This is a genomic window from Arthrobacter sp. MYb229, assembly GCF_002975405.1.
Classification (GTDB): Bacteria; Actinomycetota; Actinomycetes; order Actinomycetales; family Micrococcaceae; genus Glutamicibacter.
Genome location: NZ_PCPS01000003.1, coordinates 283990 through 394876, shown reverse-complemented (window position 1 = coordinate 394876; position 110887 = coordinate 283990). Strand labels below are relative to the sequence as shown.

111 protein-coding genes, 4 tRNA genes and 2 pseudogenes (2 of these 117 running past the window's edge) are annotated in these 110887 nt (G+C 60.9%); 68 read left to right on the top strand and 49 right to left on the bottom strand.

Annotated features, from left to right (window positions below; all coding sequences use genetic code 11):
• The 5 genes from adh to CQ019_RS18865 all read left to right on the top strand — a co-directional run.
• On the top strand, nucleotides 1-1122 hold the 3' portion of the coding sequence (adh, locus tag CQ019_RS12515) for an aldehyde dehydrogenase (protein ID WP_105569827.1). The gene continues 402 nt to the left of window position 1, outside the view; 1122 of the gene's 1524 nt are visible here — the last part of the coding sequence; its start codon lies beyond the left edge, outside the window; its stop codon occupies nucleotides 1120-1122.
• 150 nt (nucleotides 1123-1272) lie between these two features.
• A complete protein-coding gene (gene adhP / locus CQ019_RS12510) occupies nucleotides 1273-2301 on the top strand; it encodes an alcohol dehydrogenase AdhP (protein WP_105569826.1) in 1029 nt (342 codons plus the stop codon).
• 108 nt (nucleotides 2302-2409) lie between these two features.
• A complete protein-coding gene (locus CQ019_RS12505) occupies nucleotides 2410-2823 on the top strand; it encodes a DUF779 domain-containing protein (RefSeq protein ID WP_105553631.1) in 414 nt (137 codons plus the stop codon).
• Between the two features lie 9 nt (nucleotides 2824-2832).
• Nucleotides 2833-3036, top strand: a complete 204-nt coding sequence (locus CQ019_RS18870) for a pyrimidine dimer DNA glycosylase/endonuclease V (RefSeq protein ID WP_308727259.1) — start codon at nucleotides 2833-2835, stop codon at nucleotides 3034-3036.
• Between the two features lie 41 nt (nucleotides 3037-3077).
• A complete protein-coding gene (locus tag CQ019_RS18865) occupies nucleotides 3078-3293 on the top strand; it encodes a hypothetical protein (RefSeq protein WP_308727258.1) in 216 nt (71 codons plus the stop codon).
• A 110-nt stretch (nucleotides 3294-3403) separates the two neighbouring features.
• Here CQ019_RS18865 and CQ019_RS12495 read toward each other — a convergent pair whose 3' ends face one another.
• From CQ019_RS12495 to CQ019_RS12485, 3 genes are all read right to left on the bottom strand, one after another.
• The gene (locus CQ019_RS12495; RefSeq protein ID WP_105553630.1) at nucleotides 3404-3856 is read right to left on the bottom strand and encodes a hypothetical protein; all 453 of its coding nucleotides are present in this window, start codon (nucleotides 3854-3856) and stop codon (nucleotides 3404-3406) included.
• Nucleotides 3857-4107: 251 nt separating this feature from the next.
• Nucleotides 4108-5718: a BCCT family transporter gene (locus tag CQ019_RS12490; RefSeq protein WP_308727257.1), complete on the bottom strand. Its 1611-nt coding sequence runs from the start codon at nucleotides 5716-5718 to the stop codon at nucleotides 4108-4110.
• Nucleotides 5719-5754: 36 nt separating this feature from the next.
• Nucleotides 5755-6735: a flavin reductase gene (locus CQ019_RS12485; RefSeq protein ID WP_258134008.1), complete on the bottom strand. Its 981-nt coding sequence runs from the start codon at nucleotides 6733-6735 to the stop codon at nucleotides 5755-5757.
• Nucleotides 6736-6891: 156 nt separating this feature from the next.
• Here CQ019_RS12485 and CQ019_RS12480 point away from each other — a divergent pair, with 156 nt between their 5' ends.
• A complete protein-coding gene (locus CQ019_RS12480) occupies nucleotides 6892-7539 on the top strand; it encodes a GntR family transcriptional regulator (RefSeq protein ID WP_258134007.1) in 648 nt (215 codons plus the stop codon).
• A gap of 796 nt (nucleotides 7540-8335) precedes the next feature.
• Here CQ019_RS12480 and CQ019_RS12475 read toward each other — a convergent pair.
• Nucleotides 8336-8515: a hypothetical protein gene (locus CQ019_RS12475; protein WP_105569824.1), complete on the bottom strand. Its 180-nt coding sequence runs from the start codon at nucleotides 8513-8515 to the stop codon at nucleotides 8336-8338.
• Nucleotides 8516-8595: 80 nt separating this feature from the next.
• Complete coding sequence (locus CQ019_RS12470) at nucleotides 8596-8793, bottom strand: hypothetical protein (RefSeq protein ID WP_105569823.1); 198 nt, start codon at nucleotides 8791-8793, stop codon at nucleotides 8596-8598.
• 367 nt (nucleotides 8794-9160) lie between these two features.
• Between CQ019_RS12470 and CQ019_RS12465 the strand changes: the two genes are divergently transcribed.
• The 13 genes and pseudogenes from CQ019_RS12465 (at nucleotide 9161) to CQ019_RS12405 (ending at nucleotide 19703) form a co-directional block, all read left to right on the top strand.
• A complete protein-coding gene (locus CQ019_RS12465; RefSeq protein ID WP_105569822.1) occupies nucleotides 9161-9829 on the top strand; it encodes an amino acid synthesis family protein in 669 nt (222 codons plus the stop codon).
• A complete protein-coding gene (locus CQ019_RS12460; RefSeq protein WP_105569821.1) occupies nucleotides 9826-10377 on the top strand; it encodes an amino acid synthesis family protein in 552 nt (183 codons plus the stop codon). The genes CQ019_RS12465 and CQ019_RS12460 overlap by 4 nt, the downstream gene beginning before the upstream one ends.
• Nucleotides 10378-10395: 18 nt before the next feature.
• On the top strand, nucleotides 10396-11118 hold the full coding sequence (locus CQ019_RS12455; RefSeq protein WP_105569820.1) for an alpha/beta fold hydrolase: 723 nt from the start codon (nucleotides 10396-10398) through the stop codon (nucleotides 11116-11118).
• Between the two features lie 18 nt (nucleotides 11119-11136).
• Nucleotides 11137-12621, top strand: a complete 1485-nt coding sequence (locus CQ019_RS12450) for an aldehyde dehydrogenase (RefSeq protein WP_105569819.1) — start codon at nucleotides 11137-11139, stop codon at nucleotides 12619-12621.
• Between the two features lie 11 nt (nucleotides 12622-12632).
• Nucleotides 12633-12839 (top strand): tautomerase family protein, encoded by a 207-nt coding sequence (locus CQ019_RS12445; RefSeq protein WP_105569818.1) that lies wholly within the window; start codon nucleotides 12633-12635, stop codon nucleotides 12837-12839.
• A gap of 21 nt (nucleotides 12840-12860) precedes the next feature.
• Complete coding sequence (locus CQ019_RS12440) at nucleotides 12861-13925, top strand: LLM class flavin-dependent oxidoreductase (protein ID WP_105569817.1); 1065 nt, start codon at nucleotides 12861-12863, stop codon at nucleotides 13923-13925.
• Nucleotides 13926-14391: 466 nt separating this feature from the next.
• Complete coding sequence (locus CQ019_RS12435; RefSeq protein ID WP_105553629.1) at nucleotides 14392-14694, top strand: urease subunit gamma; 303 nt, start codon at nucleotides 14392-14394, stop codon at nucleotides 14692-14694.
• Between the two features lie 14 nt (nucleotides 14695-14708).
• Nucleotides 14709-15011, top strand: a pseudogene (locus tag CQ019_RS18775) (urease subunit beta); the annotation flags it as partial.
• Nucleotides 15012-15259: 248 nt separating this feature from the next.
• Complete coding sequence (gene ureC / locus CQ019_RS12425) at nucleotides 15260-16972, top strand: urease subunit alpha (protein WP_105569816.1); 1713 nt, start codon at nucleotides 15260-15262, stop codon at nucleotides 16970-16972.
• A 35-nt stretch (nucleotides 16973-17007) separates the two neighbouring features.
• Entirely contained in the window at nucleotides 17008-17481 is a 474-nt protein-coding gene (ureE, locus tag CQ019_RS12420) for an urease accessory protein UreE (protein WP_105553626.1), read from the top strand.
• On the top strand, nucleotides 17462-18157 hold the full coding sequence (locus CQ019_RS12415; protein ID WP_105569815.1) for an urease accessory protein UreF: 696 nt from the start codon (nucleotides 17462-17464) through the stop codon (nucleotides 18155-18157). Before ureE ends, CQ019_RS12415 begins: the two co-directional genes overlap by 20 nt.
• Nucleotides 18158-18204: 47 nt before the next feature.
• Entirely contained in the window at nucleotides 18205-18816 is a 612-nt protein-coding gene (ureG, locus tag CQ019_RS12410) for an urease accessory protein UreG (RefSeq protein WP_105553624.1), read from the top strand.
• On the top strand, nucleotides 18816-19703 hold the full coding sequence (locus CQ019_RS12405) for an urease accessory protein UreD (RefSeq protein ID WP_258134004.1): 888 nt from the start codon (nucleotides 18816-18818) through the stop codon (nucleotides 19701-19703). Before ureG ends, CQ019_RS12405 begins: the two co-directional genes overlap by 1 nt.
• A 12-nt stretch (nucleotides 19704-19715) precedes the next feature.
• Here CQ019_RS12405 and CQ019_RS12400 read toward each other — a convergent pair whose 3' ends face one another.
• The 5 genes from CQ019_RS12400 to CQ019_RS12380 form a co-directional block, all read right to left on the bottom strand.
• Nucleotides 19716-20699, bottom strand: coding sequence for a diaminopimelate dehydrogenase (locus tag CQ019_RS12400; RefSeq protein WP_105553623.1), 984 nt, complete (start codon nucleotides 20697-20699; stop codon nucleotides 19716-19718).
• A 199-nt stretch (nucleotides 20700-20898) separates the two neighbouring features.
• A complete protein-coding gene (locus tag CQ019_RS12395) occupies nucleotides 20899-21615 on the bottom strand; it encodes an ATP-binding cassette domain-containing protein (RefSeq protein ID WP_105569814.1) in 717 nt (238 codons plus the stop codon).
• Nucleotides 21612-23165, bottom strand: a complete 1554-nt coding sequence (locus CQ019_RS18555; protein ID WP_181148461.1) for an ABC transporter permease subunit — start codon at nucleotides 23163-23165, stop codon at nucleotides 21612-21614. Before CQ019_RS18555 ends, CQ019_RS12395 begins: the two co-directional genes overlap by 4 nt.
• Entirely contained in the window at nucleotides 23158-24180 is a 1023-nt protein-coding gene (locus tag CQ019_RS12385; protein ID WP_258134003.1) for an ABC transporter permease, read from the bottom strand. The genes CQ019_RS18555 and CQ019_RS12385 overlap by 8 nt, the downstream gene beginning before the upstream one ends.
• Nucleotides 24162-25745 carry an ABC transporter substrate-binding protein gene (locus CQ019_RS12380; protein ID WP_258134002.1) on the bottom strand — a complete coding sequence of 528 codons (1584 nt, stop codon included), beginning with the start codon at nucleotides 25743-25745 and terminating at the stop codon, nucleotides 24162-24164. Before CQ019_RS12380 ends, CQ019_RS12385 begins: the two co-directional genes overlap by 19 nt.
• A 151-nt stretch (nucleotides 25746-25896) precedes the next feature.
• On the opposite strand from CQ019_RS12380, the gene CQ019_RS12375 reads away from it, so the two are divergent.
• A complete protein-coding gene (locus CQ019_RS12375) occupies nucleotides 25897-26256 on the top strand; it encodes a helix-turn-helix transcriptional regulator (RefSeq protein WP_105553619.1) in 360 nt (119 codons plus the stop codon).
• Between the two features lie 52 nt (nucleotides 26257-26308).
• Here the strand turns inward: CQ019_RS12375 and CQ019_RS12370 are convergent, their stop codons facing one another.
• Complete coding sequence (locus CQ019_RS12370; RefSeq protein ID WP_105569811.1) at nucleotides 26309-26974, bottom strand: GntR family transcriptional regulator; 666 nt, start codon at nucleotides 26972-26974, stop codon at nucleotides 26309-26311.
• Nucleotides 26975-27101: 127 nt separating this feature from the next.
• Between CQ019_RS12370 and CQ019_RS12365 the strand changes: the two genes are divergently transcribed.
• Nucleotides 27102-29936: an FAD-binding and (Fe-S)-binding domain-containing protein gene (locus CQ019_RS12365; protein WP_105569810.1), complete on the top strand. Its 2835-nt coding sequence runs from the start codon at nucleotides 27102-27104 to the stop codon at nucleotides 29934-29936.
• On the opposite strand, the gene CQ019_RS12360 is transcribed toward CQ019_RS12365, so the two are convergent.
• Nucleotides 29933-31129, bottom strand: a complete 1197-nt coding sequence (locus CQ019_RS12360) for a CynX/NimT family MFS transporter (RefSeq protein ID WP_105553616.1) — start codon at nucleotides 31127-31129, stop codon at nucleotides 29933-29935. The genes CQ019_RS12365 and CQ019_RS12360 overlap by 4 nt on opposite strands.
• Nucleotides 31130-32206: 1077 nt before the next feature.
• On the opposite strand from CQ019_RS12360, the gene CQ019_RS12355 reads away from it, so the two are divergent.
• Nucleotides 32207-33007 (top strand): carbon-nitrogen hydrolase family protein, encoded by an 801-nt coding sequence (locus CQ019_RS12355; protein WP_105553615.1) that lies wholly within the window; start codon nucleotides 32207-32209, stop codon nucleotides 33005-33007.
• Here CQ019_RS12355 and CQ019_RS12350 read toward each other — a convergent pair.
• Nucleotides 33004-34614 carry a PucR family transcriptional regulator gene (locus tag CQ019_RS12350; protein WP_181148460.1) on the bottom strand — a complete coding sequence of 537 codons (1611 nt, stop codon included), beginning with the start codon at nucleotides 34612-34614 and terminating at the stop codon, nucleotides 33004-33006. The two genes, CQ019_RS12355 and CQ019_RS12350, sit on opposite strands and share 4 nt — an antisense overlap.
• A gap of 97 nt (nucleotides 34615-34711) precedes the next feature.
• Here CQ019_RS12350 and CQ019_RS12345 point away from each other — a divergent pair, with 97 nt between their 5' ends.
• From CQ019_RS12345 to CQ019_RS12330, 4 genes are all read left to right on the top strand, one after another.
• Nucleotides 34712-36193 (top strand): amino acid permease, encoded by a 1482-nt coding sequence (locus tag CQ019_RS12345; RefSeq protein ID WP_105553613.1) that lies wholly within the window; start codon nucleotides 34712-34714, stop codon nucleotides 36191-36193.
• Nucleotides 36194-36319: 126 nt separating this feature from the next.
• Nucleotides 36320-37990, top strand: a complete 1671-nt coding sequence (locus CQ019_RS12340; RefSeq protein WP_105569848.1) for an NAD(P)/FAD-dependent oxidoreductase — start codon at nucleotides 36320-36322, stop codon at nucleotides 37988-37990.
• A 230-nt stretch (nucleotides 37991-38220) separates the two neighbouring features.
• Entirely contained in the window at nucleotides 38221-39873 is a 1653-nt protein-coding gene (locus CQ019_RS12335) for a thiamine pyrophosphate-binding protein (protein ID WP_105569808.1), read from the top strand.
• A 92-nt stretch (nucleotides 39874-39965) separates the two neighbouring features.
• Nucleotides 39966-41000 (top strand): endonuclease/exonuclease/phosphatase family protein, encoded by a 1035-nt coding sequence (locus tag CQ019_RS12330; RefSeq protein ID WP_105569807.1) that lies wholly within the window; start codon nucleotides 39966-39968, stop codon nucleotides 40998-41000.
• Here CQ019_RS12330 and CQ019_RS12325 read toward each other — a convergent pair.
• Nucleotides 40997-42307: a D-arabinono-1,4-lactone oxidase gene (locus tag CQ019_RS12325; RefSeq protein WP_105569806.1), complete on the bottom strand. Its 1311-nt coding sequence runs from the start codon at nucleotides 42305-42307 to the stop codon at nucleotides 40997-40999. The two genes, CQ019_RS12330 and CQ019_RS12325, sit on opposite strands and share 4 nt — an antisense overlap.
• Nucleotides 42304-43494, bottom strand: coding sequence for an alanine racemase (locus CQ019_RS12320; protein WP_105569805.1), 1191 nt, complete (start codon nucleotides 43492-43494; stop codon nucleotides 42304-42306). Before CQ019_RS12320 ends, CQ019_RS12325 begins: the two co-directional genes overlap by 4 nt.
• Nucleotides 43495-43647: 153 nt before the next feature.
• Between CQ019_RS12320 and CQ019_RS12315 the strand changes: the two genes are divergently transcribed.
• The gene (locus CQ019_RS12315; RefSeq protein ID WP_258137311.1) at nucleotides 43648-44406 is read left to right on the top strand and encodes a hypothetical protein; all 759 of its coding nucleotides are present in this window, start codon (nucleotides 43648-43650) and stop codon (nucleotides 44404-44406) included.
• Nucleotides 44407-44494: 88 nt separating this feature from the next.
• On the opposite strand, the gene CQ019_RS12310 is transcribed toward CQ019_RS12315, so the two are convergent.
• The 4 genes from CQ019_RS12310 to CQ019_RS12295 all read right to left on the bottom strand — a co-directional run bounded on the left by CQ019_RS12310 (nucleotide 44495) and on the right by CQ019_RS12295 (nucleotide 49357).
• Nucleotides 44495-45709, bottom strand: a complete 1215-nt coding sequence (locus CQ019_RS12310) for an MFS transporter (RefSeq protein ID WP_181148458.1) — start codon at nucleotides 45707-45709, stop codon at nucleotides 44495-44497.
• A 46-nt stretch (nucleotides 45710-45755) separates the two neighbouring features.
• Nucleotides 45756-46352, bottom strand: coding sequence for a TetR/AcrR family transcriptional regulator (locus tag CQ019_RS12305; RefSeq protein WP_105553606.1), 597 nt, complete (start codon nucleotides 46350-46352; stop codon nucleotides 45756-45758).
• Between the two features lie 132 nt (nucleotides 46353-46484).
• The gene (locus tag CQ019_RS12300) at nucleotides 46485-47969 is read right to left on the bottom strand and encodes a mannitol dehydrogenase family protein (protein ID WP_105553605.1); all 1485 of its coding nucleotides are present in this window, start codon (nucleotides 47967-47969) and stop codon (nucleotides 46485-46487) included.
• Between the two features lie 50 nt (nucleotides 47970-48019).
• Nucleotides 48020-49357 (bottom strand): MFS transporter, encoded by a 1338-nt coding sequence (locus CQ019_RS12295; RefSeq protein ID WP_105553604.1) that lies wholly within the window; start codon nucleotides 49355-49357, stop codon nucleotides 48020-48022.
• A gap of 182 nt (nucleotides 49358-49539) precedes the next feature.
• Between CQ019_RS12295 and CQ019_RS12290 the strand changes: the two genes are divergently transcribed.
• Nucleotides 49540-50331: a DeoR/GlpR family DNA-binding transcription regulator gene (locus tag CQ019_RS12290; RefSeq protein ID WP_105553603.1), complete on the top strand. Its 792-nt coding sequence runs from the start codon at nucleotides 49540-49542 to the stop codon at nucleotides 50329-50331.
• Nucleotides 50332-50333: 2 nt separating this feature from the next.
• Nucleotides 50334-51722 carry a xylulokinase gene (gene xylB, locus CQ019_RS12285; RefSeq protein ID WP_105569803.1) on the top strand — a complete coding sequence of 463 codons (1389 nt, stop codon included), beginning with the start codon at nucleotides 50334-50336 and terminating at the stop codon, nucleotides 51720-51722.
• Here xylB and CQ019_RS12280 read toward each other — a convergent pair.
• Nucleotides 51719-52969, bottom strand: a complete 1251-nt coding sequence (locus CQ019_RS12280; protein WP_105569802.1) for a benzoate/H(+) symporter BenE family transporter — start codon at nucleotides 52967-52969, stop codon at nucleotides 51719-51721. The two genes, xylB and CQ019_RS12280, sit on opposite strands and share 4 nt — an antisense overlap.
• Nucleotides 52970-53211: 242 nt before the next feature.
• Between CQ019_RS12280 and benA the strand changes: the two genes are divergently transcribed.
• The 7 genes from benA (at nucleotide 53212) to CQ019_RS12245 (ending at nucleotide 62563) form a co-directional block, all read left to right on the top strand.
• Nucleotides 53212-54570: a benzoate 1,2-dioxygenase large subunit gene (gene benA / locus CQ019_RS12275; protein ID WP_105553600.1), complete on the top strand. Its 1359-nt coding sequence runs from the start codon at nucleotides 53212-53214 to the stop codon at nucleotides 54568-54570.
• A gap of 18 nt (nucleotides 54571-54588) precedes the next feature.
• A complete protein-coding gene (gene benB / locus CQ019_RS12270) occupies nucleotides 54589-55119 on the top strand; it encodes a benzoate 1,2-dioxygenase small subunit (protein WP_105553599.1) in 531 nt (176 codons plus the stop codon).
• A 98-nt stretch (nucleotides 55120-55217) separates the two neighbouring features.
• The gene (gene benC / locus CQ019_RS12265; protein ID WP_258133580.1) at nucleotides 55218-56765 is read left to right on the top strand and encodes a benzoate 1,2-dioxygenase electron transfer component BenC; all 1548 of its coding nucleotides are present in this window, start codon (nucleotides 55218-55220) and stop codon (nucleotides 56763-56765) included.
• On the top strand, nucleotides 56765-57604 hold the full coding sequence (locus tag CQ019_RS12260) for a 1,6-dihydroxycyclohexa-2,4-diene-1-carboxylate dehydrogenase (protein WP_105553597.1): 840 nt from the start codon (nucleotides 56765-56767) through the stop codon (nucleotides 57602-57604). The genes benC and CQ019_RS12260 overlap by 1 nt, the downstream gene beginning before the upstream one ends.
• Nucleotides 57605-57794: 190 nt before the next feature.
• Complete coding sequence (locus CQ019_RS12255) at nucleotides 57795-59162, top strand: aromatic acid/H+ symport family MFS transporter (protein WP_258133579.1); 1368 nt, start codon at nucleotides 57795-57797, stop codon at nucleotides 59160-59162.
• 51 nt (nucleotides 59163-59213) lie between these two features.
• Complete coding sequence (locus CQ019_RS12250; protein ID WP_105553595.1) at nucleotides 59214-61895, top strand: LuxR family transcriptional regulator; 2682 nt, start codon at nucleotides 59214-59216, stop codon at nucleotides 61893-61895.
• Nucleotides 61896-61939: 44 nt separating this feature from the next.
• Entirely contained in the window at nucleotides 61940-62563 is a 624-nt protein-coding gene (locus CQ019_RS12245) for a GrpB family protein (protein WP_105569801.1), read from the top strand.
• A 59-nt stretch (nucleotides 62564-62622) separates the two neighbouring features.
• Here the strand turns inward: CQ019_RS12245 and CQ019_RS18770 are convergent, their stop codons facing one another.
• The 6 genes from CQ019_RS18770 to CQ019_RS12220 all read right to left on the bottom strand — a co-directional run bounded on the left by CQ019_RS18770 (nucleotide 62623) and on the right by CQ019_RS12220 (nucleotide 67700).
• Nucleotides 62623-62751 (bottom strand): hypothetical protein, encoded by a 129-nt coding sequence (locus tag CQ019_RS18770; RefSeq protein ID WP_258133578.1) that lies wholly within the window; start codon nucleotides 62749-62751, stop codon nucleotides 62623-62625.
• A 160-nt stretch (nucleotides 62752-62911) separates the two neighbouring features.
• Nucleotides 62912-63769, bottom strand: coding sequence for a catechol 1,2-dioxygenase (gene catA / locus CQ019_RS12240; RefSeq protein WP_105553593.1), 858 nt, complete (start codon nucleotides 63767-63769; stop codon nucleotides 62912-62914).
• A 194-nt stretch (nucleotides 63770-63963) separates the two neighbouring features.
• Nucleotides 63964-64242, bottom strand: coding sequence for a muconolactone Delta-isomerase family protein (locus CQ019_RS12235; protein ID WP_096285854.1), 279 nt, complete (start codon nucleotides 64240-64242; stop codon nucleotides 63964-63966).
• Between the two features lie 30 nt (nucleotides 64243-64272).
• Nucleotides 64273-65373: a mandelate racemase/muconate lactonizing enzyme family protein gene (locus CQ019_RS12230; protein ID WP_105553592.1), complete on the bottom strand. Its 1101-nt coding sequence runs from the start codon at nucleotides 65371-65373 to the stop codon at nucleotides 64273-64275.
• Nucleotides 65370-66263: a LysR substrate-binding domain-containing protein gene (locus CQ019_RS12225; RefSeq protein WP_105569800.1), complete on the bottom strand. Its 894-nt coding sequence runs from the start codon at nucleotides 66261-66263 to the stop codon at nucleotides 65370-65372. Before CQ019_RS12225 ends, CQ019_RS12230 begins: the two co-directional genes overlap by 4 nt.
• A 180-nt stretch (nucleotides 66264-66443) precedes the next feature.
• Nucleotides 66444-67700 carry a DUF445 domain-containing protein gene (locus CQ019_RS12220; protein ID WP_181148456.1) on the bottom strand — a complete coding sequence of 419 codons (1257 nt, stop codon included), beginning with the start codon at nucleotides 67698-67700 and terminating at the stop codon, nucleotides 66444-66446.
• A gap of 75 nt (nucleotides 67701-67775) precedes the next feature.
• Between CQ019_RS12220 and CQ019_RS12215 the strand changes: the two genes are divergently transcribed.
• Genes CQ019_RS12215 through CQ019_RS12200 form a run of 4 tightly spaced genes read left to right on the top strand, consistent with a single transcriptional unit; the run spans nucleotide 67776 to nucleotide 70357 of the window.
• Nucleotides 67776-68645 carry a glycerophosphodiester phosphodiesterase family protein gene (locus tag CQ019_RS12215; RefSeq protein ID WP_181148454.1) on the top strand — a complete coding sequence of 290 codons (870 nt, stop codon included), beginning with the start codon at nucleotides 67776-67778 and terminating at the stop codon, nucleotides 68643-68645.
• Nucleotides 68642-69331 carry a hypothetical protein gene (locus tag CQ019_RS12210; protein WP_105553588.1) on the top strand — a complete coding sequence of 230 codons (690 nt, stop codon included), beginning with the start codon at nucleotides 68642-68644 and terminating at the stop codon, nucleotides 69329-69331. Before CQ019_RS12215 ends, CQ019_RS12210 begins: the two co-directional genes overlap by 4 nt.
• On the top strand, nucleotides 69312-70043 hold the full coding sequence (locus CQ019_RS12205; RefSeq protein WP_258133577.1) for an AzlC family ABC transporter permease: 732 nt from the start codon (nucleotides 69312-69314) through the stop codon (nucleotides 70041-70043). Before CQ019_RS12210 ends, CQ019_RS12205 begins: the two co-directional genes overlap by 20 nt.
• Entirely contained in the window at nucleotides 70040-70357 is a 318-nt protein-coding gene (locus CQ019_RS12200; RefSeq protein ID WP_096285839.1) for an AzlD domain-containing protein, read from the top strand. The genes CQ019_RS12205 and CQ019_RS12200 overlap by 4 nt, the downstream gene beginning before the upstream one ends.
• Before the next feature lie 51 nt (nucleotides 70358-70408).
• On the opposite strand, the gene CQ019_RS12195 is transcribed toward CQ019_RS12200, so the two are convergent.
• Nucleotides 70409-70858: a MepB family protein gene (locus CQ019_RS12195; RefSeq protein ID WP_105553587.1), complete on the bottom strand. Its 450-nt coding sequence runs from the start codon at nucleotides 70856-70858 to the stop codon at nucleotides 70409-70411.
• 90 nt (nucleotides 70859-70948) lie between these two features.
• Between CQ019_RS12195 and CQ019_RS12190 the strand changes: the two genes are divergently transcribed.
• Together CQ019_RS12190 and CQ019_RS12185 are read left to right on the top strand one after the other, a co-directional pair.
• Nucleotides 70949-71257, top strand: coding sequence for a thiamine-binding protein (locus tag CQ019_RS12190; protein ID WP_105553586.1), 309 nt, complete (start codon nucleotides 70949-70951; stop codon nucleotides 71255-71257).
• A 4-nt stretch (nucleotides 71258-71261) separates the two neighbouring features.
• Entirely contained in the window at nucleotides 71262-71951 is a 690-nt protein-coding gene (locus tag CQ019_RS12185) for an O-methyltransferase (RefSeq protein ID WP_105553585.1), read from the top strand.
• Here the strand turns inward: CQ019_RS12185 and CQ019_RS12180 are convergent.
• Nucleotides 71948-72325 carry a hypothetical protein gene (locus CQ019_RS12180; protein ID WP_105553584.1) on the bottom strand — a complete coding sequence of 126 codons (378 nt, stop codon included), beginning with the start codon at nucleotides 72323-72325 and terminating at the stop codon, nucleotides 71948-71950. The two genes, CQ019_RS12185 and CQ019_RS12180, sit on opposite strands and share 4 nt — an antisense overlap.
• Before the next feature lie 141 nt (nucleotides 72326-72466).
• On the opposite strand from CQ019_RS12180, the gene CQ019_RS12175 reads away from it, so the two are divergent.
• Together CQ019_RS12175 and CQ019_RS12170 are read left to right on the top strand one after the other, a co-directional pair.
• Nucleotides 72467-72982 (top strand): GNAT family N-acetyltransferase, encoded by a 516-nt coding sequence (locus CQ019_RS12175; RefSeq protein WP_105553682.1) that lies wholly within the window; start codon nucleotides 72467-72469, stop codon nucleotides 72980-72982.
• Nucleotides 72975-73799: a spermidine synthase gene (locus CQ019_RS12170; protein ID WP_258133576.1), complete on the top strand. Its 825-nt coding sequence runs from the start codon at nucleotides 72975-72977 to the stop codon at nucleotides 73797-73799. Before CQ019_RS12175 ends, CQ019_RS12170 begins: the two co-directional genes overlap by 8 nt.
• Here CQ019_RS12170 and CQ019_RS12165 read toward each other — a convergent pair.
• Entirely contained in the window at nucleotides 73792-74232 is a 441-nt protein-coding gene (locus tag CQ019_RS12165) for a DUF2087 domain-containing protein (RefSeq protein ID WP_181148452.1), read from the bottom strand. The genes CQ019_RS12170 and CQ019_RS12165 overlap by 8 nt on opposite strands.
• Before the next feature lie 211 nt (nucleotides 74233-74443).
• Between CQ019_RS12165 and CQ019_RS12160 the strand changes: the two genes are divergently transcribed.
• Complete coding sequence (locus tag CQ019_RS12160) at nucleotides 74444-75016, top strand: dihydrofolate reductase family protein (RefSeq protein WP_105553582.1); 573 nt, start codon at nucleotides 74444-74446, stop codon at nucleotides 75014-75016.
• Nucleotides 75017-75085: 69 nt separating this feature from the next.
• Here CQ019_RS12160 and CQ019_RS12155 read toward each other — a convergent pair whose 3' ends face one another.
• Nucleotides 75086-76534, bottom strand: coding sequence for an NCS2 family permease (locus CQ019_RS12155; RefSeq protein ID WP_105553581.1), 1449 nt, complete (start codon nucleotides 76532-76534; stop codon nucleotides 75086-75088).
• A gap of 170 nt (nucleotides 76535-76704) precedes the next feature.
• Here CQ019_RS12155 and CQ019_RS12150 point away from each other — a divergent pair, with 170 nt between their 5' ends.
• Nucleotides 76705-77673, top strand: a complete 969-nt coding sequence (locus tag CQ019_RS12150; protein ID WP_105553580.1) for a universal stress protein — start codon at nucleotides 76705-76707, stop codon at nucleotides 77671-77673.
• 155 nt (nucleotides 77674-77828) lie between these two features.
• On the opposite strand, the gene CQ019_RS12145 is transcribed toward CQ019_RS12150, so the two are convergent.
• Nucleotides 77829-79517 carry an NlpC/P60 family protein gene (locus tag CQ019_RS12145; protein WP_105553579.1) on the bottom strand — a complete coding sequence of 563 codons (1689 nt, stop codon included), beginning with the start codon at nucleotides 79515-79517 and terminating at the stop codon, nucleotides 77829-77831.
• Nucleotides 79518-80506: 989 nt separating this feature from the next.
• Here CQ019_RS12145 and CQ019_RS12135 point away from each other — a divergent pair.
• Nucleotides 80507-80941: a hypothetical protein gene (locus CQ019_RS12135; RefSeq protein ID WP_105553577.1), complete on the top strand. Its 435-nt coding sequence runs from the start codon at nucleotides 80507-80509 to the stop codon at nucleotides 80939-80941.
• Between the two features lie 655 nt (nucleotides 80942-81596).
• Here CQ019_RS12135 and CQ019_RS12130 read toward each other — a convergent pair.
• On the bottom strand, nucleotides 81597-81968 hold the full coding sequence (locus CQ019_RS12130) for a metallopeptidase family protein (protein ID WP_105553576.1): 372 nt from the start codon (nucleotides 81966-81968) through the stop codon (nucleotides 81597-81599).
• 134 nt (nucleotides 81969-82102) lie between these two features.
• Between CQ019_RS12130 and CQ019_RS12125 the strand changes: the two genes are divergently transcribed.
• From CQ019_RS12125 to CQ019_RS12110, 4 genes are all read left to right on the top strand, one after another.
• A tRNA-Glu gene (locus CQ019_RS12125) sits at nucleotides 82103-82175 on the top strand.
• Nucleotides 82176-82231: 56 nt separating this feature from the next.
• Nucleotides 82232-82305: transfer RNA gene (locus CQ019_RS12120), tRNA-Asp, on the top strand.
• Nucleotides 82306-82354: 49 nt separating this feature from the next.
• Nucleotides 82355-82427 (top strand) — tRNA-Phe (locus CQ019_RS12115).
• Nucleotides 82428-82487: 60 nt separating this feature from the next.
• Nucleotides 82488-82564 (top strand) — tRNA-Asp (locus tag CQ019_RS12110).
• A gap of 78 nt (nucleotides 82565-82642) precedes the next feature.
• Here the strand turns inward: CQ019_RS12110 and CQ019_RS12105 are convergent.
• Both CQ019_RS12105 and CQ019_RS12100 read right to left on the bottom strand, forming a co-directional pair.
• On the bottom strand, nucleotides 82643-83473 hold the full coding sequence (locus tag CQ019_RS12105) for a hypothetical protein (RefSeq protein WP_146112468.1): 831 nt from the start codon (nucleotides 83471-83473) through the stop codon (nucleotides 82643-82645).
• Between the two features lie 26 nt (nucleotides 83474-83499).
• Nucleotides 83500-84300 carry an exodeoxyribonuclease III gene (locus tag CQ019_RS12100; RefSeq protein WP_105553574.1) on the bottom strand — a complete coding sequence of 267 codons (801 nt, stop codon included), beginning with the start codon at nucleotides 84298-84300 and terminating at the stop codon, nucleotides 83500-83502.
• Between the two features lie 105 nt (nucleotides 84301-84405).
• Between CQ019_RS12100 and CQ019_RS12095 the strand changes: the two genes are divergently transcribed.
• Nucleotides 84406-85458 carry a 3-hydroxyisobutyryl-CoA hydrolase gene (locus CQ019_RS12095; RefSeq protein ID WP_105553573.1) on the top strand — a complete coding sequence of 351 codons (1053 nt, stop codon included), beginning with the start codon at nucleotides 84406-84408 and terminating at the stop codon, nucleotides 85456-85458.
• Complete coding sequence (gene mmsB / locus CQ019_RS12090; protein ID WP_105553572.1) at nucleotides 85455-86351, top strand: 3-hydroxyisobutyrate dehydrogenase; 897 nt, start codon at nucleotides 85455-85457, stop codon at nucleotides 86349-86351. Before CQ019_RS12095 ends, mmsB begins: the two co-directional genes overlap by 4 nt.
• On the opposite strand, the gene CQ019_RS12085 is transcribed toward mmsB, so the two are convergent.
• Nucleotides 86346-86849: a MarR family winged helix-turn-helix transcriptional regulator gene (locus CQ019_RS12085; protein ID WP_105553681.1), complete on the bottom strand. Its 504-nt coding sequence runs from the start codon at nucleotides 86847-86849 to the stop codon at nucleotides 86346-86348. The genes mmsB and CQ019_RS12085 overlap by 6 nt on opposite strands.
• Nucleotides 86850-86920: 71 nt before the next feature.
• Between CQ019_RS12085 and CQ019_RS12080 the strand changes: the two genes are divergently transcribed.
• Nucleotides 86921-88063 (top strand): acyl-CoA dehydrogenase family protein, encoded by a 1143-nt coding sequence (locus CQ019_RS12080; protein ID WP_105553571.1) that lies wholly within the window; start codon nucleotides 86921-86923, stop codon nucleotides 88061-88063.
• A 332-nt stretch (nucleotides 88064-88395) separates the two neighbouring features.
• Here CQ019_RS12080 and nadE read toward each other — a convergent pair whose 3' ends face one another.
• Together nadE and CQ019_RS12070 are read right to left on the bottom strand one after the other, a co-directional pair.
• Nucleotides 88396-89220: an ammonia-dependent NAD(+) synthetase gene (gene nadE / locus CQ019_RS12075; protein WP_105553570.1), complete on the bottom strand. Its 825-nt coding sequence runs from the start codon at nucleotides 89218-89220 to the stop codon at nucleotides 88396-88398.
• A gap of 93 nt (nucleotides 89221-89313) precedes the next feature.
• Entirely contained in the window at nucleotides 89314-89748 is a 435-nt protein-coding gene (locus CQ019_RS12070; RefSeq protein ID WP_105553569.1) for a MarR family winged helix-turn-helix transcriptional regulator, read from the bottom strand.
• Nucleotides 89749-90028: 280 nt separating this feature from the next.
• Here CQ019_RS12070 and pyrE point away from each other — a divergent pair, with 280 nt between their 5' ends.
• On the top strand, nucleotides 90029-90586 hold the full coding sequence (pyrE, locus tag CQ019_RS12065) for an orotate phosphoribosyltransferase (RefSeq protein WP_105553568.1): 558 nt from the start codon (nucleotides 90029-90031) through the stop codon (nucleotides 90584-90586).
• A gap of 127 nt (nucleotides 90587-90713) precedes the next feature.
• Here the strand turns inward: pyrE and CQ019_RS18765 are convergent, their stop codons facing one another.
• Nucleotides 90714-90845: a hypothetical protein gene (locus CQ019_RS18765; RefSeq protein WP_258134014.1), complete on the bottom strand. Its 132-nt coding sequence runs from the start codon at nucleotides 90843-90845 to the stop codon at nucleotides 90714-90716.
• On the opposite strand from CQ019_RS18765, the pseudogene CQ019_RS12060 reads away from it, so the two are divergent.
• Both CQ019_RS12060 and CQ019_RS12055 read left to right on the top strand, forming a co-directional pair.
• Nucleotides 90829-91032: pseudogene (locus CQ019_RS12060) on the top strand (bifunctional D-altronate/D-mannonate dehydratase); the annotation flags it as partial. The gene CQ019_RS18765 and the pseudogene CQ019_RS12060 sit on opposite strands and share 17 nt — an antisense overlap.
• A gap of 56 nt (nucleotides 91033-91088) precedes the next feature.
• The gene (locus CQ019_RS12055) at nucleotides 91089-91586 is read left to right on the top strand and encodes a gluconokinase (protein WP_258133575.1); all 498 of its coding nucleotides are present in this window, start codon (nucleotides 91089-91091) and stop codon (nucleotides 91584-91586) included.
• Nucleotides 91587-91741: 155 nt separating this feature from the next.
• Here CQ019_RS12055 and CQ019_RS12050 read toward each other — a convergent pair whose 3' ends face one another.
• From CQ019_RS12050 to CQ019_RS12030, 5 genes are all read right to left on the bottom strand, one after another.
• Complete coding sequence (locus CQ019_RS12050; protein ID WP_105553566.1) at nucleotides 91742-92467, bottom strand: ABC transporter permease; 726 nt, start codon at nucleotides 92465-92467, stop codon at nucleotides 91742-91744.
• A complete protein-coding gene (locus CQ019_RS12045; protein WP_308727253.1) occupies nucleotides 92464-93207 on the bottom strand; it encodes an ABC transporter ATP-binding protein in 744 nt (247 codons plus the stop codon). The genes CQ019_RS12050 and CQ019_RS12045 overlap by 4 nt, the downstream gene beginning before the upstream one ends.
• An 83-nt stretch (nucleotides 93208-93290) precedes the next feature.
• On the bottom strand, nucleotides 93291-93920 hold the full coding sequence (locus CQ019_RS12040; RefSeq protein WP_105553564.1) for a TetR/AcrR family transcriptional regulator: 630 nt from the start codon (nucleotides 93918-93920) through the stop codon (nucleotides 93291-93293).
• 25 nt (nucleotides 93921-93945) lie between these two features.
• The gene (locus CQ019_RS12035) at nucleotides 93946-94185 is read right to left on the bottom strand and encodes a hypothetical protein (protein ID WP_105553563.1); all 240 of its coding nucleotides are present in this window, start codon (nucleotides 94183-94185) and stop codon (nucleotides 93946-93948) included.
• 57 nt (nucleotides 94186-94242) lie between these two features.
• Nucleotides 94243-95091, bottom strand: a complete 849-nt coding sequence (locus CQ019_RS12030; RefSeq protein ID WP_258133574.1) for an HAD-IIA family hydrolase — start codon at nucleotides 95089-95091, stop codon at nucleotides 94243-94245.
• Between the two features lie 136 nt (nucleotides 95092-95227).
• On the opposite strand from CQ019_RS12030, the gene CQ019_RS12025 reads away from it, so the two are divergent.
• The 6 genes from CQ019_RS12025 to CQ019_RS12000 all read left to right on the top strand — a co-directional run bounded on the left by CQ019_RS12025 (nucleotide 95228) and on the right by CQ019_RS12000 (nucleotide 100880).
• Complete coding sequence (locus CQ019_RS12025) at nucleotides 95228-95884, top strand: RNA methyltransferase (protein WP_105553562.1); 657 nt, start codon at nucleotides 95228-95230, stop codon at nucleotides 95882-95884.
• Nucleotides 95885-96164: 280 nt separating this feature from the next.
• A complete protein-coding gene (locus tag CQ019_RS12020; protein WP_146112467.1) occupies nucleotides 96165-97394 on the top strand; it encodes a M23 family metallopeptidase in 1230 nt (409 codons plus the stop codon).
• A 191-nt stretch (nucleotides 97395-97585) separates the two neighbouring features.
• Nucleotides 97586-98608 (top strand): class II fructose-bisphosphate aldolase, encoded by a 1023-nt coding sequence (gene fbaA / locus CQ019_RS12015; protein WP_105553560.1) that lies wholly within the window; start codon nucleotides 97586-97588, stop codon nucleotides 98606-98608.
• A 2-nt stretch (nucleotides 98609-98610) separates the two neighbouring features.
• Nucleotides 98611-99024, top strand: a complete 414-nt coding sequence (locus CQ019_RS12010) for a DUF3151 domain-containing protein (RefSeq protein WP_105553559.1) — start codon at nucleotides 98611-98613, stop codon at nucleotides 99022-99024.
• 366 nt (nucleotides 99025-99390) lie between these two features.
• Nucleotides 99391-100044, top strand: a complete 654-nt coding sequence (locus CQ019_RS12005; RefSeq protein ID WP_105553558.1) for a DUF4956 domain-containing protein — start codon at nucleotides 99391-99393, stop codon at nucleotides 100042-100044.
• Nucleotides 100041-100880: a polyphosphate polymerase domain-containing protein gene (locus CQ019_RS12000; RefSeq protein WP_105569799.1), complete on the top strand. Its 840-nt coding sequence runs from the start codon at nucleotides 100041-100043 to the stop codon at nucleotides 100878-100880. Before CQ019_RS12005 ends, CQ019_RS12000 begins: the two co-directional genes overlap by 4 nt.
• A gap of 63 nt (nucleotides 100881-100943) precedes the next feature.
• On the opposite strand, the gene CQ019_RS11995 is transcribed toward CQ019_RS12000, so the two are convergent.
• From CQ019_RS11995 to CQ019_RS11980, 4 genes are all read right to left on the bottom strand, one after another.
• Nucleotides 100944-101612, bottom strand: coding sequence for a response regulator transcription factor (locus tag CQ019_RS11995; protein WP_105569798.1), 669 nt, complete (start codon nucleotides 101610-101612; stop codon nucleotides 100944-100946).
• The gene (locus tag CQ019_RS11990) at nucleotides 101609-103051 is read right to left on the bottom strand and encodes a cell wall metabolism sensor histidine kinase WalK (protein WP_258133999.1); all 1443 of its coding nucleotides are present in this window, start codon (nucleotides 103049-103051) and stop codon (nucleotides 101609-101611) included. The genes CQ019_RS11995 and CQ019_RS11990 overlap by 4 nt, the downstream gene beginning before the upstream one ends.
• Nucleotides 103041-103481, bottom strand: a complete 441-nt coding sequence (locus CQ019_RS11985; protein WP_146113367.1) for a hypothetical protein — start codon at nucleotides 103479-103481, stop codon at nucleotides 103041-103043. Before CQ019_RS11985 ends, CQ019_RS11990 begins: the two co-directional genes overlap by 11 nt.
• 194 nt (nucleotides 103482-103675) lie before the next feature.
• The gene (locus CQ019_RS11980) at nucleotides 103676-104161 is read right to left on the bottom strand and encodes an Lrp/AsnC family transcriptional regulator (RefSeq protein WP_105569796.1); all 486 of its coding nucleotides are present in this window, start codon (nucleotides 104159-104161) and stop codon (nucleotides 103676-103678) included.
• 106 nt (nucleotides 104162-104267) lie between these two features.
• Here CQ019_RS11980 and kynU point away from each other — a divergent pair, with 106 nt between their 5' ends.
• The 3 genes from kynU to CQ019_RS11965 all read left to right on the top strand — a co-directional run bounded on the left by kynU (nucleotide 104268) and on the right by CQ019_RS11965 (nucleotide 107739).
• On the top strand, nucleotides 104268-105548 hold the full coding sequence (gene kynU, locus CQ019_RS11975; protein WP_105569795.1) for a kynureninase: 1281 nt from the start codon (nucleotides 104268-104270) through the stop codon (nucleotides 105546-105548).
• A 122-nt stretch (nucleotides 105549-105670) separates the two neighbouring features.
• Nucleotides 105671-107050 (top strand): amino acid permease, encoded by a 1380-nt coding sequence (locus tag CQ019_RS11970; protein ID WP_258133998.1) that lies wholly within the window; start codon nucleotides 105671-105673, stop codon nucleotides 107048-107050.
• 65 nt (nucleotides 107051-107115) lie between these two features.
• Entirely contained in the window at nucleotides 107116-107739 is a 624-nt protein-coding gene (locus CQ019_RS11965) for a thymidine kinase (RefSeq protein WP_096285761.1), read from the top strand.
• Nucleotides 107740-107754: 15 nt separating this feature from the next.
• Here CQ019_RS11965 and CQ019_RS11960 read toward each other — a convergent pair whose 3' ends face one another.
• Both CQ019_RS11960 and CQ019_RS11955 read right to left on the bottom strand, forming a co-directional pair.
• On the bottom strand, nucleotides 107755-108294 hold the full coding sequence (locus CQ019_RS11960) for a TetR family transcriptional regulator (protein WP_096285759.1): 540 nt from the start codon (nucleotides 108292-108294) through the stop codon (nucleotides 107755-107757).
• A 61-nt stretch (nucleotides 108295-108355) separates the two neighbouring features.
• On the bottom strand, nucleotides 108356-108919 hold the full coding sequence (locus CQ019_RS11955; RefSeq protein ID WP_105553552.1) for a small multidrug efflux protein: 564 nt from the start codon (nucleotides 108917-108919) through the stop codon (nucleotides 108356-108358).
• Nucleotides 108920-109065: 146 nt separating this feature from the next.
• On the opposite strand from CQ019_RS11955, the gene CQ019_RS11950 reads away from it, so the two are divergent.
• On the top strand, nucleotides 109066-110283 hold the full coding sequence (locus tag CQ019_RS11950) for a sensor histidine kinase (protein WP_105569793.1): 1218 nt from the start codon (nucleotides 109066-109068) through the stop codon (nucleotides 110281-110283).
• Nucleotides 110283-110887: the 5' portion of a response regulator transcription factor gene (locus tag CQ019_RS11945; RefSeq protein WP_096286021.1), read on the top strand. It continues 1 nt past the right edge of the window; the window shows 605 of its 606 coding nt (coding positions 1-605); the start codon lies at nucleotides 110283-110285; its stop codon straddles the right edge of the window (only 2 of its three bases are visible, at nucleotides 110886-110887). The genes CQ019_RS11950 and CQ019_RS11945 overlap by 1 nt, the downstream gene beginning before the upstream one ends.

Here is a 110887-nt window from a genome sequence, read left to right as displayed (position 1 = left end):
GCCCAAGAGGGTTCGCTGTCGCAGCTGGATGAGGACACCACCGCCTATCACTTCCATGAACCGCTGGGTGTGGTCGGTCAGATCATCCCGTGGAACTTCCCAATTCTGATGGCGGTCTGGAAGCTGGCTCCAGCGCTAGCCGCCGGCAACGCGGTAGTCCTCAAGCCCGCCGAACAAACCCCCGCCTCGATTCTGGTGCTCGCCGAACTCATCGGTGACCTGCTGCCTGCCGGTGTGCTGAACATCGTCAACGGTTTCGGCGTAGAGTGCGGCAAGCCGTTGGCGAGCAACAAGCGCATTCGCAAGATCGCGTTCACCGGCGAAACCACCACCGGCCGGCTGATCATGCAGTATGCCTCCGAGAACCTGATCCCGGTCACCTTGGAGCTCGGCGGAAAGTCCCCGAACATCTTCTTCGAGGACGTCGCGGCCAAGGATGATGCGTTCTACGACAAGGCGCAAGAAGGGTTCACGCTTTTCGCGTTGAACCAGGGCGAGGTCTGCACCTGCCCATCGCGAGCACTCGTCCAGGAAAGCATCTACGGCGAGTTCATGGAAAAGGTCATCGCCCGCACCGAAGCCATCAAGCAGGGCAACCCGCTGGACACCGAGGTCATGATGGGGGCGCAGGCCTCCAACGACCAGCTGGAGAAGATCCTCTCCTACCTGGATATTGGCAAGGCCGAAGGCGCGAAGCTGCTGACCGGTGGTGCCCGGGCGGAACTCGGCGGTGACCTGGAAGGCGGCTACTACGTGCAGCCGACCATCTTCGAGGGCCAGAACAAGATGCGCATCTTCCAGGAAGAGATCTTCGGGCCGGTCGTAGCGGTGACGAAATTCAGCGACTACGACGACGCGCTGAGCATCGCCAACGACACCCTCTACGGTCTGGGCTCCGGCGTCTGGAGCCGCAACGGCAACACCGCCTACCGTGCGGGCCGCGATATCCAAGCGGGACGTGTCTGGGTGAACCAGTACCACGCCTACCCGGCGCACTCGGCCTTCGGTGGCTACAAATCCTCCGGTATCGGTCGAGAGAACCACCTGATGATGCTGGACCACTACCAGCAGACCAAGAACCTGCTCGTCTCCTACTCGGAGAACAAGCTCGGCTTCTTCTAAGCCGGCAAACCGCCGCCGGCTACGCTAGAAAATTCAAGAGACCCCGAAGGCGTGGGGTCACCTAGGTGCTCGCCCGGGGCACGATTGGACTCATTCCCGGACATGCACGTGTGCTCCCACGCCTCCAAAGCCATGCAAAGGAAAAATTACATGACTACGATGAAAGCCGCAACCGTTGAAGGCTTCGGAGAAGAGCTCCTGATCAAGGACGCGCCGATTCCCGAGCCCGGCCCAGGGCAGGCCCTGGTGAAGCTTATTGCCTCCGGTGTTTGCCACACTGACCTGCACGCGGCGGAAGGCGATTGGCCGGTCAAGCCGAAGCTTCCGCTGATCCCCGGCCACGAAGGTGTGGGAACAGTTGAAAAGATCGGCGAAGGCGTCACCGAGGTAGCGGTTGGAGACCTGGTTGGAAATGCCTGGCTGGCCAGCGCTTGCGGTAGCTGCGAGTTCTGCCGTACCGGCTGGGAGACCCTGTGCGAGTCCCAAGTCAACGGAGGCTACTCGCTGGATGGTTCCTTTGGCCAGTACATGCTAGTCGACGCTAAATTCGCCGCGCAGATTCCGGAAGGATCCGACCCGCATGAGATCGCACCGGTGCTATGCGCTGGAGTGACCGTGTACAAAGGGCTGAAGATGACCGGGGTGCGCCCGGGCCAATGGGTCGCAATTTCCGGCATCGGAGGCTTGGGCCACATCGCCGTGCAGTACGCGGTTGCCATGGGAATGCGTGTGGTTGCCATTGATGTGGCAGACGAGAAACTCGCGCTGGCGACCAAGCATGGCGCGGAAATCACGGTCAACGCGTTCGCGCAGGAACCTGCCGACGTCATCCAGGAAAAGATCGGTGGAACTCACGGTGTGCTGGTTACCGCAGTGCACCCGGCAGCCTTTGGGCAGGCTATCGGCATGACCAAGCGCGGTGGAACGATCGTATTCAACGGTTTGCCTGCCGGTGATTTTCCCGCACCAATCTTCGACATTGTGCTCAAAGGCTTGACCATCCGTGGATCAATTGTTGGCACCCGCCAGGACATGATCGAGGCTCTGGAATTCTATGCGGATGGCAAAATCAAACCGACATTCCACACCCGGAAACTCGATGATATCAATGCGGTCTTTGACGAGATGCGTCACGCCAAAATCGATGGACGAGTGGTCATAGACTACCTGGAGAAATAGTAGGACACTGGCCCTAACGGGTTTGCCGCAAGGACCGTTGCCCGGGTTCAACGAACCATCGTTGCATCCGGGCAGCGGTAATTAACCGCTATCGCAAAGGAGCACTCCATGAGCACCGTCACCGAATCCCGGGCTGCGATCATTGGGGAAGAATTTTCCCGCGTCGCCTTTACCGACGAGACCCTGGAATTGCTGCGCAAACTCTGGAATATCCATGGACCATTGATGTTCCACCAATCTGGTGGTTGCTGCGACGGTTCATCGCCTATGTGCTATCCGGCAGGCGATTTCAAAACCGGCAATGCGGACATCCTGCTCGGGGTGCTGGAGCTAAAGGACGCGACGGGAGAAGAATTGGGGCAGATCGACTTTTGGATGTCCAAGGAACAATTCGAATACTGGAAGCACACCAAGCTCACCGTGGATGTGGTCGACGGGCGGGGATCGGGCTTTTCCGTGGAGGCTCCGGAAGGCAAACGTTTCCTCATCCGCAGCGAAATCATCGAGTTCCCCACGGCGTAGGATCATTGAATGCGCCTCTGGTCCCTACATCCCGAACTGCTCGATGCCAAGGGCCTTGTCGCATGCTGGCGTGAAACACTGCTGGCCCAGAAAACTCTCGCCGGGCAGACCGCCGGCTATGTAAATCACCCGCAATTGGTCCGCTTCCGGGCGTCGGGCGCCCCGTTGCGGATGGTGGGGCATACCTGCAGGGGCTCCACGATGAATCGTTGAAGCGCGGGTACCGGTTTGACCAGACGAAAATTCTGCACTCCGTGCCAGCAGGGAGCAGCGGTCAACTGGCTGTCACCAGCGGCCAATTGAATTTCGAGTACTGCCACCTGCTGCGCAAGCTGGAGATTCGTGCCCCAGAAAGCGCCAGCGCACTGATGGCGCGGGAGGTCGGCGGGCTGCCGCCTCATCCGCTATTTCGTGTGGTGCCCGGTCCGGTCGAAGCGTGGGAAAAAGACGTTCACGCCGCAGACGAGTAGACCGTTCAAGATTCGGTGCCCGGCCTCGATAGGCAATTGCGTGAATACTGAATCTTCAGGGCCTGCTTGGTGCAGGGCACGATCCAACGGACCGTTACTGTGCGGTACCGCTAGATCTTGGGCAAGGCTTGCAGCCAAACCGAGATGCGCTCCAACTGCGCTGAGTCAAGCAGCAGCACGATCTCTAACCCGTCGTTTGCCGGCCGAAGCAGGACTGCGGAACCGGCGGGGAGCCCGGCTTGGGCCGATAGCGCTTTATCGGCTATGGAGCCTTTGGCGACGCCTGAGACCATGCAGAGGAAAAGTTCGGTATCGCTGCCATTCCAGGATTCAGCAATTGAATTTTTCCTATCGAAAAACCGTTGCAGATCATCTCGGTGGAACCACCCGGCGCCCAATTCGAATCTAATTTCCGCAACAGTAGCCAAGGAGCGGGACTTGAATCCTGCAGGCGCACTCGTAGCGCGCAGGACGAATCCCGGCCCTTCCAGCTGCGGGACTAGGGCTAAGCCAGGCTGAATTTTCTCCGGATCAACGGATTTCTTACGTCCAAACCAAGCCAAGCGGAATTCCTTTACCTCAGGTGCCGGGCCAGGTAGCCGACCTTTGAACCCAACCTTTGAACCCAACCTTAGTTCAGTCCTTCGGCAGGTCCGCAAAAACACTTGAATCTGATTAGTGGCAGCATAAAGCAAGGCCGCCACAGCAGCGTCGCGCATTTCTGCGTGAGCCACTGTGGCGTAGATGCCTAAGGATTGGGCCGTTGGGCTGCGGCGCGAGTATTAGTTCGTGCGCAACTCGGCGACTATCGATCCTATGATTTAACCAAAACCGGGAGACCTGAATCTCTGCGCAGTTCCATCGTGAGCGATATTCCCAGTAGCGCCACGATGATCGTAAATGGCAGCGCCGAAAGCATTGCTGCCTGTTGGAGGGCGGAGAGCCCGCCAACTAGCAACAGCAGCACTGCGCTCAGGCCGGTGAGGATGCCCCAGATGCCCAGAACCGGACGCGTTGGGTTCAAATGCCCATTGCTGGACATCATGCTCAAAACAAATGTGTTTGCGTCTGCGCCGGAGACGAAGAACAGCACGACCAAGATCATGGTCACCACGGAGGTGAGCTCTACCAGTGGAAGCTCGGCGAGCATCGCGAAGAACGCGGAGTTGAGATTCTCCGAGGTTTGCGCCGCGATCGGAGCACCATCCATCTCGAACTTGATTGCGCTTGCGCCGAAGATGGTGAACCATGCAAAGAACACCAAACTTGGAATGCCCAGAACGCCTGCGACGAACTGACGAATGGTGCGGCCCTTGGATATCTTGGCAAGGAATACTCCGACAAATGCGCCCCAGCTAAGCCACCAGGCCATCATGAAGTACGTCCACCACTGCATCCACTGAAGGTCATCAGGCGTAGTCGGAGTGATTAGTGAAACCTGGAAGAAATCATTGAAGTACTGGCCTACGGAGCGGAAGAAAATATTTCCGATAAAGCTGGTGGGGCCGAAGATCAAGACGAATAGTGCCAGCAGTACCGACAATGACATCGTGATCTGGCTGATGTACTTGATGCCGCGATTGACCCCGGAAAGTGCAGACAAGGTGAACAGGACGGTGATGACCGCGATAATGACAATTTGCACGCCGACACCTGTGGCAAGACCGAATACTCGGTTCAGGCCCTCTTCGATTTGCGCAGCGCCCAGACCCAATGAAGTCGTGGTGCCGAACAGCGTCGCCAGAATGGCAAACACGTCAATCAGCTTGCCGAACCAGCCGTCCACGAGGCGTCCGAGAACCGGTCGCAACATCGGTGAGACGAGCCCCGGGCGGCCCTTCCGGTGCGTGGAGTAGCCGATTGCCAAGCCGAAGACGCCGAAGACCGCCCAAGCATGCGGGCCCCAGTCAAAGAAGCTGAACTGCAGTGCGCGAACTGCCGCGTTCAGGGTGCCGGGGTCTTCCAGTCCGTGTGGCGGGGCCATGAAGTGCGAGATCGGTTCTGCTACGCCGTAGCTGATCAGACCGATGCCCATTACGGCGGACAAGATCATTGCCAGCCAAGCCCAGGTGGAGTATTCGGGGCGTGAATCCTCGCTGCCCAGCCGGATGCCGCCGTAGCGGCTCGTTCCTAGGAAGATCATGAGTCCGATGCATCCTAGGGTCACCACCAGGTAGCTCCAGCCGACGGTGCGCGTGACCCAGTCCATGCTGGAGGTCATCAGCGCGCCAAGGCTTTCCGGTGAAAGGCTAGCCCAAAGCAGGATCCCCACCAGCAGAATCATGGCGGTATAGAAAACGCTGCCTACACGCGGTTTCTCGCCGAGGGCGTTGTCTAGGTTCTTGGCCGAGGAGGCGTTGCTTGACTCCTCGATCAAAGTTTTATCGACCATGATTTTCTCCGCTTCGATGTTCTGGCCCCGCATGAAGCAGCGCCTAGGAGGTCGTTTGATTGACGGGTGCTAGAGGGACTCTAGATTTGCGCCGTCGTAGAATCGACCGGCCTTGTAGACCATCGGTTCGATGTTGGATACTTCTGCGTGACGAACGCGGCACACGAAAATGGTGTGAGTCTTGGCCTGGAAGCGTTCGCGTATTTCTGCCTCAATCATTGCGGACGAGGAGTCGATCAACGGGCTTCCGTCAGGACCTTCATGCCAAACGATATCAGCGAACTTGTCAGCGGACTTGGAAGCGAAGGTTGAAACAGTGTCTTTCTGCTCACGGGAAAGGATGTTGATGCCTAGGTGAGTTGACGCGAACAACGCTGGGTAAGTTGAAGAAGTCTTCTGTACACACACCATCACCAGTGGTGGCTCTAGCGAGATTGAAGAGTATGCATTTACCGCCAATCCCTTGGGCTTTCCGTTTTCTTGTGTAGTTACGACGGTGACACCAGTGACGAACTGACGGTTGAAGGCCTTCATCGCATCTAGATCTGGCTCACCGGACAAATCGGCCATGAGTACCGGCTCGTCGCTGGCCTTTTCGGCAGCAATCGCGTCCGACAGAGAACGGATCCCCAATGAATTGAGCAGTTCGGAGCCGTCCCACGTGACATTTTCGCTCTGGATCAGTCCATCGTGAAGTGCAACTTCATTCGACCCTCGGGTTACCACCGATTTGCCGGTAGCAGGCACTCCGAGGAACGTCTCGGTGTGGGTTCCGGATGTCGTCCAGAATATAGCCGCGCGGTCCCCGTTAACAATCACCGAATTGATCTTGGTAGTCAGATCAGGAAAACCGGCGCGGGTTGCGCGAATTTCATTCTGGAACTGAGCCAAGGTCATTGAATTTCCGTCGGACTTCCCCGTGCGACTGTAGCTATCGGTGCAGATCGAAGCCAACGCTTCGACTTCACCGCGATCCCACGCAGCGGTCCAAGCTTCTTCAAGGGCAGTTTCAAAAGTCTGTTGCATACTAGAGACTGTAAGGCGCGTCACTGTCTCGGGTCAAGAGGTTTGATCAAATTGTGAATTAATCAATGAATATAGGAGTTTAGTCGCGCTGCTGCGCGGGTGATTGACTTGATCTTGCATGCATCGTAGTGTTCTTGTGTGCAAGGAATAACGGAATTTAAGAACTTCGGGGCGCCACCCGTGTCGGACGAGTCACTTCTGGACCGGATTCGTGAGCTGGTGCTTAGTGGTGCCTACGCTCCCGGAGATCCGCTGTCTGAGATTTTTCTTGCGCAGCAATTCGCGGTCAGCCGCACTCCGGTGCGCGAGTCCTTGAAACAGCTCGAGCGCGAATCTCTGATCGAAATCAAGCCAAAGGTGGGCACTTTCGTACGGGAACCCACCAAACGAGAAATCGTGGAGCTTTTTCAGCTCAAAGAGGGGCTAGAGGGGCTGGCGGCCGGGCTCATGGCGCGACGGGGGAGAACCGCTCACTTAGAGTTCCTCGAACAGAACGTTAGAGCATCTGAAGCTGCTGCCATCGCTCGCGACTCCGGGAGGTATGCTCAGCTCGTTCATGAGTTCCACTGGGGCTTGGTCAATGGCTCTGATAATTCGAAATTGATAGAGCATTACAGGCTGTTAATGAACCAGCTGGCATTCCATCGACTCGTGCTCAAAACTGTTGAAAACCCTAAACGCATTGCCGTCTCGAGCGGCGAACATCGACAGGTATTGCAGATGATTCAGGATAAAGATCATTTCGGCGCGGAAGCTGCCATGCGAAATCACGTCTATGCCTCCGCCCGCGAACTTCTCGGTGGAAGCCGCGAAGCACCCGAGGGATAAACGTTGAGGTGGGCGGGCGACAATAAGTCCTTAGGCCAATAGGAACCCAAGTAATGAGGAAGTGACTCCGGCAGCGAATCCGGAATCGCTTCCTCGTTGCGTTGGGCCTGCCGTATAGCTGCTTGCCGGGCCGCGGGCTGGAATCTGCAGGATCTAGAAGAGCTGCACTGTTCGTGATAACCACTATCGGCGCCAGAAGGGTCATGAGCCTGATGGCTTACTCGCGTACCTCGGCCGTCGCTTCGCCCTAAGCATCTGCAACTACGGTTACCCTTTTTGTCTGCGCCAACGGTGCCCAGAATAGTGGATAGAACGCAACGGTCCGTTGCCGCACCATAAATGATTTGGCGTTCGGTATCCGCGATGAGCACTTTGAGTTCCGAGCATCGTATTGAAGATGTTGGCAATGCCAAGACGTGGTCATGGTTCGCTGGGGACGTTGCCAGCTTCCGTATCGGCGACGAAGAATCCTGCTGGCAACCGTTCCAGTTTTCATAGCACGAGGTCGAGTTACCGTACTCATCGGAGGCCCGGACGAACTTCGTCCAGACTGCATTCGAGAAATAATCTGAATCTAACCAAGAGGCAACCGTTGCGGCTTTGGCGTAAGTCGAAACGTGCCTTTCGCCCACCGGATCCCTGAAAATCTACTGCATTGCGACGATGGCAACGGAAATCTGTCGAATTTTGGGGACATGAACGAGAATCCTCTCCCGGTGAACATTCCCATAACGAGCACGCCCAGTAGTGTTCCTCCGGCCACTGCGCTAAGCCACTGCCAGAAAGGGGACCCGAATTACTTGCAGAAGAATCCCGGCATCATCACGGCCAACACCATGTTGACGGGGAACCAAAGGGTGAATTGGATACGTGAGCGCCCGTGGCGTTCGCTGTCGGGCTTTTCTTCGGTTGCGAGGGGGATGGCTTTTGCCAACGACGTGCTGTAATCAGGCTGGGAGCGGCCGAGATTTGGCATCGTTCTAACCTTTTCCTGCGGAGGAAAATGTGTGGGCTGAATGGCATGGCCAAATAAGAAAAACGCGTGTCCGTATTCCGCTAATTATTGGTGTGGCCGGTATCGGTGTTGATGGATCGGGCATCTTCCTGAGGAATTTCGATGCGCTGGTTATCTAGATGCCTTCCCCCATGGCCTGCAGCGGTGCCCGAGGCGGGTTGCTTGCCGGGCGAATCCCAGAGCCCAATGAAGATCTGCCGGGGCGACTGCGGACTCCCCAATGACGAGAAGTGCTTCATGTGCCTCAGCGGCACTCGGCACTCACTCGCACACTTCTTATTAAGACATTGGGGTTGATCCTGAGAAAGATGGCGATTGTTGCATGCATCAGAACCTAGCACTTCTTGTGAGCCACGCAACAGAAGGTGGACTTTGGGATAATCTACAAGACTTTATCGTGACTTCTTGCACAATTTGAAGTGTCCGGGTTAGAGTTCTTGTATGCAAGAGATTTTGAATGGGGCACCGAACTGATTCGATCGAAACTGAATCTTCGGGCCCGCTTCATGCCGGTGGCAATGCCAACTTAACCGGACGAGCCCTACACAAAAGGTCGATTTGGAATACGACTGCAGTGAAATGAAATAGACCGGAGAGTCCTACAGCATGACGACTACCTCAGAAACTTCCCCGAGAATTATCGATCTAAGTAACCGCTCCACGCTGAGCAACTACTCCGAGATTGCCGCGGCTATCGGTCTGCGTAAGTTTTCAACCTATTGCGAAGAGCTCCCGCTGAATGGTGGGGCAAGCACTTTACGCGCGACCTCCACTGCGGTGATCAGCAACCCGTGGGCGGGCAGCGACACCACTGCGGACCTTGCGCCCGAGGCTGAGCGTATCGCTCCCTTGCTGGCCAAGCTGCTTACTGACCGGCTCCTAGAAGTCCTCGGCGGAGCGGAGCAGGTCGAGGCCTTCGGCAAGGCCGCGCTCGTTGGCGTTGAGGGCGAAACCGAGCATGCAGGCGCGATGATCCACACGCCATACTTCGGCAATCTGATGCGCGAGGCCTTGGATGGCACCTCGATTTTGTGCTTCGCCGATGGGCACGGCCAACCAGGTGAGAAGCTGCGCATCCCTATGTGGCATAAGACAGCGCCGGCTACCCGAAGCCATTACCAGACCATTGAAATTTTCTTATCTGATGCTCCGGCCGCGGGGGAGATCGCCATCGTGGCTGCTGCCTCCACCGGTCCGCGTCCCTTCGCCCGCATCGGCGACCGTCTGACCGATAAGCCAATTACGTCCGAAATTCTGAAGGAGATTGCACTATGAAATACCGCAAGCTAGTGACCATTGTCGAAGAAATCGTTCGCGAGGGTGGACGCGATGTTGATCCCGTGGCACGAGTCGCAATTGTGGCCGCAGTTTTTGACAATCCATGGGCAGGAGAAGGCTTCGTTGAGGATCTCACTGAAGGAATCGACTCGGTTGCATCCGACCTGGGAGCCTTGCTGGCACCGCGCGTGTTGGAAGCGTTGGGCGAGCCATTGGAAGCCTATGGCAAAGCAACCATTGTCGGTCTGGACGGTGAAATTGAGCATGGCTCGGCGCTGATCCATACCCTGAAGTTCGGTAATCACTTCCGCGACGCGGCCCAGGCAACCACACTTCTTCCGGCAGTGGAAAAGCGCGGCCCGGCCGGAGTCCACTTCGACATTCCACTGAAGCACTTCACGGACGCGACGATCCGCTCGCACCACCAGAGCGTGGAGATCAGCATTCCCGATGCCCCGCACGCGGGCGAAATCATCGTTGCATTAGCCGGTGCAACCCGCGGGCGCCCACAGCAGCGCCTGGCCGCGTTGTCGACCGAACAATAGCAGGAGCAGTACTAAGTGATGAGTGCCCCTGAAACGCAGATAGTTCTCCTCCATGGTGTCGGACTTGACCGCAGCATGTGGAAGACATTCCAAGAGGAAATTGGGCGGCCATCCGTGGCCCTGGATCTGCCGGGACACGGAGCTCAGCCGGCGTTGCGCGAAGCGCAGACCCTGGCGACGCTGGCGTCCGACGTGATTTCACGGTTACCCGGCGGACCCATTCACCTGGTGGGGTTCTCCTTGGGGGCACTTGTCGCACAGCACATTGCGCGCTTCGCGCCAGAAAATGTGGTGACCCTGACCTCCGTCAACTCGGTGTGCCGACGAACTCCCGGGGAATCCGCAGCGGTCGATCAGCGGTTGATGACGGCGGGTGTGGAGTTCGCCGCTGGTGTGGATAAGGCAATTGACCGCTGGTTCCCTAAAGGTATTACACAGGTTCCTGCCACGGAAATCGCGGCGGTGCGTTCGGTGCTTGCGGACAATGATGTCGAATCCTACCTGCATGCCTACCGGGTTTTTGCTCAGGGGGACCGCGAGATTGCCGACGAGCTAGGTCGGATCACGGTGCCGGGGCTGGCGATCACCGGGGAAAACGACCCCGGCTCAACTCCTGAGATGTCTCACCGCTTAGGCAGGGCTATGGCGAACTGCCAGGTGGTTGTCGTACCGCAGGCTCGCCACATGCTACCCATTGAAAACGCCCCAGCTCTGGCTGCCGCGCTACGCACACTAATCTAAATTCCGAAAGGACACACGATGACTGAACGCCTGTCGCACTTCATCGGAGGAGAGTACGTCGCCCCGTCGGAGGGCTCCTACTTCACCAGCACCAATCCGGCCACTCTAGAGGTGCTCTACGAAGCTGCCCGAGGTAATGCCCAGGATGTCGACCGGGCGGTCACCGCCGCCCAGAACACCTTCGAATCCACCGCCTGGAAGCGTATGAGCGCCACCCAACGCGGCCACTTGCTGCGTCGGCTGGGCGACCTTATTGGTGAGAACGCCGAACGCCTGGCCATGAATGAAAGCCTGGACAATGGCAAGCTGTTGCGCGAAATGCGCGGACAGATGCGTTCGCTGCCGGAATACTTCTACTACTATGCGGGGCTGGCAGACAAGGTCCAGGGTTCTCAAATCCCGACCACCAACCCGGATATCCTCAACTACACGCAGCGCGAAGCGCTGGGCGTAGTTGGCGCGATTACCCCTTGGAACTCGCCGCTGACGCTGACCACCTCAAAGATTGCCCCGGCTCTGGCCGCCGGTAACACCGTGGTGATCAAGCCGAGCGAATACACCTCGCGGACCGTGCTGCTCTTAGCAGAGCTCGCAGACCAGGCGGGTTTCCCGGCCGGTGCAATCAATGTCGTGACCGGCCTGGGGGCCGAGGCCGGTGCGGCGCTGGTCAGCCACCCGAAGCTGGCGAAGATTTCCTTCACCGGCTCCACCGGAACCGGTTCGCATATTGCCGCCCAGGCCGCGAGCCGGTTCATCGGCTGCACCCTTGAACTCGGTGGCAAGAGCCCGAATATTGTATTCCCTGACGCCAACGTCGCCAACGCCTCCATGGGCGTCGTGGCCGGGATCTACGCCGCCGCCGGGCAGACCTGCATCGCGGGCAGCCGCGTCTTCGCGCACAAATCCGTGTACGACGAGCTGGTGGAACGCGTCACCGAGCGTGCCCGCTCGATCCGCATTGGCGATCCGCTGCTGGACGAGACCGAATTGGGCCCGCTGGCCTTCGCCGACCAGCTGGACAAGGTGGCATCCTATGTGAAGATCGGCGCCGAGGAAGGCGCCACAATCCACGCCGGGGGCGGACGCCCGGAAGGTCTTGAACTGCCCGGATACTACTACTCGCCGACGGTGCTGACCGACGTGAACAATGACATGCGGGTAGTGCGCGAAGAGATCTTCGGGCCGGTGGCCGCGATCATGCCGTTCGAGCACGAGGACGAGCTGGTCAGCCTAGCCAACGACACCGAATACGGGCTGGCGGCCGGGGTGTGGACGCAAAATCTGGCCACCGCGCACCGCATGGCTCGCCGGCTGGATGCCGGAACCATCTGGGTCAACACCTATCGCGCCATGTCTCCCATGTCGCCGCGCCAGGGGTTCAAGAATTCCGGTGTGGGCATTGAACACGGGATCGAGTCGATGCACGAATATACCCGGCTGAAGAGCGTTTGGATCAACACGGACGAGGGCCCGGTCTCCGATCCCTTCGTCATGCGCGGTTAGGAGAACCGAGGATGCCACTCATCGATGTTTCGATTGCCCGCGGACGCACCCCGGAGCAATTGCGCGCACTGATCGACGCGCTGCACCAGGCGGCCGTAGCGACCACCGGGGCTGCCGATGAAAATGTCACGGTGCTCATCAGGGAAGTCGAACGGGCGCATTGGTCGCGCACCAACACCACCATCGCCGAGCGCGACGCCTCCACGGGTGCAAAATAATTCTTGAAAGGAACACACCACATGCGTTTTTCACTCTTCGTTCATATGGAACGCTACGATGACTCGATTTCCCATGAAGAAAACTGGGCAAATTTGGTGGAGCTCGCGCAGATAGCCGAAAAAGGCGGTTTTGGTACCGTCTGGATCGGTGAGCACCACGCGATGGAATACACCGTTTCCCCCAACCCGCTGCCACAGCTGGCCTACCTTGCAGCCAAGACCTCGAAGATCCGTCTGGGTTGCGGCACGATTATCGCGCCATTCTGGAGCCCTATTCGGGCGGCTGGCGAGCTGGCGCTGCTGGATGTGATCAGCGGAGGCCGCGCCGAAGTGGGCGTTGCCCGCGGTGCTTACCAGTTCGAATTCGACCGCATGTCCGACGGGATGGCGGCAGCCGATGGCGGAGCGCACCTGCGTGAATTGGTGCCTGCAATGAAGGCCCTTTGGGCTGGCGACTACGCACATGACGGTGACGTGTGGAAGTTCCCGACCTCAACAAGCGTGCCGAAGCCGGTGCAGCGCGATCTGCCCGTCTGGGTTGCCGCGCGCAGCCCGGAATCCCATGACTTTGCCGTGGCCAACGGCTGCAACGTGATGGTCACTCCGCTGATGAAGGGCGACGAAGAAGTCCAGTCCCTGGTGGAGAAGTACGAAACCGCGATTGCCGACCACCCGGAAATTGCACAGCGTCCGGAGATCATGGTCCTGCGCCACACCTATGTTCACGCCGAAGACGAGCCGGAGGGCTGGCGTGCGGCCGCCGAAGGCGTGCAGAAGTTCTACCGCACCTTCGACGCGTGGTTTGGAAACAAGCAGGATCCGGTAGATGGGTTCATGGAGCCAAGCCCCATCGAAAAATTCGCCGGGCGAGAAGAATTCTCTCCCGAATCCCTGCACAAGTCCGCAATGATCGGCACCCCTGCCGAAGTAGTCGAGCGCTTGCGCCGCTATGAGGAGCTGGGAGTCACCGAGTTCAGCTTCTGGAACGACAACACGCTCAGCCATGCCGAAAAGAAGCGCTCGCTCGAGTTGTTCATCGAGCAGGTAATGCCGCACTTTGCGCAGGTTGAGGCGTTGCAAAAGTAGCAAGTGATCCGCGCCCGAGCCGGGAATCGACATCAACAGTCGAATCCCGGCTTTTGGCGCGCCGCAGGCAAATGCATCCATCCAAAAAGAATGCGGTACCACCCCGCGCCTCGGTTGCCCATACCACCAGCAAATCTGGACTGCAGCTGAATAACCATGCTTATTCACCTTCCCACGGCCAGAATTATTTATACCCGCGCCCGATACCCCAAAGGACGGCAAAGATCTGGCGCTGAAATGGTGTTGATTTTTCACTCTAATTGAAACTTGACATGGCGGTTAGTGCTGATTGCGACAAACGTTGGTGCAATCTAGGCAGGGCGACATCTTTCCCGAATTCTGGTGCTCCGAGCGCTTCGAGTTTGCTCTGCTATCCTTGCCTTAAATGCAGGTCGCAAACCTGGCCTAGAACAAATCCGACGGCATGAAATTAACGTCAATTTGTTAATTATTTGGAAGGGAACTGATGCATTTAACTCCCCGCGAGCAAGAGAAACTAATGATCGTCGTCGCGGCCGATCTGGCCCGCCGCCGGCAAGAACGCGGTTTGAAGCTCAACCACCCCGAAGCGGTGGCCATCATTACCTACGAACTTATCGAGGGAGCGCGCGACGGACGAACCGTTGCCGATCTGATGAGCTACGGTACAACGATCCTGACCCGCGAAGATGTCATGGACGGAATCTCAGAGATGATCCACGACGTCCAGGTCGAGGCAACGTTCCCCGACGGGACCAAGCTGGTCACCGTCCACAATCCGATTCGTTAAGTACAGGAGTAGAGATGAAACCGGGAGAGTACATACTTGCCGATGACCCAATCGTCTGTAATGCGAGTCAACAGACCCGAATCCTGAACCTGGTCAATCGCGGGGACCGGCCGGTCCAGGTCGGCTCGCACTTCCACTTTGCAGAAGCCAACCCGCGGCTGGATTTTGACCGAGTCGCGGCCCGCGGATTCCGCCTGGACATCCCTGCGGGAACCGCCGTGCGCTTTGAACCAGGGGATGCACGCACCGTGCACCTGGTGGAATACGCCGGCGCACGCGAAGTCCACGGCTTCCAGGACCGGGTGAACGGACCGCTGGGACGCACCGTCCCGGTTGTCGAAACCGACGCTATTGGTGGTTCCGCGGGTATCGACCCGATCGTCGAGGCCGATCTGGTCGAGGATTACGATATCGATCTGCCCAACAAGAGCGAAGAAACAATTGGTTTCCACACCACCTTCGGCGTGGACCCGGTGGACGAGAGCTTGCCGCCCAAGCCGCATAAGGTCCGGCAGGCCGAGAAATCGCAGACGCCAGGCCCGGACGAAGAGCAGGAGAGCTAAAGATGAGCTTCGAACTCAGCCGCAAGCAATATGCGGAAATGTACGGGCCTACCACCGGCGACGCCATCCGCCTGGCAGACACCGAACTTATCCTTGAAATTGAAAAGGACTACACCACCTACGGCGAGGAAGTCGTCTTCGGCGGCGGCAAGGTCATCCGTGACGGCATGGGTCAAAACGGACGGTTGACCCGTGACCAGGATGTGCCCGATACGGTGATCACCAACGTCGTTGTGCTGGACTACACCGGCATCTACAAGGCGGATGTGGCCCTGCGCGATGGGCATATCTTCAAGATCGGCAAGGCCGGCAACCCGGATATTTCCGATGGCGTGGACATCGTCATCGGCGCGGCCACCGACATCATCGCCGGCGAGCACAAGATCCTCACCGCCGGGGCCATCGATACCCATATCCACTTCGTCTCCCCGGACCAGGTTCCGGTGGCCTTATCCGCCGGCACCACCACGCTCATCGGTGGCGGAGCGGGCCCCTCGGACGCTTCCAAGGCCACCACGGTTACCCCCGGACCTTGGCATATCTCCCGGATGCTGCAGGCGGTGGAGAACCTGCCGATCAACATCGGTTTGCTCGGCAAGGGCCACGCCAGCGACCGTGCGCCGCTCGCCGAACAGGTACGCGCCGGGGTGATCGGGTTGAAGATCCACGAGGACTGGGGCGCCACCACCTCATCCATCGACAACTCGCTGAAGGTTGCCGACGAATTCGACGTGCAGGTGGCCATCCATGCCGATACGCTCAACGAATGCGGCTTCGTGGAAGACACCATCGCGGCCATCGCCGGACGGGTGATCCACACCTTCCACACCGAAGGCGCCGGCGGCGGCCACGCCCCGGACATCATCCGCATGGCGGGGCTGCCCAACGTGCTTCCGGCATCCACCAACCCGACGCTTCCCTACACCAACAACACGGTGGACGAGCACCTGGACATGCTGATGGTCGCGCACCACCTGAATGCCGATATTCCCGAGGATGTGGCCTTCGCCGACTCGCGGATCCGCCCGGAGACCATCGCCGCCGAAGACGTGCTGCACGATATGGGCGTTTTCTCGATTACCTCCTCGGATTCCCAGGCCATGGGCCGGGTGGGAGAGGTCGTCTTGCGCACCTGGCAGGTAGCCGACGCGATGAAACGCCAGCGCGGCAAGCTGGAGGGCGACGGCGTGGTGGGGGACAACTTCCGGCTCAAGCGCTACGTCGCGAAGTACACGATCAACCCGGCCATTGCCCACGGCATTGCATATTCCATCGGCAGCGTCGAGGAAGGCAAATTCGCCGACCTGGTCCTCTGGGATCCGGCATTTTTCGGGGTCAAGCCGGAGATGATCATCAAGGGCGGACAGATCATCCAGTCGGTGATGGGAGATGCGAACGGGTCCATCCCCACCCCGCAGCCGCGCACCATGCGGATGAACTTCGGTGCCTTGGGCACCGCGGTGCAGGCATCATCGATCACCTTCCTGTCCAAGGCGGCCATCGACGAGGGCGTGCCCGAGCGGTTGCGCCTGCGCAAGGTGATCCGCGCCTGCCAAGGAATCCGCGAGCTGTCCAAGTCGGATCTGAAATATAACAGCGGGACCCCGGAGATCCTGGTTGACCCGCAGACCTACCAGGTCACCGTGGACGGTGAGCTGGCCACCTGCGAACCTTCAGAGGTTCTGCCGATGGCTCAGCGCTATTTCCTGTTCTAGGCCGTTTGCGGCCCGGCAAATTCTAGAGGAGAACTATGATCATTGAACAACTTGTGGGCAATGTCCACGAGCTGCCGGCCGAGCGGTACGCCGGCCGGCACCACGAAAAGGTGGTGCTGCCCAGCTCCGCGCTGGTCAAGAGGATTCAACGCGTCACCAGCGACCACAACCGGGAACTGGGGATCCGGCTGGCCCCCGGCCCGGACCTGCGGGACGGGGACATCCTGTACCTTTCGGATACCGAAATGATCACCGTGTCGGTGTTGCCCACCGACGTGCTGGTGATCGCCCCGCGCAGCATCCTGGAAATGGGGCAGGTCGCCCACGCGCTGGGCAACCGCCACCTGCAGGCGCAGTTCTTCGGCGAAGAATCCGAATACGCGGCGCAGGTGATGGTGGTCCAGTACGACCACACCGTGTCCGACTTCCTGGAGCACCAGCAAACCCCGTACAACCGGCAAGAACGCGTGATGCCGGTACCGTTCCGCCATGCCGAACACACCCACTAGCGCATCGCACCTGCTGACCCTGATGCAGCTTTCCGACTCGGCATTGCCCACCGGGGCATTCAGCCACTCCTTCGGGATGGAAAGCTATCTGGCGGACGGAGGGGTGCATGACGAGGAGAGCTTCGCCAAGTGGGTGGAGCTGTTCCTCACCCAATCGCTGAGCTACACCGACGGGCTGGTGGTGCGCCTGGCCCACGAGGCGATGAGCCCGGAGCGGATCATGGAATTGGACGCGATGATCCACGCCGCGGCATTGCCGCGGCAGCTGCGCGAAGCCGCCGTCAAAATGGGCAAGCGGATGCTCGCGGTGGCCAGCGTCGTCTCTCCGAGCGAGGAACTCGAAGGCTATGTGCAGGCGGTTGAATCCGGGCACTGCGCCGGGCATCCGGGGATCGCCTTCGCGCTCGGTGCCCGCGCGGCCGGAGCCCCGGTGGCGGACACCGTGAACAGCTATCTGTTCTCCACCGTCACGAGCCTGACGCAGAACGCCATCCGCGCGATCCCGCTGGGCCAGAATGCGGGCCAACGGGTACTGCGCGCCATGCACGAACCGGTGACGCGCTCCGTGGCGAAGATCTTCAGCCTTGATGACCAAGACCTGGGCGCCGCGATCCCTGGCCTGGAGATCGCGCAAATGCGACATGAGCACCTGCGCGCCCGCATGTTCATGTCTTAGTACACCGGCCGCCGATTGGCGGCCCCAATAATTTGAGGAGCACAACAATGGAACCAATCCGCATTGGCGTCGGAGGCCCGGTCGGGGCCGGCAAAACCCAGCTCATCGAGCGCATCACCCGCGCGCTGGATGGCGAGATCTCCATGGCCGCCATCACCAACGACATCTACACCATCGAGGACGCCAAGATCCTGGCCGCCAACGGGGTGCTGCCGCTGGATCGGATCGTCGGGATCGAGACCGGAGGCTGCCCGCACACCGCCATCCGCGAGGATACCTCGATGAACTCTGCGGCCATCGAGGAGCTGAAGGCCAAGCACCCCGATCTGCAGATCATCTTCGTGGAATCCGGGGGAGATAACCTCTCGGCCACATTCTCTCCGGAGCTGGTGGATTTCTCCATCTACATCATCGACGTGGCCCAGGGCGAGAAGATCCCGCGCAAGGCCGGGCAGGGCATGATCAAATCCGACCTGTTCATCATCAACAAGACCGATCTGGCCCCATACGTCGGAGCCGATTTGTCGGTGATGGAGTCGGACTCCAAGCAGTTCCGCGCGGACAAGCCATTTTGCTTCACGAACCTGAAAACCGATGAAGGCCTGGAGCAGGTTATTGGCTGGTTGCGCCGCGACGTGCTGATGACGGATCTGGGCTAGTGGCCGCTCCCACCGCGCGCCGCGCGCCGGCGCTGGCTCCCACTCCGTTCACCGGCCGGCTGGTCGGGGAGCTGCGGCTGCGCATCGGCCGGCGTTCGGGCAAGGACATCGCCACCGCGCAGTACCATCAGGGTGCCTTGCGGGTGCTGCGTCCGCACTACCTGGATGACAGCGCGCAGGTCTGCTACACCATCGTGAACCCCGGCGGCGGGTACCTGGGGGCCGATCGCTACGGCATCGAGGTGGAGGTGGAAGCCGGCAGCAGCCTGCTGCTGACCACGCAGTCGGCCACCAAGGTCTACCGCACCCCGCAGGGCGAGGCCAGCCAGGAGATGCTGGTGCGCTTGGGATCCGGTGCGGTACTTGAATACCTGCCCGACCAGCTGATCGCCTACCGGGATGCCAGCTACCGCCAGGAACTGGTGGTGGATATGGCGGCCGATGCCTCGTTGGTGCAGTTCGAGATCCTCACCCCGGGGTGGAGCCCGGACGGCACGCTCTTCCGCTATGACCAGTTGCGGCTTCGCACGCAGGTGCGGGCGGAGGGGAAGCTGGCGGTGCTGGACAACCTCTGGGTGCAGCCGGGGGACCAGTCGCTCGACTCGCAGCTCTACCTCCAGCAAGCTACCCACGTGGGCATGCTGTTGGCGGTGGATGCGCGCATCGACGCGGCGCTGGTGGAGCAACTGCGCGAGGTCGCCTACCGGATTGCCGGGCAGCAGCGCCAAGCGGTGCACGTGGGCGTCTCGCAGACGCCCACCGCCGGGGTGGCCGTGCGCACGCTTGGCACCTCGACCGAGTCCGCCACCGCGGTGATGCTGGGCATCGTCAACGAGCTGCGTGCGCGCTTGCGCGGCCAGGGGCCGGTGAACCTGCGCAAGTACTAGCGCAGGTTGGGTTTAGAGCATGTCCGCGCGCAGCTGTGCCGCGGAGCGTGGCGAAAGCAGCCCCGGGGCCACATCGAAGACGGTCTGCGCGCCGGTGGTACCGGCGCGGTTCATGCGGTGCACCGCGCGGGCATAGGCCACCAGCACGCTGGAGGTGAACTCCGGGTTGGAGCCGAGCGCCAGCGAGTACTCGATAACCTGCTTCTGCGCGTCGCTGGTAGTGCCCGAACGGATCACGAATCCGCCGTGCGGCATGTCCGAGTGCTCGGCCGCCAGCTGCTGCGCGTCGATGAAGTGCACGGTGGTGTCATACTGGTCGAAATAGTGCTCCATGCTCACGATTGCCTGGCGCACGGTGTTCTCATCTGCGCCGTCTTCAAGGACCACGAAGCATTCGCGCTGGTGCTTCTCGCGGGTGCTCAGGCTCGGGCGCAGCCCGGCGCGCACCTGCTCGATCGCCTCGGGGCTGGGGATGGTGTACTGCACGCCGGCGGCGACTCCGGGCACGCGGCGCACCGCGTCGGAATGTCCCTGGCTCAGCCCGCGGCCCCAGAAGGTGTAGGTTTCCCCGTCCGGCAGCAGGGCTTCGCCATAGACCCGGTTGATGGAGAACATGCCCGGATCCCAACCGGCGGAGATGAGCGCGGTCTTGCCCGCGGCCTTCGCCGGGGCGTCCACGGACTCGTAGTACTCCGGGATGCGCGCGTGGGTGTCGAAGCTGTCCACGGTGTTGAACAGCGCCGCCAGCCGCGGGCCCTGTTCGGGCAAGTCGGATTTGGAACCGCCGCAGAGGATCAGCACGTCGATGTCGTCGACGTGCTCGGCCAAGACGTCGACCGAGTAGCGCGCGGCTGGCTGGGCCAGTTCGAGGCTCTGCGGGTCGCGGCGGCTGTAGACACCGACCAGTTCCATATCCTGGTTCTTGGAAATTGCGGCCTGCACGCCGCGGCCGAGGTTGCCATAGCCGGCTATGCCAATACGGATTTTCGAAGACATTAGAATCACAGTCCCTTGATCTGGCTTGAGAGCCGCGGTCATTGGCCGGCAGGAGGTGGCTCACTGGCCGGAGAAGAAGTGGCGAAAGGCGCCGGTGGCCAAGCGCCACCACTTGGGATTATTCCAAAGAAGCAAGCGGAACCCTAAACACCGGGCTCGCAGGCTAAATAGTGGGTCAAAGAGACCGATTGGCGCCGCTTCACACGAGGTCTGGTGCTCCCGGTGCTTTCCGGGCAGTGGCTAAAGGTGGCATAAATGAGCCGGGGAAGTCCAGTACCCGGTCGCAAATCGCGTGCAGGCCGACGGCGTCGTGCGAGGCCAGCAGCACCGCCGAACCTGCCGCCGCCTGCGCCGTGAGCAGCCGCAAGATCGTTGCCTTGGTCTGCTCATCGAGTTGCGCGGTCGGTTCGTCGCACACCAGGACCCAAGGGTCCAGGCTCAGCGCGCGCGCCAGCAGCACCCGCTGGAGCTGGCCATCGGAAACCTCCGCCGCGCGGCGTTGCAGCAATCCCGGGTCGAGCTCGACGCGCAGGCATAGCCGGTGCAATTGGTCGCGGTAGCGTTCGGGGTGGACCTTGATCGCGCCGTCGGCGAAGGCCAGCGGGGCCGCCAACAGGGCACCTAGACGTTGTCGGGGATCGGTGGCCGCGCGCGTGGACTGGGGCACGATGCCAATTTTGGTGCGGATTTCCAGCGGCACCGGGCGGCGCTGGTCCACCGGTTGCCCGGCGACCACTACCCGCCCGCTGGCGGGGGACTTCAGCAATGCCGCAATGTTGAGCATGGTGCTTTTCCCGGCCCCGGAGTCCCCTCGGATACCCACTACTTCGCCCCGCTCGATTCGCAGATTTACCCCGCGAAGCAGCTGCGGCGCACTCGGATATCCAGAGCAGACGTCGACTAATTCCAGGCTCATTGGATCTTCTCCTGCCGCGTTTCTATGCTGCGCGCCACGCGGCCGTCTTGCACCACGCTCACCTCGTCCGCCAGCTCGGCGGCAAGTTCCAGATCATGGGTGACCATGACAACGGTGCGGCCCGCACGGGCCAGATCCTGCAGCACCTCGCCAAGCTGCTGCCGGCTCGCCGGGTCCAAGGCCGAGGTCGGTTCGTCGAGGAGAATCAGCTGCGCGTCGCCGAGCAATGCCAAGCCAAGCAGCACGCGTTGGGCCTGGCCGCCGGAGAGCTCATGCGGAAAGCGCATGCGCAATTGCGCATCCAGTCCGACCCGTTCCAAGGCCTGGCCCACCGCCTTGGCGGAGCTGCCGCGGCGCTGCCGGCGCAATTCGCGTCGCATCGTGGCGCCCACGGTGCGCACCGGATTGAGCGCGGTGGCCGCGGACCCCGGAACGAAGGCCAACCGCCCGCCGGTGGCATGAGGCGTGGTTCCCAACTGCAGCCGTGCCCCATGCAGAAACAGGGAACCGGTGGCCTGCAGCGCAGGCGGAAGCACCCCTGCCATGGCTCGCAGCAGCATGGTTTTGCCGACGCCGGAAGGCCCGAGGATGACGTTGACGCGTCCGGTTTTTGCCTGGTAGTTCAGCTCGTGCAGGATCTCGGTGCGTACCCCGGCCTTGGACTCGGACCAGAGCCGCAGGTCCCGGACCTCAATGGCGGGCTGGTTCGCTGCGGTGGGTGCGGATCCCCCGGAAGCGTTCTGCGGTGCCGGCCGCCGAGTCCGGGATCGCGGAACCGATTCGTGGGCCAGTGCGGAGAGCGCCGCGCTGAGCAGCACCAGCAAGCCCGCGGGGATCACCAGCAGCCACCAGGCTCCGGAGAGCACCCCGCCGCGGGCGTCTTCCAGGATGAGCCCCAAGGACGCCGCCTGCGGGGGCAGTCCCACGCCCAGGAAGGACAATGCCGATTCATGCCAGATGGCATGGGGCAGCTGCAGCACCAAGGCGATGGCAGCCTGGGGAGCTACCGCGGGGATCAGGTGATTTACCCAGATCGCCAGGGGCCGCGCGCCAGCCGCCCGGGACAGCGCCACATACTGTGATTCGCGTTCGCTGATCAAACGCGAACGGACAATGCGCGCGACCTGCGTCCAGTGCGTCAGCGCGATCGCGGCGACGATAGCCCACCACCGCCCGGGCCACATGGACAACACCACCACGCTCAGCAGCAGGTGCGGCACCGCGTTCAAGGTGTCCACCAGACGCATGGCGATCCGGTCGACGATTCCCCCTGCGTAGGCGGCCAGCACGCCGACTCCCACACCGATGAGCGTGGATGCGGCAGCGGAGGCCGCTGCCAGCAGCAGTGAGAGCCGCAGCGCCTGCGCCGAACGCACCCACAGGTCCCGTCCCAGCTGATCGGTGCCGAACAGGTGATCGAGGCTTGGCGGATGAAAGACGGCGCTGAGGTCTGCGCGGTGAACCGCCTGCGGGTTCAGCCACGGCACGCACACCGCATAGAGCACCAGCGCGCCAACCATGAGTCCGGCGGAAAGCTGTCGTCTAGACATCGCGCACCCGCGGATCCGCCAGGACGTAACCGGCGTCGGCCAACGCGTTGCCGGCAAAAACCATCAGGCAGGAACAAGCGGTGACGGCCGCGAGCAGGGCAAAATCTCCCGCCACCGCTGCATCGATGACGGCCGAGGCGATGCCCGGCCAGGCGAATACGCTCTCCACGAGGAGCGCCCCGGTGACTAGCTCGCCCAACCTGCTGCCCACCACGGTCAAAAAAGGCAGGGCCGCAACCGGCAATACCTCGTGGCGCAGGATCTGCGCTTCGGATACCCCGCGCCCACGCGCGGCGAGTATCGCATCCGATTCGAGGACCTCGAACATTGAGCTGCGCAGGTTCAGCAGCAGCCAGGGCAGGAGGCTCACGGCCAGGACCATCGCCGGAAGGATCAGATGCACCAGCATGGTGCCGGCGGTCGGGGCCGCTCCGGCCGAGGAGGCCCCGCCGGCGGGCATGCCCAATCCCAACGCAAAGATTGCGATGGCGATCAAGGCCAGGACGAAGGGTGGCAGCGCCTGGGCAGACTGCGCGAAGAGCACCACCGCCCGGTCCAGGACGCCCGCTCGGTGCCGTGCGGCCAGCCAGGCCAGCAGCAGAGAAGCCACGACCGCAAGCAGCAAACCGGTCAGGGTTAGCAGCGCGGTATAGGGCAACCGTTCAAGCAGTACCTCGCGCACCGGTTGCGCGTAGAGCCGGGAGAATCCCCAGTCGCCGTGCACGGCGTCTACTGCCCAGCGCCACCACATGAGGAACCAAGGGGTGTCCAGCCCCAGCTGTTCGTTCAGCGCTTCGCGCTGGGTGGCATCGGTGCGTACGTAGCGCGAGCCGAGATAGTTGGCTAACGGGTTGAAAGGAGCAACAGAGGCCAGCCAGAACACCAGGGCGGTGATGCCCGCGGTGACCGGCAGGGCCAGGAGCAACCGGCGCACGAGGATGCCTGAGGCGGTGCGCACCCGTAGCCGTTGGCCACCTGGCTGCCCGCGGCGCCGTGTCATTGCTTGCGGGTCCATTCATGGATTTTTGCCCAAGGGCCCCAGGTGGTTCCGTGGTCGTGGGGTTCCAGGAGCAGCGAGGAGGTATTCCAGTGTTCGCTGACGTCGCTGCGCTGCACGTAGGTGTGGTCCAGGAAGGCGAGCAGGAGCATGGAAGGCTGCTGAACGTAGCGCTGCTGAACCTTCCGGTAGGCCGCGGACCGCGCGTCCGGGTCCAGATTGGTGCGTCCGATATGCAGCTGTTCGTCCATCTCCGAGTCGGCATACCGGCTGGGGTTGTCATAGTAGGCCCCGGCTTCCGGGTAGGAGGAATGGAGCATTTTATAGAGTTGGGTATCAACGTCGTAGGGGTCGTCGCCACCGCCGAGCATGATGGCATCTTGGGTGCTGCGTGGCTCGGCCTCGTCAAAGGTCGCTGCCCGAACATCCACCGTGATGCCGAATTCGGCTAGTTGCGCTGCCACCGCCAGGGAGAGGTCGCGGCGCAAGGAATCTCCCGGGTTGTACAGCACGGTGAATGCCGCCTCGGCCCCGTCCTTGCTGCGAACCCCGTGCTCCGACTCGACCCAACCGGACTTGTCGAGCAAGGCGGCGGCGCGTTCCGGGTCATGCGCGAAGGTCGCCTTCGCCGCATAATTCCGGCCGTATTCGGGGGAAACGAAGGTATATGCCGGCCGGCCGCTGCCATCGAGCACGGCGTCGATCAGCTGCTCGCGGTCGACCGCGAGGTTCAGCGCCAGCCGTACCTCGGGCTCTGAGGTGAACGGATGCTCCGCGGGCAGGGAGATGCCGCGCCAGTCCGCCGAGGTAGCGGTGAGCACCTCGTAGCCTGCGCGGCCGGCAAAGCTGTGGGCCAGCCGCGGAGGCAGCACCGTGCCGGTGAATCCTCCCGTGGCCAATCGTTGGCTCCGGGCGTTGTCATCGGGCGCCGCCTCGTAGATCACCGGGGAGGCCTGGACCGGACCGGTGCGGTAATTCGGATTGGCGGTGAGCACCAGCTGCGCAGAGGAGAAATTCTCCACGACATACGGCCCGGTGCCAACCGGCGTGCGGCTGAGTGCCGATTCGGCGACCGGTTTTGCCGGGTCGACGAGTTCTGCCGGGGCGATGCCGATCAGCAGCGAGGTCTTGAAGGACACCTGCGCTTCCTTGAGCTTAAAGCGCACGGTATGTTCGTTGGGCGCGGAGACGGACTCCAGATTCTCCAAGCTGCCGGCAAGGGGCGAGGCGGTTCGCGGATCGAGGATCGCCTTGTAGCTGGCCACGACGTCTTGGGCGTCGAAGGTGGTGCCGTCGCTGAACTTGATGTCTTGGCTTAGCGAGATATCCCAAACCAGAGAGTCGGCGGAAATTTTTGGTTCTTTGGCCGCCAAGAGGGGCACGAGATTCGGAAGCTGATCCTGTTCGCCTTCGAGGGTGAACAGCGACTCGTTGATTTTCCCTAGGCCGTAGCTGTCGAAGCCGGCCAGCGGATTCAGGGTTTCTGGCAGCGCCGCGGTGAGCAGGGAGATGGGTTGCTCATCAGCAGCCTGTCCGCTGGCAGGCTGGCAGCCGGCGGTGAATAAGATCAGCGGAAGCGTCAAGAAGGCGATAACGCGGCTGCGGCTGTTTGGCGTACGCAGGGAGGATCCTTTCGCTACTCTAGGGTTGGGGGGATATGTTCACAGGATACATGTGTCCAGCCGAACAGGTGTCACGCCGCGGGGACCGAAATTCGGGGGAGGAAGCGAATAGATGGAAAGCAAGCGCAGCCAGATCGCTGCCGATGCGGTCAACGATGCCCAACGACGCATTTCCCAGTGGGCAGAGGTGTTTTCCCTCTGCGCCGATCCGACCCGAATAAAAATACTCTTCGCCATTCATGCAGCCCCGGATTCCTCGGTGAGTCAGCTCGCTGCGGCGGCGGGGCTCAGCGCGAATACCGTCACCCAGGCCTTGGCGACACTGCAGCGGGCGCAGGTAGTTCAATCCACGCCTGACGGGCGTTTCCGGCGCTGGCGGCTAGTTCACGCAGGAGTTCACCAACTCCTGCACCAGATGGATGCGCCGCATTCCGAATTGCACCCCGAACACCTGCCGCCGCAAGCCGAATAAGCACTCGCATCGGCGTCCTCCGGCGGCGCTCGCCGGAAAGGCGGCCAGGCACTTACTTGGCGGTCTGCTGGATATGGTCCAGATGCGCCTCGAGCTTGTTGCTGGCGCGGCTGAGGTGATCGGCCAAGGTGCTGGCGGCCCCCTGCGCGTCATGGGCCTCGATCTGCTTCAGGAGCTTTTGATGCTCCGCGGCTATATCTTTGGTGCTTAGCAGCGTGGCATCCTGCACGTGCGTCATGCACAACCGAATCTCGTCACTGAGCTGGGCATAGCTTGCGCTGGTGCGTTGTGAGCCCAAGGCATTGACCAGCGCAGAATGGAATCTGACATCGGGTTCCACGATCTGCACCGGTGAGGCATTGGATAGCGCGGTGATTTGCGTGTTGGCCTCATATGCTGCCGGTGGAACATGCCCGGTAGTTGCAAGCAATCGCACCGCTTCGGCTTCGATGATTGCGCGCGTCCGGTAGATGTCTCGGGCGTCGGCCGAATTCAGCACGGTGACCCGGGCACTCTGATGCGCGTTGCGGGTCAAGAGCCCGCTGGCCACCAGGTTTTCGAGTGCCGCCTTCGCGGTGGGTCTCGCCACGGTGTAATGCGCGGCGACGTCCACCTCGCTCAGCGCAGTGCCGGGGGTCAGTTCGCCAGCGAAAATTCTGCTCCGCAGATCATTGATGATCGCCTGGACTACCGAGACGACACCGAGCCTTGCGGGCATGGAATTCCTTTCAAGAAACTTGCTGACCCCTCGAGTATCCCACGAAAGGCACTAACATAGCATGTGTACTTGTTAGACAATTTTCTTATTCGGTAGGCTGGGCCTACCAACCGCACAGGAGCGCATCATGGCATTGAGCACGCCGGCACTCGGCGAAACCAAGGTTTCGCCGAGCATCCTTGACTTGGTCGCCGAGCCCGACCGCGTCAAAACCACGTCAATCGACCGGGTGGCATACGCCTCCGACGCTTCGCACTACCTCTACACCCCGCAGGCGGTGATCATCGCCAAGGACGCAGTCGAGGTTTCGCAGCTTCTTGCGGCCAGCATGCGCGCCGGCCAGCCGGTAACGCTTCGCTCCGGCGGCACCTCGCTCGCCGGCCAGGCGAGCGGTGACGGGTTGATGCTCGACGTGCGTCGAAACTTCCGCGGCATCACGGTGCTTGATCAGGGCAAGCGCGTGCGTGTGCAGCCCGGCGCGACGGTGCGTCAGGTCAATGCGCGGCTCTCGGCATACGGCTTCAAGCTTGGGCCAGACCCGGCCAGCGAGGCGGCCTGCACCATTGGCGGCGTGATCGCCAACAACTCGTCGGGCATGGCATGCGGTACCGAGTTCAACACCTACCGCACGCTGGAATCGATGACCTTTGTGCTTCCCAGCGGCACCATGATCGACACCGCTGCCCCGGATGCCGATGCCAAACTGGCCGCTGCCGAGCCGGAACTTGTCGCCACCCTCGAGCGCTTGCGGGACCGCGTGCGCGGAAATAAGGATTCCGTGGCGCTGATCGAAAAGCACTTTGCCCTGAAGAACACCATGGGCTACGGCATCAATTCCTTCTTGGACCACCAGACGCCGGCGGATCTGCTCGCGCACCTGATTATCGGTTCCGAGGGCACCTTGGCTTTTGTCGCCGAGGCGGTCTTCCGGACCGTGCCGATTCGCAAGCTCGCGATCGCCACCCTGGCGGTCTTTGATTCCTTGGATCTGGCAACTCGCGCGCTACCGGATTTGCTGGACTCGGGCGCGGCGACTCTGGAGCTCATGGACTCCACCTCGCTGCGCGTGGGCCAGAGCCTGCCCGGGGTGCCCGAGGCAATTATGGGCTTCGAAGTCAACGCCCAAGCAGCCCTGCTCGTGGAGTACCATGCGGACTCGGACGAGGAGCTTGCCGGGCTGCAAGGTGATGGGCAGCGCCTGCTGGACGCGGCGTCGCTTCGCGCCCCGGCCGTGCTTTCGGCCGACGCGGTGAACCGCCAGGCCGCGTGGAAGTTCCGCAAGGGACTCTATGCGTCGGTGGCTGGCGCACGCGTTTCGGGAACTACCGCGTTGCTCGAAGACGTTGCGGTGCCCGTTGCCTCGTTGGCCGAAACCTGCGGAAGCCTGCAGGAGCTCTTCGACGAGTACGAGTATGAAGATTCGGTGATCTTCGGCCACGCCAAGGATGGAAATATCCACTTCATGCTCACCGACCGCTTCGAGGGCGAGAGCGCGTTGAACCGCTACAACGCCTTTAACGACAAGATGGTCGACCTGGTGCTCTCCAAGGGCGGCAACCTGAAGGCCGAGCACGGCACCGGGCGCGCCATGGCACCCTTCGTCCGACGCCAGTACGGCGATGAGCTCTACGAAGTCATGGTTCAGCTCAAGGCTGCCTGCGACCCACGGCTGATGCTCAACCCGGGGGTCATCATCGATGAAGACCACGCAGCCCACATCCGCAACATCAAGCTGAACGAGACCATCGAGGTTGAAGCCGACCGCTGCGTTGAGTGCGGTTACTGCGAGCCCGTCTGCCCATCCAAGGACCTGACGCTGACCCCACGCCAGCGCATCGCAGTGCGCCGCGCGATCGCCAAGGCCGAGGCCGAAGGCAACCAGGAGCTCGCCGCAGAGCTCGAGCGCGACTTCGCATACTCCGCGGTGGAGACCTGCGCGGTGGACGGCATGTGCGTCACCGCCTGCCCGGTGCAGATCAATACCGGCCTGCTGGTCAAGCGTCTGCGCCGCGAGGATGCGAACCCGGCGATGGCGGCCGGGTTCAAGGCCGCGGCCAAGGGCTGGGGCGCGGCAACTCGCGTCGGCTCGGTGGCGTTGAGCGTTGCAGACAAGTTCCCGGCGTCGCTGGTCCGTGGCGCCACCGACGTGGCCCGCAAGGTCGTGGGCAACGACACCATGCCGCGCTATGACGCAGATCTGCCGGCCGGCGGCAAGGCGCGCAAGCCGCTGACGGGAAATCTTGGTGCCGCGGGTACCGAGCCAAGCGCCATCTACCTGCCTGCCTGCGTGAACTCGATGTTCGGCCCTGGCGGCGAAGGGCAGGGGGTGGCTCCGGCCTTCGAACAGCTGCTGCAGCAGGCAGGCATTTCGGTGCTGGTTCCGGAAGGCATCGAATCGATGTGCTGCGGTACCCCATGGAGCTCGAAGGGCTACGAGGACGGGCATGCGGTGATGGCCCAACGCGTGCTCGATCAAGTCCACGCCGCCCAGCCGGCGTTTAGGCTACCGGTAATTTCCGATGCAACCAGCTGCACCGAGGGCTTCGCGCATACCTTGGAAGAGCACGGCTTTGAGGTAGTCGACCTGCTGGCCTTCACCTCGCGGCACCTGCTGGACAAGCTCCCGCAAGCCAAGCGGGTCGATTCGCTGACCCTGCACCCCACCTGTTCGTCAACGCAGATGGGCCTGAACGGTGATCTGCAGCAGGTCGCCGAAGCGGTCGCGGAAACCGTGCACGTTCCGGTGAATTGGGGTTGCTGCGCCTTTGCCGGAGACCGCGGCATGCTGCACCCGGAGCTAACCGCCTCGGCCACCGCACGCGAAGCCGCCGAGGTGCGCGAGCTGGACGCCAGCGCCCACGCCTCGTGCAACCGCACCTGCGAGCTGGGCATGAGCCGGGCTACCGGCAAGGACTACCGCCATGTAATTGAACTGCTGGCGCAAGGCACCGGGACCGCTTAGCCGCGCGCGACGAGGCGGACCGCGGACAAGGTGCCGATGGCGAAGACCAGGGTTGCGGCCAGCACCAGAGCCAGCGGTGCGTCCCAGCCCCCGGTGGTGGTATTGAGCCACCCGGCCAACGGCGGAGCGATGGTAGCCGCGACATAGCCTCCGCCCTGGATTCGAGCGGAGGCGGAGGCCGCCTGCGCATTTGTGCTGGTGATCCGCGGGATAAGCGAGAAGATCGCGGTGAACCCTCCACCCTGGGCGACTCCGCCGATCACCGAGAATGCAATGTAGGCCTCTGGTGCGGCCAGCAATCCCAAGGGCAGTGCAATCCAGCAGATGGCTACGACGAGCGCCGGAACCCAGGGGCCGGTGCGGGCGGCCAGCAGCGGAACGCCCAAGGCGCCCACCACCGCGGCGATCTGGAACAGCGAAGCGCTAGCGGCCGAGGAAGCAAGGGAAAGCCCCGCGGTTTCGGCCAGCAGCAACGGAAGCCAGGTGGTGGTCGCGTAGTAGGCGGCGGATTGGCCGCAGAAACCGAAGACCAGCAGGGCGGTCACCTTGCGGTTCCGGGATCTCGCGGCAACCAGCATCGCGGCGTCGGCTTCGGTCGTGGGTCGTTTGGGAGCAGGCTCGTCCGGCAACTCGGCGGACGTGGCGCCCGCGCGGCGCATCCGGAGAAGCAGCAGCCAGAAAACCAGCCCCAAGGCGGTGACAACCGTCCATCCGGCGATCGCGATGCGCCAGCCGAAAGCGGCCGCGAGCGGGGCGGTCCCGAGCAAGGTCACCATGGAACCGACATTCATGGCCGCGGAATACACGCCCGTCGCCACCGGGGCCCGCCGCCACGGCACGTCGCGGCGAATGATGACCGGAACTACGATGTTTCCCAAGGTTATCGCCGCGCCGATCAGCACCGTGCCAGCCAGCAGGAGCGGGGCAGAGCCCAGCGAGCGGATTATCGTCCCGACCAGCACGCCGACCAAGCACAAGATGACGGTGGCCTCGGCGCCGAAACGGCGTATGGTGCCGGTTGCCAGAGGCGTCGCGATGGCGAAAAGTAAAACCGGCAGACCCGTGAGCAATCCGGCTCCGGCGGCGCTGAGCCCGGTGTCGGATTGGATGTCGGCCATGACCGCGGTGGGTGAGATGATCGGCGCACGCAGGCTCAGCGCCAAAATGGCGATTCCGGCGATGACCCAGAGCAAGGCCCAATTCTTCTTGGCTGGGTTGCGATGCGTGGCGATCTCCTTAAGTACACGAGTCGGGGCTCACCTCAAACCCTAGAGCAGAAACGCTAGTGGGTAGGTTATTCCTAAATATGACGCAACAACACGAGGCCCCTTCTGCCCGCAGAGATCGCCCTCTGCCATCCGTGGTAACACAAGAGTTCGGCGCCAGCGGCAAATAGGTCGAGCGCCTTCGCAGATTTCGAAGGCGCTCGAGTATTCGACCCTCGCGGGAGGAAACAGAAAGCTTCCGTGGCTACCCAGCATTTGCCCCCAAAATAATGCAGATGCTGGGGCGCTGGCCACCTATGCGAGAATGGGCTGGAGACGACGTTAATCGATCTACCAGAACTAACGACACCGCAACAACTTGAAACTTCTAGCTACAACGATTTTAGCCAGCTAGCCGCTGCATCGGCAAGCGAAATGGTGGCGTTCGTACGAATCTGAGCAAGGTGAACAAGTGTGAAAAACCTGTATGATCAGGTCAAATAACACATTCTTGTTTTGGAATATATATAGAGGCATATCGGCCCGGGCTCACTCAGGGTGAAATGTCTTCCACGAAATGATCAAAGCTGACGGCCGGCTCCTACAATTAATTCACTAGGCGGAACAAATTACCGTGCGAAAACGAGGACCGTCGATGCGCCGGATTTCAAGGGGAAGCCCTGAAATCTGGGCTCGCCCTTCGCTGGCGTCGCAGGCGACTTGCGGCAATTGCGTCCTGACCGCAATGCGGGCCGGTCGGAACAATCCGGCGCTGGTTCGATGCGCGGCACGAGTCCCGGTCATTTGCTTGCCGGGTGCCACGTAATACTGCTCTGGCTGCATGTAAATTCGGGTTGCCATTTGCGGCAAACCGCCTGAAGCGGTGGGCAATCATGGAAAATTCCCTGGTTCGAAAGGCTCCCCAAATGGCATCAGCCCGCTCCATGGGCATGAGTAGCGGTTCAAATTATCCTGAATACCACCTTCTCGGTGCTATTCACCCCTGCGATTCCTCGGTGGCCAGCACGTAGTCTGTAATCACATACGGAGACTAGGGAGAATCGAATGCGGATCGCGGTGCTGCAAGCCGAGGCAACGGTGCTGAATATTGAGTCCAACCTCGCCTTGCTTGAGGATGCCGCGGCCCGCGCCTCCTCCGGAGGAGCAAGTATCCTGCTAACCCCGGAGCTTTTCACCGTGGGCTATGCACCCAAGTTGCTCCGTGCCGGCCTTGAAGAATCGGTGCTTCCTTCGGTGGTTGAACGGCTTGCGCAGATCGCGGCGAAGCACAAGATTGCGCTGCTTTATTCGTTGCCGCAGCGCGGCGACACCGGATGGCACATCACCTCGACCTTCGTTGATGATTCCGGGAAGATGCTGGCGAACTACGTGAAGGTGCACTTATTCGGCACTGAAGAACTGCAAGCTTTTGTTCCGGGATCTTTGGCAGCCACGGTGCTCGACTACCGCGGGATACGGCTTGGGCTGGCCATCTGCTTCGACATCGAGTTCCCGGAAGTGGTCCGCGAAGCAGCCGTCCGCGGCGTTCAGCTCTTGCTGGTGCCCACTGCCTTGGGGGTGGGCTATGAGCGGGTGTGCACCACCTTGGTGCCCGCAAGGGCCATGGAAAACCAGTTGTATGTGGCTTACGCAAACCACACCGGAACGCAGAATGGATTTGCCCTGGCCGGGACCAGCGTCATTGCAGGACCGGACGGTGAGCTGCTGGCCGGTGGCGGGACCGAACCGGAGCTGCTCTTTGCTGATATCAAGCCGCGGCATATTGCCGAGGCGCAAGCCCGGGTCCCGTATTTGAACGCCTCGAGACCTGACCTGTACCGACAGTGGGCTCAGGAGCGCCCCTAACTGGTCTTGATAAACGACAACGCCAGCAGCAGCTCCATCCGAATCGTGGCCTCGGTGAGGTCCACGTGCAGCAGTTCGCCAATCGTGCCGATATGCCGACGCACCGAGTTCCGGTGCAAGCTGACGGTGCTGGCCGTCAGATCCCACGAGCCATTGGCGCCCAACCACGCCCGCAGTACCGCCAAATACAGATCTCGACGCGCAGCCGGGAGGGCCAAGACCCCGGCAAGCCGCTGCTCTGCCAACTGCATGCTCGCTTCCTGCGGAAGCAGCGACGCGAAGGTGCGCGGCAATTGTGCCGCGTCCAGGCTCCGGCGTTCTTCGAGAATTCGAGGGAGCAGGGCCTTGGCCTGGATCGCCAGATCCCCAAGTGAAGAACCAGCTCGCTCGTCCACCGCTGCTGGGTGGCTGAATGCGGCCAGGTAACCTGCGTCTTCGAGCCGTTTGAACAGGTGCGGGTTCGGGGCCGCTTGCGTAAGTGCCAGGAGCTGTTCGCCGGAGGAGGACACCAGCCTTGTTTCCAGCAAGGAACGCAATGTGGTGATGTGGTGGGCGAAATTGGATTCGGGATCCGGACTCTGCTGGGCGATGGCGGCCACACGGATCTGGCGTTGCGCACCACCGGTGCTCTGGATCAGCAGTCGCAGCTGCTGCTCATCGAGTGCGCTACGCGATCCCAGCAGCAGGCTGCTTGCAAGCTGCGTCGGGGCGAACGAACCTGAGACCTTCTGCCTAGCCACGACTTCCAGCAATCCGAGCGCGGTAGCCACCAGATTATGCTCCACGGCCGTGGGGGTCTGCGCAAAGCTTGCCTGCAGGACGCCCAGCAACGCCGCCTGGCGGCGCCCGGGGGCCACCGCGCGAATCGGGAATCCAAGATGCGTGCCCGTCGAGTCCTGAAGCAGCGCAAATTGTTGGCTGCCGTCGGACTGTGTGGCCTGCTCGTACAGCAGTTCAGTTACTTCGGAGGAGAGCGTGGGGCCGTCCGGAGCGCAGGCAGAATAGCGCAGCCGCAGGGTGCTGCCGAAGAGGCGGACCGTGCACTGGGCACGCTGCGAAAGCGTCGCCACGAGCTGCTGTTCGGGGTTTCGATCCGAGACGCAGCGGATGAGCGCACGGTTCGCTTCCGCATTATTGCGCAGCAGGGCCGCACCGTCGGCTTCCAGGAGCTTGGAAAAGGCGATGCCCACCGCGGCGAAGGGAAGGCTGGCCGGTATCTCCCACAGCGTCAGATTAAAGCGCTTGCAGGCTCGAATTACCGTTTTCGGGATCTCGGTGAAATAGGGTTCCAGTCCGAAACCCAGGGCGCTGACCTTCGCTTCGGAAAGCCGGTGAATGAACTCATCCACCTTCTGCTGGTCTTCTTCGACGCCGACTAGGGGAAATCCGCTGGTGAGAATCAATTCGTTATCCAGCAGATAATCGGTTGGGTCATCCATATCGCTGGGTTCGACCCAGCGCAGGGGGAGATCCCCGGAGTCGTGGACCACTCTCACCTCGCCCGGCAGCTGGCTGAGGAAACGGCCCATGCTCATCGTATTTCCGGGGAGCGCCGTGAAGTTTCGAGTCGATCCAGGCGCTTGCCCATTAGGTGCATTTTGTCCCATGTTCAATAATATTAGTTCAAAAACGCCTCCCCTGAGATGTGACTCACAGCCATAGGGTTGAGTTCGACAGAAAATTTCTCCCCAGTGAGGTTTCAGCATGAACAGCACCCTCGAAACGATTGATCGGCCAAGCACTGCCCTCGGGCCGCAGCTGCGCCGACGCAAGTCGATCAGCAGCATGCTTCGGGAAGCGGAGACGAATTCGGGACATGGCCAGCTGCGCCGTTCGCTCGGCGTGGTCCAACTGACCATGATCAGCATCGGTGCGACCATGGGTACCGGCATACTGGTGATCCTCGGTGCCACCGTGCCGATCGCCGGCCCGGCCATCTGGATCTCCTTCGTGATTGCCGGCGTGACGGCTCTGCTCTCGGCGGTCTCCTACGCCGAGATGGCGGGCATGGTCCCGGTGGCCGGATCGAGCTATTCGTATTCCTATGCGACCATGGGCGAAGGCATCGCCTGGATCTGCGGATGGTGCCTCGTGCTCGAATACGCGGTCTCGGTAGCCGCGGTGGCAGTCGGCGCCGGTGAATACGTGAACGAGACGCTGCGGGCCTTCGGCCTGGAACTGCCCACCGCGCTGGCTGGCGGACCGGCCGAGGGCGGCGTGGCAAACCTGCCTGCACTGATCGTCGTGGTGCTGGCGACGCTGCTGCTGGTGCGCGGCGCCAAGGAATCCGCCTGGGTCAACACGGTGGTTGTCATCATCAAGGCCAGCATCCTGCTGCTCTTCTGCGCGGTGGCATTCAGCGCGTTCAACGCAGGAAATTTCGAACCGCTCCTGCCGATGGGCGCCGCCGGAGTGACCGCGGCCGCTTCGACGGTGTTCTTCTCCTACATCGGATTCGATGCGGCGTCCACGGCCGGAGAGGAAGCGGTAAATCCCAAACGCGACATGCCGCGCGCCATCCTGTGGTCCATGCTGATCGTCACCATCACCTATGTGCTGGTAGCCGTCTCCGCTATTGGCGCACGCGAATGGAACTGGTTCGAGGGAACCGAAGCGGCGCTCGTGCAGATCATCGGTGAAGTAACCGGCCAGCCTTGGCTAGTGCTGCTCTTCGCGGTCGCCGCGGTGCTGGCCATAGCCTCCGTGGTGCTCACGGTGCTCTACGGGCAAACCAGGATTCTGCTGTCGATGTCCCGTGACGGACTGATTCCCAAGACCTTCGGCGAGATCTCTTCGCGTACCGGAACGCCGGTCCGCGGAACCCTCATTACCGGCTTCCTGGTCGCGGCCACCGCCGGCTTCATTCCCCTCGGTGCGCTGGCGGATGCCACCAGTATCGGTACGCTCTTCGCCTTTGCGCTGGTGGGCGTCTCGGTGATGTATCTGCGTCGCAGGCAGCCGCTGGCGCCGCGGACCTTCCGGGTGCCCTTCTACCCGCTAACCCCGATCCTCGGCGTTGCCGCCTGCGTGTTCCTGATGAGCCAGCTCGGACCTGACACCTGGTTCGTCTTCGGCATCTGGATGCTTGCAGGCATCGGCATCTACCTGGGCTACGGGCGCAGCCGCTCCCGGCTGGGCCAATTATCCAAGAAAGAATACATCGCCAGCCACATCGGCGAACAGTAGCAATTTTCCCTATACTCCAACTAATGGCACGAACCAAAGGAAACGCAGGACACTCCCATGAGCACTTTTGAGACCGCAGCTACCTCATCTTCCGGCACCGCGCCACAGACCGATGGCAGCATCAATATGCTCAATCCGGACTTTCCGTTCGGCTACGACCTCTTTCTGGCGCACCCCGACGGCCTGGGAAGCGTGCCGGCGGAGCTCTACGGCACCGAGGTGGCCGTCATTGGCGCCGGATTGTCGGGTTTGGTCACCGCGTATGAGCTGATGAAGATGGGGCTCAAGCCAGTGATCTTCGAAGCGGACGAAATTGGAGGCCGGCTGCGCACCGCCAGTTTCCAGGCAGCACCGCAGATCACCTGCGACCTTGGAGGGATGCGCTTCCCGGTGTCCAGCAAGGCGCTATTCCACTACATCGACGAGCTGGGGCTGGAAACCTTCGATTTCCCGAACCCGCTGGCGGAGCCAACCGGTTCAACCGTCATAGAGCTCAAGGGCCAGAAGATCTATGTGGAAGACCCGGACGACCTGCCGGTCTTCTACCGTGAAGTGGCCGAGGCGTGGAAGCGTGCCCTGCAGGATGATGCCCAGTTCGTGCAGATGCAGCAGGCCATCAAAGCCCGCGATACCGCAAAGATCAAAAGCATCTGGAATGATCTGCTCGACGAATATGACGAGGAAAGCTTCTATGGATTCATCGCGAATTCCCGGGCCTTCAAGGAAGCCGGCTTTGAGCATCGCGAGGCCTTCGGCCAAGTCGGCTTCGGCTCCGGTGGCTGGGATACCGACTTTCCGAACTCCATCCTGGAAATTCTTCGTGTGGTGTACACGGATGCCGATGACAACCACCGGGGTCTGAGCGGCGGCGCCGCGAAACTCCCGCATGCCCTGTGGAACCACGGGCCACAGGAGCTGGCCCACTGGCCTGCGGGCACCTCGCTGGCCTCGCTGCATGGTGGCGCGCCGCGCGGGGCCGTGGCCGAGATTCGGCGCTCGCAACGGAAGGGTTTCGGCGGCGCCCAAGCGATCGAGGTGACCGAGCGCTTCGGCAGCAGCCGCACCTTCGGCGCGGTGGTCTCCACGGTGCAGTCCTGGCTGCTGTCCACCGGTATCAAAATCGAAGAGGGGCTATTCCCGGCAGAACTGTGGACCGCTATCGAGCGGAGCCATTATATGCAGTCATCCAAGACCTTCGTCATGGTAGATCGTCCGTTCTGGAAAGACCGCGATCCAGTCACCGGCGAGTACCTGATGTCCATGACGCTCACCGACCGGTTGAATCGTGCCACCTACCTCTTGGATAACGGCGAGGGCCAGCCGGCGGTCATTTTGCTCTCCTACACCTGGAATGACGACGCGCTGAAGTGGCTGTCGCTGCCTGCCGAACGCCGCATGGAACTCATGCTTCATTCGCTGGAGAAGATCTACCCGAAGCTGGACATCCGAAGCCACATCGTGGGTCAACCGATTACGGTTTCATGGGAGGCAGACCCGAACTTCATGGGTGCATTCAAGGCAAACCTGCCCGGGCACTACCGGTACCAGGAACGCCTGTATACGCACTTCGACCAGCGGGAGCTGCCCGCCGAACACCGCGGGATCTTCCTGGCTGGTGATGACGTGTCGTGGACTGCGGGGTGGGCCGAGGGCGCGGTGACCACAGGGCTGAACGCCGTTTGGGGTGTGCTCCAGCACCTCGGCGGCCAGGATGCCGCGCAAAATCCTGGCCCGGGCCAGTTCCTTGACGAGCTGGGGCCGATGAAGCTGAAAGACGCGGACGAACTGGTTTCCTGATTCGAGCGCCCGGGGATGAATCGTCCCCGGGCGCTCGGTGTCCCACCTCGTGGCAACGCCCGGCTCCAGCTAGCGCAATCGGTGTGGCATGGCCTATGCTGATTCCTGTCAGGAGCCGCCTCATAAGGCTCCGGCGCTCTCAAAAGGGGCGATACCCGTTGCCGAAAGCAACTGGTAACGGCAGACATATATGGAATTTTCTTTAGTTTTCTTCAGGAAAAGAGTCCATTATGTCCAGCGTTTCAGCTGCCATCGCCCATGCCCTTAAGCCGATTGCTCCACAGATCTTTGGTCTGATGGGCAACGGCAACGCACACTTCCTCGATGCCGCCGTTCGCGCAGGCTTTAGCTACACCGCCGTGCGCCACGAGTCCGCAACGGTGTCCGCCGCCGATGCCTACTTCAGGATTTCAAACCGCCTCGCTATCGCCTCGACCACGTACGGCGCAGGTTATACCAACGCCGTCACCGCCTTGGCCGAGGCTGCGGCGGCGCGCACTCCGATGCTGTTAGTCACCGGCGATGCGCCGACGACCGGTTTGCGCGGTTGGGACGTTGACCAGGCCGCCATCGACTCCGGTGTGCGGGCCGTGCGCTACGAGGTGGACCGGCACACCCCGGGCGCAACGGCTCTCGCCGCGGCCGCCCACGCGCTGCGCGAACAGATCCCGGTGGTTCTGTCCATCCCCTACGACCTCGCTGCGGCCCCAAGCCTCGAAGTTGAACTGCCCGAGTTCAACAGCTTCCGCAGTGTTCCTCCGGCGCCTGAACTCAATGCAACTCAACTACGGGCCATCACCGACCTGCTTTTGGCCGCCAAACGCCCGCACATCCTCTATGGTCGTGGAGCCATCGACGCGGCAGCGGGTATTGCCGAACTTGCCGAACGGCTAGGAGCCACCACCTCGGGAACCCTGCTGGCCCGCGACCTGTTGGACTACCCGTACGATCTGGGAATCACCGGTGGCTTCGCCACCGAACGAAACGCCGAAATCATCGAACAGGCCGATACCGTGCTGGTGCTCGGGGCCGGACTTAATCAGTTCACCATGCGCTTCGGGGAGCTGGTCAACGTCGGAGCACAGGTAGTGCAGATCGATCTTGCGGCCAGCGCCACGAGTCCGCGAGTGGATTACTTCGCCACCGGAGACGTCGCCGCCGCGGTTAAAGGTCTCCTGGGCACCGTGGGCGCCCAAGATTCGGGATGGGCCGGCTCGATAAACCTGGGCTCGGTCCGCGACCGCCCGCGGGGGGAGGAGCGCGCCGCGGACGGTCTGCTCGATCCGCGTCGAGTGGCCAGCGAACTGGAAGAGATCTTGCCCCAGAACCGGGTGCTGGTTCAGGACGGCGGGCACTTCATCGGTTGGGGGCCCATGTACTGGTCAACCTCCGGGGCGCGATCGCTGACCTGCGTAGGCACTGCTTATCAGTCCATTGGCTTAGGCATTGCATCCATGGTCGGCGCGGGGGCAGCGGCCGAAGGCCGCACCGTAGTGCTAGCCGCCGGAGACGGCGGATTCCTGATGGGCCTAGCCGATCTCGAATCGATCGTGCGCACCATCAGCAGCGGAGTCATCGTGATCCACAACGACTCAGCCTACGGAGCGGAGGTCCACCAATACGGATCCATTGGCCTGCACGAGGATCCAATGCTCATCCCAACGGTCGACTTCGCGGCACTCGCCACCGCGGTGGGCGCAACGGGCATTCGCATCGACTCGCTGGCCGATTTTTCCAAGGTTCGGCAGTGGGTAGATCAAGGGGCGAAGGGAATATGTCTGGTGGATGCGCGGATCTCACCGAACGTTCGGGCACCATATATGGAAGAAATACTGGTCGCGAACGCGCGGGCCGCCGCGGCGCAGGCATCACAATCCGATTAAGATGCTGGATTATGAGTGCTGATTCGGCGTAGGGTTGCAGAGTGCGCAAAGTCTTAGTAGGAACGGCAAGCCTAGGTTTGGGAGCACTATTAATGTTCCCCGCCACGGGCGCCATTGCCGCCCCTTGGGACGCGCAAGACCCCAACCCCGCGCCGAGCCAGGGGCTGTCTGAAACATCGTTGCGTGTCGCCACGCTAGCCACCGAGATGACCCGGGATGTTCCGGGGCAGCTCTCCGCAGACCTCATGCAGGGAGACGACCGCGAAGCCGCGCAAGCAGCGGACAGCATCACCGCAGCCAATGCCGACTTCGTGGTGCTTACCGGGATGGATGCAGATGAACAAGCCGTGCAGGCGTTCCAGGACCATTACCTGAATAATCCAGAGGACTCCCGGCGGGACGTTGAATACGACTACGTTTACCTAGGCACGGGCAACAAAGGTAAACCAAGCGGCGCGGATCTCAACGGGGACCGGATTGTCGGCGGCCCCGAAGACGCTTGGGGGCAGGGCAACTTCGAAGGCCAAGGCGCCGTCGTTGTCCTTTCCAAATATCAGATAGACCAAGAATCAGTCACCGGAATTTCGGAGCTGAAATGGTCAGCCGTGCCGGGGAGCAGGCTCGATGATTCTGGATTGAGCGGCGCACTGGCGGCTTCAATTCCCGTGATGAGCAGCGGACTTTGGGATATTCCGATCGAGTACCGCGGCAAGCACGTACATGTGCTCGCCGTGCAAACGGACGACGCTTCCGGTGGCTATTCCTTTGCCGAAGCTCGCCAACTCGACCAGTTGCGGGTTATCTCCGATTACCTCGATGGCGAAAAATACCTGCAGGGTGACCAGGGGGTAAAAACCCGTGGAGTCGGAAAAAGCCCATATGTCTTAGCCGGTTCCCTAGGCCAGCAGCCATCCTCGTTGGCCGCGCGGGATGCGCTGCTGCATCAAGCCGACCATCCCGAGGCGCTCAGCGATTCTGGAAATTATCTCCTCCCAAGTAGTGCCTGGCAGGTCCTTGGCCAAGGGCATATCGGCGACCGAGCACCGCTCCAGGCGCAAACCATCGACGGCCCGTCCCAAATCAACGATCCGGCTCCCGCCCTGATCTGGACCGATATTCAGTTCTAAACTTCTTCCACCAACAGCCGCCGCAGGTGCTCGTTGAGGAACAACCCCTGCGGGTCCACCGTGGACCGCATCGCCTGGAAATCGGCGAAACGCGGGTATAGCGCGGACAGCTGCGAAGCACCCAAAGAATGCTCTTTGCCCCAGTGCGGCCGCCCTCCATGCCTGCGCAGAATTCGTTCGGCCGCAGGGAAGTATTCAGGCACGTTATCGCGGACGTAGCGATGCACCGCGAGATAGACAGTCGGCCGCCCGCTGGCGGTTCCCAGCCAGGTGTCATCGGCCGCCGCGGTGCGAACTTCTATCGGGAACACCACTGGTGCCGGAGCCTTGGCCAAATAGGCTCGGAACTCGGCGAACGCGGTGCCGAAGCTTTCCAGGGGCAGGGCATATTCCATTTCGGTGAAGCGCACACGTCGCGGCGAGGTGAAAACTCGATACCATTGACCGGTGTGCTTGCGCTCGGAGAGCGCCGCGGCAGCCAGCCGATTTAATCGCGGAATCAACTGCGGACGCAGCGCGCCGAGGGTACAGATCGCCTGGAGCGCACCGTTCGATAGCAATTCGTCATTGAGCCACGTCGATACCTTGCCCGGCGCGTTCGGTGCGCTGATGCCTGCCGGCAGGCGAGTATTGGCTTTGACAAGAGCCCTGCTAGTGCCGGAGAACCAGAAGAACTCCAGATGATCTGTTGACCTTGACCGTTCGATAAAACTCTTCGAGATCTGGTCAATGTCTTCCACGCGCTCCACCGCGCTGAGCATGAATTCCGGGACGCAGCGGAGTCTGACATGGGTGATCACCCCGAGCGCACCGAGACTTACCCGGGCAGCCTGAAAAAGCTCCGCATTCTCGGTGGGAGAGGCGCGCATCTCGGTTCCGTCGGCCAGCGTGATGCGTAGCCCGCTGACCATTCCGCTAAATCCGGTGAACGCCAGCCCGGTCCCGTGAGTCGAGGTGCTGATCGCACCGGCAAGCGATTGCCGATCGATGTCTCCCATATTGGCTAGTGCCAAATTGTAGGGTCTAAGCAGCCTGGGAATCTGCCACAACCGAGTGCCCGACCGGAAGGTCACCTCGTGGGTGAGCGCATCGACCTCTTCGATTCCTTGGAAGCCATCGAGATTTAGCAGTACGCCCGAAGTCTGGACCAGCGGAGTGAATGAATGCCCAGCGCCCATGGCGCGCACCGTGTACCCCTCTTTCGCGGCCTTCGCGAAGACCCCGGGAAGCTGGGCGGGGTCGGTGATGCTCTGCCACCGTGCCGGTGTTGCGCTGACGGTCCGCGAAAAATTGGCGAAACGCTTCACAAAAATGCCTTGCCCTCACCACGATAGGTCGGCCAATCTTCGACGATCTGCCCGTTTGAGTACACGGCCAGACGATTGAGCCGTTCGGCCGGCTCACCTGCCTTGGCGTGGCGCAGCCATACGGTGTCGCCGATTTTGAGCTTGCTTGCTGTGGCGCCGCGCAGCGGGGTTTGCACCTCGCCGGCTGCTTCCAAGGGAAGGTACTTGAGTCGTTTTGGCCAGGCGATCTGTGGCAGGCGGCTCTTTCCCGACGGACCCGAAGCGATCCAGCCGCCGCCGAGGATGGTGACGATGTCGGGTTCGGGACGGCGGACCACGCTGAATCCGAGGAATAGAGCTGGGGTAGGGCGGAAAGATTTGTAGGCATCGAACAATGCCGGGGCGAAGAGTCCTGATCCGGCCGAAACTTCGCTCACCCCAGACTCCTGCACGCTGGTCTCGATAGAACCGGTGCCGCCGGCGTTGACAAATCTCAACGGGGCCACCGCGTTGACTAGCTGAACAGTTTCGTTGCGACGCTCGGCTAGCTCGGCGGCACTGCGTTTGCGCATGGTCCGCGCGAGCAGCGCCTTCAGCCCGAATCCTCCGTCCGGCACCGAGGCGATCTGAGACTCGTAGCCCATCAGCCCCTCAACCTTGAAGCCGCTGCGTCTGAGCACTAGGCGTGCCAGCTCGGCCACGTCTTCCGGATCATGCAGTGGCGAACGGGCGGCGCCCAACCGCAATGATGGAGAGGGGTAGTAGGCCGCATCAAGTTCCAGTGCAACTTTCAATTCCAGATGCCCCGGCGCAACCTTGTCGATGAGGTCCAATTGCGCCACGTCATCGATCATCACCGTGATCTGGTCGCGCGCCTGCTCGCTGCTGGCCCACCGGCTGATTGCGCCCGGGTCTGTTTGCGGGTAGGCGACTACTAGGTCTTTTAGCCCGTGGCTCGCCAGCCACAGCGCCTCGGCGAGGGTGAAGCACAGGACGCCGCTAAACCCAGGTTGCGCTAAGACTCGTTCAAGCGCCCAACGTACTCGTAGGGACTTGGATGCCACCCGAATGGGAATGTTCCCGGCTCTTTCGCGCAGAGCGATCGCATTCCGGTCGAAGGCTTCTAAATCGAGTAAACCGACCGGGCGTTCACGCATTCCGGCCTTTTCCAGTGCCTGGTTATAGCGCTTGGCCTGTGCATTCTTCATAGGCCAACTCTTGCACCGCGGGACGGGCGTTTCAAGGAAAAGTTCGATTCTGGTGGGGTATTGATAATTCGCGGCAAGAATCCGGCATTTTCCCGGGAACTATCAGGCTGGAGCTACTAGTCTGGGAATATCATGAGCAAAGATCCCATTTCGATGACATTCATAGACTCGAGCGGCAAACCTCGTTCGGCCGTCCAAGACGCCATCATGCGGGGCGTCGGTGTGCAGCGGCCGCTAGTCCTTGCATATCTCAAGCGATTGCGCGCGAAACATCCCCAGGCATCTGCGGCCGAACTGGCCAAGATCGTTGAACGCGATTATTTGGTCGTGGTCACCGGCTCTGGAGCGGCCGTCGGAGGTACCGCAGCGGTACCGGCGGTAGGTACCGCCGTAGCGCTGGGGCTCTCATTGGCCGCCACGATCGGGTTCCTGGAAGCCTCTGCGCTTTATGCGCAGTCCTTGGCCGAGCTTCATGGCATTGCCATTGACGACCCGGACCGATCGCGCCTGCTGGTTATGGGTGTGTTGATGGGCGAAGAAGGCAGCTCGATGATTTCGGCACTGACCAGTCAGGCGGCCGGCCGCGGCTCCGGACCGGTAAAGGGCTGGGCAAGATCCTTTGGCTCGAACAAGTCAACGAGCCTGATGGCCACGGCGCAGAAGAGCTTGCAGAAGAAGTTCATTCGCAAGATCGTTGGCACCCAAGGAGCCAGCATGCTTGGCCGGCTGGTGCCTTTCGGCATCGGAGCAGTCATTGGCGGGGCCGGCAACCGCTACCTGGCCAAGCGGGTTATCGAAAACGCGGCCGTGGCCTTCGAGGGAATCGACACCGTGGCGCCAAGCCAGCTTGAGCTGGATGACCCGGATATTATCGACACCGATATTGTGGAGAAACCGCGTAAGCGTAAATAGTCCGAAACTGAAAAACAACCGCAGGATGTTTCACATGAAACATCCTGCGGTTGTTTTTCTTTCTGCGGCGGAAGCTGCTGGGCGGCGGCTATTGCGAGGTAGCTGCCGGTTTGCCCTTCCGGGAAGTTCCGGCGATCAATGCCAGGGCAATGACAGAGAGCAGGACAACAAGTCCGGCGTAGCCGTAGGTGACGTTCATCAATCCGTGGATTGGGATCAGCAGTCCACCGATCAATGTTGGCAGGCCGAAGGCTAGGTAGCTCACCAGATATACCGAGGAGAGCGTGCCGCCGCGTTGCAGCGCGGGAACGTGCTCCACGATGGTCCGAAGCCCACCTTGAAAGGCGCCGCCCAAGCCGATGCCGCCGATGATGCTGGAAATGAAATAGATCGCCGTGTTTTCCGTGTAAACAGCTAGTACGAGCCCGCCCGATCCAACGATCAGCGAGATGCATCCAAGGGTCATGACCTTCAAGGCGTCGAACCGGAAGGTGACGGCGCCGAGCACCGCACTCGCGCCGGTCAGCGCAAAGATGGCTAAACCGCTCAGGGTTGGTGCTTGAATATTCATCAACGTTTTGGTGATGCTCGCGCCCAATCCCAGATACATTCCAACCAGCGCCCAGCTGGCGAGCAATGCGCCGACTGCGACGAGGAATTCGCGGCGCACCTCCTTGGGGATCATCACCGAGGGGATGAGCGAACGCAATACACCGTGACGGCGTGGGTGGCGCTCCTTGAGCAAGCTCGCCGGAATCAGCGCCAGGATCAACAATGCGGCGACCGCCAGATAAGGGATCTGGAAGGGGTATGGTGCGAACTGCACGAGAATGCCACTGAGCAGGGCGCCGAGGCCGATTGCCGCAGGTGGCACGGCGCCGTTGAGCATGGCGACGGTCCGGTGGCGCGAGGCGGGGGAGTAATCGAGCAAGGCTGCGCCCAGGGTGCCGAACCCGAGGCCCGAGGCAATGCCCTGCAAGATCCGGGCGATCAGCAGTGCATTCAGCGAATCAGCGAATGCCATGACGAGCATCGAAGCCGCGGCGATCAGCAACGCGCTAAAGGCGACGGGACGGCGTCCAATATGATCGGACAGTGCCCCGCAGGTCAGCAGGGTGACCAGCAAACCGAAGATATATACGGCGAAGACGCTGCTGACTTCAAGGGAAGACAGTCCCCATTGCTCGGAGTACAGCGGGAAGATCGGTGACGGCGTGCCGGAGTGCGCTGCGATGAGGCAAAGGCCAATGAGTGCGGTGCTGAAGCCGAGCTTGTCGGCGACGTAATTGTTGGCGTGTGCCACGAGATCTCTTCTGTGTTGTAGCGAATGGGGCGTGTTCGTGATGCATCTAGGGCTGGTCAGCCAATAATCCGCGCACGGACCAGCGGACGGTTTCTTCAATGGAGGCCAGATCAACGCTTTCACTCTCGCGCATCAGCCGGAACACCGCTGCGCCGAAGGCCACGTCCATGGCAACGTCGATATCCAGGCCTTCGGCCAACTGGCCCGAAGCGAGTGCGCGCGCAAAGAGGGGTTTGAGAGTTTTGCGCCGCGGAGCTAGATAAAACTGCTCGAAATACGCGGCACCGTGCGGTTCCAGGGAGCAGGCGGCCAGCAGCTGAAAGAATACGCGCCCGCTTTGCACGCTGTGGAAGGTCAGCGATTCGACCGTGCAGTCGATGAGATTCGCCAAGGGGTCTCCATCGGTGGGGATCTTCAGCGCTTGGGCGGCAACACGTCCGAAAGCTTCGGCAACGATTGCATTCTTGGTGGGCCAGTGCTTGTACAGCGTCGCGGTGCTGACACCTGAATGCTCGGCGATGCGCTCAATCGAAATCCCGCGGAAGCCCGCGTCGCGGAGTAGTTCATTGGTGGAGTCCAAGACCTTATGATGGGTTGCCACGCTGCGTGGGCGGGTACTAACCGGCAAAATTCCATCATTCATGGCGATTCCTAAACTAAAGTGTCACTTTACTTTAGCAACGTTCATTTGGTTTCAAGGATCGCAGGTACAAAAAGTCCGAGCGGCTCCTTGCAAAAGGAGCCGCTCGGCAAGGCGGGATTCTGTCCAGGCGATCTAACGGGCGGCGCTCTGCGCCATAACCCGTTCCAGGGTGGCAATCGATCCCTGGGAATGCAGGGATTCGAGGGTCTCCAGATATGGCTTGGTGAACCGTTCATCGTTGATGATGTCGCCAAACAGGTCCCGCTGGCGCAGGAATGCCAAGGGGTCTTCGCTGTGCTTCGCCGCGGCGGCGGAGACTTCCTGAGCCAGACGGTCAACGATCTGGATCGGCTCGCCCATTTCATCGGTGCCCTCGGCATAGCGTGCCCAGCTGGCCACGATGGCGGCCGAAAGGCGCACGTCGCGATCGGCGGCGAGGTTTTCGCGGACCACCGGCATGAGCCACTTGGGGATGCGATCCGAGGAGTCCGCGCAAAGCCGCGCAATCGTGTCGGCCACGTGCTCGTTGCGGTACCGCTCGATCAGCTTGTCCTGATAGGCGGCCAGGTCCACGCCGGGCAAGGCCGCCAGCGTAGGCTGCGCCTCGGTGCGCATGTAGCGCAGCAAGAATTGGGCGAAGAGCTCATTGCGTGCCGCATCATGCACCGCGCGGTATCCGGCCAGATGGCCGAAATAGCACAGGCCCTGATGGGTGGCATTGAGCAGACGCAACTTCATCAGTTCAAAAGGCACCACATCTGCAACTACCTGGACTCCGACCTGCTCGAATTCCGGGCGGCCAGATACGAACTTGTCCTCCAGCGCCCACTGCACGAAGTCTTCGCACACTACCGGCCAGGCATCTTCGATGCCATAGCGCTCGGTCACGTCGCGCCGATCAGCGTCCGTGGTGACCGGGGTGATGCGGTCGACCATCGAGTTGGGAAACGGAACATTTGCCTGCACCCAGGTGCCGAATTCTGCATCCAGCGCGGTGGCGAAGGCGCCAAACATCTTATGCGCCACCTCGCCGTTGCCTTGGATGTTGTCACAACTCATGACGGTAAAAGGCGCGAGACCACGTTCGCGGCGAAGCTTCAGCCCCGCACTGATCAGGCCGAAGGTGGTTTTCGGGTTTTCCGGATCGGCCAGATCCGCGGCGATGGCGCGGTTCTGCAGGTCGAATTCCCCGGTGACCGGGTTGACGTTGTATCCGCCCTCGGTGACGGTCAGTGACACGATGCGGATCGCCGGATCTGCCAGCTTCTCGATAGCCGCACGGGTGTCATCCGGAGCGTACAGGTAATCGACAATTGAACCGATGACCCGCACCTCACGGCTGCCGTCCGGATTCTTGACTACCAGGGTATATAGTCCGTCGCTGTCGCTGAGCGTATCGCGCATGTGCGTGTCCGAGGGCATGATTCCCATGCCGCAGATACCCCAGTCGAGGGCTCGGCCCTGGTTCATGAGCCGATCGAGATACATGGCCTGATGGGCGCGGTGGAATCCGCCGACGCCGAAGTGGACGATTCCAGCGGAAACCTTGCTGCGGTCATAGGCCGGTACCTGTACCTCTGGCGGGATTTCTGCCAGCGTCTGATTAGAGAGTTTCATGAATTCGCAGTCTCCTTATGGGGGAAATGTCAGTTGCTCAAGCGGTCGCCTTAGGCGACGCGCTGCGGGGCGGGGGTGGGAACGCCGTTGAATCCGGGTTGGGTTCCGCGCAGCAAGTGCGACATCAGCGCCGCGACCAAGTACAGCGCGGCGAACAGATACACCATTCCTGCGGCGCCCAGGGTGGTGTAGAGCAAGGCGACCAGCAACGGTCCGGCGAAGACCGCGGCACCGATGCCAAGGTTGTAGGAAGCCATCGCGGCTCCTGGATGCTCCGGCGCCAGCGAGACGGCGATGGCCGAAAGCGGCACGAACCCGGCCAAGCCGATGCCGAAGACCGCGCCGATCAGCAAGGCCAGCAGATAAGCGTGTTCGATCCCGTTGTCGACCGCCCAAGCGGGCACCAGATAGAGCCCCGCCATGGACAGCGCACAGAGCACCGCGCCGAACCAGACCACGGTCTTTGACCAGCCCAGCTTGTCGCCCAGGGCCCCGAAGAAGAGGTTGAAGGGAATATTCACCGCGTAGATCACCGTGGTCAGGATCAAGAACTGGCCTACGCTCCAGCCGAAGCGATCCACGAACAAGGCAGGGAAGAAGACCGCCATGCCATAGGTGGGCACCGAATTGATGGTGCGGGTGAGCATCACCATCAACGCCTTGCGGTCGCTCACCAACAGGCGAAGCCCGAAGCTCATGGTCTTCCACACCTGCTCCGGGTTATCCACCAGCGGGGCGCGCCCGGTTTTCTCCTTGACGCCGAGCAACGCCACCGCGGCACCGAGGACCACCAGTGCCAGCGAGATCCAAAGGGTCTGGTAATAGTTCAGCCCGAAGATTTCCAACGAGGCGGTCGCGGTCAGCGCGCCGAGCGTGGGCAGGCCGGCGCTGAAGGCCACGTAGAACCAGCCGATGGCAACCGCGAGGCGCTTGGCGTTGGCGGTTGCGGAGATCCAGACGAGGAAGCCGTAGGCGAAGAAGGGGTAGCCGAAGCCGCGCAGTCCGTAGGCGATGAAGACCAGCACCACGTTGGAGGAGTTCAGCGCGACGAGCAGGAAGAACAGCTCGAAGGCCACCCAGATTCCGGCGCCAATGAGCATCACCTTGCGCGGGCCCCACAGGTCCGAGAGCGAGGCGGAAAGGAATGCGGCAATGGCCACCGCGACACCGTAGATGGTGATCAGGGTTCCGGCCAGCGGAATGGAGAAGCCGTGTTCGCCGGTCAGGTAGGGCGTGAGGATATTGGTTTCCACGCCGTCGCCGATCATGAACAGGGTCAAGCCGATGAAACCCCATAAAAGCGGGCGCGGAAGTCCCATGCGGTCTAGCAGCCCGGTGCCGCCCCTGGCTGTCGGGGGTGCACTTGGGTTCGAGGGTTCCGAGATCATGGCGCTCCTTTGCGTGGGGCATTGCTGCCGCTCGTGATTTCACTAATCTAACACCAAATAAACAAATTCAACAGATTTTCTGTTAAATATTGTTTGGATCATGATGTTTTGAGAGTGCGAGCACAGCATCTATCATCGGAGGTGTGAGAAATGATGAACTTGCCGAAGGGAGATCCGCAGTGATGCGATCCAGTGGGCTGCCTCCGGAGAGCCGCCGCGACGAGCTGACCAGCTACGTCAATCAGGTCCACACCGCGCGCGTGGAAGCTATGGCCGACGCCTTCGGGGTCAGCGCCATGACCATCCATCGTGACCTGGACGTCCTCGCGGGCGAGGGGCGCCTCGAACGCATCCGCGGCGGCGCACGAGCGATCACCGCGCGGCTGGCCGAACGCGACGTGCGGCTGCGCCGCCATCTCAACGCGCGCACCAAGCAACGGCTCGCCCGCACCGCAGCCGAGCTCATCGAGCCCGGCACGGTCATTGCCCTGGACGACTCCACCACCGTCGGCGAGCTGGGGCCGCATCTGGAAAGCCGCCGGCCCTCCACGGTCATTACCCACTCGCTGGCACTGATGAACACCGTGTCGGCCCAGTCGTCCATCGCCTTGGTGGGGTTGGGCGGCCAATACTATGCAGAAACCGATTCATTCCTCGGCTCGGTGGTAGTCGAGCAGGCTCAACGGCTCACCGCAGATGCGGTGTTCGTCTCGACCACCGCGGTCAAAAATCAGGCATTGCTGCACCCGGATGCCGAAGCGGCGCTGACCAAACGCGCCTTGCTGAAAACCGGTGGCCGGAAAATTTTGATCGTTGACTCAAGCAAATTTGAGGGCACCGGGCTCTATCACGTGATGGGATTGGACGAATTCGATGACATCGTCATCGATGACCAGCTAGCTCCCGAGCTCTTGGCCCTGCTGAAGTCGCTAAACCTCAATATCCACCTCGCCGCTAGCTCACCGAAGGATTAGCCATGCCATCGACCTATGTCTTGGGAATCGACTCGTCGACTCAATCGTGCAAAGCGCTGCTCGTTGATGCGCAGACCGGTGAGGTCAAAGCCTCCGGGCGCGCGCCCCACCCTGGCGGGACCCAAGTCGATCCGGCCAAGTGGATTGAGGCCCTTGAAGCCAGCACAGCAGGACTGCTCGAGCGGGCATCCGCGCTCTCGATCGCCGGCCAGCAGCACGGCATGGTTGCCCTGGATGAGCATGGTGCTCCGGTGCGCGCCGCCATGCTGTGGAATGACATTTCCTCCGCCGGGCAGGCGCGGGACCTGATCGGAGAGCTTGGCGGAGAGCAGGGGTGCGCGCAACTTGTAGGCAGCGTGATGGTCGCATCGCTGACCGCCTCGAAACTGCGTTGGCTGCGCGAAAACGAGCCGGAAAATGCGAACCGCACCACCCGGGTTCTGCTGCCGCACGACTACCTGACCTGGCATCTAGGCGGCCGCAAGGAAGCGACCACCGACCACGGAGACGCCTCGGGCACCGGATACTACTCGACCGCGCAGCGTCGTTTCCTGCCCGAGGTGGCGCGCCGGGCACTGGGCAAGCCGGTGGCATTGCCGCGGCTCGCGGCGGCAAATGAAATAGTCGGCGAAACTTCTGCGGGCCTCAAAATTGCGGCCGGCACCGGAGACAATATGGCCGCCTCGCTGGGACTGGATCTGCAGCCCGGGGACGTGTGCGTCTCCATGGGAACCTCGGGGGTAGCCTCCGCGGTGGTGGATCACAGCGTTCACGATGGCACCGGGATGGTGAGCGGGTTTGTGGATGCCACAAATAGGTACCTGCCGCTGGCCTGCACCCTCAACGGCGCTCCGGTACTAGATTTTGGTGCCCGGCTGCTCGGTGTGGGCCAAAAAGAATTCTCTGACCTTGCGCTGGCCGCGGAGCCCGGCTCCGGGGGAGCGGTGCTGCTTCCGTACTTCGGCGGAGAACGCACCCCGAACCGGCCCGACTCGACGGGACTGATGCATGGCCTGCGCACCTCGACCACCCGTGAACAGATCGCCCGTGCCTACGTTGAAGGATTGCTGTGCTCCATGAAGGACGCGGTCGCTGCCCTCGAAGAAGCCACCGGCGTAGCAACCCGGCGAATCCTGCTGATCGGCGGTGGCGCGCAGTCCGAAGCGGTGCGCCGCATCGCGCCGCAGATCTTTGGCGTCGCGGTAGATGTTCCGCAGACTGCCGAATATGTGGCGTTGGGTGCCGCGCGGCAGGCCGCCTGGGCGCTGAGCGGAGAAAAAGAACCACCGGTCTGGAACGTCGCGGCGTCCACCCGCTATCAGGGTGAACCGCGTCCCGAGATCTATGCGCGCTATGTGGATACCCGGGATGCAACCGCGGGGTGGAACTAACCGGAGGGCACGGCCGCATTTGGGCCCTTTGCGGCGTAGGCCGGGCGTCGCTTGTGCAGCGCCAGGAAGCACAGGGTGCCTCCTGCGATACCCCAGAAGGGCGAGACGATTCCCAGCGGCGCCACCCCGGACGCGGTGATGATCAGGGTGCAGACCGCGGCCTCCGCCGCTCCGCTGGCCGGGCCGTCAAACATATCCTGCATGGATCCCTGCATGGCCGGAAGCAGGGCCACGCCCGCGACAGCGATGACCAGCTCGGCCGGGACCGCCGCAAAAAGCTGCAAAAAAGTCTGGCTGAACAGCCCGAAGAAGATGAAAAACGCACCGCAAGAAATGCCCGCGACGTAGCGTCGCGCCGGATCCCGGTGGGCTTGGGCGGAGGTGCAGATCCCTGCGGTAATTGCTGCAAGGTTGATCGCATGCGAGCCGAAGGGGGCGAAAAGGATGCTCGCAAGCGAGCCCCCGCTGAGCAGGAGCCGATCATTTGGCCGGTAATTGCTGCTGCGAAGCATGGTCAGGCCCGGACCGTTTTGTCCTGCCATGGTCACGATCAGCAGCGGAAGGGAAATGCCCATGATGGCGGAGAGCGAAAATGCCGGAACCGTGAATACCGGAGAGGTGAGCATGAACGATAGCGGTGCGTTCGAAATCTGGCCAGAACCTGCCGCAAGCGCGATGCCGGCGCAGAGCGCTACCGGGACCGCATAGCCCGGCGACCAGCGGCGGGCCAAGAAGTAGGCGGCCACTAGGCCGCCGGCGATCAGCGGTGAATCAAGGACCGCCTGAACCACCTCCATCACAAAGGGCAGCAGCACCCCGGCGAGAACCGCGGCCAAGACCGGTTTTGGCACGCGGGCCAGCAGCCATCCCAGCAACCCGCTGAGGCTCAAGAGCAGCCCAAGCAGCCCGGCAACGATATACGCGCCGATGGCTTCGGAATAGCTGTAGTCGCCGAGGACCGTCAGCAAGAGGGCGGCTCCCGGCACGGACCATGCGACGATAATTGGTTGGCGAGTGAACAGGCTGAGCAGCAAGCCGGTGATTCCGCTGCCGACCGAGACCGCCCATACCCAGGAACTGCTCTGCGCCTCGCTGAGCCCGGCGCGCTGTGCTGCTTGCAGTATCACCAGCATCGGGCCGGCGTACGACACGGCCATGGCGATGAATCCGGCGCAAATTGCGGAGAAGGAAATGTCATTTCCGAGCCTGCGCAACCCACGCGGTTGGACCGCTTTTTCTTCTGGCATGACCTGGCTCCCGTTTCGCTGACCGCAACGTCTGCCCACGTTACGCAGGTCACAGGTGAACGGCAAATACTTAAAATACCGCCATTGATATGCAAAAACTCATGGTTCCGATGCCTAGGCTAAGCCTAGGCAGATGCCTAGTGTGACGGCGCGCACAGCCTGACAGGATTGAGTTCTTGAATGGCCGCCTCGAGCGGTTGCGCCCTCCCGGGCCCCATATGAAGGATGGAGCAAAGCACATCATGACCGAGACTTTGAACGCCGTATCAGAGGTGCTCGACAACGCGCTTGTCGACAGCCCAGAGACCGGCGTATACCGTACCAACCGAAACATTTTCACCGACGAAGAAGTTTTCGAGCTGGAAATGAAGCACATCTGGGAGGGCAACTGGGTTTACCTGGCCCACGAATCCCAGATCCCCAACATTGGTGACTACTTCACCACCAACATCGGCCGTCAGCCGATCATCATTTCGCGCAATAAGCAGGATGAGCTGAACGCCATCATCAACGCGTGCAGCCACCGCGGCGCGATGCTCTGCCGCCGCAAGACCGATAACCGCACCACCTTCACTTGCCCGTTCCACGGTTGGACCTTCAACAACTCGGGCAAGCTGCTCAAGGTCAAGGATTCCCGTGGCGCCGGCTACCCGGAGCAGTTCAACAAGGACGGCTCGCACGATCTGACCAAGGTCGCCCGTTTCGAGAACTACCGCGGCTTCCTCTTCGGCTCGCTGAACGCCGACGTCCTACCCCTTCAAGAGCACCTGGGCGAAGCGGCGAAGATCATCGACATGATCGTGGACCAGTCCGAGGAAGGCCTCGAGGTGCTGCGCGGCTCCTCCACCTACACCTACGACGGCAACTGGAAGCTGCAGGCGGAAAACGGCGCCGACGGCTACCATGTTTCGGCGACCCACTGGAACTACGCCGCCACCCAGGCCCGGCGCAGCGCCGGCGAATCGACCAACGACACCAAGACCATGGATGCCGGCGGCTGGGACAAGCAGGAAGGCGGCTTCTACTCATTCGACAACGGCCACCTGCTGCTGTGGACCGAATGGCTGGACGCCGCAAACCGTCCGCTGGCCGAGAAGCGCGATGAGCTGGTCGCCAAATACGGCGAGGCCAAGGCCGACTGGATGATCGGTGTCTCGCGCAACCTCTGCCTGTACCCGAACGTGTACCTGATGGACCAGTTCTCCTCGCAGATCCGCGTGTTCCGCCCGGTGGCCGTGGACAAGACCGAGGTCACCATCTACTGCATCGCACCCAAGGGCGAGTCCGACACCGCACGCGCCAACCGCATCCGCCAGTACGAGGACTTCTTCAACGCCTCGGGCATGGCCACCCCGGATGACCTGGAAGAATTCCGCTCCTGCCAGAAGACCTACATGGCCACCGCGGCCAAGTGGAACGACATGAGCCGCGGCTCGGCGCACCAGATCACCGGCGCCGACGAGAACGCGAAGAAGATCGGCCTGGAGCCCATCGCCTCCGGTGCGCGCACCGAGGACGAGGGCCTGTACCCGATCCAGCATGGCTACTGGCTGGACACCATGCGCAAGGCGCTGGCCGCCGAACTCGAAACCAAGAACTAAGGCCGAAGGGAAAGCCACATGAGCACCATTGCATTGACCGAGGCCAAAACCAGCAACGGCACCGTCACCACCGGGGACGTCGAGCAGTTCCTCTACCAGGAAGCCCGCTTCCTGGATGACCGCGACTTCGACCGCTGGATCGACTGCTACCACCCGGAGGCGACCTTCTGGATGCCGGCATGGGCCGATGACGACAAGCTCACCGAGGACCCGCAGCGCGAGATCTCGCTGATCTACTACGCAAACCGCGGTGGCCTGGAAGACCGCGTCTTCCGCATCAAGACCGACCGCTCCTCGGCCACCAGCCTGCCGGAACCGCGCACCGGGCACAACATCACCAACGTGGAGATCGTTGCCGTGGATGGCGACAAGGTTGAGGTCCGCTTCAACTGGTTCACGCTGTACTACCGCTACCAGAACGTCGACACCTACTTCGGCAACTCCTTCTACACCATCGACTACTCCGGCACCCAGCCGGTGATCACCGCGAAGAAGGTAGTGCTGAAGAACGACTTCATCCACCACGTGGTGGATATCTACCACATCTAATTCGGCCGCATTAGCCAAGCCGACCTGCGCTGCGCCGGGCGTCAGCCCGGCGCAGCGCAGCAAAGAACTTACTGCTGCCCCACCAGCACAATTTTGAAATGAGCACCCTTATGACTTACCAGGTCGCCTTAGCTTTTGAAGACGGGATCACCCGCTTCATTAAAGTAGGCCCCCGCGAAACCGTCGCCGATGCCTCCTACAAGGCCCGGATCAACATCCCCCTTGACTGCCGCGACGGCGCCTGCGGCACCTGCAAGTCCTTCTGCGAATCGGGCAAATTCGACGGCGGCGACTACATCGAGGAAGCGCTGACCGACGACGAAGCCGAAAAGGGATTCTGCCTGCCCTGCCAGATGGTCCCCGAATCCGACCTCGTGCTGCAGATCCCGACCACCTCGGATGTGGCCAAGACCGCCGCGACCGTCTTCGAGTCGACGCTGACCGAGATCCGCCGCATCTCCGAGACCACCTACGCCTTCAGCCTAGAGGTCGACAAGCGCGAAGAGTTGTCCTTCCTGCCCGGCCAGTACGTGAACATCGAGGTTCCCGGATCCGGCGGCCAGACCCGCTCGTACTCCTTCAGCTCGGGACCAGAGGTCCAGACCGTCTCCTTCCTGATCCGCATCACCGACGGCGGGCTAATGTCCACCTACATGCGCGATACCGCGCAGGTCGGGGACCGGCTCACCTTCACCGGCCCGATGGGCAGCTTCTTCCTGCGCGAACCCAAGCGCCAGTCCCTGCTGCTGGCCGGCGGCACCGGGCTGGCCCCGCTGCTGTCCATCCTGGAAAAGCTGGTCGGCATGGAAAACCCGCACCCGGTCCACCTGATCTACGGCGTGAACACCGATACCGATCTGGTCGAGCTGGACGTGCTCGAAGCCTATACCTCGCGTATCGCGGGCTTCAGCTTCGATACCGTGGTCGGCGACCCGAACAGCGCCGCGGAAAAGAAGGGTTATGTCACCAACCACTTCGAGCCGCAGCACCTGGCCGAGGGCGACGTGGACATCTACCTCTGCGGTCCGCCACCGATGGTTGAGGGCGTGCGCCGCCACCTGGACGGCGAAGGAATCAAGCCGCAGAACTTCTACTTCGAGAAGTTCGCCCTGGCCGTCGTGCCGGAGGCCGCACCGGCAGCGGAAGCCGCGGCGCCGGTGGCCGAGGCCGCCGAGGCGCCAGCAGCCGGCTACGAAATCGGCGAGGAGCACGCAACCTTCGGCGCCCAGTTCGATGCCCGCATGGCCCTTGAACTGGCAATTGTGGAACTGACCATGGGCAAGCTGACCGACGGCCAGCTAGGTGAATTCAAGGTCCTCGCGGAGCTTGCGGGCAAGACCCTGGACGGCGAAAAGTTCGTCAACGCCGCCGAATTCACCGTCACCAACGACGCCTTCCACGAGTTCCTGTTCACCTGCGTCGGCAACGAGCACCTGCTCCAGGCCTACACCCGCCTGGAGGTTCCGGCGCTCATGGCAAAGGTGCTGCGCCAGGAGCACTGGATCGACGGTGCGGTGGACGCCGACCACTTCGCCATCGTCGCGGCCTTCGAGCAGCAGGACATCGCGGCGGCCCGGGCGGCGATCATCTCGCACAACGAGCACGCCAAGGCCACCATGGCCGCGGCCTCGCAGGAACAAAGCTAATGAGCGCGGACAACGCCCCGGCCAACGAGACCGCAGCCGCCGGATACCCCGAGTCCTTCCACCCCGGGCGCTTCGCCGGCCAGGTCGTCATGGTCACCGGCGCTGCCCAGGGCATCGGCTGGTCCGTGGCCCGGCGCATCGCCGCCGAGGGAGGGGAACTGGTTCTGGTTGACCGCGCCGGGCTGATCCACGACGTCGCCGAGGGCTTGCGCGCCCACGGCGCGCATGCGCTGAGCGTGACCGCAGACCTCGAAACCTACGCGGGTGCGCTGGCCGCGGTGACCGCGGCAATGGATGAATTCGGCCGGATCGATGTGCTCATCAACAACGTCGGCGGGACCATCTGGGCCAAGCCGTACGAGCACTACGCGCCGGAAGAAATCAGCAAGGAAATCCAGCGTTCGCTCTTCCCGACCCTGTGGATGTGCCGTGCGGCCTTCGAGGAAATGGTCAAGGCCGGGTCCGGCACCATCGTGAACGTTTCCTCGGTGGCCACCCGCGGGGTGAACCGGGTGCCCTATGCGGCGGCCAAGGGCGGGGTCAAGGCGATCACCTCGGCCCTGGCCATGGAAGGGGCCGCCCACGGAATCCGTGTGGTGGCTACCGCCCCGGGCGGCACCGAAGCCCCTGAGCGGGTAGTCAAGCGCGGCCCGGCGCCCACCGGCGAACAGGAAAAAGCCTGGTACCAGAGCATTGTGGACCAGACGGTCGATTCCACGTTGCTCAAGCGCTACGGAACCCTGGACGAACAGTCCGCGCCGATTGTGTTCTTGGCCTCTGACGAAGCCTCCTACATCACCGGAGCCACCCTGGCGGTGGCCGGCGGAGACCTCGGCTAGCCAACGCGCCAGAAATCAATGATCGCTTGCAGGCGGCGGGATCCCCGCCGCCTGTGTGCCCTCCAAAACCCGCCGCCCGACGATCTTTCGGGCCACGGTTCCCACGCCGCGCCCTCGCGCCGCGGTATTTCCCAGTGCCTCGATACCCGCACGATGACGTGCGCCCGGGCCAATGAAAATGGAGCAACTCGTGAAAACTTCGGAAGCAAGCAGCAACAGGAAACAGCAAAGCACGGTCCGCTGGGTCGTGGCCATCGCCACCATGGCGCTGATCTTCGACGGATATGACCTGGTCGTCTACGGAACCATCGTTCCGCTGCTGCTGGGCGATCCGACGCAGCTCGGAGAGGTCACCCCGACCACCGCCGGCGCGCTGGGCAGCTGGGCTTTGGCCGGCATGATGGTCGGCGCGCTGGTTGCCGGCGCCATCGGCGACTACCTGGGCCGGCGCAAGATCATGATCACCGGAATCATCTGGTTCTCCGTGGCCATGGGCCTGACCGCCCTGACCAACGACGTCACCGCCTTCGGCGCCCTGCGCTTCGCCACCGGAATCGGGGTGGGCGCACTGGTGGCCACCGCCGGCGCGGTGGTCGCCGAGTTCGCCCCCAAGGGCAAGCGCAATTTCTACAACGCGATCGTCTACTCCGGTGTTCCCGTAGGCGGCGTACTGGCCTCCCTGCTGGCCATCATCCTGCTCGACGCCATCGGCTGGCGCGGACTGTTCCTGATCGGCGCGACGCCGTTGCTCTTCCTGCTCCCGATGGCCCTGGTCAAGCTCCCCGAATCCCCCGAATGGCTGATGGCCCGCGGCCGCACCGCGGAAGCCGAACGCGTCTCGATCCGCACCGGTGTCCCGATTCACATGCTGGTACCCGTTGCCGGAAAAGCCGAAGCCGCGCCCGCAGAGAACAAGATCGGGTTCCGTGCGCTGGCCTCCAAGAAGTACGCGTTCCCGACCCTGCTGCTCGGATTCATGAGCTTCACCGGCCTGATGCTGACCTATGGGCTGAACACCTGGTTGCCGCAGATCATGTCGCAGTTCGGCTATGGCAAGGACTTCGCGCTCACCTTCCTGCTGGTCTTCAACGCCGGCGCGATCTTCGGCGGGCTGATCGCCTCCGTTGGCGCCGACCGGTTCGGCGTGAAGCGCACCGTGTTCACCACCTTCTTCCTCGCCGCTCTCGCCATGGTGCTGCTGACCATGCACCTGCCGCTGGGCATCCTGCTGGCGCTGGTTGCCGTGGCCGGCGTCGGAACCATCGGCACCCAGGTGCTGATCTACGGATTTGTGTCTAATTTCTACAACAGCGCCGCCCGCGGCGCCGGGGTGGCCTGGTGCGCCGGGTTCGGCCGTTTGGGCGGCATCTTCGGACCGTTGTTCGGCGGGCTGCTGATGGCGGCAGGTGTGGAAAACCATGTTGCTTTCTATGTCTTCTCCGGGGTTGCTATCGTTGGTGCATTGATCACCCTCGGCGTTCCGCTGCGCAATTCCGAGATCACCGCCAAGCAGCGGCCCGCGCGGGTCGAACTCGCAACCGCGGACGCAGAGAAGTAGAGACGCATCGAGAAACAACTCGGCAACGCTGAAAGGTCGGTGAACGCATAAATGAGCCAACAAGTTGCCCAGGATGCGCTCGCCGACCTGCTGCGTGAAGTGCAGCAGCAGCGCAGCGCCCTGGCCGTCCTGCAAGGACCGCAAGGAAGCGGCAAAAGCACCGTGATAAAGCAACTGCTGCGTCGTTCCAACATGGCCTCGGTTACCGTAGTCACCGCCTCGCGCTGGGAATCCAGGCACCCCGGCGCGGCTCTGGGACCACTGCTGGAACGCGGCAAGCCCGGGCCAAGCGAAGATCTTGGCCCCGCGTTGCTGGAATACCTGCGCGCGGACCAGGAGCAAACCCGGGTGCTGGTCATCGAAAATGCGCAATGGGCAGATGCCGCAAGCTTCGAGGCGGTGCGCTACGCCTGGCGCCGGTTGCAGACCGAACGCGTACTTATCGTCCTGGTCCTGCGCGACCAAGACATCGCGATGCTTCCCGCCGAAACACGTGAGTTCTTGGGCGACACCGATCTAAAGGTCTTGCACGTTGACGTGCCGACGGCGGCCCAGGCCCGCGAAATCGTCTCTACCCGGCTGGGAATCGAGCTGCCGTCCATGGCGGCCGAGCATCTGATGCGCTACACACAAGGCAATCTGCATGCGGTTCTCGAATTGGCACAGGAAAACCCGGAACAAAGCTGGGAACAGTGGGATCGTTGGCCGCCGGCGCCGCGAGCATTGTCGCTGCATATCAAGCAGCTGCTCGACGAATTGGAGCCGCGCGCCCGCGGGCTTGTTGAGGCGGCCGCGGTGCTTGGACGCCAAGCTCGGATTGACCTCATTGTCAGGCTTGCCAAGGAAGACTCCCCGCTGGCCTACATCCAGCAGATTGTTGATGCCTCGCTGGCGCGAACCCAGGGGCATAGCGGCAAGGTGCGGCTGGGTTTTGACAGCGAGCTGACCCAGATGGCCGTCTATCATCAGATTCCGTTGAGCGCCCGCATTCGGCTGCACGCGGCAGCTGCCGAGATTGCCGAAGACCGCGGGGTCGTATTGGGCCATCGAGCCGACGCGAGCCTCTTGCCGGATATCGGGCTTTCGCGCGAATTGGAGGCCTACGCGGTGGCCCAGGGGCAGCGCGGTGAGTGGTCCTCGGCCGCAACCGCGTTCTTCCGCGCCATGCATTTGACACCTGAGCCCGCGCAACGCGAGGCATTGCTGCTCAAGGCGGTAGACGCGGTGGTTGCCGCCGGAGAGATTCCGCGGGCGCTGACCTTTTCCCACCAGCTGGCAAGTTTGGGAAGCAGCGCCGAACGCGACGTGCTTTCGGGGTACATTGCCATCCTCCAGGGCCGGGCGCAGACCGCCAACCGCTGGTTGACCAGCGCCTGGCAGAGTGCGGTGCGCCTGCAGCTCGGCGACACGATGGCGGTTATTTCGCAACGCCGCGTGCTGCATTCCCTGTGCCAGCTCGAGGGCGCAAAAATTCTTGAATGGGCCGAACAATCACTGCGCCTGGCGCAGGCAGGCAGCCCGCAGGCCATCGAAAGCGCAGCCATCCAGGGCCTTGGCCTGGCGATGATGGGCCGCAGGGAGGAAGGCGAACGGGCATTGCTCGAGTTGCTGGGCAAGCTTCCCACCGGCGCCCAGCGGCAACGCGCCGAGATGTCCCTCGGCTGGGTGTATTTGGCAAGCGGGCGGATCGAGCTGGCCCGCCACGAACTGGCGGCAGCCAGTTCCACCGACTTCAGCGAGGGCTCGCTGCGAATCTCGTTGTGGGCCAAGGCCTGGCTGGCCCGCGCCGAATTCCTCGTGGGCGACTGGGACCAGGCGCTGGAGACGGTCCGTGGGGCGCAAGCGATCCAGGAACGCTTCGGGATTCAGGTGCAGCGACCGCTGATCCAGTACACGGCGGTGCAGATTCATGCGCTGCGGGGAAACACGGAACTTGTCGAGGTCCACCTGGCCAAATCGTGGGTGCGAGTGGGCAGCTACCAGGTGATGGAGGTGCCGTATCGCATGGCGCGGGCCGAAGCCGCGCGCGCCCAGGCCAATCACGAGGAAGTGCTGCTGGCCCTGGAACCCATACTTCGCCTTGACCGCAGCCAGGGTATCGACGAGCCAGGCTTCTGGACTTGGCAAGACATGTATGCCGAAGCGCTGATTCGCAGCGAGCGGCTGGAGGAAGCCGAAGAATTCATCGCCCCCTTGCTGGATGCCGCGATGAAGGCCGGGCACAATAACGGCATCGGCGCCTTCCTCGGGGTGCGCGGCATGCTGTTGGCGGCCTTGGGGGACATCGATGCGGCGCGAGAAGTCTTCGAGCAGGCGCTGCTTCGCCTTCAGGGCGTTGGCACCGCCTATCACCGGGCACGGATCGATTTTGCCTACGGGCAGTGCTTGCGGCGCGCGGGAAAGCGGGCGGACTGCGTTGCCCCGCTAACCCGGGCGCTGTCGATCTTCACGCACCTGGACGCCACCGTCTACGTTGAACGCTGCACCCGCGAACTGCAGGCGAGCGGCATTGGCATGGCACGCCGCGAACCGATGGACTGGTCGACGCTGACCGCTCAGGAGCAGGCGGTCGCCAAGCTCGTCTGCGAGGGCGCAAGCAACCGCCGAGTGGCCGAGGAGCTGTTTGTCAGCACCAAGACGGTGCAATATCACCTGACAAAAATCTACGCGAAGCTTGCGGTATCCACGCGGACCGAACTTGCCGCGCTGACTCGCGAGGGTTTTGAGCACTAGGTTGCCCGTCGCAAGGCACGGCAGCAATCGGCGAGAATAGTTTCATGCCAAAGCTCATCGACATCGTCACCTTTCACGAACCGCCTGTTCCTGCCGGGCAATCGGCGTACCTTCCGGGGGCCGGCCCATCACCGGAGATTGAGATAGCCGATTGGAACGATGCCTGGCCGGAGCAGTTCCAGCTGCTTGCCGAACGGGTCCGGGAGGCCCTTGGCTGGCGGGCATTGGCTATCGAACATGTTGGTTCGACCTCGGTACGCGGACTCCCGGCCAAGCCAATTATCGACATTGATCTGATCGTGGCCGATCCAAATGACGAGCGTTCGTATGTTCCCGCGCTTCAGCGCGCGGGTTTCGAGCTGCGGGTGCGGGAACCTTGGTGGTTTGGGCATCGGTTCCTGCGCCACGTCGACCCGGCCTGCAATCTCCACGTTTTCGGCTTTGACAGTCCCGAGACGATCAAGCATCGGATCTTCCGCGATTGGCTCCGAGCGAACCCAAGCGATCGGGAACTCTACGCCAATGCCAAGCGAAAAGCGTCAGACTTGTCACGGGATGCCGGCGAGCACTCCATGCAGTACAACGCACGCAAGGAAGCGGTCATCAGAGAGATCTACCAACGGGCGTTTATCGCCATGGGGCTCATCGAGGCTCCGCCTGGGCAATAATCGCGGCTACCGGGCACCGGGTGCGTGCGCGCTACTGGAGCGGCAACCGCAGAGAATCCTTAGTCGTTCTCGGGCATCCAGCCGGTCCAGGCCCAGTGGTTCTGGGGTTCCCGAGTGCCGGTAGCGGGCCATGCAACGGTTCCGGACTGGAATTCTACGGCAGGGTTGAGCAGTGTTGAGGCAGTCATGATGCGCTCCCATGGGTCGTTTGCTGCAGGGGTGGATCCGAAGGCGTGCGGTCTACTGCCGAGGCGTTGACCAGGGCGGCAAGCGCAATGTTCGTTGTACGACAACGGCGGGGTGCCCAGCAGTGTTGCCGGGAGCCCCGCCGTGAGGTGGCGCTAAGACCTACTTGACTGGGTCAAGCACGAAATCGTAGGTGACCTGCTTGCCGTCGCCGGACTGCGCTGGCTGCAGGTCGAGCATCAATTCTGGCTTCACCGCGGTGGCGATGTCGTCATCGTTGTGCGCGTCGCCCGGGAAGTACAGCTGCGCGGTGAGCAGCTCGTGGCCCTCGGCCGAGACCTTCAGGTGCAGGTGGGCCGGACGCCAGGCGTGCCAACCGGCGGCGGCGATCAGCTGGCCGCAGGCGCCATCGGTAGGGATCTGGTACGGGGCTGGCTGCATGGTGTTGATCTGGAAGTTGCCTTCCGCATCGGCGATGAAGCTGCCGCGCAGGTTCCACTCCGGGATGCCTGGAGCGAACTGCGAGTAGAAGCCTTCTTCATCTGCGTGCCACAGCTCGATCTTCGCGTTCTTCAGCGCGCTGCCGTCGGTGGAGCGGACCTGGCCCTGGAAGAGCAGGCTGGTGCCCTTCTCGTCTTCGCGCATCGCGATGGTGGCAGGGGAAGCCTGCTCCGGTGCATTTGGCACGTAGTAAGGTCCCTCGATGGAACCCTTGTTGCCTTCGCGGTGGTCGGTAGCGACCTCTTCCACCGAGTGCTCCAGCCACACGTCCAGGAACAGCGGCCATTCGCCATCGTCGCCGACCTTGATCAGCCAAGCCTTGAGGGCGTTGAACTCGTCGTAGCTCACGCGCTCTTCGAGGATGATGTCGTTTGCGGCCTTGACTAGCTTGCTCGCCAAGAGGTTCACGCGCTCAACGGACGTCTCGATCGCGGCGAGCTTGCCGGAGCTGCGGAAGCTGTCGGTAGCGGCATTGCCTGACTTGGCTGCTGTTGCGTCTGCTGGAGTTTCGGCGGTCATGATGACTCCCTTGTCTTTGTGTGGTGTGGCTGCTGGGGATTCATATTGTGACCCCCATCATCCTGTGCGATTGATATTCAATGTAGTGCAGGGTCTATAGCGAGTAAAATACTTATTTCCCGCACACTGAGACTGTTTGCCTATCAATACTTGTGAGCTGGCGTACGGGCCGGCGGTAGGCTCTCAAAAAGCCTCTAGCTCAGTGAATTCGGGTGTTTAGCCAGCGGAGTGACCTTGATTTTCATGTGCGCGTACATCGGGAAGCCGCTGAGGATCTGGTGAAGCTCGTCATTTGACTCGACGTTGAACAGCGAGTGGTTCGCGTACTCTCCGACGATGCGCCACAGGCCTTGCATCTTGCCGCTTTGCTGCAGCTGTGCCGAATAGGCCTTCTCGCGGACCTGGAAGTCGGTGACTTCTTCGGCCGTGAGGTATGCCGGGAAAGTTACGTCCATACGTGCAAGGAACAACATGGGTTCTCCTAAAAATCGGGTGGGGTACTGCTAGTCCTGGCGGTAGTGCGCCAGCTTGGTTTCGTCGATGGCGGCACCGACGCCTGGAACGTTGCGCACCGAAATGCGGCCATCCTTGATAACCAGCGGATCGGCAAGCAGGTCATCGGTCATGTCCAGGAAGTTTGACAGCTCGCCGGCCTTGCGGGTGGTCGCTTGGTGGGCGGCGCCGAAGGTGACGGTGGCCAGCGAACCGACCTGCGTATCTATCTGGTTGCCCATGGTGACGTCCACGCCCAACCCGGTGCACAGGCCCAGGATCTCGGTGGCTTCGGTGAAGCCCGAGCGTGCGGTTTTGATGCAGATCGCATTGGCGCCGCCAGAGAGCAGCTCGCGCGAGACATCACCGGCGGTTGGCACCGATTCATCGGCGACAATCGGGATCGGGGAGTGCTCGACGAGGCGGCGCCGGCTCATGGCTTCCTTGGCGTCGCAAGGTTCTTCGAGCATCGTCAGCCCGAGCCCCTCGGTCTGACGCAGAACTTCCATGGCCTCGTTGGCGGTCCAGCCGCGGTTGGCGTCGAGGTAAATCTCAACGTTTTCGCCCAAGCCCTCGCGCAAAACCCGGCAAGCCTCGATATCCAGCGCCAAGGGGCGTCGCCCCACCTTGAGCTTGAAGGTGGTGATTCCGTACTCTTCGCCGAAGCGCAGCGCTTCGTCGAGCAAATCCTGGGCCGGGCGGAAACCAAGCATGTGCGAGACCCGCATCGAATCGGTGAAGCCGCCCAGGAGCTTGTGCACCGGGGTATTGGCGGCCTGGCCGATGGCGTCCCAGATGGCGATGTCCAGCGCGCCCTTGGCCACCTGATTGTGGATGGTGCGCTCCATGACCTGGCGGATCTTTTCCCGGTCGAAGATGTCCAACCCGATCACCTGGGGGCCGAAGATGTCCTGCACGATAGTTCGGATCGAGGTCTGGGTTTCACCGTAGGTATACGGGCGAGGCGGCGCGTCGGCGGTGCCGATGATCCCCTCGTCGGTGTGCACGCGAACCAGCACGTGGTCCGCCGTATGTACCTCGCCGCTGGCGAAACGCAAGGGATGGGTATAGGGGATTGCGTAGGGAATCGCTTCGATGCGCGCAATTTTCATTCGGAATTTCCTTCCACGGAGGTCAAGGCGGTGCAAAGTTTCAAGAAGTTCTGGACCAGGGGCGCCTGATTGCCGGCCTTCCACGCCACCGCAAGATCCACGGCCGGTGCGTTGCACAGCGGACGGAAGACGATCCGTTCACTGTGCGGCAGGTAATTGGAGGTCGGAACCATGCCGATTCCCAGGCCCGCCGCGATGAAAGTGAGCAAGGTCGAGGTTTCGCGGGCCACCTGCGCGGTGCGCGGGATGAACCCGGCATTGCGGCAGGTCTCAACGAAGATGGTGTTGACCGCCGAAGCGGTGGGATAGCAGATGAAGTCCTCGGTGCGCAGTTCGGCGATATCGATCTCTTCGTGCGAAGCCAGCCGGTGCCCGGCCGGCAGGGCGACGGCGAGCAGGTCCTTCTCCAAAAGGGAGTATTCGACCTCCTCGTTGTGCACAGGAGGGCGCAGGATCGCGATATCGAGCCGGCCTTCGGCGAGGGCTTCTTCCATTTCCGGGGTGAGCATTTCCCCCTGGACGTTCAACTGCAGCCCCGGCATGTGCTCGCTGGTCGCGGCAATGACCTGCGGCATGATGCGGTAGGTGGCGCTGCCGGTGGAGCCCAAGCGCAACACGCCGCTGGCCCCGGCGCCCACGGTGCGCACGTCACGAGCCAGCTGCTGGTGCTCTTCGAGCAGCGCCCGGGCGCGGGTGAGCAGGAGCTCTCCGGCAGGGGTGAGATCCACCTTGCGGGTGGTGCGGATGAAAAGCTGGGTCCCCAGTTGCTCTTCGAGCTGCTTGATCTGCTGCGAGAGCGGGGGCTGGGCCATATGCAGCCGTTCGGCAGCGCGGCCGAAATGGCGTTCTTCGGCAACTGCGACGAAGTAGCGTAAAAGTCTGGTTTCCATGGATGCTCCGATCGTCGATCCGCGCTGAAGGCTGTAGCGACGTTCATGGCAACTCTAGCCAGCCGGTTCGATAGTGAGAAATACTTATTCAACAGTTATTGAGACTGCTTGAATACTAATCTCTCGTCGACCCGATGGAAAGATGCATCGATGCGTGTGACGAACGGAAGAATTGGCAGGTCAGCTTGAAAAAGCCAAAATCAGCTCTCCGGCAGAGAAAATGACCACCCCGGCCAGCGCACCGATCACGGTTCCGTTGATTCGAATGAACTGCAGATCCCGGCCCACCTGCAGCTCGAGTTTCTCGCTGGCCTCGGCAGGATCCCAAGCCTGGACCGTGTCGCTGACCAATCCGGCCAGCGCCGCCCCATGCCGTGCAACTAGCGCGGCAACGCCATCGATGGCCCGGCCCTCCAAATTTGCGCGCAGCAGCGTATCGCTTTGCAGCCGCTCGCCAAAGGTGGCGATCGCCGAACGGAGCGCGGTGCGCAAGGGCGAGGCCGGGTCCTGCAGGGAACCGATCAGCCCGGCCTTCAGCGAAGCCCAGCCACGTATTGCCAGCTCACGCAGCTGTTGATCGCCGAGCAGCGAGTGCTTGAATCCCTCAACCTTGGCGATGGTTTCCGGATCGTGCTGCATTGCCACGGTGAATTCCGCCAACCAGCCGGTGAGCGCCAGCCGCAGCGGATGGCGCTTATTTCCGGCCACCGCGAAAAGCAATCCACGCAATTCCTGATGAACCTTTTGCGCCAGCATCTCGTCGACCAAACGCGGAACCCATGAGGGGGAGCGCCCGGAAACTACCTCGAGGAAAACCTCCGGATGCTCCGCCACCCAGGAACCTGCCCGCTCCGCGAGCAATTCGACCGCGGCCTCATGGTGCCCGTCGTCTATGAGTTTCTGGCCGAGCGTGCCTAAGGTCGTGGACCATTCGGGAGCGACCATGTAATCGGTGGCCAGCACCTGCAGCACCGTGAGCACCTGCTCATCGTCCAAGGACTTCAAGGCACCGATCGCCGCGGCGGAAACCTGTGCCGTCGTGGCTTCGGCCCCCTTGCCGCTGGAGAGGTATCCGCCCGCGCGCAGGCCCAGATCCGCCTGGCGCAATTTGGCTGAGATGACCTCCGGAGTGAGGAAATTTTGCTGGACGAAGTCGCCTAGCGAGGCGCCCAGCTCGGCCTTCTTCCGTTGAATCAAGTTGGTATGCGGGATCTTCAGGCCGAGGGGATGCCGGAAAAGCGCGGTCACCGCAAACCAATCGGCGACGGCGCCCACCATGCCGCCCTCTGCGGCCGCCTTCAGGTAGCTAAGCCCGGGGACAAGCTCCTGGAACAGCACGCTGATGATGAACAGGGCGCACATCAACAAGAAGAGCAGGGTAGCTACTCGTTTCATCCCTCGTAGGTCTTCGGCGCGCTGATCGAGAAGTTCTGGCATGCGCCCCACTTTACCCAGTGCGCGGCACGGCATTAATCACGTATGCGACAGCGGCAAACCAGTAGCGTAGGAGTTATGGACACGTTCTTTTACGCTCATCGCGGCAGTTCGCACAGATATGCCGAAAATACCCGTGCCGCCTATCTGCAGGCGATGGATGAGGGAGCTGACGGCATCGAATGCGACGTGCATCTGAGCCGGGATGGTGTAGTGGTCTGCCACCACGATCCGACCGTGGACCGCACCTCGGATACCACCGGAGATGTGGCCGGATACTCGCTTGGCGAACTGCGATCCATGGACTTTTCCTCCTACCTGCCGGTAGCGGTTCCCGCGGAGTATGGGGCAGAAAATGAACAGCTGCTGAGCCTTGGCGAACTCCTTGAGCTCATCGACGAACGCGGCATCGGCATCGGGCTGGCCGTAGAGCTCAAGCATCCGAGCCCCTTTGGACACCTGCTGGAGGAGGAAACGCTGAAGGTGCTTGCCGCCTTTGGGTTCGATCCGCAAACCGGCAAAGCCGGTCGGAGGGGGCAGATCCAGGTGACGCTGATGAGCTTCGAGCCGGACTGCCTCCGGTTCCTCTCGCGCACGGTCAACCGTGCACAGCTCTGCCAGCTGATGACCGAGATCGATCCGCAATACGTCACCGAGCTGATGGCCGGCGGGCAGACCGGACGCGCGGCAGTCTATGAGGTCATGCGCCGTTCGGTGGCCGAGGGCATCGAACTCATCGACGCCGGTGGCGCCGGTATTATTGGCCCTGGCATCGCCTGGGTCCGAGCCAACGAGCCGTTGGTGCACGGGTGGCTGGAGCGTGGATTGACCGCCCGGATCTGGACGGTTGACCGCCCCGCCGACGCGCAGTACCTGATCAACATGGGCGTCACCCAAATTACCAGCAACCGCCCGGCAGAACTCCGGCAGGAACTAGAGCAATCATGAGCACCGAAACAACCGCTACGCAGCATAACCTGTATCTCCACGACTCCTACGTCTTCACCGCCCAAGCCACGGTCATCGCCACGGGCAGCGACGAGACGGGGGACTGGATTGCGCTGAGCCCCAATATCTTCCACCCGCGCGGCGGCGGGCAGCCGGAGGACCGCGGCTCGGTCAACGGCGTTGGGGTCGATGTGGGCCGCTCGGCAAGCGGAATGGTGATTCTCTACGGCGCAGGAGACCATGCCGCAGGGGAAACGGTCACGTCGAGCATCGCCGCCGAGAACCGGCGCAGCAATGCGGCCTTGCACACCGCGGGGCACATTCTTGGTTTTGCGGGGGAAGAGCGCGGTTGGGAACACCGCGGCCACTCGCACTTCCAGGGACAGTCACGCCTGGATTTTGACCCCTCCAGCGTGGACTTGCCGCTGGGCGACGAAACCGAGCGGGCAGCGGCGGAAGCCTGGCTGCAACAGCGGGTGGATGAGCTGATTTCGCAAGGTGGCGAAATCAGCACCCTGATCGACGAGCAGGGCCACCGTACGGTTAGCATCGCCGGAGTGAACAGCGAACCGTGCGGTGGAACCCATGTGCAACACGTGGACCAGCTGGACGAGGTAAAAATTGGCCAAGCACGGGTCAAACGCGGTGTCTACAAGATTCGATACGATGCCCGCCACGCCGACTAGCTGGCTGACCCCGGCCACCAAGATGGGCCTGTCCATCGCGCTTGCGACAGGCCTCTACGGGATTTCCTTTGGCGCACTGGCTATTGCCGCGGGGCTGAACCTTTGGCAGACGGTGGCGTTGAGCGCCCTGATGTTCACCGGCGGGTCGCAGTTCGCCTTCATCGGGGTGATCTCCGGCGGCGGGGCCGCCTCGGCGGCTTTCTCTGCTGCGACACTGCTCGGCGTGCGCAATGCGGTGTACGGGATGCAGCTCAAGCAGGCCCTGCGCCCTGGGGCGCGCATGGTTCCGCTGATGGCTCAGGTCACCATCGACGAGTCCACCGCAACAAGCCTTGGACAGGCGAGCCAAAGCGAGCGGCACCGTGGTTTCTGGACCGCCGGGCTCGGCGTGTATGCGCTCTGGAACCTGTTTACGCTCGTTGGCGCCTTGCTCGGCGAACGGATGGGGGATCCGGCAGCGTGGGGGCTCGACGGAGCCGCGGTGGCGGCGTTCCTCGGACTATTGTGGCCGCGGCTGAAATCCGCCCAGCCGATTATCGTCGCCTTCGCCGCGGCCGTGGTCACCGCGTTTGCCGTGCCGCTGACGGTTCCCGGTGTGCCAATTTTGATCACCGCCGGCTGCGCGGTGGCGTTTGCGGTGCTCACCGGGCGCCGCGCCGAACCGGCGACCGAACACGGAGACCTGCAGCAAGTAGATCAGGAGAAGTCATGAGCGAATTGAGCTGGTGGCTGCTCGGCGCCTGCGCGGCGGCCTTCGCGCTGAAGATCTGCGGCTATTTTGTGCCGCGAAAAGTACTTGATTCTCCGTTGATGAGCCATGTGGCAGCAACCCTCACCGTCGCCCTGCTGGCCTCGCTGGTCACCATGAACGCGGTGACCAGCGGGCAGGAACTTGTCATTGACGCGCGTATCGGTGCGCTGGCCGCGGCAACGATCGCGCTAGTCTTCAAAGCCCCATACCTCGTGGTGGTGCTCGTTGGCGCCTTGGCTGCGGTCGCACTGCGCGCCACCGGACTGGCTGCCTAAGCGGTCCGGTAGGCGCTCGCCGAGGTCCGCGGTGGCCCGAAGCCAGGACGCTTAGCCAAGTACGCTAAAAGCCGCAGCTTGGGCTCGCTGAGTGCGTTGCGCCTGCGGATTCAACTCGGTGCACCAGCTGGGGTAAACCCGAAATCCGCGTTTGCCGGGCTTCGCTTCCGAGCTGGTGATACCAAGACTGCGCAACAGTTCGGCGGTGAACCGGAAGACCCCGAAACGCTCGGCGTCTTGCACAAAAACCAGAAGTCCTGAAATCTGTTCGTCCGAGCTAAAAGGTTCGGTGCGTCCGTCGGCGTTTCGAGTCCAGCAAGCGAGGAACGCTCCAGGTTTGGTATCGGTGATGCGGGCCGTGCGGATCCTCCACCGCCGGCCGCCGAACGAGACCAGCCCTGATTCGTAGTCGCTGTTTTGCTCTTCTGCCCGAACCAGCAGAGGGTCCGCGTCCGGTGCTAAGCCAAGTGCTGCGTATCGAGAGAAGGCGCTGAAATCCATGAATCTCATTTTAGGCGTGTGCCGGCATCCCCGCGCGGGTAACCGCAACAACGTCGTGACAAGCTCGAGCGTCGGTGGGAGAGTAGAGACATGATCGTAGCTTTTTCAGTTGCCCCAAGTACCGACAACGCCGATGCCTCGGTTCATGACGCCGTAGCCGAAGCGGTGCGCATAGTTCGCGCCTCCGGGCTTCCGAACCGCACCAGTTCGATGTTCACCGAAATCGAAGGCGAATGGGACGAAGTCATGGCTGTCGTCAAAGACGCCACCATGGCCGTAAGCAAATACGGATCTCGAGTTTCGCTGGTGCTCAAGGCAGATATTCGCCCGGGGTATACGGGTGAATTGGACGGAAAAGTCCGGCGCCTAGAGCAGGCGATCGAATCCAGCGAGGAGTAATGAGATGATCCGCCATTCTGCAGAACGTGAGAGCGTGGAGGTCGACACCTACCTCAACGAGGCACTGGGGCTCGAAATCCCAGAACTTGAGGCCGGTAGAGAACATGCGCATGACTCAGGTTTGCCTCGAATCGAGGTCAGCACCGCTCAGGGCAAGTTCCTGCAGCTGATGGCCGAGATAGTCGGTGCTCGGCGTGTGCTTGAGGTCGGCACGCTGGGCGGGTATTCAACGAGCTGGCTAGCTCGTGGGGTGGGTGAGCGCGGGCAGGTGATCTCTTGCGAATTTGAGCCCCTGCATGCTTCCATTGCCCGTGAGAATTTGCAACGTGCCGGACTTTCGGAGCGCGTTGAGATCAAACTTGGCGCAGCCAAGGGATCGCTTGAGAATCTGATCGCCGCGGGAACTGCGCCATTTGAACTGGTCTTCATCGACGCAGATAAACGCAATAACGTGCGCTACTTGGAACTTGCCCTAGAACTCTCGCGTCCCGGGACGGTGCTGATCCTCGATAACGTCATTCGCGGTGGTGCGGTGCTTGACGACGCGGCCGAGCACGGGGCCAACGAGGCTGATGTGCGGGGCGTGCAAGAGGGGCTCAGGTGGCTGCGCGATTCACCACGGGTCTCGGCAACCGCGCTGCAGACCGTTGGGACCAAGGGCTGGGACGGATTTGCCATTGCTCGGGTGATCTAGCCAGAGAGCGAGCTGGTGGAATACTGGCTCGCCACCGAAGACGCCGGAATCTTGAACGGCGGGAAACGCCGAACGAGCAAGTTTGTCGCAAAACCGCCGAGCACCGCGACGATGGCCCCGAGCCATAATGCGTAACCCGTTTCGCGTAGCAGCCCCCCGATCGTTGGAGCAAGGATCATCGGAAGAATGTAGTACCAGTGCTTGGCAGTGGTTGGTCCCCAGATGCCTTCAAACCTGGCCAGCAGGCTGAAACTGATAATCAAAAGCAGTGATCCGAAGCAGATGATCCAAAACGTCGGCGACAGGCAGACGACCAGCGTTAGGCCTGTCACGACACCGCCGGTAAAGTTCGCGAACTTTTCGTTCCGATCCACCAGTGACCACCCTTTCGCTACAGCATTTTAAGTAACTATCTAGGCAGTTTTTCAAACTCCACGGCCACAAGCAATAGTCCTTAAGTAGGAGGGTAGTGGTGCTTAGCGACGCAGGGGGCCTCGCTGACGTAATGTATGTATGTGTCACTTTTGAACGAGTATCGAATCCGACTAGCCCAAGAACAAGATTTGCGGGCGGCCCTTGAAATGAAGTTGCTGGCCTGGCGCCAAGCCTATTCGGGCTTCCGCGACGAAGAGTTCTTCGCCTACCACGAAGCGCAGCTCGAGCAGCAGCTGGCCTGGTGGGAACGTGGGTTGGCCGGGGGAGCCCAATTCTGGATCGCCGAGTCCGGCGACGGAAAGATTATTGGCTTAGCCGGTGGCACTCCAACCATTGAAGAAGATCAGGACACCGGGGTCGATATCGAACTAGGCGTGCTCTACGTGCTGGAAGAGTACTACGGCGGTGGACTCGGCGCCCATCTAATGGACACCGTGCTTGGCCAGCGTGACGCTCTGGTCTGGGTACTGGCGGGAAATGAGCGAGCAGTCGCTTTCTACAGCAAGCATGGATTCGTCCCGGACGGAACTTCCGAAGAGCTCGTTGGCTCTTGGGCCGGACTGCGTGAGGTTCGGATGGTGCGCCGACATGGCTAAGACCGATAGCAACGTCATGCTTGGAAGCTACGAGATCGATACCGGTTTGGCCGAGATCGAACCGGACCCCTATGGGGCGAATCGCTTCATCCTCAAAGTCAATGGTGTTCCCTCTTCGCATATAGACCTCGATGATCCAGGTTATTTGGACTTCGAATACATGCGCTGGATGGAACCCGTCTTCACCTTCGGATTCCCCGCCGAACAATTCGACGGACGTGCTCGCAAGCTGCGCGTGCTGCACCTTGGTGGTGGCGGTTGCTCGATGGCTCGCTGGGTGGCCGCCGCCTACGAGAATGCTCGCCAAGTCGTGGTGGAACTCGATGCGAAGCTCGCCGAGCTGGTGCGCACCCGTTTCGAGGTGCCTCGCGCCCCGCTGGTGCGATTGCGTGTGGGTGATGCCGGGCAGGTGCTTCCGACGCTCAGCGACGACAGCCGCGACGTCATCATTCGCGATGTGTTCGCCGGTAGTACAACCCCGCGCGAGCTGACCACCATCGGCTACGCCAAGCAGGCCCAACGCGTGCTGGACCAAGGAGGCGTGTACCTGCTGAACTGTGGCGACTCGGCTGATCTGGCAGGCGCCCGAGCCGAGGCAGCCACCTTGCTTTCGGTCTTTGCGCACGTGGCAATGATTGCCGACCCGCCGATGTTCAAGGGCCGGCGGTACGGCAATATCGTTTTCCTCGCCAGCGATGAACCGTTGGCTCTCGGGGCAAGTTTCGAAAAGAATCTGCGCACCGCTCCATTGCCGGCGCAACTTGTTTCGGGTCCAGCGGTGGCGCGCTTCGCCGCCGGAGCCGCACCGATTATTTAGCCGGCAGGCGGTAGTGGCTTCCGTCGAGATCGCGGTGGACCAGCTCATGGTCCACCAGATAGCGGCGTAGCAGCGCCACGTCTTCGTGGATCACCCGCAACCGCTCGTTGAGCTGATCTTCGCGTAGGGATTCTCCGGTGAAGAGCACGTGGTCGCGGATATGGAGCATGACTTCAAGGCGGTCCGCCGGACGTGCGGGCAAGGCATTCAGCCGTGGGCCGGTGAAGTAGCGCATGACCCCAGCGCGCTGGGTGCTGGACGCTGCTGCCGCGGCGAGGGTTTCCTCCAGCAGCTCATCGTTCAGCTGCCAGCGGCCTTCATGCGAGGTGAGCAATCCGATCTTGGCCCAGCGCTGCAAGTCCTTGCGGCTCTGGGCCGAGTCGCTGAGCTGCTCTTGCGCACCGGCGAGGACCAGACCCAATGCGGTTCGCATAGCCTGATTCTTCAACCCTGCGGCGATCTCAATCCATTTATTACCTTGAGACATCCTCATCCTCCGTCTGCGCCTAACTGCCATAGCCCACATGCTACCCAACGGGTGCGCAGGCGTTGTTCTTTGGACTGCAGAGGACTAAGGTGAGTGCTCTCGGCCCGTCGGTGCCGGAACAGGTGCCACGCATGGTCGACTCAGCTAAGGGGCGGTCATGATGACCTATACGTTTGACGTTTTCAGTTCGCTCGACGGGTTTGCCGCCGCGACCGAACCCTGGGAAGGATACTGGGGCAAGCAAGGTCCCGAACTCCTTGCACACCGCAGCCGCCTGTACGACCGGCCGACGCTCATGGTTTTCGGTGCCACCACCTACACGATGATGTCGTCTATGCTGGAGGATTGGGCAGACCCGGACGAGTGGGTTGCCAAAATGTCGGCCCAACCCAAAATTGTCATCTCCTCTACGCTGAACGCCGAAACCGACCTGAGCTGGAAAAACAGCACGCTTGAATCCGCGGATGCCGTCGATGTGGTGCGCAGGTTGAAGAATGAATCAACCATGCCGCTCCGCTCGCATGGCAGCCTGTCGATGAACCGGGCGCTGATGGGTGCGGGACTAGTGGATTTTCTGCAGCTCACGCTCTACCCGGTGATTACCGGAATTACCGGACGCGAGCGCATCTTTGAGGGGTTTGGCGATTTTGATCTTGAACTGATATCCGCGACGCTGCTCGATGGGCATACGCAGGAACTCATCTACGCCCCACGCCCGATCCCGCGCTGAGTGGCTTTAAATAGCGCCGGCTCGGCACCGTAGGGATACGATGCCGAGCCGGCGCTGCTTCTGCCTCGGTTACATTCCGATGAGATTCTCAATCAGTCCGATGCCGAAGAACAGCACAAAGGCGGCAGCGACAACCCACATCAACGGGTGGATCTCCTTCGCGCGGCCCTGCGCGGCTCGGATGAACACGTAGGAGATGAAGCCAGCTCCGATGCCGTTGGCGATGGAGAAGGTGAACGGCATCAGGGTGAAGGTCAGGAACGCGGGCAGGGCAATGCCCCAATCATTCCAGTCAATTTTCGAGACCTGCGAAACCATCATGAAGCCCACAACGACTAAAGCGGGCGCGACCGCTTCGAAAGGGACAAGGTGGATCAGCGGAGTCAGGAACATCGCCACGATGAGCATTAGACCGGTGACTACCGAAGCCAGCCCGGTACGTGCACCTTCGCCGATGCCGGCACCGGACTCCACGAAGATCTGGGCCGATGAGCTGGAGGTGCCGCCGCCGACGATGGCACCGGCCGCATCAACGAGCAGGACCTTGTCGACATTCGGGATATTTCCGTCTTTATCCAAGACGCCCGCCTCGGAAGCCAAGCCAACCATGGTGCCCATGGCGTCGAAGAAAATCGACAGCAGAATCACGAAGGCCAGCAATGAAGCCGCCGTGACGCCAAGCTTTTCAAATGATCCAAAGAGATTGACCTGGCCGATGAGGCTCAAATCCGGCAGCGTCCAGCTTGGCAGCGAAGGGACGACCAAAGACCAGGTGCTCGTCTCCTTCTCTCCGATGTTGAACACGGCTTCGAAGATATTTGCCAAAGCTGCTGCGGCGACGATTCCGATGAGGATAGCGCCCTTGACCTTGCGCACTACCAACGCCATGGTCAGCAGCAAACCGACCACAAAGACCACGATTGGCCAGCCCATCAGCTTGCCGTCAAACCCCAGGCCCACCGGCACGGTGGTATTCGCAGCATCGGGGATACGCTGCACGAAGCCAGCGTTGACCAAGCCGATCAGCGCGATGAACATGCCGATGCCGACCACGATTGCCGTTTTCAGGCCCGCCGGAACGGCACGGAACACGGCGGTTCTAAAGCCGGTGAGGACCAACAGGAACATGACGATACCTGCGACGACCACCAACCCCATGACATCTGGCCAGGTAAGCTCCGGATTCGTCGCCACGGTAATCGCAACAAAGGCATTTACGCCCAGCCCGGTGGCCATCGCGAATGGGTGGCGAGCCCAGATGCCCATCAAAATGGTCAGGATACCTGCAACGAATGCGGTGACAGCAGCTACGCGCTGGATTCCGAGTTCGCCGCCGGACGCGTCGGCTCCGGAAAGCACTAGCGGGTTGAGCACAACGATATAGCTCATCGCGAAGAAGGTGGCGATGCCGCCACGGACTTCGGTTGCAAAAGTTGAGCGGCGTTCCGAGATTTTGAAGTATCGGTCAACACGCGCCGGGAAGGATGTCTCAGACACTGTTCTGGTGGTGGAGGGCATGGTAAAAATTCTATGACGTTTTGGGTATAGATACATACCGATCTCATAGCTGAGTAGGCTTAGCGTGAAATCATTAGACCCAACTCACACTGTGGGCGAAGATTGGAAGTACATTGGTTGTAAGGGGGGTCACACCCCATGCCATCACAGGTCAATGAGGAGCGAGTCTGATGAGTGACGAAGCACCAGTCGAAACTGAAAAAATCGAGGGTATTGTCGTCGGCGCCGACGGTTCCCAGCAGAGCAAGTGCGCCTTGCGCTGGGCAGAACGAGAAGCGGTGCGCCGTGGCAGCGTTCTGAATATCGTGTCCGCCTACACGATTCCCGTTTTCGCCGCGTCGTCCATGGACGCCGGGTACTCCACACTGGATGACGATTTGATCCGTGGCGGAGCCGAGGACATCGTGCGCCAAGCGCGCGCGGAGCTAGAAGGCAGCCAGGCAACAATTCGCACTTACATCGAGTCAGGAGATCCCTCTGGGGTCCTGCTGGATCTGAGCGCGGATGCCGAGCTCGTCGTTGTCGGCACTCGTGGCCGAGGAGGCTTCGTAGGCAGGCTGCTGGGGTCGGTTTCCTCGGCTTTGCCGGCGCACGCCAAGTGCCCCACCGTGGTGGTGCCATTGTCCATGGCCAAGGAGCAGGAGCAGACCCTAGAGGATGCGCCGGAGCGCCAGACGATTGTTGTCGGCGTGGATGGTTCGGAGCGCGCGCGCTCGGCGGTGCTCGCGGCGGCGGAAGCGGCGTTGGCCCGGGACCTGAGGCTCCGCGTGGTGTGCGCGGTCTCGCCGGTTTCGGCGGCCCTTGCGTGGATGCCCGCCACCGTTGATCAGGAAGCGGTGCTTGAGGACGTTCGCTATCAAATGGATGTCGGGCGGCGCTGGATCAAATCACACTTCCCAAATCTCGAGGTCGAAACCGATGTGATCTCCGGGCCGCCGGTGGAGGTGCTGATTCGCGAGTCCGAACATGCGGTCCTCACGGTAACCGGTTCACGCGGACGCGGTGGTTTTGCCGGCATGCTGCTTGGCTCCACCAGCCAAGGGGTCTTGCACCACTCCAAGGGCCCGGTGATGGTAGTTCCGGACGGGGATGATCCACGGCTGGCCAACCGAAAGGATTTCGATACCGGAGCCGAGTAGGTAGGCCAATATGGCCCGGGAGGAGGTATTCCTTCCGGGCCATATTTTTCAGTAGCGCTGAAAACGCTAGCCCTAAGCGCATTGCAGGGCAGAGCCAAAAGATGCTCCGCAGCCAACTGGCTGCGGAGCATCTTTTCTCTCGAGGTCTCGCCTGCCTAGTAGCGGGCTGCCTTCGGATACATGTTGTTGACCCAGCTCAGCGGAGTCACCGTGATGCCGGCGTTCGGGTTGCGAGCGTGGACTACCTGGCCGTTACCAATGTAGATGGCCACGTGGTAGAACGACGCTCCGCCATTCGAGCTGGAGAACACGAGGTCACCTGGGCGAAGCTGGCTCAGCGAGACATACTGCGGAGCGCTGGCGAACTGCTGGCTGGAAGTACGTGGCAAGCTGATGCCGGACTTGGCGAATGCAGTCTGCGAGAAGCTAGAGCAGTCGAAAACGTTTGGCCCATTGCCGCCGAATACGTAGCGCTTGCTCGGATCGTTGGCCGTCTGCAGGGCCCACGAGATCGCCGCAGAATAATTGCTGTTGTTATTCTGCTCCTGCTTAGGCTCTTCCTTCTTCACCTCTGGCTTTGGCGAAGGCTTAGGGGTTGCCTTTGGCTTTTCTGGTGCCTTCGGCTGGACCTTTTTGGGTTCGGGCTTAGGCTTAGGCTTCGGCTTTGGTTCCTCAATAACCTTCGGCTTTTCCGGTGCCTGAGGGAGAACCTTCGGCTTCTCGGTTTCCTTGGGGGTGGTCTTCGGCTTCTCGGGAGCCTGCGGAGTTGCCTTGGGCTTTTCCGGGGCCTTTGGTGTCTGGGTTTCCTTTGGCTTTTCTGGTGCCTTCGGAGCTTCGGTCTGCTTTGGCTTTTCCGGCGCCTTCGGCTCGTCCTTTTCGACGTCGATGACCTTCGGGGTCAGCGTCTTTGGCTTGGCTTCTTCGGAATCGATAAATTCCAGTTCCTGAGGAGCTTCGATAGCCAGTGGCTGCATGGTTGCCAAGTCATCTTTCGTGACTGGCTTATCAGCCTCCGGAGCCTCGACGGCTTCCTGGAGAGCCTTCTCCTGAGCTTGTTCTTCTGCTTCAGCGATCTGCTGGCGAACTACTTCCTCTTCCTGTTCCTTCAGGAATGCGAGGTGTCCAACGAGCTCGTCACGCAATTCTTTCTGCGGAGCAATCGCTGACTCGTAGGTAGTGAGCGTGGCGCTGGCGGTGGTCGCGGCTGCATCGTAGTTCTCAGCTGCGGCCTTAGCGGCTTTCTGCGCGGTGTCTGCGTACTCTTCCCACGCGGATACCAGAGCTTCGGCCTCGGTAGCGGTGCTGACCGTTTGTGACCGGTTCTCACTCAAGGCGCTCATGGTGGCTGCCTTGTAGAAGAGATCGTTTGACTCATCGTCCTGCAGCAAGATGCCCAGGCTGGAGTTGCTTGCGCCATTGCGGTACATGTCCGAAGCGATCGCGCCCAGATCATTGCGGCTTTGTGCGAGATACTGCTGCGCGTATTCGACCTGTTCAACTGCCTTGGTGGCCTCCGCGGACCGCAGGTCGCGTTCTTCTGCGGCGGTCAGCAGGGACTCCTGAGCTTCCAGGGCCGCCGTTTCCACGCGCTGGAGTTCTACGCGACTGGAATCGAGCGATGCTTCAAGGCGCGCGATCATCTCGTTGGTTGCTGCCTTGTTCGACTTTGCCGACTCAACCTCTGCTGCCGATGGCAACGGGGAGTTCGACGGTGCTGCTGCAACGGAGACGGAGGTGGGAAACGCTGCCGACGGGGCGGCGGCTGCCGGGACGGCGCCAGCAAGGCAAGAGACTGCTAGGGCCAGGGTGCACGCGGCAACTCCGAGCGAGTGGCGGTTAGCCATATCGTTCCTCACTAGATTCAGGTGATGACAGTTGGGAAATGGTCGAATTGTGATTATCCGAGAACGGAAGGTCGCGATTTGATTAAGTTCCCAAATAGCACACTAGGCTAAAAATTAGGTAGTTGGCAACACTGGTCACACCAGTCACAGGAATTACATTGATGGTATTTGTTCGCCCAATTCAGGGATGATTTGGGGGAAGTGCATCCTATTTGGTGCGTTCTGAAATTATTTCAGAGAAATAAATGGCTCCGGGCCAAGTGTTCGAGTGACGTTTGAGTCGTGACCTTGTGGGCACCGGATGGCGGCACGAGCATTTAATGGCGACAATGCGTTACACAATGCGCCGGTAAGAGACGTTGAGCTGTTGCGTATCCTCCAGAGGGTTGGCAACTGCCGAGAGCGATCCACGAGCGCAGGAATTCGGCACACCGTAGTCCATCATCGTCGGTCCGGCCCTTCTAAGCGGCTGGGCATCGTCCGCGGAGCTGCGGCTGAAGCAGTCAGCGCTGCACCAAATGCCCTGCGCAATCAGTGCAACAAACGCGCTAATGCGGCTGCCGGACCCGCCGGCCTCCCCGGCTAAGAGCCCGAAGTCCTCTGGCCACCGCCTATTGCAGGCTCTGCCCGGCAGGCGGTCCTGTCGAGCGCCAGCCAGGGGCATCCGGGAACATGCGTTCGTTCGGTTCTAGGAAGCGAATCCCAGCGGGACCGTCTGAACCCCGCCACCAAGTCCGCAGCGATCGGCGAGCAGCACCGGCTCGCATACGATCACGGATTTCCCGCCAACCCCGGAACAGTACTCGATCCGCTTGGGGACCCCATCATGCGGGGAACTGTGAATGACATTTCAGGGACTGAAAGCTTAACAAGCTCCGTGAATAGCAGAACTGTTGGAATTCGACCGATAGGTACTCGCCGGTAGCCAATAGCGTGGTCAACAGTGCGTCGGTCAACTGGGCCGGCGACCGACCCGAAGGAGCATCACCATGAAGAACTTCACCCGAACCGGCGCCGCGCTGATCGCCGCGGCGTCTTTGAGCTTCGCTGGCGTAGCCGGCGCCTCGGCGCTGTCCCTCGGCGCGGTACTCGACGTCGACCTCACCGCGCAGGTGGCTGCGCAGGTAGCCGCCGAGGCGAAGGCTGACACCGCGGCCCAGCTCGAGGTGCTTGTCGACGCCGATGTCCTCACCGCCACCGCCGCCGCTGAGATTGCCGCCGAGGTTGAAGCCGCCGTGGAATCCACCGTCGAAGCAGAGCTGCTGGCTGACGCCTCCGTGGACGCAACCGTGGAAGCCGATCTGGAAGCTGGCGTAGCCGCGAGCGTCGCCGCCGCAGCGGATGTCGACGCAGACGTGGATGCGACCGTCGACCTGGATATCGTCGCCGATGTCATTTCAGCTTTGGGCACCATCGTTCTCTAGAGCCTGCGAACAGAAGCGGGCGGGTAGTCCTGACCCTCGGGCTTTGCCGCTGGCGGTCGTTGGGACCCGTTTGATGCACTCGAATTGAATCTCCAGCTGGCGTTGTGGCGGTGGGGGTGTTTTGGGGTTGTAGGCCCCGAACGCCCCCACTTTGCTACGCGATGGGCAGGGATCCTGTTTCGAAATGGCTTGCACGTGGGCCCGAGTGGGCATCTCGACGTCCGTCTCTACCGCTGCAGCTGGAGTCCATTGCTTGCTGGCCCGCCTCCCCTAAGCCAGAGGTCCCCGCTCTCCGTGTTTGGCGTAGCGAGCAGCTGCTAATTGCTGTGCCATCGAGGGGTCTTGCGGTCGGGAACTGTTCTTGGCGCCGAATCCAGAGTCGAAGCCCGGTGCTGGGCGGCCGGGGAATGCTGAGTCACGGGGTGTTGCCATGGCCCGGGCCTGGAAGCGGAATTTTGCCTGCTTGCTCCAAAAAGGTCCCGCTGTTCTGCAGGTGCTCCGATGATGAAATGATTGTGGGCTTCCGCATTCCTGTGGCTTAAGCAGGAAACGGGTGCGCAGCATTCGCTCCCGAGGAACGGCTAAACCAGGGCAATCCAGAAATATGAGTATTTTTCGTGACGCACATCTCAATATTAGTTTTTGCCGATTTGGGCTATCCCCAGCCCAAATCGTGCAGTTTTTCGTCGTCGATTCCGAAGTGATGGGCCACCTCGTGCATGACCGTAATGCGAACCTCCCGCACGACGTCATCACGCGTTTCGCAGGCCCTGAGGGTCGGGTTTTTGAAGATCGTGATTCGATCAGGCAGTGCCCCTGAAGCCCAGTCGAGATCTCGCTCGGTCAGCGCAACACCCTCGTATAGCCCCAGAATCTCGGTATTTTTCGCTTCTCCGGGAAGCGGCTCGTACTCGTCCTCGATAAAGAAAACAACATTGTCCATCATGGTTACCGCGGACTCGGGGATGCCGTCGAGGGCAGCCTGAACCAGCTCATCAAACTCGTCGTCGCTCATCTCCAGATCCATGATTCAAGCCTACTGTCCGCCATCGATTTGCGCCCTTCGAAAGTCCTTCGGATGCCGGTTTTGCAAATGGCAAAAAGGCCACGTATAGTTATTGAAGTCCGCAGCGGAGACGAAAGAAACCGCAGCAGATATAGGCCCCCATCGTCTAGCGGCCTAGGACACTGCCCTTTCACGGCAGCGGCACGGGTTCGAATCCCGTTGGGGGTACAAACAGCCAATTCGTTGGTTGTCAGATGGAGAAATCCATTGGCTTGCGAAAGCAAGGCCCTGTAGCGCAGTTGGTTAGCGCGCCGCCCTGTCACGGCGGAGGTCGCGGGTTCAAGTCCCGTCAGGGTCGCTCGGTTTATTGTTTAGGCAATAAATCTGGTGTCCACTCAGTGGTGCCAGGCTCTGTAGCTCAGTTGGTAGAGCGTTCGACTGAAAATCGAAAGGTCACCGGATCGACGCCGGTCGGAGCCACGCAGCCCTCGGTATACCGAGGGCTTTGCCATGTGATTTGAAGTTAGATTCAAAACTCATGGCCCTGTAGCGCAGTTGGTTAGCGCGCCGCCCTGTCACGGCGGAGGTCGCGGGTTCAAGTCCCGTCAGGGTCGCCAAATAGAAAAGCTCCGGTTTCAACCGGAGCTTTTTGCGTTAACGAAATACTTTTTTGATTCGGCTGCTCTGGGCAGTGTTTAGTTTGCGCGGCCCAAATGCCGAGGACCCAACCAGCGGTTCGTCAGTCGGCGATATGCCGCCGCCGCCGTGGGCAGATCTCCGTCTTCGATTGCTTGGATTCCGTGCATGAGGTCGTTGGCGGATTCATCTGGCCACACGATCTCGGCAAGCATCCCATAGTCCAGCTCGATCACCGACCGGCTATCGAAGGATTCAAGCCAGCTACCGAGCGCGCCTAGCTCCTCAAACAATGGTGCCTGAGGTGCATAGGTCACAAGCGTTTGCACTGCCCAAGAGAGGCGTTCTACCGCCTGGTCGAAGGGCACGATGAGCCGCACCGTGAGCAACCGGTCATCAACATGAACCTGTTCGTACTCGTCATCTTCCCGGAAGAGCGCAAACCAGCTCAGCGGTATGCCCCAGGTGGAGGTGCGGGTATGCAGGTGTGTGAGATCTGCCGCAAGCCGATCGGGATTAACGCGCTCGGCATTCGCGCTACGGGCTGCGGGAGGCACCAGGAGGTCGAGGACCTCGGTCCGGATGGCCTCCTCGGCTTGTTCTGCGGCCAGCACGCTGCGCGCCTGCAGCTGGCCGGGACAGTAGCGGGTGTGCTGGTTGCCCTCGTAGTCAAGGATCTTTAGCGAGCGAAAATGCTCTGCTTCATGGTGCGGGAAGGGGTCCGAAATGGGGCGTAGCGTGCGTTCCCAGAGTCGTTCGTTCTCGAAGCTGTCCCAATGGCTTGCGCTACGCTGCCCGGTGCGCAAGATAATTGACTGGGCCCAATCCTCGAAAGCGTCCAACGGTTCATAGACGCGCAAATGCGCGGTAGCCGCCGTAAGCTCTGCCAATGGCCCAGTCAATTTTCTGGTCATGGTTAGTCGTCCAGCTCCACGATGACCGGAGCATGGTCGCTAGCGCCCTTGCCCTTGCGTTCCTCGCGGTCGATGCTCGCGGTAGTAACCCGTTCGGTTAGTGCGGGGGAAGTCAACGCGAAATCGATCCGCATGCCCTCGCCTTTCGGGAAGCGCAGCTGTGTGTAATCCCAGTAGGTGTAGGCGCCCTCGGTGTGTGGGCGAACTGCGTCTGTGAAACCGGCGTCTTCGAATGCGCCAAATGCGGCACGCTCGGGGGCCGAGACGTGGGTGAGCTGGTTGTCCAAGAAGAACTGGATATCCCAGACATCTTCGTCTTTCGGCGCGATGTTCCAGTCGCCGAGCAGCGCAATTTGAGCTTGTGGATCTGCGGCGAGCCATTCGACCGAATTTTTCTTCAATTCGTCGAGCCAGTTGAGCTTGTAGCCCATGTGCTCGTCATCCAGGGCCCGGCCGTTGGGCACATAGAGGCTCCAGATGCGAACCCCACCGCAGGTGGCCGCGATGGCTCGGGGTTCTTGGATCGGGTCTTTCCCGCCCTTGCCGAACTCTGGCTGATTCGGGAACGTGCGCTGGACGTCGTCCAGTCCCACACGGGAGGCGATTGCCACGCCGTTCCACTGGTTGACGCCAAAATGCGCCACCTCGTAGTCGTTGTTCTCGAAAAGTTCCCAGGGGAAATTGTCGTCTTTGCATTTTGTTTCCTGAATTGCCAGGACATCAACGTCGGTACGGCGCAGCCAGTCTTCGACGCGGTCAGCCCGGGCGCGCAGGGAGTTCACATTCCAGGTCGCTATCTTCACTAGTTCAACCTATCAAGTTTGCTGTCATGCGCCACTTCAATTTACTTGGAAGTCCGAGTATATTCGAGAATGAACTGTGACAGCGATCACCGAGGGGTGGGTATTTTGACCGACATTCTGACCGAGCGCCGGGGACATTTGGGACTCATCACTCTCAATAGGCCAAAAGCGCTCAATGCGCTCACTACGCAGATGTGCCGGGGCATGCTCTACGCGTTGCTTGAATGGCGTGATGATCCAGCGGTGCGACAGGTCGCGATCACCGGAGCGGGGGAGCGAGGCCTGTGCGCAGGGGGCGATATTGTGGCGATCTACCGGGATATCTTGGACCGAGATGGGTCCACCGAAGAGTTCTGGCGTATCGAGTATCAACTTAATGTACTCATTGACGAGTATCCGAAACCGTTCGTGGCGTTGATGGACGGCATAGTGCTTGGCGGCGGGATTGGGGTTTCCGCCCACGGCAGCCATCGCATCGTGACCGAGACCAGCCGCTGCGGTATGCCAGAAGTGGGAATCGGTTTCTTCCCGGATGTGGGAGGCACCCACCTGCTGGCCAAGGGCGCAAAATCCGCAGGGCGCCTAGCGGCACTAACCGGGATGAGATTCCACGCGGCGGACACCATTGCCTTGGGGCTGGCAGACAACTACGTGGCGCAGGCGAACTTGCCGCAACTGCTGACCGAGTTGGAGACTCTCGAAGCCGACCAGGTGATTACGCGATTTGAGCGCACCGTCGAGCAGGGAATGCTGGGCGCCGATTGGGTTCAGGCCTTCGCCGAACCAAGTGTCCCGGCAATTCTCGCCGCGCTCGACTCTAGCGGCGATGCTCAGGCCAGCCTGGTTTCTAAGGCGCTTCGAGCCGCCTGCCCTAGTTCGGTGCGGCTCGTCGATGAATTGTTGGACAGTGCCGGGATGGACCTGCGCGAGGATCTGCGTCGCGAGTTCAGGGTCGCGGTTAACCGACTGGATGACCCGGACTTCGCCGAAGGAATCCGAGCCGCGGTGATCGACAAGGATCGCAATCCGCGGTGGCACGAACGAGTGGGTAATTTGACGCGCGAACAGCGAACGGCACGACATTTCGCCCCATTGCCTGGAGCGGAATTGAATTTTGCACTGTTGGAGCAGGGGCTACGAGAAAAGAGTGGAAGATGAGCGAAAAACCAATCATAGGATTCTTGGGACTGGGCCATATGGGGCTTCCCATGGCCATCAACTTGCACCGTGCCGGGTATCGCCTCAAGGCTTTTGATGTGGTGCCTGCGGCCCTCGAAGCCGCCGCCGCGGCCGGAATTGAAACTGTGGTTACCGGGACCGAAGCCGCGAGCGACGTGGATGTCGTGCTGACCATGTTCCCTACCGGGCAGCATGTATTGGATGCCTACCGGGACTACCTGCTTGGGGCTGCCAAGGCGGACACGTTGTTCCTGGAGTGCTCGACTATCGATGTGGCACAGGCGCGCGAAGCCGCCCAGCTCGCGGTGGCGGCCGGCCATCGAAGCGCCGACGCTCCAGTTTCCGGTGGGGTAGTTGGCGCGGAAGCGGGAACCCTGACATTTATGCTCGGCGCCGATGAGGCCGACCTGGCGCAGATCAACCCGGTGCTCGAAATCATGGGCAAGCGGGTCGTGCATTGCGGTGGGCATGGGGCCGGGCAAGCGGCCAAGGTTTGCAACAATATGCTTTTGGGCATCTCCATGCTCGGAGCGGCGGAAGCTTTTGTCCTAGGCGAGCGCTTGGGACTGGAGCACCAAGCCTTATTCGATGTGATTTCCTCGGCTTCGGGGCAGTGCTGGGCAGTGACAACAAATTGTCCGGTCCCGGGCCCCGTCCCTAGCTCGCCGGCCAACCGGGAGTATCAGCCTGGATTTGCTGCCGCGTTGATGGCCAAGGATCTCGGCTTGGCCTCCAGCGCATTGGAGCAGACGCAGACCGATGCGCAGCTAGGCAGTCTCGCGGCCGCGCTGTATCGGAAGTTCAGCGATGAGGGAAATGCAGGCACCGACTTTTCCGGGGTCATCAATGCGATTCGAGACGGTTCGTTATAGGAAGTCGCCCGAGGCGCGGCGGAAACGAGAGAGGATCTCGAATAGATCTGTCGCGTCTGCGGCTTCCAAATCGCTTTGGGCGAAGAGCTGTGCGTTCAAATCAGTTCGGGCGGCGTCGAGCACCTCCAGGCCTTGGGCCGTGAGCTCCAGGAGCCTGGTTCGCCCATCGGTAGGGTGTGCAACTCGTTGCACCAGCCCGGTGGCCTCTAGCCGGTCCACCGAATTCGTCAAGCTCGTAGCATGAACCTGGAGCAGCTCGCTTGCGTGGCTCATCGGGAGCGAACCGCGTTTGGAGAACCCAAGCAAGGCGAGCACTTCGAAACGCGCAAAGGTGAGCCCGTGCGGCTTGAGAATCGCATCGGCTCGCTGCAAGAAAATCGACGCCGTGCGCATCACCGCGGTGATTGCGGCCATGGCATTGGCTTCGGATGCCCAACCATGGGCAACCCACTGTTCGCGGGCCTGAGCAATCGGATCGCGTGGCAATGGAGAATTCAACATTTACCCCCTAAGGAAGTCTTAGTCCAACAATATACTTGGACTTCCAAGGGTTTGGAAGGAGAAATCGGATGGACCTATTGGGTGTGGCACACCAACTGCACGAGGCCGATCGGACGCGACTAGAGCAGGTGCGTGAGTTTTTGCAGGCACGTATTCGCCGGCAATCGATCGAGTTCTGGAATCGCGAGGAATTTCCCGCAGGACTTGTGCGAGAGTTGGCCGATGCCGGTTTAGCGGGAGTGCAGCTAGATGGCTCCTCGCATCTATTGCGCGGGTTGCTCCACGCGGAAATCGCAAGAGCCGACGTATCACTTTCATCCATTGTCGGCATCCACAATGAGCTCATCGTGGGCATGATCGATGCGCTTGGGTCGGCTGAGCAGCGTGAATCCTGGCTCCCAAAACTCACCATGTTCCAAGCCTTTGGCGCCTTTGCCTTGACCGAACCCGACCATGGTTCGGACATTGCCGGAGGCATCCACACCACCGCGACCCGCGAAGGCGACGAATATGTGATCAACGGGGCCAAGCGTTGGATCGGCATGGGAACTATCGCCGATTTTGCGTTGGTCTGGGCAAAATGTCCCGAGAGCGGAGCGGTGGGGGCCTTTCTGGTGGAAAGCGACCGTCCGGGCTACAGCGCAACCAAGATCGAAAATAAGATCGGCCTGCGCATCATGCAGAACGCGGATATTTCAATGGAGAATGTCCGCATTCCGGTGGAGAATAAACTCCCTGGCGCGGTCAACTTCGCCTCGGCGAATGCGTTGTTGATGCAGTCTCGCGCCTGGGTCGGGTGGCAGGCGGTCGGCGCCATGCTGGCAACCTTGGATATCTGTACCGCTTACGCCAAGGACCGGCAGCAATTCGGCCAACCCATTGCCTCGTTCCAGTTGGTGCAGCAATCCTTGGCGGAGATTGCCGGCAATGCGACGGCGTGCCTGTCGATGATGATGGACATCGCGCGCAAGCAAGAACGCGGCGAGCTGGAAATGGTCGACGCGGCGCTGGCCAAGTCCACTGCGACGCGGCTCGCGCGCCAAACGGTCTCATTGGGCCGTGCGCTGCTTGGCGGAAATGGTGTGGTGACCGACCATGAGATGGCCAAGTTCTTTTGCGATGTTGAAATCCTGCACACCTATGAGGGCACCTATGAAATTAATTCATTGATCGTCGGACGAGCGCTGACCGGAGTGAGCGCATTCGTCTAGCGAGAGTTCCCTTGTGTAGGTGGCCGAGTCCTAGTGAACTCTTGCTCCGACAGTACGTTCCAATCCGGAAAGTACTGGCTAGGGCAGATTCATCAGCATGCGCCACCTATACGAGGAGCATCGCGGTCTAAGGCGTCCGTAGCTCCGCGTGGGGCACGGCAACTGCGTTTGAGCTGCGTTGTGCTCGGGGCTGCAGTTGCCCTGCCACTGCTGTTTGGCGGTTTCTGGAAGCTGGCACGAGTAAGCGAACATCCACGAAAACAAACTAGTGACGACTTCAAAACCCTGCGCGAAGCTCTCGAAGTAACCGACTCGATGCCCGAGGAGCAGAGCTAGCTGCGCCACCAGGTATCGAGGTAGGTCGCGGGAACCGTACGCTTGTGGCGCGAACCGAGGAAGCGGGACTCGATGGTCTTGGCTGCGGCAGCATCGACTTCCCGGCCTTCGAGGTAGTCATCAATCTGCGAGTAGCTCAGCCCCAGCTCGTCTTCATCTGTCCGCTGTGGCTGGCCGTCTAATAGGTCCGCGGTTGGTTCCTTGGCCCAAAGGAGCTCTGGAGCACCCAATTCTCGCAGCAAGGCTTGGTTCTGACGTTTATTCAACCCGGCGAGAGGCAAAAGGTCGGCGCCACCATCCCCGAACTTGGTGAAGAATCCGGTGACCGATTCGGCTGCATGGTCGGTTCCGAGGACCAGCATGCGGCGATCACCTGCCATGGCGTATTGCACGATCATGCGCATCCGGGCCTTCGCGTTACCCCGGTTGAAGTCGCTGATGCGTGGGTGGCCCGCGTTGTCCAGCGCTTCATCCAGAGCCTTGACGGGCTTTTCGATATTTACTTCAAATTCCTCGTCGGCGCCGATGAACGCCATGGCCTTCGCCGCGTCGTCGGCGTCGCTCTGCACCCCATGGGGCAGTCGGACCGCGACAAAGTTCGCCTCGCCACCGGCGTCGCGGACCTCTTGGACCGCCAGTTGCGCAAGCCTTCCGGCCAAGGTGGAATCGATGCCACCGGAAATTCCCAGTACGAAACCCTTGGCTCCGGTCGCTCCGAGGTAGTCCTTCAGGAACCCCACGCGTCGTTGGATCTCCTGTGCCGGAATGATTTGTGGCTTGACGCCAAGTTCTTCGATAATCTCTGCTTGCAGTTCGCGCATGCATCCAATACTAGGCATGAGAATGGGCGCAGTGGCTAAATACCGGTGTTCGGGGCGGAAAGTTAATCTGTTTTCAACATTCCACCCGGCAGGCTACTCGGTTTCAGCCTCGGCCCAGCCAAAGTTCTTGGCCATCTGTTCCAGGGAACTCACCGTGGTGGAGTATGCCTCCGGGGTGAGCCCCTCGCCGCACTGGGTACGGATTCGTTCAACCAGTTCGCTGAGCTTCACCAATGACACATGTCCGCGTTCGGTGATCATGTACTCACCGCCCTGGCGCGAGATCCACCCGGATTCCACGAGCTCTGCCAGATGTTCGGTGACGGACTGAGGTTCATCGGGCGAGGCAAAAAATGGTGAGAGGCCCGTGGTGAGCTCGGCTTCCGACGCAGGATTCTGCTCGAGCAGGTTCAGTACCTGCCATTGCCGGCGCGTAACACCGTGTTCTTCCAAGGTCGCTGCAAACTGCTCGTCGATCAGCGAATCTACCAATTTCAACCAGAAACCCAAGGGGCGAGTCGCATTCATGATCCCACCCTAGCCGGGAGTTACGGCTGGGGCTAGGGGCTAATTTAAACAAGTACGGCCAGCTCAATCGCGGTTCCACCGATCCGTCGCCGGGCGGATGTGCGGCGCGCTTGGCAATCTGGCAGGGCCAGGACGCATGGCATCATCAGGTAATGATGTGCGGCTGCTAGAGACCGCTCTCGGAGCGCCGCGCCCTGGTGGTGAACTGCACCGAGGAATAGCCGTCATACAGGGCATTCCTTGCAACGGCCACTCCGTTGTGGCGACTAGAATTGTGTCTATGAGCGAAACCAGCGCCCGTGAGCGGCTTAAAGAACTGATCCAAGAACTTGCCATCGTGCGCGGCAAGGTCACTCTTTCCTCCGGCAAGGAAGCCGATTACTATATCGATCTGCGCCGGGTCTCCTTGCAGCAAGAAGCATCCGGACTTATCGGCGAGGTCATGCTCGACCTGCTGGACGAGGCCAAGCTTGAATTCACCAATGTTGGCGGTTTGACCATGGGCGCGGACCCGGTGGGTACCGCAATCATGCACACCGCGCGAACCCGGGGCCGTAGCCTTGACGCATTCGTGGTGCGCAAGGCACAGAAGTCCTATGGGATGGGACGCCAGGTTGAAGGCCCGAGCGTCGAAGGCAGGAACGTGATCGTTCTGGAAGATACCTCAACTACCGGTGGTTCCGCTTTGACCGCAGTCGAAGGCGTGCGCAAGGCCGGCGGCAACGTCATTGCCGTCGCCGTGATCGTTGACCGCGACACCGGCGCCAAGGAGCGTATCGAGGCCGAGGCCGGCGTTCCGTACCTTTTCGCCTACGGCAAGACCGAGCTGGGCCTGTAACAACATACTCAAGGAACTTGCTGGTTGACGGGAGACGTTAACCGACGCTGGCCTGGATGGGAGGGACTTTTGGTCCGCCCCATCCAGGCCAGTTTTTATAGAGCTGCGGTTCCTGAGCCTTGGCTTGCTAGTAAGTCAGGCCGTAGCCGAAGGGGTAGAGCTCCCCGTCGGTAGTTTCCGCATAACCCGGCAGATCGCTGTACTGCTCGCGGATGGCCTCTGCGGTGCCGGCCAGCGCGAACGGCATGCAGGAATACATGCAGCACTCGGACGCCACCAACACGGTCTTCGAGCAGTCCATGACCTTCAAGGACGGCTACCTGCACCCAGGCAACAAGCCGGGCCTGGGTGTCGAATTCAATGATGAAGCAGCGTTGTCCTACCCGTACCAGCAGGCCTACCTGCCCTACAACCGTCTTATCGACGGCACCGTCCACGACTGGTGAGCCAGCAAATTATTGCGCACGCCGGGCAAACGGAAACTTCCCAAGGAGCTGTCGCATTGAACCGAGTCATTGTCATGGGTGTTTCCGGTTGCGGCAAGTCCACGGTCGGCGAACTGCTCGGCACGAAGCTGAACGCCGGGTTCCTCGATGGGGATTCACTGCACCCGCAGGCGAATATCGACAAGATGGCTGCCGGGCAGCCACTGGACGATATGGACCGTGAGCCATGGCTTCGCGAGGTCGGCAATCGTTTGGGAGCGCTCAGCAACGAATCGATGGTCATCGCTTGCTCTGCGCTGAAGCGGAAATACCGTGACCTGATTCGGGCGCAGGCACCGGGAACTGTGTTCATCCACCTGCACGGCTCGGAAGAGTTGTTGACCGAGCGCATGGGCTCACGGCCCGGCCACTTCATGCCGGTGGGACTGTTGCAGTCGCAGTTGGAAACGCTCGAACCGCTGGAAGCTGACGAATCCGGTCTCGTACTGGATATCGCGCAACCGCCTGTCGCCTTGGTCCAAGATGCGGCCGCATGGCTGGAATCCCGAGACTAGAACTCAGATAAGTGGCAGTGGGGACTGATTCTGCTCAGTCCCCACTGCCTTTTTGCCTCCCGATGTTTTGGCGCTTCGAGTTTTGCCCTGCAGAGAGCGTTGAGAAACCCCGGGCAGGCTAGTGCCTCTACCTCACTGGGTCTCGAGGCTGGCGGTTATGGTGTCCTGCGGCGCAGTGTCAGCGAACCTACAATGAGTGCCGCGATAATCCACGCGGCGATCACCAAAAGGCTCGCGGTCGTGGCCGAGTCCTCGGTGCCATTCGCGATTGCATTCAACGCATCGATCGCATGAGACAGCGGCAGCCAATCGCCGAAGACCTCCAGAGGGCGTGGAAGCTGCGCTCGTGGAAGGATGATCCCGGCTAGCAGAAATTGCGGGAAGATGAACAGCGGCATGAACTGCACCACCTGGAATTCGGTACGGGCAAAGGCGCTGGCCATCAATCCCAGGCTGGTGCCCAGCAAAGCGTCGAGCGCAGCAACCGAAAATAGCAGCCAAAGGCTTCCCTGGATTTCCAAGCCGCACACCCAGACGGCAAATGACACTGCGATCACCGTTTGGAGGATTGCGATCAGGGTGAATGCCAGCGCATAGCCAAGAATGAATTCCCCCTTGGCCAGCGGCAAACTCAGCAACCGTTCCAGGGTTCCGCTGCGGCGCTCACGAAGCGTGGCAATGCTGGTCACCAGAAACATGACGATGAACGGAAACAGCGCGATCATGGCTGGGCCGATCAGGGCAAAAACTCGTGTATCGGTGAAGATCCAGGACATCAGCCCAATGAGCAAGCTAGGAACCACCAGCATGAGGGCAATGGTTCGTGGATCGTGCCGTATCTGCTGCAAGACGCGTCCGGATGTGGCGAGCGTGCGGATCATGGTTGATTCTCCTTGCCCGCGGCGCGGTGTTTTGGACTCGGCCGTGCAACGTTCGGCGTTGCGCCGCCTACGCCGCCAACTAGGGCCAGGAAGGCTTCTTCTGGATTCTCGGTTCGAGTGCGTGCAAGCAGATCAGCCGGGGTGAGCTGGGCTAGCAGTTGACCCTCGCGGAGCAGGAGCAACTCGTCGCAGCGCATCGCTTCATCCATGACATGGCTGGAGACCAGCAGGCTCATTCCGGTGGCGGCAAGTTCTGTAAACAGCCGCCAGAGATCGGAGCGAAGCACCGGGTCAAGTCCGACCGTTGGTTCATCGAGGATGACGATATCGGGTGTTCCGAGCAGCGCAATGGCCAATGACACTCGGTTGCGTTGCCCTCCGGAAAGATCTATGGCTAATTTTCTCGACTGGAGATCGAGGTCGGTCAAGGCGATGACACGGTCAACTTCCGTGGCGGACAGGCCAAGAATTCTTGCGAAGTAGGCGATATTCTGGCGCACGGTGAGATCGTCGTAGACGCTGGCTGCCTGCGTCATGTAGCCAACTCGGTGGCGCAGGGCCTTGTCGCCGGCGGAGGAGCCGAGTACCGTCACGGTGCCATGGGTGATAATTTGGCTCCCGACGATGCTCCGCAGCAGCGTGCTCTTCCCGCTGCCGCTAGGCCCCAATAGGCCAATGACGCGTCCGGGGGACAGCGCAAAACTCAGCTCTTCAAGTACGAGCATCTTGCTTCGCTTCACGCTCAAACCGTTCACGATTACGCATGCCGATTTATTCATCATGCAATGAATTAAAGACCCCTTTAAAGCCGGAGTCAACGGATTTAGGACGGCATTTTTCCTGTCAGATGCCACTGGACGGCTGGCCCGATGCAGGCGACTACTTCCTCGTCCTCCATCGATGCCAGCGGCTCGAGCTGAATAATGTACCGCCCGATAATCATTCCGATAATCTGTGTCGCTGCCAGCGCGGCCCGACGGTCAGCGTCGGCGGGCGGCAAGGATCTGCCAAGTCGCGCGAGCAGTTCTTTTTGGAGGAAGGGCTGCATGAGCTTGGTTGCCGACTGGCTGGAAAGCATGCCTCGGATCAAGGTGGTGGCCGCAGGACGAATGACGGGGTTTGCCCACGCCGTCACGACGGTGCGCACCAGGGCTTCGCCCAGTTCGCCAAGCGGGCTGGTCATTGCCTGGGCAACCAGCTCCCCAGGATTAACCGGCATATTGAGGGCTTCGAGGAAGAGCCCGGTCTTGTCTTTGAAGTAGTGGTGAACCAGAGCCGAATCGACACCCGCGCGGCGCGCCACGGAACGAATGCTTGCCGCCTCGAAACCTACGGTGCTGAATTCTTCGGTAGCGGCTTTCAAGATTTTCCGGCGGGTCGAACCCGTGGTGCTGCCCCTAGGCCGCCCGCGGCCGCGTGGTGCGGCGTTCGGGTATTCGGATTCCTGATTCACGGATCAAGCATACGTCTTGGGTACCTCAGCGGCGTTTGGCCCACAGGCCGAGAACTACGAGCAAGTAGGCGAGCATGGCAAATCCGAGCAGGCGGTGCTCTCCCCACACGACGGTATTGGATACCGAGCAGTGCAACTCGGCGCCTTGGCCCAGACAGGAACGCATCGCATAATTCAAGGCGATGAAAAGGGTCAGGCCCAAATATATGCCTACGGCAAGCAATACGAACTTCAGTAGCCTCCGCTGGGAGGAGCGGCTCATCATGCAAACAAGTATCCGCCCCTTTCCATGGTTGGCAAGGGGCGGATCTCAAGGCTCAGGCTACGGCTTTTTAGTCTTGCCGGCAGCTGGTTCGCTGGCGCCTTCGGCGACGAGCTCACCGTGCAGGGTCGCCACCGAGGGGTATTGCAGATCCGGGCGGAACGGGAAGGTATCAACATCGCCGGCGGCGGTGATGCCGGTGTGGACCAGCGCGGTCAACAGTCCGGCTTCCATGCCGGCAATGATGTCGGTGTCCATCCGGTCGCCGATCATTGCGGTGGTTTCCGAGTGCGCGTCGATCCGGTTCAGAGCCGAACGGAACATCATTGGATTGGGCTTGCCCACCACATATGGTTCGCGGTTGGTGGCCCGAGTGATCAGCGCCGCCACCGCGCCGGTGGCCGGTAGCAGGCCCTCGGACGAGGGGCCGGTGGCGTCCGGGTTGGTCGCGATGAAGCGTGCGCCACCCTCGATCAAACGAATCGCCTTGGTAATGGCCTCAAATGAGTAAGTGCGGGTCTCACCGAGCACCACATAATCCGGGTTCTGATCGGTCATGATGAACCCGGCATCGTGCAAGGCGGTGGTCAAACCAGCTTCACCGATTACGAATGCACGTCCGCCGGGACGCTGACGTGCCAGGAACTCGGCGGTGGCCAGGGCAGAGGTCCAGATGTTTTGCTCCGGAACGTCCAAGCCCGAGGCGAGCAATCGGGCACGCAGGTCGCGTGGGGTGTAGATCGAGTTATTGGTCAACACGAGGAATCGCAAATCATTCTCGCGCCAGTACTGAATCAGCTCGGCGGCACCCTTGATTGCCTGATTCTCATGGACAAGCACGCCGTCCATGTCGGTCAGCCAGGTTTTGATGTCGTGGATGGTGCGCGAAGCTCGAGTTATGGTCGTCACGAGGTGTTATTCCTCCTTGGGCAGTGATGGTGGGACGTTTCGTCATTGATCAACTTCCCTGGTACTAAAAGCCTACACAGCAATTGCCGTAAGTGCCGTGAACGTGGACACCTCGCCGAACAACTACCCTTAAAGGGTGAACGAAGAATCGCAGGAACCCACGGCAGACCCAGCAGCACAACACATCATCGGCGTTGGCCCTTGGCAGGGTGAACTGCCGACCGATGCGCACTATGACCCTGAACTGCTGGCCCAAGGCGACCGGCGCAACGTCGCCGACAAGTACCGCTACTGGTTGATGGACTCGATCATTGCAGATCTCGACGAACGCCGCCACGATTTCCATATCGCCATCGAGAACTGGCAGCATGACATGAATATCGGCACCGTGGTGCGTTCGGCAAACGCCTTCCTCGCCAAGGAGGTCCATATCATCGGCCGCCGACGCTGGAATCGCCGAGGTGCGATGGTGACCGATCGTTACCAACATGTCCGCCACCATGCCACCGTGGATGAATTCGTGATCTGGGCAGAAGGTGAAGGGCTGACCATTTTGGGGATTGATATTTTCCCCGATTCGGTCCCTCTGGAGACATACGAACTTCCACGAAACTGTGTGCTGGTGTTCGGCCAAGAAGGCCCGGGCCTCAGCCCAGAGGTGCATGCGGCAGCGAAAGACACCCTTTCAATTGAGCAGTTTGGTTCAACTCGATCGATAAACGCGGCTTCGGCGGCCGGTATCGCCATGCATGCCTGGGTCCGCAGGCACGTCTTTGGGCAACGCGTGAGTTAACAAAGGAATAAACATCTGTCTTTTAGACAAAAGTTTATTCGAGCATCTGGATTAGTTGTGAAATACACCATAGGCTAGGCCTTGGTTATACATTCGTGATCTGGGAGCGGCAGTAGTGAAACGGCGACATCAGGTAAACCACGACTTATTACTTATCGGCTTGCCCCGGAAAAGGAAACGTCTGATCGTATGGGCCACCTCAGTGGTGGCCGCCATTGGTCTCACAGGCGCGCTCGCAATTCCTATTGTTGCGCAAACAGCCGATGATCGTCAGGGCAATATGCCCATCGCCATCGATGCGCAGGCCGCGCCCGCAAACTTCAGCAACCCGGTCTACGTCAATCAGGACGCTCCCTTGAACGCCTTCGGCGGATCGGGGCGGGCCCTTGCCATTGATGGCCGGCCCTTGGGGATGGTTGAAGGCGCCGCCGAGACTTCCGAGGACTCCGAGAACGAAACCGAAACCGCACTTCTCGCAGGAGCCGTAGGCGCCATCGGGCAGCTTCCCGGTGACTTGCAACTGATGCACCCGGTCCCTACCCGACGCATCTCCAGCCCCTATGGGTGGCGCAGCAATCCCACCGGTCCAGGAAACCAGATCCACATCGGACAGGACTACCCAATCTCTTGTGGATCTCCGGTGTACGCCAGCGAGGCTGGTCGCGTCATCGTCTCCGGATGGCACGGCCACTCGGGCATGCGCGTCACCATTGACCACGGAAGCAACGTGCAGACCGGCTATAGCCACAACTCAAAGCTAGTGGCCAAGATTGGCCAGGAGGTCAAGCAGGGCGAGCTGATCGCGCTCGCGGGAACCACCGGCAATTCGACGGGTTGCCACGTGCACTTCGAAGTGATCGTCAACGGTCGCTGGCACGATCCGCGCAACTACCTGCCAGGGATCCCCGGCCAGCCCAAGGCAATGATCGATTCGAGCCGACTGACGGTGAACTCGAACAGTGCGCCAAAGGGCAACGGCTCCAACGGTCCGCAATCACAGGGGCCGGACCGCAACGAAAGCTCGGATCCTGATGTAGTGGTTCCACGCGACGACACTCCAGTGGTGCCTAAGCCAAAGCCAAAACCAAAGCCAAGCCCGAGCGATTCGAACTCGCCATCACCGACGGACTCCAAGTCGCCATCGCCTACGGATTCGAAATCTCCGTCTCCTACTGACTCGAAGTCGCCCTCACCGACGGACTCGAAGTCTCCATCACCGACGGATCCCGAGTCGCCGTTGCCAACCGAAGAGACGACACCGACTGAGGGGTCGGGGGAAACCACTCCATCCGGGGATCCAACGCAGGATACATCTACCCCAACGAAGCCTAAGGCTACGGAAACAGCACCGAAGACCAGCGATTCTTCTAATCCGGATAAGAAGGAATCGACTTCTGCAGTCCCGGAAACCAAGGGTTCCTCGGCACCGCCGGCAACGTCAAGCACGGTAGCCCCTGAGATTACCGGGTCATCCGGCTCTTCGCAGTCCTCGGGGTCGGCCAGCAAGTAGCAGTTCACCGAAAACCGCGAGTGGAAGTCAGCCAAAGGCTGGGTTTCACTCGCGGTTTTCAGCTTTAACACGCTTCATCACGTGTCACGTTCGGAGATCTACGCCACGTCACACCCCGCTGCCGATAGGATGGGGTGAGAAACGCCGTCAAAGGCGACGCGTCCACCCTCGCTAAACACAAGGAGTGAAGCATGCCTATCGCAACCCCCGATAAGTACAATGCAATGATCGATGCCGCCAAGGCTGGCGGGTACGCCTTCCCGGCGGTCAACGTCACCAGCTCGCAGACGCTGAACGCCGCAATCCGCGGCTTCGCCGAAGCGGAATCGGATGGCATCATCCAGGTATCCACCGGTGGCGCAGCCTACTGGTCCGGTGCCTCAATCAAAGACATGGTGACCGGCTCGCTCGGTTTTGCCGCCTTCGCCCGCCAGGTAGCCAAGAGCTACGGCGTGAACATCGCGTTGCACACCGACCACTGCCCGGCCGACAAGCTAGACTCCTTCGTGCTGCCGCTACTTGCAGCCTCCGAGGCAGAGGTCGCCGCAGGCCGCGACCCATTCTTCAACTCGCACATGTGGGACGGCTCGGCCGAAACCCTGGAAGAGAACCTGCGCATCGCAGCCGAGCTGCTGCCACGCACCGCTGCCGCCCAGCAGATCCTCGAAGTTGAAATCGGTACCGTAGGCGGCGAAGAAGACGGTGTGGAGAACGCCATCAACGACAAGCTGTACACCACCGTTGAAGACGCGCTGGCTACCATCGAAGCCTTGGGCTCCGGCGAAAAGGGCCGCTACATCACCGCGCTGACCTTCGGCAACGTGCACGGCGTCTACAAGCCAGGTGGCGTGAAGCTGCGTCCGGAGATCCTGAAGGATATCCAGGCTCAGGTTGGTGCAAAACTGGGCAAGGCCAACCCATTCGATCTGGTCTTCCACGGCGGTTCGGGCTCCTCCGACAAGGAAATCGCTGACGCGGTGTCCTACGGTGTCATCAAGATGAACATCGATACCGACACCCAGTACGCCTTTACGCGCCCGGTGGCCGGCCACATGTTCGCCAACTATGATGGCGTGCTGAAGATTGACGGCGAAGTAGGCAACAAGAAGACCTATGACCCACGCGTCTGGGGTGCCAAGGCCGAAGAGTCCATGGCGGCTCGCATCGTTGAGGGCGCACGTCAGCTCGGCTCGGCCGGAAAGTCGTTGAAGTAACAATGGCCGGCGAGAATCTACTGGGTATCCCAGAGACACTGCTGCCCGAGGAAACCGACGTGCTTGCGCGTCTGGATGCCGGGGATGAGCCGTTAGACCTTGCAGCGAAGTTCCCTTCGTCTTCACTGGTGTGGGCGCTGTTGGCCAATGAGGCGCACACAGAGGGCCGCACCGTGGAATCTTACGCGTTTGCCCGGGTGGGCTACCACCGTGGCTTGGACTCGTTGCGCAAATCAGGCTGGCGTGGACAGGGGCCCGTTCCTTGGCGCCATGAACCAAACCGCGGTTTCCTGCGTTCGCTTTACGCGCTGGGTCGAGCGGCTGCAGCCATCGGCGAAGCCGAGGAAGTTGAGCGAATTGAAAAATTCCTCAATGATTCGGATTCCAGCGCCAAGGGCTCCATCGAAGCCGAGTAGTAACGAATTAATAAGACGGACGAAAACCATTCGGGTTTTCGTCCGTCTTTTTTGATTCCAAATTGCAATTCGCAATATGTCCTTTGAACGGAAGAGATGAGTATTGAGCTTGAAAGCCATCTGCGGTCCGAGCCGAGCTGCATATTCCGGATGTTCCTGAGCGGAGATTTGGTGGCGAACCCGACCCAAGATTCTCTGTTTGACTTGTGCTTTACAGAAGTATTTGGAGAGGAAAAACAGAAAAGTATCCCCACTGGATGAAAATGAGACCGTTCTCATCAAGTTCTACTTTAAGACTCATCTTGTTAACCTAGAGTTCAAGTTAGTGAACGAATCATCACCTTATTTCAGTGAAGGGAATCCACCATGCTGTCATTTTGGCTGGCGCTAGCTTCGAACATTGTCGGTATTACGGTCCTCGTCTACTTCGTGTATTTCCGCCGTCATTTCCGGCGAGATTTGGTTTTGGCCTATATTGCCTTGAGCATGGGTATTTTCGCCGTGACTATGCTGCTTTCCGGTAGCGGCGCAGGCATGGGCCTGGGTCTTGGCCTCTTCGGCATTCTGTCGATCATTCGACTGCGTTCGGATACCTTGACCCAAGAAGAGGTCGCTTACTACTTCATTTCTCTAGCGATTGGCCTGGTCAACGGCCTTCATCCGGATCCGGCCTGGTTGGCACCGGCAGCCACCGGCGCCCTGGTGCTGGTCATGTTCCTCGCCGACCACCCGCGCTTTGCGCCACGTACCGATCGCCAGACGGTGACCTTAGAGAAGGCCTACCCGCAGAAGCCTGAATTGGTGGCAGCGCTTGAAGAACTGCTCGATGCGAAGGTGCTGCGCACCGTTGTAGTTGAGCTCGACATGGTTCGCGATCTGACCATCGTAGATGTACGTTTCCGCACGAATCAGGCCAGCAAGCCGAGCACCAAAACCGACGACTTCTCGGGAACCTATGAACTGGCCAATACGCTGCCGGCCTCGGGGAACAGCGTCAAGCAGGAGTCGTGGTCCAAATGACCACCGAGGCGCGGACCTTCTCGTGCGCACGTGAAGCCATCGAAGCGGCGGTCGATGGCCGCTCGCCGATAGGGTTAGCGGAAGTCATTTCGGAAGCTGCGCTGCAGACACGCGTGGATCGCAAATTTCTGCTCACTCCAGATGAATTTACCGCTCTCTCCGAGCGTCTGGGGGAGCAATTCAAAATCATGGAGATCGACGGGCTTCGCACCTTCCGCTATGAATCCGTGTACTTCGACACCGAGGACTTTGAGCAGTACCGAGCTCACCGCCAGGGCCGACGCCGGCGCTATAAGGTCCGCTCGCGGACCTACGCGGACACCGGACTGTCGATGTTCGAGATCAAAACCAAGGGACTTCGCGGATCCACCGTGAAACACCGCGTGGAACAAGATCCGCGGTTGGCTGGCGAGCTGACCGCTGAGAACGCCGAGTTCCTCGAACAAGTGCTGGCCACCGAGTATGGAGAGGAGGTGCCGGACTTGGCGCCAGTGCTCGATAGCTCCTATGTTCGTGCGACCTTCGTGAACCCCATCGACGGTGAACGAGTAACCTGCGATGTGGAATTGGCCTACGCCAATGGCGAGCAGCAGATCGCCGGACCAGATCTGATCGTCGTGGAAACCAAATCTGCCGACGGACGTGGAGCTTCAGACCGAGCGCTTGCCGAATTGGGCATCCGCGAGGTCAGCATGTCGAAGTACTGCATAGGCATCGCTTTATTGCATCCGGAACTGCCTGCTAACCGCTGGAGCCGTTTGTTGGAACAGCGCTTTGGCGCACGGCGTCGTACGGTGTCCTATCCCGCAAGACGCCGGCCAGCGGTACGCAGCTAAACATCAAAGTGTGCCGACCTGGGGGATGATCGCTTATACGAGAACCCCCAAGGGTTTTGCGCGCTAGCGCGTGGCGGCCAGCCGGTATCCAACTCCGCGCACGGTTTCAAAGCGTTCCCCGCCGAGTTTGTTGCGCAGGTAGCGCACGTAGACGTCCACCACATTCGAGCCCGGATCAAAGTCGTAGCCCCAAACACGAGATAGCAGCTGCTCGCGGCTGAGCACCTGGCCTGGATTACGCAAGAACGCCTCAGCTAAGGCGAATTCTCGGGCGGACAACTCGATTTCCTTATCCGCGATGCTGACCCGGCGGCGCAATAAATCCATTTCCAGGTCGGTGTGGTTCAGTACCGAGGATTCGCTGGCGCTGTCTTCGGTACGCAGGCGCAAGCGCACCCGAGCTAACAGCTCGTCAAAATGGAATGGTTTTGCCATGTAGTCATCGGCGCCGTTCTGCAAGCCGGTGACGGTGTCTTCCACGCTGCCTCGCGCGGTCAGAATGATCACTGGTGTTTCGATCTGCGCTGCACGCATCCGCCGCAGCACCGAGAAGCCATCTTCATCAGGCAGCCCGAGGTCCAAGATGATCAGTTCATAGTCGCCGTCGAGGGCCAGATCGAAGCCATCGCGCCCGGTCCCTGCAACAGCTGAAGTCAGCCCCGCGGCGCGTAGGCCTTTGGCGATAAATGAACTGATGCGAGGTTCGTCTTCAACGATCAGGATTCGACTCATGCTTCGGTACCTCGTGTAGTTAGTGGGATATCGATATAGAACGTGGAGCCCTTATTCGGTTCGGAATCCACCCAGACACGGCCGCCGTGGGCGGTGGCTATTGCAGAGACAATATTGAGGCCCAGCCCAGATCCATCTGCGCGTACCGAATTCTTGCCTCGACCGAAGCGCTCGAAAATGCGGTCGATGTCATCGGGCTGGATGCCGACGCCGGTATCCGAGACCCACCAGCGCAATAAGGTATCCCCGTGGCCGTCTCGAAGCACTTCGTTGCCCAACCCGATTCGAGTTCCGTCCGTGGAAAACTTCACGGCATTGGCGCAGAGCTGCAGCATAGCTTGGGTTATGCGCGTTTGGTCCAGGTTAACCGTGGATTCGGAACGATAATCCACTCTCCAGTGGCGATCGCCCAGACCCCTGGCTTTGTCCAGAATGTCATCCAATAGCGTGCCAACCTCGGTTGGCTGAGGCTGGATGAAGTCTGCTCGATTTGATTTAGCCAACATGACAAGATCATTGATGAGCAGGCTCATGCGCCCCATTTCATCCAGCGCTATTTCTTTGCTCTGCTGCACATCTTCCGGGTCGTGCGTGTCCATGAGCTCGAGGTGACCGCTGACGATTGTAACCGGGGTGCGCAGTTCATGCCCGACATCGTCGAGCAGCTGCCGCTGTGACTTCAGCGCACCTTCCAAGCGGTCAAGCATTTCGTTAATCGTCACAGTCAGCTCGGCGAATTCGTCATTCCCGGTGACTTCGATTCGCCGCGAGAGGTCGCTTTCCGAGATTTGATGCGCGGTAGTCTGCAGCCTGCGTATCGGCTCCAGGGTCCGATTCACCACCAGCCACGAGGCACCGGCCGCAAGCGCCATCACCAAGACCCCAACCGCAGAGAAAATAGCAAAATTTCGGTCATCGGCGCGTGCTTCTCCGAGGTAGTCATAGGCGAGCACAAATGCGCTGAAACTTGGATCTTCTGGAAGCTGCACCGGGACGATAACCGCCCGATATGTGGTCATCTCCGTCTTGACGGTCCCCAAATGGATGTGGCTGTCGGTTTTGCTCCGTTCGGCCCAAGCCAGAAATTCTGGGTCGTCCTCCAGCCGTAGCTGGACGACATCCGGTGCGGTCCATTGAACCTCGCCTCCGGCCAGGCCGAGCATTCCCTGATGCCGTGAGGGCAACGTGCGCTGCATGGCCGTGTACAGCAGGTCCTCGGCCTTTTCGAAGTGCTGCAAGGTGCGCGGATCCACGCCAGTTTCGGCGAGTACGCCGAACTCCTGCACGGTACGCGACAACGAGTCATCGAGCCGCTCATTGAGCTCGTGGCGTTGTACCGCGTAACTCGCGGCGCCGGCTACGAGCAATGCCAAGCCAACGACCAATAGCATGCCGGTGAGCACTCGTGCGCGAATAGACCATGAGCGCCTAGTCGTCATCGTCGTCTAGCTCGTCATCGTCATCGTCGTCATAATCGTCATCATAGTCGTCGTCATCGTCGTAGGTGTTCGCCGAGGGTGGCAGCGGGACCACCGGCTTCTTGGTCGGTTTTGGCTTCACCGTGGGCTGCTTTGTCGGCTTTGCCTTGGGCGTTTCCGTGACGGTGCTTTTACTTGGAGCAGCGCTCTTCGTAGGTTCCTCGCTTATAGATGGCGATGGAGAAGGCGAGGGAGTCTCGGAGGAGGTAAAAGTCGGGGAGTTGGGCACCTCGCTGGTGGGTGAGGTGCGATCTTCGTTAATGATGAAGCCGTTGCCCAGATCCTTGTCCATTGGGTCTGCGATGACCTGCCGAATACCTAGAAATCCCAAGAGCACTACGACGATCACGATGATCGAGAGCGCGAGGCGGCGCAACGTTTCCAATCCCATGCCACCCATTGTCTCTGAGCCAGATTAGACCAAGATGAGAAGTGGCCTAAGTCGCCACGAAAAATTGATCGCGAGGAAGGGCTCTGGTGTCACCGAAGTTGCAGACAGCATGCTCTGACGCGTGGGCGCCGCGCGTTGAACAATTATCGGGTTCGACTTAAATTCTAGATTCTGATGTTCCATGCAGCTCGGGGTCAGTGCAGGTGTTCGAAAATGATGTTCGTTTGAGTGGATGAAAACGCGTTATTGGAGCCCAAGTGGCTGGCGACGAACGTGCGCAACTCATCGATTGAACGGGTGGCCACGCGGACCAGCAGATCCGGAGTGCCACCAAGGACAAATACGTCACGGACCTGTGGCAGGTCAGCTAGGTTCTTTGCTGCATGGAGCATCCGGTCGCGGGCTTGTGCGGCTACGACCACGGAGATCATGGCATGGACCGTGACCCCGAGGAGTTTTTCATTGATTCTTGCGTGGTATCCCTCAATGATGCCGCGGGTCCGCAACGCCTTGACTCTGCCAAGGCACGTGGAGGGGGCAAGGCCCACGCGTTGGGCCAATATATTGTTGGCCAACCGCGCATCCTTGTGCAGCTCGACGAGAATCGCAAGATCGGTTTCATCCACCTGAACGGAATTCGACTGGGCAGATCCAGAGCTGGCCCATGCTGAACCTGACACGGAATATTCTCCTAGTTCTTTGCGAAAGTTCGAAAGTTAAACAAATCTTCCACTGTTGATTCTACGATGAATGCAAAGGTGAGTTCTCAGAGAAAGCGAACAAAGTATGAGCACAGTGGTCAGTCGAGAAAAGTTGGAGCTATTGGACCGCCAGGATGCGCTAGCCTCCTTCAAGGATCGGTTCCTGCTGCCCGACGGGGTGCTGTACCTGGACGGAAATTCGCTGGGCCCGCTTCCGGCCGGGGCAGCCGAGCGTGCTGCAGAGGTGGTGAATGTCGAGTGGGGACAAGGGTTGATCCGTTCGTGGAACAGCGCCGGATGGTTTGAGATGCCCACTCGGTTGGGTGACAAACTCGGATCCTTGCTTGGTGCCAACCCAGGCGAGACTGTGGTTACCGATACCACCAGCCTGAACCTCTTCAAGGCCTTGGCTTCGGCGCTTCGCATCCAGCAGGTCGATGGCCCGGGCCGCCGTGTGATCATCACCGAACGCGACAATTTCCCCACCGACATCTACATTGCCGAAGGTCTCGCCGAGTTGCTGAACTCGGTCGGTGCAGAAACCGGCATTCGCTACGAAGTGAAATTGATCGACAACGAAACCGAGCTGCGTGCCGCATTGGGCGAGGACACCGCGGTCCTCTCGCTGTCGCACGTTAACTATCGCACCGGCTCCATGTGGGACATGGCGGCGATAACCGAAGCGGTCCACGAAGCGGGGGGACTGGCAATTTGGGATCTGGCGCATGCTGCCGGTGCCGTTCCCGTAGATCTAAACGCCGCAAAGGCCGACTACGCGGTTGGGTGCACCTACAAATACCTCAACGGCGGCCCGGGATCTCCGGCTTTCATCTGGGTCAACGCCCGGCATCAGGACCGCTTCTGGCAACCGCTCACGGGATGGTGGTCCCACCAGGCGCCCTTCGAAATGGCGGAGCAGTACACCCCGGCAAATGATGTACGCCGATTCATGTGCGGCACCCAGCCGGTAACGTCCATGGCGATGATCGAGGTGGGCCTGGATATCGCAGTGGAAGCCGAGATGGAATTGGTCCGGGCGAAGTCCTTGGAACTCACCGACCTATTCATCGAACTTGTCGAGACCCGGTGTGCCGGACACGGGCTCGAGCTGATTACCCCTCGTGAGCATGGGCAGCGCGGAAGCCATGTGAGTTTCCATCATCCGAACGGCTACGAGATCATTGCGGCGTTGATCGAACGCGGCGTGATTGGTGACTACCGGGAGCCTGCGGTGCTGCGCTTTGGAATCACGCCGCTGTATCTGAGCCGTACGGATATCTGGGATGCGGTGGAGATCTTGCGTGAAGTTCTGCACACAGGCCACTGGCAACGCGAAGAGTTTGCCGTGCGAAACGCCGTGACATAGCAGGAATACTAGGCGCGGGCGCCGAATGGCTCCCAAAACCGCTCAGCCGAGGCGATAGTACGCTTGAACGCAGCGAGGCAGCTGGTGCCTCGCTGCGTTTTCTTTGAGGGGTGCTGCGCAACGTGGGAATTGAACCTGCGAACAATGTACCGGGTGGCATGGGGCTGAAAAAGTCGCTTACCACGGCCCAGATGACCATGATCGCCCTCGGCGGGGCGATTGGCACCGGCCTATTCATGGGCAGCAAGCTTGGCATCCTGCTGGCCGGTCCTTCGGTGATCATCAGCTACATTGTTGGTGGCATTATCGCCCTGCTGGTGATGGGCGCGCTGTCGGAAATGACTGTGCATCAACCTGTGGCCGGTTCGTTCGGTGTGTACGCGGAGAAATACCTTGGACACTTCGCCGGGTACCTGACCAAGTACCTTTATTGGTCCGCGTTGGTCTTCGCGGTGGGAACCGAAGTCAGCGTGGTGGGGGAGTACATGCAGTACTGGTTCCCCGATATTCCCGGATTGTTCTGGGTGGTCGTCTTCTCTCTGGCACTTCTCGCGGTGAATATGAACAGCGTGAAGTTTTTTGGAACCACCGAATATTGGTTCTCCGCGATCAAGGTTTTCGCGATCGTCGCCTTCATTATTATCGCCGCATGGCTGGTATTCCATGACCCAAATGACCAGTTTGGTATCGCCAACTACAGCGCCGAATCAGGGTTCTTCGCCAACGGCATCTGGGGCACTTGGAATGCGGTGATCGTCGCAATTTTCTCTTATATGGGCATCGAAGCGATCTCCATTGCAGCCGCGGAATCGCGCAATCCGCAGATCGCGGTGCGCAAGGCCTTCAAGACGACGTTCCTGCGCCTGTTGCTGTTCTATGTGTTCACCATGGGCCTGATCCTCGCGATCGCACCAATCAGCGAACTGGTCAACGGCGGTTCGCCCTTCGTGACCGTGATGAGCCTGATGGGTGTTCCCTTCGCCGACTCGGTGCTGAACTTCGTGTTGATCGTCGCCGCACTTTCAGCCATGAACGCGCAACTTTATGCGGCGACTCGCATGCTCAACTCCTTGGCGGATTCCGGCCATGCTCCACCTCTCGCGCGAAAGCTCAACGTGAAGGGTTCGCCCATCCACGCGGTCTGGATGTCTGCTGGCGGGATTGCGGTGGCTGCGCTGGTCTACGGGCTTGTCCCGGATGGAGGCCTGGGCATCATGATCTCGCTAGCGACTTTTGGTGCCATCGCCACCTGGTTCATGATCCTCTTAACTCACCTAGCCTTCCGTCGACACATCGGCAAAGAACAAATCCGTCTGGACTTCAGGCTGCCGGGGTATCCGACCGCCTCGTTGCTCGGCGCGATTCTCCTCGCGGGCTTGCTGGCCACCTCGTATTTCACCGAACAGTTCAGCTACACGCTGGTCTTCGGCATTCCGTTTGTGGTCGTGATGTCGCTGCTCTATAAGTTGGTTTTTGCCCGCCGTGCCAAAGTCCGGGCCTAGAACAAAAGCCAACTAAACTCGTAGGAGGTCTGCGCGGTGCAGGCCAGAACTTTGAAGGGGCAACTGTGGCCAAGCTGTATTTCCGATACGGGGCAATGAACTCGGGCAAATCAACGAGCTTATTGCAGGCCGCCTTCAACTATGAGGAACGCGGTCAGCGTATCTTGCTGGCGAAGCCGGGCGTCGACACCAAGGGGGAGGCCTCGATCGTTTCCCGTTTGGGTATTGAACGCGAGGTCGACTTCGTCATCAGCCCCCGAGGCGATGTGCGTCAGCAGTTCGCTGCGATCGCTTCCGGCGAGGACCCTGAAGCCTTGCTCACCCATGTTGATTCGCCTCCGGTCGCTTGCCTGCTTGTCGACGAGGCGCAGTTCTTGACGCGTGAGCAGATCGATGACCTGCTGCGCATTGCCGTGTTGGACAATGTCCCGGTCCTTGCCTATGGGATCCGCACGGACTTTAGAACTCACGCTTTCCCAGGCTCTGCGCGATTAATGGAGCTGGCGCACTCGTTGGAAGAGCTGAAGACCATCTGCCGTTGCGGACGCAAGGCAATGTTTAACACTCGTAGAGTGGGGAACCAGGTTGTTTTTGACGGCGACCAAGTGGCTATCGACGGGGAAGATGTCTGGTACGAGTCACTGTGTGCCTCGTGCTACCTAGAGGTTTCCGGCGGGCGACTGAGCTAGGTCTTTCTAGTGGGGTTAGCCGCGTGGGAAAAGACCAGAAACTGCGCGCTGAAGTCCCCAATCAAAACCGTCACTTTGTGGCGCATCAACGTCCAATTGCACAAGGTTTTGACGGTAAGCCACCGAACCCAAAATGTGGTTGAGCAGTAGCTGCTGACCAAAGCGGGCATCCTCTGTGGACAAACCAGCAGAGTGAAGCAAGTCGCGTAGCTGCAGAACCGGATTGAGCTGCTCAACTTGCAATGCGCTGGCTACTTCGATCACCTCTGGGCTGTCCTGGATGGGAAGCAGAGCCAAGTACAGCTTGCGGCATAGCTGCAAAACAGCGTCGGCGGGTGTTGCAAAATTTTCTGGGATGACACGTAGCTGCTCGGTGTTCAATAATTTTGCGGCAACGGCAGCTAGTAGCTCTTGTTTGTTCTTCACATGCCAGTACAGCGCGCCAACCTGAACTTCGAGTTCTTTGGCTAAACGCCGCATGGAAAGGTCAGCTAACCCGAACTGTTGCAGGATATCGACCGCGGTATCCACGACGGTCAGCTGAGTTAGTGCCATGCCTTCTAGTCTAGACGTAGTGACATCGGCTACCCGTGTGCACTGACCTGGCCGGGTTTTCCTAGGCTGCGACGTTGACTACGCTGGCAATGAAAATGGACAGCACGGTGGTCCAGCCGACGATTGCGACTGCCTGCCAGATGAGGATGCGTGCCTTGTTGATGCCGACGGCAGCGAGCATGGTGGCGGTGAAGTGCGTTGGCAGCAGCAGTGGGCCGAGCAAGCTCACCCCTGGCACGCCGTAGCGTTCGAATGCGCGCTGGAATTTCATGCGGCGGTTGGCTTTGCGTTCGCTGTCCTCGGCTACCGGCGCAATGCTTTCGTGGAGCTGTGCGTCTTCGGTGCGGTTGGCACCATTTACTGCGACAGGTTCTTTGGCTCGTTTGCGGTTGACCAGTGCGGTGCGGGCACCGGAACCCAGTAGCACTAGCAACGCCACACAGATGAAGTTGCCGATGATGGCGGCGATGGCGGCGGCCACCGGGTTAATTCCACCAAGTATGCCGATGGTTGCCGCACCTTCGCCTTCGATGAAGGGCACTGCGCCGGCGAGGGCGACGATCAGTGGCTGTACGATTTCTGGAACTTGGGAGATGAGGTTCTGGAAGGATTCGATGAGGTTCATTATTGTTCCTGTCGTGGGTCACTGGATGTGTGTGTAATACAATTTCATCGCGTTTTCGGTGCCACGGTAAGTGTCTAAATGTCACTTGTGACAGGGAGCTTTGCATGTATGGGCGATGACAAATGTCATCCCCGTATACTGAAGAAATGAGTGCTCTTTTACCTGCCGATCCGACTGAGAACTTTGGCCCCGGATCGATTGGTTCGCGCAGGCTGAGTACGGGAATCACCGCCACTTGGTGGTACACGGTGGCCGCCTTGTTGATGTTTCAGCTCACGATCCTGCTCTTATGGGTCGGCGCGCTGGCCAACCTGGACAAGGGCACTGCTTCCATGGCCATCATGTCGATTGGGGGACTGGTGTGGTGCGCCGCGACGATTCCCTTGCTGATGCAATACCGGCGCCGAGATGAAACTGCCGGAGCCGCAGCGCAATGGCGCAGCATCCTGCTTCCACTACTCATCAGCGCGGTATTTGCGCTGGTGGCGGGTCTGAGCAGCGGGCTTTGGGTGGTGGGCGCGTTGCCCATCGTGCAATCGCTGATGTTGCTCAACTGGCCTCGCGGCGTGCGCATGCGCTTGGTCATCACCACGCTGGTATTACTTGGAGGGCTGTGGTTTATCGACCTGCCAGCGGTGTCCTCCGCCAAGGGGGACAGCTGGTGGACACTGGGAATCGCGACCATTGTGTTGCCAGCGATGACCGTCAGCTCACTGTGGTGGTGGGACGTGCTTGCCACACTTGACCGCGCCCGGGCGGCGGAATCACGGTTGGGGGCCACCCAAGAGCGGCTGCGGGTTGCGACCGACGTACATGACCTGCAGGGCCATCACCTGCAGGTGATCGCGTTGCAGCTCGAACTCTCCGAACGGCTGCTGGCGCGTGACCCGCAGGCGGCGCTGCAACAGCTGCGGCTGGCCAGGTCAAGCGTCGCCGAAGCCCAGCAGGGCACCCGAGACCTGGCCATGCGCTTCCGTGGTGTTCCGCTGCGCGACGAGATCGATAATGCGGTTGACCTGCTCAGGGCTGCCGGAACTTCGGTTAATGCCGTGGTGTCTGCCGAGGCAAACTCGGCACCGGCCGCCACTCTCGGGCCGATCATTCGTGAAACGACAACCAACGTGCTCCGTCACGGCGGCGGGAAGCGCACACAGCTGTCGTTGAGGCGCGAGGAAGACCAATGGCGCTACGAGATCACTAATGATGTTGCAGCAGCTGCCAAGGATGGTGCGGATGGATCGGGGCTGCAGGGGATCAGCCGCCGGGTGGCCGAAGCCGCTGGCTCGGTTCAGGTGCAACGTGGAAAACATGAGTTCACGGTCGTAGTGCTGGTGCCGGCGATGAGTCCTAAGGACGAGCAATGATGATCCGAGTATTAATCGCAGATGATGAGGCAATGATTCGTTCGGCGGTGGCGGCCCTGTTGTCTTTAGAGGACGACATCGAAGTGGTTGCCGAATGCGCCGACGGTGCGCAGGCTGTTGTTATGGCAGAGAAACTAAAGCCAGATATCTGCCTGCTCGATTTGGAAATGCCAGAACTTGACGGCGTCCAGGTAGCCGACCGGCTGAGCGGTACGTTGGCCGCGACCCGCTGTGTTGTGGTGACCAGGCATGCCGGCCCCGGGGTGTTGCGCAGGGCCCTGGCATCCGGCGTCGCCGGATTCCTCCCGAAGTCGCGAAGCGCCAACGAGGTGGCCGAGGTCATCCGCCGCGTCGCGGCAGGCGCACGCTACGTCGACCCCGAGGTTGCCGCCGATGCGCTGAGCGAGGAGCGCAGCCCGTTGACCGAGCGGGAACTGGACGTGTTGCGCGCGGGCCGGCGTGGAGAATCCACGAGCCAGATCGCCAGGGCACTCGGCCTTGCCCCCGGAACCGTGCGCAATTACATCTCTGCGATTCTGGCTAAGTTGAATGTTGCTACCCGCCAGCAAGCGGTGTTGCTGGCCGAAGAGCGTGGCTGGATCTG

What these genes read in the sequence shown, in the direction of transcription:
- CQ019_RS11990 (WP_258133999.1), bottom strand. Translation starts at nt 103,051, where the DNA reads ATGACGACTAGGCGCTCATGGTCTATTCGCGCACGAGTGCTCACCGGC.
- CQ019_RS12145 (WP_105553579.1), bottom strand. Translation starts at nt 79,517, where the DNA reads ATGGCTAACCGCCACTCGCTCGGAGTTGCCGCGTGCACCCTGGCCCTA.
- CQ019_RS12505 (WP_105553631.1), top strand. Translation starts at nt 2,410, where the DNA reads ATGAGCACCGTCACCGAATCCCGGGCTGCGATCATTGGGGAAGAATTT.
- benC (WP_258133580.1), top strand. Translation starts at nt 55,218, where the DNA reads ATGAGCACCCTTATGACTTACCAGGTCGCCTTAGCTTTTGAAGACGGG.
- CQ019_RS12050 (WP_105553566.1), bottom strand. Translation starts at nt 92,467, where the DNA reads ATGATCCGCACGCTCGCCACATCCGGACGCGTCTTGCAGCAGATACGG.
- CQ019_RS12445 (WP_105569818.1), top strand. Translation starts at nt 12,633, where the DNA reads ATGCCACTCATCGATGTTTCGATTGCCCGCGGACGCACCCCGGAGCAA.
- CQ019_RS12375 (WP_105553619.1), top strand. Translation starts at nt 25,897, where the DNA reads ATGGAAAGCAAGCGCAGCCAGATCGCTGCCGATGCGGTCAACGATGCC.
- CQ019_RS12350 (WP_181148460.1), bottom strand. Translation starts at nt 34,614, where the DNA reads ATGGGACAAAATGCACCTAATGGGCAAGCGCCTGGATCGACTCGAAAC.
- CQ019_RS12440 (WP_105569817.1), top strand. Translation starts at nt 12,861, where the DNA reads ATGCGTTTTTCACTCTTCGTTCATATGGAACGCTACGATGACTCGATT.
- mmsB (WP_105553572.1), top strand. Translation starts at nt 85,455, where the DNA reads ATGAGCGAAAAACCAATCATAGGATTCTTGGGACTGGGCCATATGGGG.
- CQ019_RS12260 (WP_105553597.1), top strand. Translation starts at nt 56,765, where the DNA reads ATGAGCGCGGACAACGCCCCGGCCAACGAGACCGCAGCCGCCGGATAC.
- CQ019_RS12355 (WP_105553615.1), top strand. Translation starts at nt 32,207, where the DNA reads ATGCGGATCGCGGTGCTGCAAGCCGAGGCAACGGTGCTGAATATTGAG.
- CQ019_RS12070 (WP_105553569.1), bottom strand. Translation starts at nt 89,748, where the DNA reads ATGAATGCGACTCGCCCCTTGGGTTTCTGGTTGAAATTGGTAGATTCG.
- CQ019_RS12340 (WP_105569848.1), top strand. Translation starts at nt 36,320, where the DNA reads ATGCTCAATCCGGACTTTCCGTTCGGCTACGACCTCTTTCTGGCGCAC.
- CQ019_RS12295 (WP_105553604.1), bottom strand. Translation starts at nt 49,357, where the DNA reads ATGATCTCGGAACCCTCGAACCCAAGTGCACCCCCGACAGCCAGGGGC.
- ureC (WP_105569816.1), top strand. Translation starts at nt 15,260, where the DNA reads ATGAGCTTCGAACTCAGCCGCAAGCAATATGCGGAAATGTACGGGCCT.
- CQ019_RS12195 (WP_105553587.1), bottom strand. Translation starts at nt 70,858, where the DNA reads ATGGATTTCAGCGCCTTCTCTCGATACGCAGCACTTGGCTTAGCACCG.
- CQ019_RS12300 (WP_105553605.1), bottom strand. Translation starts at nt 47,969, where the DNA reads ATGAAACTCTCTAATCAGACGCTGGCAGAAATCCCGCCAGAGGTACAG.
- CQ019_RS12080 (WP_105553571.1), top strand. Translation starts at nt 86,921, where the DNA reads ATGGACCTATTGGGTGTGGCACACCAACTGCACGAGGCCGATCGGACG.
- CQ019_RS12005 (WP_105553558.1), top strand. Translation starts at nt 99,391, where the DNA reads ATGCTGTCATTTTGGCTGGCGCTAGCTTCGAACATTGTCGGTATTACG.
- CQ019_RS11960 (WP_096285759.1), bottom strand. Translation starts at nt 108,294, where the DNA reads ATGGCACTAACTCAGCTGACCGTCGTGGATACCGCGGTCGATATCCTG.
- CQ019_RS12235 (WP_096285854.1), bottom strand. Translation starts at nt 64,242, where the DNA reads ATGTTGTTCCTTGCACGTATGGACGTAACTTTCCCGGCATACCTCACG.
- CQ019_RS12320 (WP_105569805.1), bottom strand. Translation starts at nt 43,494, where the DNA reads ATGAAGAATGCACAGGCCAAGCGCTATAACCAGGCACTGGAAAAGGCC.
- CQ019_RS12335 (WP_105569808.1), top strand. Translation starts at nt 38,221, where the DNA reads ATGTCCAGCGTTTCAGCTGCCATCGCCCATGCCCTTAAGCCGATTGCT.
- benB (WP_105553599.1), top strand. Translation starts at nt 54,589, where the DNA reads ATGAGCACCATTGCATTGACCGAGGCCAAAACCAGCAACGGCACCGTC.
- CQ019_RS12450 (WP_105569819.1), top strand. Translation starts at nt 11,137, where the DNA reads ATGACTGAACGCCTGTCGCACTTCATCGGAGGAGAGTACGTCGCCCCG.
- CQ019_RS12330 (WP_105569807.1), top strand. Translation starts at nt 39,966, where the DNA reads ATGTTCCCCGCCACGGGCGCCATTGCCGCCCCTTGGGACGCGCAAGAC.
- CQ019_RS12205 (WP_258133577.1), top strand. Translation starts at nt 69,312, where the DNA reads ATGCCCGCCACGCCGACTAGCTGGCTGACCCCGGCCACCAAGATGGGC.
- CQ019_RS12230 (WP_105553592.1), bottom strand. Translation starts at nt 65,373, where the DNA reads ATGAAAATTGCGCGCATCGAAGCGATTCCCTACGCAATCCCCTATACC.
- CQ019_RS12470 (WP_105569823.1), bottom strand. Translation starts at nt 8,793, where the DNA reads ATGAAGCACTTCTCGTCATTGGGGAGTCCGCAGTCGCCCCGGCAGATC.
- CQ019_RS12215 (WP_181148454.1), top strand. Translation starts at nt 67,776, where the DNA reads ATGGACACGTTCTTTTACGCTCATCGCGGCAGTTCGCACAGATATGCC.
- CQ019_RS12400 (WP_105553623.1), bottom strand. Translation starts at nt 20,699, where the DNA reads ATGTCTTCGAAAATCCGTATTGGCATAGCCGGCTATGGCAACCTCGGC.
- CQ019_RS12160 (WP_105553582.1), top strand. Translation starts at nt 74,444, where the DNA reads ATGATGACCTATACGTTTGACGTTTTCAGTTCGCTCGACGGGTTTGCC.
- catA (WP_105553593.1), bottom strand. Translation starts at nt 63,769, where the DNA reads ATGACCGCCGAAACTCCAGCAGACGCAACAGCAGCCAAGTCAGGCAAT.
- xylB (WP_105569803.1), top strand. Translation starts at nt 50,334, where the DNA reads ATGCCATCGACCTATGTCTTGGGAATCGACTCGTCGACTCAATCGTGC.
- adhP (WP_105569826.1), top strand. Translation starts at nt 1,273, where the DNA reads ATGACTACGATGAAAGCCGCAACCGTTGAAGGCTTCGGAGAAGAGCTC.
- pyrE (WP_105553568.1), top strand. Translation starts at nt 90,029, where the DNA reads ATGAGCGAAACCAGCGCCCGTGAGCGGCTTAAAGAACTGATCCAAGAA.
- CQ019_RS12460 (WP_105569821.1), top strand. Translation starts at nt 9,826, where the DNA reads ATGAAATACCGCAAGCTAGTGACCATTGTCGAAGAAATCGTTCGCGAG.
- CQ019_RS11985 (WP_146113367.1), bottom strand. Translation starts at nt 103,481, where the DNA reads ATGGGATTGGAAACGTTGCGCCGCCTCGCGCTCTCGATCATCGTGATC.
- CQ019_RS12155 (WP_105553581.1), bottom strand. Translation starts at nt 76,534, where the DNA reads ATGCCCTCCACCACCAGAACAGTGTCTGAGACATCCTTCCCGGCGCGT.
- CQ019_RS12185 (WP_105553585.1), top strand. Translation starts at nt 71,262, where the DNA reads ATGATCCGCCATTCTGCAGAACGTGAGAGCGTGGAGGTCGACACCTAC.
- CQ019_RS12210 (WP_105553588.1), top strand. Translation starts at nt 68,642, where the DNA reads ATGAGCACCGAAACAACCGCTACGCAGCATAACCTGTATCTCCACGAC.
- CQ019_RS12150 (WP_105553580.1), top strand. Translation starts at nt 76,705, where the DNA reads ATGAGTGACGAAGCACCAGTCGAAACTGAAAAAATCGAGGGTATTGTC.
- CQ019_RS11955 (WP_105553552.1), bottom strand. Translation starts at nt 108,919, where the DNA reads ATGAACCTCATCGAATCCTTCCAGAACCTCATCTCCCAAGTTCCAGAA.
- CQ019_RS12370 (WP_105569811.1), bottom strand. Translation starts at nt 26,974, where the DNA reads ATGCCCGCAAGGCTCGGTGTCGTCTCGGTAGTCCAGGCGATCATCAAT.
- CQ019_RS12490 (WP_308727257.1), bottom strand. Translation starts at nt 5,718, where the DNA reads ATGCGGGGCCAGAACATCGAAGCGGAGAAAATCATGGTCGATAAAACT.
- CQ019_RS12020 (WP_146112467.1), top strand. Translation starts at nt 96,165, where the DNA reads ATGCCCATCGCCATCGATGCGCAGGCCGCGCCCGCAAACTTCAGCAAC.
- CQ019_RS12305 (WP_105553606.1), bottom strand. Translation starts at nt 46,352, where the DNA reads ATGAATGATGGAATTTTGCCGGTTAGTACCCGCCCACGCAGCGTGGCA.
- CQ019_RS18870 (WP_308727259.1), top strand. Translation starts at nt 2,833, where the DNA reads ATGCGCCTCTGGTCCCTACATCCCGAACTGCTCGATGCCAAGGGCCTT.
- kynU (WP_105569795.1), top strand. Translation starts at nt 104,268, where the DNA reads ATGAGCACAGTGGTCAGTCGAGAAAAGTTGGAGCTATTGGACCGCCAG.
- ureE (WP_105553626.1), top strand. Translation starts at nt 17,008, where the DNA reads ATGATCATTGAACAACTTGTGGGCAATGTCCACGAGCTGCCGGCCGAG.
- CQ019_RS12365 (WP_105569810.1), top strand. Translation starts at nt 27,102, where the DNA reads ATGGCATTGAGCACGCCGGCACTCGGCGAAACCAAGGTTTCGCCGAGC.
- CQ019_RS11950 (WP_105569793.1), top strand. Translation starts at nt 109,066, where the DNA reads ATGAGTGCTCTTTTACCTGCCGATCCGACTGAGAACTTTGGCCCCGGA.
- CQ019_RS18770 (WP_258133578.1), bottom strand. Translation starts at nt 62,751, where the DNA reads ATGACTGCCTCAACACTGCTCAACCCTGCCGTAGAATTCCAGTCCGGA.
- CQ019_RS12290 (WP_105553603.1), top strand. Translation starts at nt 49,540, where the DNA reads ATGCGATCCAGTGGGCTGCCTCCGGAGAGCCGCCGCGACGAGCTGACC.
- CQ019_RS12465 (WP_105569822.1), top strand. Translation starts at nt 9,161, where the DNA reads ATGACGACTACCTCAGAAACTTCCCCGAGAATTATCGATCTAAGTAAC.
- CQ019_RS12130 (WP_105553576.1), bottom strand. Translation starts at nt 81,968, where the DNA reads ATGGATCTGGAGATGAGCGACGACGAGTTTGATGAGCTGGTTCAGGCT.
- CQ019_RS12170 (WP_258133576.1), top strand. Translation starts at nt 72,975, where the DNA reads ATGGCTAAGACCGATAGCAACGTCATGCTTGGAAGCTACGAGATCGAT.
- CQ019_RS12435 (WP_105553629.1), top strand. Translation starts at nt 14,392, where the DNA reads ATGCATTTAACTCCCCGCGAGCAAGAGAAACTAATGATCGTCGTCGCG.
- CQ019_RS12220 (WP_181148456.1), bottom strand. Translation starts at nt 67,700, where the DNA reads ATGCCAGAACTTCTCGATCAGCGCGCCGAAGACCTACGAGGGATGAAA.
- CQ019_RS12345 (WP_105553613.1), top strand. Translation starts at nt 34,712, where the DNA reads ATGAACAGCACCCTCGAAACGATTGATCGGCCAAGCACTGCCCTCGGG.
- CQ019_RS11995 (WP_105569798.1), bottom strand. Translation starts at nt 101,612, where the DNA reads ATGAGTCGAATCCTGATCGTTGAAGACGAACCTCGCATCAGTTCATTT.
- CQ019_RS12395 (WP_105569814.1), bottom strand. Translation starts at nt 21,615, where the DNA reads ATGAGCCTGGAATTAGTCGACGTCTGCTCTGGATATCCGAGTGCGCCG.
- CQ019_RS12000 (WP_105569799.1), top strand. Translation starts at nt 100,041, where the DNA reads ATGACCACCGAGGCGCGGACCTTCTCGTGCGCACGTGAAGCCATCGAA.
- CQ019_RS12135 (WP_105553577.1), top strand. Translation starts at nt 80,507, where the DNA reads ATGAAGAACTTCACCCGAACCGGCGCCGCGCTGATCGCCGCGGCGTCT.
- nadE (WP_105553570.1), bottom strand. Translation starts at nt 89,220, where the DNA reads ATGCGCGAACTGCAAGCAGAGATTATCGAAGAACTTGGCGTCAAGCCA.
- CQ019_RS12035 (WP_105553563.1), bottom strand. Translation starts at nt 94,185, where the DNA reads ATGATGAGCCGCTCCTCCCAGCGGAGGCTACTGAAGTTCGTATTGCTT.
- benA (WP_105553600.1), top strand. Translation starts at nt 53,212, where the DNA reads ATGACCGAGACTTTGAACGCCGTATCAGAGGTGCTCGACAACGCGCTT.
- CQ019_RS12225 (WP_105569800.1), bottom strand. Translation starts at nt 66,263, where the DNA reads ATGGAAACCAGACTTTTACGCTACTTCGTCGCAGTTGCCGAAGAACGC.
- CQ019_RS12315 (WP_258137311.1), top strand. Translation starts at nt 43,648, where the DNA reads ATGACATTCATAGACTCGAGCGGCAAACCTCGTTCGGCCGTCCAAGAC.
- CQ019_RS12245 (WP_105569801.1), top strand. Translation starts at nt 61,940, where the DNA reads ATGCCAAAGCTCATCGACATCGTCACCTTTCACGAACCGCCTGTTCCT.
- fbaA (WP_105553560.1), top strand. Translation starts at nt 97,586, where the DNA reads ATGCCTATCGCAACCCCCGATAAGTACAATGCAATGATCGATGCCGCC.
- CQ019_RS12475 (WP_105569824.1), bottom strand. Translation starts at nt 8,515, where the DNA reads ATGCCAAATCTCGGCCGCTCCCAGCCTGATTACAGCACGTCGTTGGCA.
- CQ019_RS12280 (WP_105569802.1), bottom strand. Translation starts at nt 52,969, where the DNA reads ATGCCAGAAGAAAAAGCGGTCCAACCGCGTGGGTTGCGCAGGCTCGGA.
- CQ019_RS12250 (WP_105553595.1), top strand. Translation starts at nt 59,214, where the DNA reads ATGAGCCAACAAGTTGCCCAGGATGCGCTCGCCGACCTGCTGCGTGAA.
- CQ019_RS12165 (WP_181148452.1), bottom strand. Translation starts at nt 74,232, where the DNA reads ATGCGAACCGCATTGGGTCTGGTCCTCGCCGGTGCGCAAGAGCAGCTC.
- ureG (WP_105553624.1), top strand. Translation starts at nt 18,205, where the DNA reads ATGGAACCAATCCGCATTGGCGTCGGAGGCCCGGTCGGGGCCGGCAAA.
- CQ019_RS12415 (WP_105569815.1), top strand. Translation starts at nt 17,462, where the DNA reads ATGCCGAACACACCCACTAGCGCATCGCACCTGCTGACCCTGATGCAG.
- CQ019_RS18555 (WP_181148461.1), bottom strand. Translation starts at nt 23,165, where the DNA reads ATGTCTAGACGACAGCTTTCCGCCGGACTCATGGTTGGCGCGCTGGTG.
- CQ019_RS12200 (WP_096285839.1), top strand. Translation starts at nt 70,040, where the DNA reads ATGAGCGAATTGAGCTGGTGGCTGCTCGGCGCCTGCGCGGCGGCCTTC.
- CQ019_RS18765 (WP_258134014.1), bottom strand. Translation starts at nt 90,845, where the DNA reads ATGTATTCCTGCATGCCGTTCGCGCTGGCCGGCACCGCAGAGGCCATC.
- CQ019_RS12190 (WP_105553586.1), top strand. Translation starts at nt 70,949, where the DNA reads ATGATCGTAGCTTTTTCAGTTGCCCCAAGTACCGACAACGCCGATGCC.
- CQ019_RS12385 (WP_258134003.1), bottom strand. Translation starts at nt 24,180, where the DNA reads ATGGACCCGCAAGCAATGACACGGCGCCGCGGGCAGCCAGGTGGCCAA.
- CQ019_RS12010 (WP_105553559.1), top strand. Translation starts at nt 98,611, where the DNA reads ATGGCCGGCGAGAATCTACTGGGTATCCCAGAGACACTGCTGCCCGAG.
- CQ019_RS12455 (WP_105569820.1), top strand. Translation starts at nt 10,396, where the DNA reads ATGAGTGCCCCTGAAACGCAGATAGTTCTCCTCCATGGTGTCGGACTT.